Origin of the sequence: Actinobacillus minor NM305, assembly GCF_000175195.1 — a bacterium.
Classification (GTDB): domain Bacteria; phylum Pseudomonadota; class Gammaproteobacteria; order Enterobacterales; family Pasteurellaceae; genus Haemophilus_A; species Haemophilus_A minor.
Map to the genome: position 1 here is coordinate 1 of NZ_ACQL01000097.1, position 112,941 is coordinate 112,941.

General features: G+C 39.0%; 95 protein-coding genes, 1 pseudogene and 2 riboswitches. Of the genes and pseudogenes, 30 read left to right on the plus strand and 66 right to left on the minus strand.

From position 1 onward, the window contains the following. Window positions 1-40: 40 nt before the first annotated feature. The 3 genes from cpxA to mazG all read right to left on the minus strand — a co-directional run bounded on the left by cpxA (window position 41) and on the right by mazG (window position 3,090). Window positions 41-1,438: an envelope stress sensor histidine kinase CpxA gene (cpxA, locus tag AM305_RS05955; RefSeq protein WP_081453543.1), complete on the minus strand. Its 1,398-nt coding sequence runs from the start codon at window positions 1,436-1,438 to the stop codon at window positions 41-43. Between the two features lie 49 nt (window positions 1,439-1,487). Continuing rightward, window positions 1,488-2,213 carry a response regulator gene (locus AM305_RS05960; RefSeq protein WP_005824071.1) on the minus strand — a complete coding sequence of 242 codons (726 nt, stop codon included), beginning with the start codon at window positions 2,211-2,213 and terminating at the stop codon, window positions 1,488-1,490. Between the two features lie 85 nt (window positions 2,214-2,298). Continuing rightward, window positions 2,299-3,090, minus strand: coding sequence for a nucleoside triphosphate pyrophosphohydrolase (mazG, locus tag AM305_RS05965; RefSeq protein ID WP_005824072.1), 792 nt, complete (start codon window positions 3,088-3,090; stop codon window positions 2,299-2,301). A 285-nt stretch (window positions 3,091-3,375) separates the two neighbouring features. Between mazG and accD the strand changes: the two genes are divergently transcribed. From accD to AM305_RS11830, 3 genes are all read left to right on the plus strand, one after another. Then, window positions 3,376-4,263: an acetyl-CoA carboxylase, carboxyltransferase subunit beta gene (accD, locus tag AM305_RS05970; RefSeq protein ID WP_005824076.1), complete on the plus strand. Its 888-nt coding sequence runs from the start codon at window positions 3,376-3,378 to the stop codon at window positions 4,261-4,263. 54 nt (window positions 4,264-4,317) lie between these two features. Continuing rightward, entirely contained in the window at window positions 4,318-5,613 is a 1,296-nt protein-coding gene (gene folC / locus AM305_RS05975) for a bifunctional tetrahydrofolate synthase/dihydrofolate synthase (RefSeq protein WP_005824077.1), read from the plus strand. 90 nt (window positions 5,614-5,703) lie between these two features. Further along, a complete protein-coding gene (locus AM305_RS11830; protein WP_005824080.1) occupies window positions 5,704-6,270 on the plus strand; it encodes a ribonuclease HI in 567 nt (188 codons plus the stop codon). A gap of 83 nt (window positions 6,271-6,353) precedes the next feature. On the opposite strand, the gene AM305_RS05985 is transcribed toward AM305_RS11830, so the two are convergent. From AM305_RS05985 to ybeY, 3 genes are all read right to left on the minus strand, one after another. After that, window positions 6,354-7,550 carry an amino acid aminotransferase gene (locus AM305_RS05985; RefSeq protein ID WP_005824082.1) on the minus strand — a complete coding sequence of 399 codons (1,197 nt, stop codon included), beginning with the start codon at window positions 7,548-7,550 and terminating at the stop codon, window positions 6,354-6,356. Window positions 7,551-7,619: 69 nt separating this feature from the next. Beyond that, complete coding sequence (locus AM305_RS05990; protein ID WP_193594273.1) at window positions 7,620-9,506, minus strand: GNAT family N-acetyltransferase; 1,887 nt, start codon at window positions 9,504-9,506, stop codon at window positions 7,620-7,622. A gap of 11 nt (window positions 9,507-9,517) precedes the next feature. Continuing rightward, the gene (ybeY, locus tag AM305_RS05995) at window positions 9,518-10,009 is read right to left on the minus strand and encodes an rRNA maturation RNase YbeY (protein WP_005824085.1); all 492 of its coding nucleotides are present in this window, start codon (window positions 10,007-10,009) and stop codon (window positions 9,518-9,520) included. 238 nt (window positions 10,010-10,247) lie between these two features. Here ybeY and AM305_RS06000 point away from each other — a divergent pair, with 238 nt between their 5' ends. After that, window positions 10,248-12,074 carry a monovalent cation:proton antiporter-2 (CPA2) family protein gene (locus AM305_RS06000; protein WP_005824087.1) on the plus strand — a complete coding sequence of 609 codons (1,827 nt, stop codon included), beginning with the start codon at window positions 10,248-10,250 and terminating at the stop codon, window positions 12,072-12,074. A 107-nt stretch (window positions 12,075-12,181) separates the two neighbouring features. Here AM305_RS06000 and AM305_RS12450 read toward each other — a convergent pair whose 3' ends face one another. Continuing rightward, window positions 12,182-12,349, minus strand: a complete 168-nt coding sequence (locus AM305_RS12450; RefSeq protein ID WP_005824089.1) for a hypothetical protein — start codon at window positions 12,347-12,349, stop codon at window positions 12,182-12,184. Window positions 12,350-12,479: 130 nt separating this feature from the next. Here AM305_RS12450 and AM305_RS06005 point away from each other — a divergent pair, with 130 nt between their 5' ends. The 5 genes from AM305_RS06005 (at window position 12,480) to dld (ending at window position 19,934) form a co-directional block, all read left to right on the plus strand. After that, the gene (locus AM305_RS06005) at window positions 12,480-13,382 is read left to right on the plus strand and encodes a pirin family protein (protein WP_005824091.1); all 903 of its coding nucleotides are present in this window, start codon (window positions 12,480-12,482) and stop codon (window positions 13,380-13,382) included. Between the two features lie 126 nt (window positions 13,383-13,508). Then, window positions 13,509-14,381 (plus strand): pirin family protein, encoded by an 873-nt coding sequence (locus AM305_RS06010; RefSeq protein ID WP_005824093.1) that lies wholly within the window; start codon window positions 13,509-13,511, stop codon window positions 14,379-14,381. Between the two features lie 284 nt (window positions 14,382-14,665). Beyond that, window positions 14,666-15,874 (plus strand): acetate kinase, encoded by a 1,209-nt coding sequence (locus tag AM305_RS06015; protein ID WP_005824095.1) that lies wholly within the window; start codon window positions 14,666-14,668, stop codon window positions 15,872-15,874. A gap of 56 nt (window positions 15,875-15,930) precedes the next feature. Further along, window positions 15,931-18,069 carry a phosphate acetyltransferase gene (gene pta, locus AM305_RS06020; RefSeq protein ID WP_005824097.1) on the plus strand — a complete coding sequence of 713 codons (2,139 nt, stop codon included), beginning with the start codon at window positions 15,931-15,933 and terminating at the stop codon, window positions 18,067-18,069. 170 nt (window positions 18,070-18,239) lie between these two features. Continuing rightward, the gene (gene dld / locus AM305_RS06025; RefSeq protein ID WP_005824099.1) at window positions 18,240-19,934 is read left to right on the plus strand and encodes a D-lactate dehydrogenase; all 1,695 of its coding nucleotides are present in this window, start codon (window positions 18,240-18,242) and stop codon (window positions 19,932-19,934) included. A 91-nt stretch (window positions 19,935-20,025) separates the two neighbouring features. On the opposite strand, the gene AM305_RS06030 is transcribed toward dld, so the two are convergent. The 11 genes from AM305_RS06030 to AM305_RS06080 all read right to left on the minus strand — a co-directional run bounded on the left by AM305_RS06030 (window position 20,026) and on the right by AM305_RS06080 (window position 37,097). Continuing rightward, entirely contained in the window at window positions 20,026-22,491 is a 2,466-nt protein-coding gene (locus AM305_RS06030) for a glycogen/starch/alpha-glucan phosphorylase (RefSeq protein ID WP_005824101.1), read from the minus strand. A 30-nt stretch (window positions 22,492-22,521) separates the two neighbouring features. Further along, window positions 22,522-23,964: a glycogen synthase GlgA gene (gene glgA / locus AM305_RS06035; protein WP_005824103.1), complete on the minus strand. Its 1,443-nt coding sequence runs from the start codon at window positions 23,962-23,964 to the stop codon at window positions 22,522-22,524. Window positions 23,965-24,025: 61 nt separating this feature from the next. Next, the gene (gene glgC, locus AM305_RS06040; protein WP_005824104.1) at window positions 24,026-25,336 is read right to left on the minus strand and encodes a glucose-1-phosphate adenylyltransferase; all 1,311 of its coding nucleotides are present in this window, start codon (window positions 25,334-25,336) and stop codon (window positions 24,026-24,028) included. A gap of 52 nt (window positions 25,337-25,388) precedes the next feature. Continuing rightward, a complete protein-coding gene (gene glgX, locus AM305_RS06045; RefSeq protein WP_035294114.1) occupies window positions 25,389-27,371 on the minus strand; it encodes a glycogen debranching protein GlgX in 1,983 nt (660 codons plus the stop codon). Between the two features lie 8 nt (window positions 27,372-27,379). Beyond that, window positions 27,380-29,632 carry a 1,4-alpha-glucan branching protein GlgB gene (gene glgB / locus AM305_RS06050; protein ID WP_005824108.1) on the minus strand — a complete coding sequence of 751 codons (2,253 nt, stop codon included), beginning with the start codon at window positions 29,630-29,632 and terminating at the stop codon, window positions 27,380-27,382. Window positions 29,633-29,877: 245 nt separating this feature from the next. Continuing rightward, window positions 29,878-30,972 carry a lytic murein transglycosylase gene (locus AM305_RS06055; RefSeq protein ID WP_005824110.1) on the minus strand — a complete coding sequence of 365 codons (1,095 nt, stop codon included), beginning with the start codon at window positions 30,970-30,972 and terminating at the stop codon, window positions 29,878-29,880. Between the two features lie 55 nt (window positions 30,973-31,027). Then, complete coding sequence (gene truB, locus AM305_RS06060; RefSeq protein WP_005824112.1) at window positions 31,028-31,945, minus strand: tRNA pseudouridine(55) synthase TruB; 918 nt, start codon at window positions 31,943-31,945, stop codon at window positions 31,028-31,030. Window positions 31,946-31,948: 3 nt separating this feature from the next. After that, on the minus strand, window positions 31,949-32,329 hold the full coding sequence (gene rbfA / locus AM305_RS06065; protein WP_005824114.1) for a 30S ribosome-binding factor RbfA: 381 nt from the start codon (window positions 32,327-32,329) through the stop codon (window positions 31,949-31,951). 309 nt (window positions 32,330-32,638) lie between these two features. Continuing rightward, window positions 32,639-36,121 (minus strand): autotransporter domain-containing protein, encoded by a 3,483-nt coding sequence (locus AM305_RS06070; protein ID WP_005824117.1) that lies wholly within the window; start codon window positions 36,119-36,121, stop codon window positions 32,639-32,641. A gap of 129 nt (window positions 36,122-36,250) precedes the next feature. Beyond that, window positions 36,251-36,730: an acyltransferase gene (locus AM305_RS12960; protein WP_005824119.1), complete on the minus strand. Its 480-nt coding sequence runs from the start codon at window positions 36,728-36,730 to the stop codon at window positions 36,251-36,253. A gap of 31 nt (window positions 36,731-36,761) precedes the next feature. Beyond that, the gene (locus tag AM305_RS06080) at window positions 36,762-37,097 is read right to left on the minus strand and encodes a hypothetical protein (RefSeq protein WP_005824120.1); all 336 of its coding nucleotides are present in this window, start codon (window positions 37,095-37,097) and stop codon (window positions 36,762-36,764) included. A 108-nt stretch (window positions 37,098-37,205) separates the two neighbouring features. On the opposite strand from AM305_RS06080, the gene AM305_RS06085 reads away from it, so the two are divergent. Continuing rightward, window positions 37,206-38,135 (plus strand): site-specific integrase, encoded by a 930-nt coding sequence (locus AM305_RS06085; protein WP_005824123.1) that lies wholly within the window; start codon window positions 37,206-37,208, stop codon window positions 38,133-38,135. A 230-nt stretch (window positions 38,136-38,365) separates the two neighbouring features. Here the strand turns inward: AM305_RS06085 and AM305_RS06090 are convergent, their stop codons facing one another. The 8 genes from AM305_RS06090 to rimP form a co-directional block, all read right to left on the minus strand. Next, window positions 38,366-41,392 (minus strand): type I restriction endonuclease subunit R, EcoR124 family, encoded by a 3,027-nt coding sequence (locus tag AM305_RS06090; RefSeq protein WP_005824125.1) that lies wholly within the window; start codon window positions 41,390-41,392, stop codon window positions 38,366-38,368. A 103-nt stretch (window positions 41,393-41,495) separates the two neighbouring features. Further along, window positions 41,496-41,738 carry a type II toxin-antitoxin system RelB/DinJ family antitoxin gene (locus AM305_RS06095; RefSeq protein ID WP_005824127.1) on the minus strand — a complete coding sequence of 81 codons (243 nt, stop codon included), beginning with the start codon at window positions 41,736-41,738 and terminating at the stop codon, window positions 41,496-41,498. Window positions 41,739-41,812: 74 nt separating this feature from the next. Continuing rightward, window positions 41,813-43,018 (minus strand): restriction endonuclease subunit S, encoded by a 1,206-nt coding sequence (locus tag AM305_RS06100; protein ID WP_337442885.1) that lies wholly within the window; start codon window positions 43,016-43,018, stop codon window positions 41,813-41,815. A gap of 182 nt (window positions 43,019-43,200) precedes the next feature. Then, entirely contained in the window at window positions 43,201-44,418 is a 1,218-nt protein-coding gene (locus tag AM305_RS06105) for a restriction endonuclease subunit S (RefSeq protein WP_237698378.1), read from the minus strand. Next, a complete protein-coding gene (locus AM305_RS06110) occupies window positions 44,391-46,913 on the minus strand; it encodes a type I restriction-modification system subunit M (protein WP_005824133.1) in 2,523 nt (840 codons plus the stop codon). Before AM305_RS06110 ends, AM305_RS06105 begins: the two co-directional genes overlap by 28 nt. 227 nt (window positions 46,914-47,140) lie before the next feature. Then, window positions 47,141-49,711, minus strand: coding sequence for a translation initiation factor IF-2 (infB, locus tag AM305_RS06115; protein ID WP_005824135.1), 2,571 nt, complete (start codon window positions 49,709-49,711; stop codon window positions 47,141-47,143). Between the two features lie 14 nt (window positions 49,712-49,725). Beyond that, window positions 49,726-51,222, minus strand: a complete 1,497-nt coding sequence (gene nusA / locus AM305_RS06120) for a transcription termination factor NusA (protein ID WP_005824137.1) — start codon at window positions 51,220-51,222, stop codon at window positions 49,726-49,728. 34 nt (window positions 51,223-51,256) lie between these two features. Beyond that, window positions 51,257-51,718, minus strand: coding sequence for a ribosome maturation factor RimP (gene rimP, locus AM305_RS06125; RefSeq protein ID WP_005818806.1), 462 nt, complete (start codon window positions 51,716-51,718; stop codon window positions 51,257-51,259). 362 nt (window positions 51,719-52,080) lie between these two features. Between rimP and glnS the strand changes: the two genes are divergently transcribed. After that, window positions 52,081-53,748 carry a glutamine--tRNA ligase gene (glnS, locus tag AM305_RS06130; protein ID WP_005824139.1) on the plus strand — a complete coding sequence of 556 codons (1,668 nt, stop codon included), beginning with the start codon at window positions 52,081-52,083 and terminating at the stop codon, window positions 53,746-53,748. A gap of 29 nt (window positions 53,749-53,777) precedes the next feature. Here the strand turns inward: glnS and AM305_RS06135 are convergent, their stop codons facing one another. The 8 genes from AM305_RS06135 to sspA all read right to left on the minus strand — a co-directional run bounded on the left by AM305_RS06135 (window position 53,778) and on the right by sspA (window position 60,555). Continuing rightward, window positions 53,778-54,608 carry a metal ABC transporter permease gene (locus AM305_RS06135; protein WP_005824141.1) on the minus strand — a complete coding sequence of 277 codons (831 nt, stop codon included), beginning with the start codon at window positions 54,606-54,608 and terminating at the stop codon, window positions 53,778-53,780. Further along, window positions 54,608-55,480: a metal ABC transporter permease gene (locus AM305_RS06140; RefSeq protein WP_005824143.1), complete on the minus strand. Its 873-nt coding sequence runs from the start codon at window positions 55,478-55,480 to the stop codon at window positions 54,608-54,610. The genes AM305_RS06135 and AM305_RS06140 overlap by 1 nt, the downstream gene beginning before the upstream one ends. Before the next feature lie 3 nt (window positions 55,481-55,483). Next, window positions 55,484-56,245 (minus strand): metal ABC transporter ATP-binding protein, encoded by a 762-nt coding sequence (locus AM305_RS06145; RefSeq protein ID WP_005824145.1) that lies wholly within the window; start codon window positions 56,243-56,245, stop codon window positions 55,484-55,486. Window positions 56,246-56,365: 120 nt separating this feature from the next. Next, window positions 56,366-57,247 carry a metal ABC transporter substrate-binding protein gene (locus AM305_RS06150; RefSeq protein WP_005824147.1) on the minus strand — a complete coding sequence of 294 codons (882 nt, stop codon included), beginning with the start codon at window positions 57,245-57,247 and terminating at the stop codon, window positions 56,366-56,368. 125 nt (window positions 57,248-57,372) lie between these two features. Next, the gene (locus tag AM305_RS06155) at window positions 57,373-58,506 is read right to left on the minus strand and encodes a methionine biosynthesis PLP-dependent protein (RefSeq protein WP_005824149.1); all 1,134 of its coding nucleotides are present in this window, start codon (window positions 58,504-58,506) and stop codon (window positions 57,373-57,375) included. A gap of 19 nt (window positions 58,507-58,525) precedes the next feature. Then, window positions 58,526-59,338 carry a 4-hydroxy-tetrahydrodipicolinate reductase gene (dapB, locus tag AM305_RS06160; protein ID WP_005824151.1) on the minus strand — a complete coding sequence of 271 codons (813 nt, stop codon included), beginning with the start codon at window positions 59,336-59,338 and terminating at the stop codon, window positions 58,526-58,528. A 153-nt stretch (window positions 59,339-59,491) separates the two neighbouring features. Then, on the minus strand, window positions 59,492-59,911 hold the full coding sequence (locus AM305_RS06165) for a ClpXP protease specificity-enhancing factor (RefSeq protein WP_005824153.1): 420 nt from the start codon (window positions 59,909-59,911) through the stop codon (window positions 59,492-59,494). After that, complete coding sequence (sspA, locus tag AM305_RS06170) at window positions 59,911-60,555, minus strand: stringent starvation protein SspA (protein WP_005824155.1); 645 nt, start codon at window positions 60,553-60,555, stop codon at window positions 59,911-59,913. Before sspA ends, AM305_RS06165 begins: the two co-directional genes overlap by 1 nt. Before the next feature lie 220 nt (window positions 60,556-60,775). Here sspA and purE point away from each other — a divergent pair, with 220 nt between their 5' ends. From purE to purK, 3 genes are read left to right on the plus strand one after another with little or no spacing between them, the layout of a single operon-like run. Beyond that, window positions 60,776-61,270 (plus strand): 5-(carboxyamino)imidazole ribonucleotide mutase, encoded by a 495-nt coding sequence (gene purE / locus AM305_RS06175; RefSeq protein WP_005824156.1) that lies wholly within the window; start codon window positions 60,776-60,778, stop codon window positions 61,268-61,270. A 10-nt stretch (window positions 61,271-61,280) separates the two neighbouring features. After that, window positions 61,281-62,246: an asparaginase gene (locus AM305_RS06180; RefSeq protein WP_005824159.1), complete on the plus strand. Its 966-nt coding sequence runs from the start codon at window positions 61,281-61,283 to the stop codon at window positions 62,244-62,246. 19 nt (window positions 62,247-62,265) lie between these two features. After that, entirely contained in the window at window positions 62,266-63,354 is a 1,089-nt protein-coding gene (purK, locus tag AM305_RS06185) for a 5-(carboxyamino)imidazole ribonucleotide synthase (RefSeq protein ID WP_005824161.1), read from the plus strand. Window positions 63,355-63,433: 79 nt separating this feature from the next. Here the strand turns inward: purK and pmbA are convergent, their stop codons facing one another. The 5 genes from pmbA to AM305_RS06205 form a co-directional block, all read right to left on the minus strand. Further along, window positions 63,434-64,783: a metalloprotease PmbA gene (gene pmbA / locus AM305_RS06190; RefSeq protein ID WP_005824163.1), complete on the minus strand. Its 1,350-nt coding sequence runs from the start codon at window positions 64,781-64,783 to the stop codon at window positions 63,434-63,436. A gap of 74 nt (window positions 64,784-64,857) precedes the next feature. Further along, entirely contained in the window at window positions 64,858-64,998 is a 141-nt protein-coding gene (locus AM305_RS12255) for a hypothetical protein (protein WP_005824165.1), read from the minus strand. Window positions 64,999-65,006: 8 nt separating this feature from the next. After that, window positions 65,007-65,432, minus strand: a complete 426-nt coding sequence (locus tag AM305_RS06195; RefSeq protein WP_005824167.1) for a MarR family transcriptional regulator — start codon at window positions 65,430-65,432, stop codon at window positions 65,007-65,009. Further along, window positions 65,419-65,844 (minus strand): PACE efflux transporter, encoded by a 426-nt coding sequence (locus AM305_RS06200; protein WP_005824169.1) that lies wholly within the window; start codon window positions 65,842-65,844, stop codon window positions 65,419-65,421. Before AM305_RS06200 ends, AM305_RS06195 begins: the two co-directional genes overlap by 14 nt. A 79-nt stretch (window positions 65,845-65,923) precedes the next feature. Then, window positions 65,924-66,397, minus strand: a complete 474-nt coding sequence (locus AM305_RS06205; RefSeq protein ID WP_005824171.1) for a carboxymuconolactone decarboxylase family protein — start codon at window positions 66,395-66,397, stop codon at window positions 65,924-65,926. Between the two features lie 105 nt (window positions 66,398-66,502). On the opposite strand from AM305_RS06205, the gene AM305_RS06210 reads away from it, so the two are divergent. Beyond that, window positions 66,503-67,417 (plus strand): LysR family transcriptional regulator, encoded by a 915-nt coding sequence (locus AM305_RS06210; RefSeq protein ID WP_005824173.1) that lies wholly within the window; start codon window positions 66,503-66,505, stop codon window positions 67,415-67,417. Window positions 67,418-67,559: 142 nt separating this feature from the next. Further along, on the plus strand, window positions 67,560-68,951 hold the full coding sequence (locus AM305_RS06215; protein ID WP_005824176.1) for a glucose/sorbosone family PQQ-dependent dehydrogenase: 1,392 nt from the start codon (window positions 67,560-67,562) through the stop codon (window positions 68,949-68,951). 127 nt (window positions 68,952-69,078) lie between these two features. Here the strand turns inward: AM305_RS06215 and AM305_RS06220 are convergent, their stop codons facing one another. Further along, on the minus strand, window positions 69,079-69,480 hold the full coding sequence (locus AM305_RS06220) for a DUF423 domain-containing protein (RefSeq protein WP_005824178.1): 402 nt from the start codon (window positions 69,478-69,480) through the stop codon (window positions 69,079-69,081). Window positions 69,481-69,585: 105 nt separating this feature from the next. Further along, window positions 69,586-69,732: riboswitch (molybdenum cofactor riboswitch) on the plus strand. Between AM305_RS06220 and moaA the strand changes: the two genes are divergently transcribed. From moaA to moaE, 4 genes are all read left to right on the plus strand, one after another. Next, a complete protein-coding gene (gene moaA, locus AM305_RS06225; protein WP_005824179.1) occupies window positions 69,721-70,734 on the plus strand; it encodes a GTP 3',8-cyclase MoaA in 1,014 nt (337 codons plus the stop codon). (Overlaps the previous riboswitch by 12 nt.) Window positions 70,735-70,868: 134 nt before the next feature. Beyond that, entirely contained in the window at window positions 70,869-71,348 is a 480-nt protein-coding gene (gene moaC / locus AM305_RS06230) for a cyclic pyranopterin monophosphate synthase MoaC (RefSeq protein WP_005824181.1), read from the plus strand. Window positions 71,349-71,446: 98 nt separating this feature from the next. Continuing rightward, entirely contained in the window at window positions 71,447-71,692 is a 246-nt protein-coding gene (moaD, locus tag AM305_RS06235; RefSeq protein ID WP_005824183.1) for a molybdopterin synthase sulfur carrier subunit, read from the plus strand. Further along, window positions 71,693-72,145, plus strand: coding sequence for a molybdopterin synthase catalytic subunit MoaE (moaE, locus tag AM305_RS06240; RefSeq protein ID WP_005824184.1), 453 nt, complete (start codon window positions 71,693-71,695; stop codon window positions 72,143-72,145). A gap of 4 nt (window positions 72,146-72,149) precedes the next feature. Here moaE and rnm read toward each other — a convergent pair whose 3' ends face one another. From rnm to AM305_RS06255, 3 genes are all read right to left on the minus strand, one after another. Then, window positions 72,150-72,971 carry an RNase RNM gene (rnm, locus tag AM305_RS06245; RefSeq protein ID WP_005824187.1) on the minus strand — a complete coding sequence of 274 codons (822 nt, stop codon included), beginning with the start codon at window positions 72,969-72,971 and terminating at the stop codon, window positions 72,150-72,152. Next, window positions 72,961-73,569, minus strand: a complete 609-nt coding sequence (locus AM305_RS06250; protein ID WP_005824188.1) for a hypothetical protein — start codon at window positions 73,567-73,569, stop codon at window positions 72,961-72,963. The genes rnm and AM305_RS06250 overlap by 11 nt, the downstream gene beginning before the upstream one ends. Window positions 73,570-73,637: 68 nt before the next feature. Next, window positions 73,638-76,799, minus strand: coding sequence for a type I restriction endonuclease subunit R (locus tag AM305_RS06255; protein WP_005824190.1), 3,162 nt, complete (start codon window positions 76,797-76,799; stop codon window positions 73,638-73,640). 258 nt (window positions 76,800-77,057) lie between these two features. Between AM305_RS06255 and AM305_RS06260 the strand changes: the two genes are divergently transcribed. Continuing rightward, window positions 77,058-77,552, plus strand: coding sequence for a transposase (locus AM305_RS06260; protein ID WP_005824192.1), 495 nt, complete (start codon window positions 77,058-77,060; stop codon window positions 77,550-77,552). A gap of 440 nt (window positions 77,553-77,992) precedes the next feature. Here the strand turns inward: AM305_RS06260 and AM305_RS06265 are convergent, their stop codons facing one another. The 8 genes from AM305_RS06265 to ppx all read right to left on the minus strand — a co-directional run bounded on the left by AM305_RS06265 (window position 77,993) and on the right by ppx (window position 87,939). Beyond that, window positions 77,993-78,886, minus strand: coding sequence for a hypothetical protein (locus tag AM305_RS06265; protein ID WP_005824193.1), 894 nt, complete (start codon window positions 78,884-78,886; stop codon window positions 77,993-77,995). Then, entirely contained in the window at window positions 78,873-80,213 is a 1,341-nt protein-coding gene (locus AM305_RS06270) for a restriction endonuclease subunit S (protein ID WP_005824195.1), read from the minus strand. Before AM305_RS06270 ends, AM305_RS06265 begins: the two co-directional genes overlap by 14 nt. After that, entirely contained in the window at window positions 80,206-81,891 is a 1,686-nt protein-coding gene (locus AM305_RS06275) for a class I SAM-dependent DNA methyltransferase (RefSeq protein ID WP_005824196.1), read from the minus strand. The genes AM305_RS06270 and AM305_RS06275 overlap by 8 nt, the downstream gene beginning before the upstream one ends. A gap of 539 nt (window positions 81,892-82,430) precedes the next feature. Beyond that, the gene (gene hisC, locus AM305_RS06280) at window positions 82,431-83,534 is read right to left on the minus strand and encodes a histidinol-phosphate transaminase (RefSeq protein ID WP_005819372.1); all 1,104 of its coding nucleotides are present in this window, start codon (window positions 83,532-83,534) and stop codon (window positions 82,431-82,433) included. Between the two features lie 90 nt (window positions 83,535-83,624). After that, the gene (serC, locus tag AM305_RS06285) at window positions 83,625-84,713 is read right to left on the minus strand and encodes a 3-phosphoserine/phosphohydroxythreonine transaminase (protein WP_005824198.1); all 1,089 of its coding nucleotides are present in this window, start codon (window positions 84,711-84,713) and stop codon (window positions 83,625-83,627) included. Window positions 84,714-84,838: 125 nt separating this feature from the next. Next, window positions 84,839-85,738 carry a MurR/RpiR family transcriptional regulator gene (locus AM305_RS06290; protein ID WP_005824201.1) on the minus strand — a complete coding sequence of 300 codons (900 nt, stop codon included), beginning with the start codon at window positions 85,736-85,738 and terminating at the stop codon, window positions 84,839-84,841. Window positions 85,739-85,754: 16 nt separating this feature from the next. Next, a complete protein-coding gene (nanQ, locus tag AM305_RS06295; protein ID WP_005824203.1) occupies window positions 85,755-86,222 on the minus strand; it encodes an N-acetylneuraminate anomerase in 468 nt (155 codons plus the stop codon). 199 nt (window positions 86,223-86,421) lie between these two features. Then, window positions 86,422-87,939, minus strand: a complete 1,518-nt coding sequence (gene ppx, locus AM305_RS06300; protein ID WP_005824207.1) for an exopolyphosphatase — start codon at window positions 87,937-87,939, stop codon at window positions 86,422-86,424. Between the two features lie 217 nt (window positions 87,940-88,156). Here ppx and AM305_RS06305 point away from each other — a divergent pair, with 217 nt between their 5' ends. The 3 genes and pseudogenes from AM305_RS06305 to AM305_RS12015 form a co-directional block, all read left to right on the plus strand. Continuing rightward, entirely contained in the window at window positions 88,157-88,489 is a 333-nt protein-coding gene (locus tag AM305_RS06305; protein WP_005824209.1) for a DUF496 family protein, read from the plus strand. Between the two features lie 182 nt (window positions 88,490-88,671). Further along, window positions 88,672-88,860: riboswitch (Lysine riboswitch) on the plus strand. A gap of 82 nt (window positions 88,861-88,942) precedes the next feature. Continuing rightward, entirely contained in the window at window positions 88,943-90,295 is a 1,353-nt protein-coding gene (gene lysC / locus AM305_RS06310) for a lysine-sensitive aspartokinase 3 (RefSeq protein ID WP_005824211.1), read from the plus strand. Between the two features lie 59 nt (window positions 90,296-90,354). Beyond that, window positions 90,355-90,531, plus strand: a pseudogene (locus AM305_RS12015) (amino acid--tRNA ligase-related protein); the annotation flags it as partial. An 85-nt stretch (window positions 90,532-90,616) separates the two neighbouring features. Here the strand turns inward: AM305_RS12015 and AM305_RS06315 are convergent. The 4 genes from AM305_RS06315 to pepP form a co-directional block, all read right to left on the minus strand. Next, window positions 90,617-90,970: a hypothetical protein gene (locus AM305_RS06315; RefSeq protein WP_005824214.1), complete on the minus strand. Its 354-nt coding sequence runs from the start codon at window positions 90,968-90,970 to the stop codon at window positions 90,617-90,619. 422 nt (window positions 90,971-91,392) lie between these two features. Further along, window positions 91,393-93,480, minus strand: a complete 2,088-nt coding sequence (locus AM305_RS06320; protein ID WP_005824216.1) for a transglycosylase SLT domain-containing protein — start codon at window positions 93,478-93,480, stop codon at window positions 91,393-91,395. 103 nt (window positions 93,481-93,583) lie between these two features. Beyond that, a complete protein-coding gene (hpt, locus tag AM305_RS06325) occupies window positions 93,584-94,123 on the minus strand; it encodes a hypoxanthine phosphoribosyltransferase (protein WP_005824218.1) in 540 nt (179 codons plus the stop codon). Between the two features lie 52 nt (window positions 94,124-94,175). Further along, the gene (gene pepP, locus AM305_RS06330) at window positions 94,176-95,459 is read right to left on the minus strand and encodes a Xaa-Pro aminopeptidase (protein ID WP_005824220.1); all 1,284 of its coding nucleotides are present in this window, start codon (window positions 95,457-95,459) and stop codon (window positions 94,176-94,178) included. A gap of 203 nt (window positions 95,460-95,662) precedes the next feature. Here pepP and yjgA point away from each other — a divergent pair, with 203 nt between their 5' ends. Then, window positions 95,663-96,196, plus strand: coding sequence for a ribosome biogenesis factor YjgA (gene yjgA, locus AM305_RS06335; protein WP_005824222.1), 534 nt, complete (start codon window positions 95,663-95,665; stop codon window positions 96,194-96,196). Further along, window positions 96,197-96,571 carry a SirB2 family protein gene (locus tag AM305_RS06340; RefSeq protein ID WP_005824225.1) on the plus strand — a complete coding sequence of 125 codons (375 nt, stop codon included), beginning with the start codon at window positions 96,197-96,199 and terminating at the stop codon, window positions 96,569-96,571. It begins immediately after the preceding gene. A gap of 50 nt (window positions 96,572-96,621) precedes the next feature. Here AM305_RS06340 and sbcB read toward each other — a convergent pair whose 3' ends face one another. The 11 genes from sbcB to glmU all read right to left on the minus strand — a co-directional run bounded on the left by sbcB (window position 96,622) and on the right by glmU (window position 109,254). Further along, a complete protein-coding gene (gene sbcB / locus AM305_RS06345) occupies window positions 96,622-98,166 on the minus strand; it encodes an exodeoxyribonuclease I (RefSeq protein WP_005824227.1) in 1,545 nt (514 codons plus the stop codon). Window positions 98,167-98,580: 414 nt separating this feature from the next. Further along, window positions 98,581-99,273, minus strand: coding sequence for an orotidine-5'-phosphate decarboxylase (pyrF, locus tag AM305_RS06350; protein WP_005819385.1), 693 nt, complete (start codon window positions 99,271-99,273; stop codon window positions 98,581-98,583). Window positions 99,274-99,290: 17 nt separating this feature from the next. After that, the gene (gene lapB, locus AM305_RS06355) at window positions 99,291-100,484 is read right to left on the minus strand and encodes a lipopolysaccharide assembly protein LapB (RefSeq protein ID WP_005824229.1); all 1,194 of its coding nucleotides are present in this window, start codon (window positions 100,482-100,484) and stop codon (window positions 99,291-99,293) included. Next, window positions 100,484-100,768, minus strand: coding sequence for a LapA family protein (locus AM305_RS06360; RefSeq protein ID WP_005824231.1), 285 nt, complete (start codon window positions 100,766-100,768; stop codon window positions 100,484-100,486). The genes lapB and AM305_RS06360 overlap by 1 nt, the downstream gene beginning before the upstream one ends. A gap of 17 nt (window positions 100,769-100,785) precedes the next feature. Then, entirely contained in the window at window positions 100,786-101,067 is a 282-nt protein-coding gene (locus AM305_RS06365) for an integration host factor subunit beta (protein WP_005824233.1), read from the minus strand. 113 nt (window positions 101,068-101,180) lie between these two features. Continuing rightward, window positions 101,181-102,845, minus strand: a complete 1,665-nt coding sequence (rpsA, locus tag AM305_RS06370) for a 30S ribosomal protein S1 (protein WP_005824235.1) — start codon at window positions 102,843-102,845, stop codon at window positions 101,181-101,183. A 96-nt stretch (window positions 102,846-102,941) separates the two neighbouring features. Then, a complete protein-coding gene (gene cmk, locus AM305_RS06375; protein ID WP_005824236.1) occupies window positions 102,942-103,616 on the minus strand; it encodes a (d)CMP kinase in 675 nt (224 codons plus the stop codon). Window positions 103,617-103,633: 17 nt separating this feature from the next. Continuing rightward, on the minus strand, window positions 103,634-104,710 hold the full coding sequence (locus AM305_RS06380) for a trypsin-like peptidase domain-containing protein (RefSeq protein WP_005824238.1): 1,077 nt from the start codon (window positions 104,708-104,710) through the stop codon (window positions 103,634-103,636). Window positions 104,711-104,827: 117 nt separating this feature from the next. Next, window positions 104,828-106,816 (minus strand): exoribonuclease II, encoded by a 1,989-nt coding sequence (locus AM305_RS06385; protein WP_005824240.1) that lies wholly within the window; start codon window positions 106,814-106,816, stop codon window positions 104,828-104,830. 209 nt (window positions 106,817-107,025) lie between these two features. Beyond that, on the minus strand, window positions 107,026-107,814 hold the full coding sequence (locus AM305_RS06390; RefSeq protein WP_005819402.1) for an enoyl-ACP reductase FabI: 789 nt from the start codon (window positions 107,812-107,814) through the stop codon (window positions 107,026-107,028). Between the two features lie 72 nt (window positions 107,815-107,886). Further along, window positions 107,887-109,254: a bifunctional UDP-N-acetylglucosamine diphosphorylase/glucosamine-1-phosphate N-acetyltransferase GlmU gene (glmU, locus tag AM305_RS06395; protein WP_005819405.1), complete on the minus strand. Its 1,368-nt coding sequence runs from the start codon at window positions 109,252-109,254 to the stop codon at window positions 107,887-107,889. A 292-nt stretch (window positions 109,255-109,546) separates the two neighbouring features. Between glmU and yedE the strand changes: the two genes are divergently transcribed. The 4 genes from yedE to AM305_RS06415 form a co-directional block, all read left to right on the plus strand. After that, entirely contained in the window at window positions 109,547-110,764 is a 1,218-nt protein-coding gene (gene yedE / locus AM305_RS06400) for a selenium metabolism membrane protein YedE/FdhT (protein ID WP_005824242.1), read from the plus strand. Between the two features lie 24 nt (window positions 110,765-110,788). Beyond that, a complete protein-coding gene (gene yedF / locus AM305_RS06405; RefSeq protein WP_005819410.1) occupies window positions 110,789-111,058 on the plus strand; it encodes a sulfurtransferase-like selenium metabolism protein YedF in 270 nt (89 codons plus the stop codon). 219 nt (window positions 111,059-111,277) lie between these two features. After that, on the plus strand, window positions 111,278-111,976 hold the full coding sequence (locus AM305_RS06410; RefSeq protein WP_237698379.1) for a DDE-type integrase/transposase/recombinase: 699 nt from the start codon (window positions 111,278-111,280) through the stop codon (window positions 111,974-111,976). A 502-nt stretch (window positions 111,977-112,478) separates the two neighbouring features. Further along, window positions 112,479-112,941 (plus strand): hypothetical protein (locus tag AM305_RS06415; RefSeq protein WP_005824246.1); only part of this gene is annotated, 463 nt, incomplete at its 3' end.

The following is a 112,941-nucleotide window of genomic DNA, read 5'->3' on the forward strand; positions in this document are numbered from 1 at the left end:
CAAATATTCTAGACTGAATATTTGCTAATAAGTTCAGAGATTATTCAAACCAGAGAGGAAGAGAAAGTTCAACACGAAGTCCTCCCATAGGGCTTTTCATTGCTTTTACAGTTCCTCGATGTTGTTTAGCCGCATTTGCAACGATAGCTAAACCTAACCCTGTTCCTCCGGTATGTCTTGCTCTTGCTTCATCAATACGGTAAAACGGGCGGAATATTTGTTCCAGTTCTGTTTCTGGAACACCTAGGCCATCATCATCAACAGAGATAATCAGCCTCTCATTCTCATTCTCATTCTCATTCTCCAAGGAGATTACCACGTTAATTTGAGAATGTGCGTATTTTTGTGCATTTCGAATAATATTTTCCATTGCGCTAGCTAATAAAGTGACATTACCATTGATATAAAATTTTTGATGACTTGGTAACTCATTCTTTATCGCTAATGTAATGTTATTATGCTCTGTTTCGAATTTTGCATCTTCTAAAATCTCATGCCAGAGATCATCTACCACAAAAATTGCACGAGTAGCATGTTGATTTACTTGTTGGCGAGAAATGGCTAATAAATCAAGTACCATAGCATTCATTTTTTGGATTTCATTTTCGATACGTTGCGTTTCATTACTTTCGCCAAGTTTCTTTTTCAATATTGCTGTTGCAAGTTGTAAACGCGCTAAAGGTGTTTTTAATTCATGCGAAATATCCGATAAAAGCCGTTGCTGATGTTGTCTTAATTCTTTAAGAGAGGCGATCATATAATTCAGACTACGACCTACGTCACGAAATTCCTTTACACCTTGTCGTTCAATTTCCGGATTAATCTGTAATGAACCTCTTGCTACCGCATTTGCAGTTAAACGTAATGCTCGTAATGGACGTGTAATTCGCCATGATAGAATAAAAATGACAGGAAGTGTAAATGCAAGTAGTACTGCTGCCATCATTAAAGGATTGTCAAAAATATTATTTAGCCACGTTTCTTGTGTTTTTACTTTAAAAAGGTAATAAGCATTATATTTTCGTTTTACTGTTTCTAGGGGAAATGGGCCATTAATACGATAATCATCAATACTACGAGACATAGGGTGATTAGCCCCTTCTGTTTGATAAATAAAGGCTAAAAGTGGTTTCACATTACTTTGATCCATACCACTTACAATATCTGTTTCTGTATCAACGAGAATTAACTCTAAACCATTAGGGGTTTCAATAGAAATATCACGCTCAAAAGCATTATCAAGATCATATCTTTTTTTTACTTTTTCACTTTCTTTCTTTAAAAAACTAACATCTTGTTCTTTTATTGGCACTAATCTTCGTTCATCTAGTTGCGAAAAGGCAAAGGTAATAAAAAGAATGGAAAGAAATGTACAGCTAAAATAGATAAATAGTTTGAAAACTAAATAGTTTCTAACAGAGATTATATTTCTAATCATATATTTTACCAAAGAAAAATCCCCCGATTATCGGGGGACTATATCAATATTATTTTTCAGTTACTAATAAATAACCACGCCCACGCAAAGTTTTGAACCATGGCAAGTTGTCATTGCGTTCTGGTAATTTCTTGCGTAAGTTAGAAATATGCATATCAATTGCTCGGTCATAAGGCGTTAAACGCTTACCTAAAATTTCTAAACTTAGTAGTTCTCGAGAAAGAATTTGTCCTGGGTTACGTATAAGGATTTGCAATAAAGCAAATTCAGTCCCTGTTAAATCAAGTTCTTTACCTTCAAAAACAGCTTGCTGACGACCAGGATGCAACTCAACACCACCAAAAGAAAGTTGTTTGCCATTATCTTCTGGTGCAAGAGATACCGCAATAACTGGTTCTATCATATTAGGCATAGAAGTTGTCCTACGTAAAATCGCTTTAATTCGTGCAACTAACTCTCTGTCATTGAATGGTTTTGGAAGATAATCATCTGCGCCTAATTCTAATCCTAATACTCGGTCAATATCATCATCTCTTGCACTTAGCATGAGAACTGGAGTTGTTAATTTTTGGCGAACTTGCTTTAATGTTTCAATACCATTCAAAATAGGCATCATAATATCAAGCAAAATGATATCGTAAGATTGAAGTTCTAATTCAGTTAAGGCTTCCTGACCATTATGTACAACGGTAACACCAAATCCTTCCAAGAAGAGTAACTCTGCGAGTAATTCCGTTAGCTCAACATCATCATCTACAAGTAGTATTTTAGGCATACATAAATTCCTATTATTTATAATTATGTAAATTCAATGAGTTTACTTGATACTAACAATTTACAGTTTTTATAAAAATTGTCAATTATTCTAGGGTTTTTATTTGTTTCCAAATTTCATCTAGCTCATATAAAGTACAATCTTTCATCATTTTTCCTTGTGATTTTACGGTCTGTTCTACTTTTCTAAAACGGTTTTCAAATTTCACATTCGCTTGGCGTAAACAACCTTCGGCTTCCACCTGATAATGACGACAAAGATTGACCGTTGCAAAAAGGAGATCGCCCAATTCCTCGCCAAGTTGTTCAGTTCGGTCTGGATAGTGAGCAATTTCATCTTTGACTTCTTGAAGCTCTTCTTCCACTTTCGCTAATACATCTTGCGGATTATCCCAATCAAAACCGACTTTTGCACAACGTTTTTGCATTTTATGCGCTCGGGTTAAAGCAGGAAGTGCAAAAGGCAAATCGTCTAAAATTGAAGTTTGTTGCTGATGCTTCTCATCATTTGCTTTCTGTTCTTCCCACGTTTTTAATGCCTCTTCACTATCTTTGGCTTTTTTATTACCAAAAACGTGAGGGTGGCGGTAAATCAATTTATCATGAATATCCGTTAAAACATCATAAAAATCAAAACTGCCTTCTTCTTTTGCTAGTTGGCTTAAAAAAACAACTTGAAGTAATAAATCGCCTAACTCTTCTCTTAATGAGGTTCGATCTTGTTTATGGATAGCTTCCGCTACTTCATAGGTTTCTTCTAATAAGTGGGGGAGCATGGTGTCAAAATTTTGCGCTAAATCCCAAGGGCAGCCGGATTGCGGATCACGAAGTTGTGTAACAACATCAAGAAATTGGTCGATAGAAGGGCGTTTTTGCATTATTATTCCTTACAAGCGGTAAAAAATTTGAATTATTTTGCCATTTTAGCACAGAGTAATAAAAGGAAGGAATTTATGGCGCACGAGAAACTGACCAAGAAAAGATTGATGCAAATTATCATTATGCTGTGTATTTTAATCGCAGCATTTATTTATCGCACTTACACTTATTCGTAGTTATTTTGCAGATCCGAGCAGATAATTGCATTAAAGCATACCCAATTGATGAAATTTATGCTTTAATACAGCGATTTTTCTTTTAAACGACAACAAAAAGGTTTAAAAATGAGTTGGTTAGACAAAATTTTAGGTAGAGAATCTTCATCAAGCGTAGGCAAATCAAAAGTACCGGAAGGTGTTTGGACAAAATGCACTAGCTGTGATCAAGTTCTTTATAGTGAAGAATTAAAACGCAATATGGAAGTTTGCCCTAAATGCGATCACCATATGCGTATCAATGCAAGAACACGTTTATTAAATCTCTTAGATGAAGGTTCGGCGCAAGAGATTGCGGCAGAATTAGAGCCACAAGATATTTTAAAATTTAAAGATCTGAAAAAATATAAAGATCGTTTATCTGCTGCACAAAAAGAAACCGGCGAGAAAGACTCTTTCATCGTGATTTCAGGTACGCTTTACGGTATGCCGGTTGTCACTGCTGCATTTAATTTTGAATTTATGGGCGGCTCAATGGGTTCTGTTGTAGGAGCAAAATTTGTACGCGCGGCAGAAAAAGCATTAAATGAAAATATTCCGTTCATCTGTTTCTCTGCTTCGGGCGGTGCTCGTATGCAAGAAGCGTTATTCTCGTTAATGCAAATGGCAAAAACAAGTGCGATTTTAGCGAAAATGCGTGAAAAGGGCGTACCATTCATTTCTGTGCTTACAGATCCAACATTAGGTGGCGTTTCTGCAAGTTTAGCAATGTTGGGCGATTTGAATATTGCTGAACCTAAAGCGCTAATTGGTTTCGCCGGTCCTCGCGTGATTGAACAAACGGTACGTGAGAAATTACCGGAAGGCTTCCAACGTTCTGAGTTCTTATTAGAACACGGGGCAATAGATATGATCGTACATCGCAAAGATATGCGAGACACGCTTGCTCGTCTGTGTGCCAAAATGACAAATCAACCTTCACCGTTTAAAACGGGTGAATTGATTATTGAAGAGTAACTTTTTGAAAATATATAAATCCCTGTTAAAGCAGGGATTTTCTTTTGATTTATGATGACAGATTTAATTATCCCAAACCGTTCTGATAGTCTAGAAACTTGGCTGGCTTATTTAGAAAAAAGCCACTTTAAACCCATTGATATGGGGCTTAAACGGATAAAAAGCGTAGCTGCACAACTTGAGTTACTTAATCCTGCACCTTATGTCATAACCGTTGCAGGTACCAATGGAAAAGGCTCAACTTGCCGTTTTTTAGAGGTTGCGCTACTCAAAGCAGGTTTAACAGTGGGCGTTTATTCTTCACCTCATTTAATTCGCTACAATGAACGTGTCCGTATCAATGGCGACGTTTTAGCAGATCAATTTCATATTCAATCTTTTGCAGATATTAATGAAAAAAAGACCGCTTCTTTAACCTATTTTGAATTCAGTACATTATCAGCGCTCCAATTATTTAAAAATGCAAAATTGGATGTTGTCATTTTGGAAGTAGGATTAGGTGGACGTTTAGATGCAACGAATATTGTTGATCCTCATTTAGCCGTTATTACCTCTATTGACATCGATCACGTGGCTTTCTTAGGCGATAATCGAGAAGATATTGGTCGAGAAAAAGCAGGTATTTTCCGTGAACATATCCCCGTAGTTATTGGCGAACCGGATTGCCCAAATTCCATTTTAACTCACGCTAAACAATTACAATGTCACGTTATGCAAAGAGATGTTGATTGGCATTATTTTGTTAAAGCAGAGAGTTTCTCGTGGAAGGCATTAGATCAACAGTTTGTTGATTTACCTATGCCACTTATTCCTATACCCAACGCCGGAACGGCAATCGCGACACTAACCCAATTACCATTTAACATTAGTGAACAGGTTATTCGAGAAACACTATCTGAAGCACAAATGACAGGGCGTTTTCAGACCTTAACAACTTCTGACTTTGCTCAATTTAGTGGAATAATACCTAAAGCGAAAGTGATTATTGATGTGGGACATAATCCACACGCTGCACGTTATTTGGCAGAACGTCTGCAAGCGGTTAAAAAAGGCAAAATTTTTGCTATTTTTAGTTGCCTTGAAGATAAAGAATTATCCGGTATTGTTGAACCGTTAGATAATCTTATTGATGAATGGTTCTGTGTTGGATTAGATTGCTGGCGTGGACAACGTGGGGAAGCGGTATTGGAAAAATTGGTAAAATCTTTACCAAATGCGACCGCTTGTGCCTATGAAAATATTGCTCAAGCAACGCCTATTGCTTTTAATCAAGCTAAGGAACAGGACATTGTGTTGGTCTTTGGCTCTTTCCATACCGTAGCAGATTTAGTGATTTGGTTAAATCAATAATAAATTTTTGCGATCTTGCTCGAAAAAATGCATTTTGCAGTTTTCTTTTTTTTAAGCTTTTGTTTAGGATTATACATAAGGAGGGAAAATATGCGAAATGTACAACTTTATACAGATGGCTCTTGTAGTAGCCATCTTAAGGGAAAAGGATTAGGTGGAATAGGATATATTCTATATTTCCCAGATAATCAAACTCTCGAGCAAGGTAGCAAAGGATACTACTTGTCTAATAATAACCGAATGGAGCTTATTGCTGTCTTGGAAGGGTTAAAAAGCCTTAAAAAACCACATAATGTGAAAATTATTACTGATAGCCAATTTGTTGAAGCCGGTATTCAGAAATTACTATCCTCTCTAGAATTGCCTAAATCGGAACAGGATTTATGGCGAAAATTATCGCTTTTGATACAACAACATAAAATAAGTTGTAGCCGAAGCTCAAGCCACCCTCAGATAGAACAATGCCATAAATTAGCTAATAAAGCCCGAGAAACCCCCACTACATATGATTTGGGTATTATCCAAGAGGTCAATTTGCACCAAGAAATTAGGCAGCTCGAAGAAAAACAAAAACAATTAAAACGGCAAGTTCAAATGATACAAGCGCAAATTACTATTTTAAAATCAACATTAGAAATTATTTGTGAGAATAAATAAAAAAATCCCTCACATGAGGGAAAAATCATTAATAAACCTAGCACAGCTTGTGCTAGGTTTATTAGCAAAAAACATTAGCCTTTTTAAAGCACTTTCACAATGGCTTCTGCTAATGCTTCAATATTGCTGCTAGTAATGCCTGCAACGTTGATACGTCCAGAGCGAACCGCATAAATAGCAAACTCTTCACGTAAACGGTCTACTTGTTCAGGTGTTAAACCACTAAAAGAGAACATTCCATTTTGCTCATTGATAAAAGAGAAATCTTGAGTTGCACCTTTCTCTTTTAATAACTGAACTAATTGATTGCGCATCTCTTTAATGCGATTACGCATTTCTGTTAATTCTTCAATCCACGAAGCTTTAAGCGCTGGATCTGCTAATACTGTTGCAACGGTACTTGCGCCGTGTGCTGATGGGTTAGAGTAGAGTACACGAATAATGGATTTAACTTGTGTGAAAGCTCGATTTGCGACATCCGCATTTTCAGCCACCAGCGTAAATGCACCAACACGCTCATTATATAATCCGAAGTTTTTTGAATATGAGCTTGCAACCAATAATTCTTTATGGTTTTTAGCAAAGGCACGTAAACCATAAGCGTCTTCTTCTAAACCATTACCCAGACCTTGATAAGCAAAGTCAAATAATGGCAACCAGCCTTTTTCCGCAGATAAAGCTGCTAATGTTTCCCATTGTTCCGGTGTTGGATCAATACCGGTTGGGTTATGACAACAACCGTGGAACAACACTACATCGCCAGCTTCTGCTTGGCTTAAATCAGCAATGAGATTATTCCAATCTAAGCGGTTTGTTTTTGGATCGTAGTAGCGATAGTCTTTCACATTTAAGCCAACTGCAGCCATAATTGCATTATGGTTTGGCCAAGTTGGCGCCGAAATCCAAACATTTTTTGCAGAGGTGTTACGTTTGATAAATTCCGCTGCGATACGTAAAGCACCGGTGCCACCTAAACTTTGCGCCGTTTTCGCTCGACCAGAGGTAATCACTTCAGCATTTTCACCGAAAAGCAATACTTGGGTTTGGGCGTTATAAGCAGCCACACCATCAATCGTTAAATAATTTTTGGTCGTTTCTGTTTCTAATAATTGGCGTTCTGCGTCTTTAACAGCTTTAACGATAGTCGTTTTACCCTCATCGTTCATATAAACACCAATACCAAGATTGATTTTTCCAGCACGTGTTTCTGCTTTAAACGCTTCTCCTAACCCTAAAATTGGATCGGCTGGTGCTGCTTGAATATGATTAAACATTGACATGCTATTGTCCTCTAAAAGTTGTGTTTGAAATGAAATCTTTATAAAGCGAAATGCCATTTTTAGCAAGGGCTATCCATCATTTTCCTGTAAAATTTTTTGTACCAACGTTCTGTAATGGTTAAGCCATTGCTTTTTGTTGTTGGGTAATGGCTCTTCACGTTCAAAAATACCTTTCATCGCAGAAAATTGTTCAGGATATTGCCAATAAAGTCTTTTTAAACTGGCATAACTTGCTTGGAAAGAACGTTGTGCATAAGCAAAACCGTATAAGTCATGCCAATCAGTTTTATCTAGCTTGAGATATTTCGTCATTTTTTGATTGCCATTTTGGATATGGGGCAGAAGTGCTTGATTTCGGCTAAATTGCATTTGCGCTTTTTTGACAAATTGTTTGCCTTTCTCCGTCAAAGGATAGAGCATCATTGCGCTGTAATAACCACTACTGGCTTCTTTATTCGGCGTAATTTGGACTAATTCAAAACCGCATTGTTGCCAAAAATGGGTTAATGCTGCGGTTTGTCCAAAACTCACCGAAATAAAATCAACAAGCGGTTGTTTTTGTTTTGAGATTTGCAAAATGAAATCAGAAATTAACCGCTTGCCAATACCTTGATTTTGGAAATGAGGTTCAACGGCAATACGAGAAATTCGGATAGAGTATAACTGCGGAGCTTCGGGTAGATTACCTTGATAGCAAAGATATTGCGCCACTAAATTCCCTTGAGGGCGCCGTTCTCCTCGCCAAATGGCTTGAGAAAGTTCATTATCTAGCCCTCCTTCATTGATCGCCCAAATCCCACCAATAAGCAGCCCGTTTTCTGAATAAGGAAATAAAATCTGATTTTCGCCATCAAATAAACGGCGTAAATCCGTAGGCGTTGTTTTATAGTGCGCTGCGGCAAGAAGGCGATAAAAGTCGGTTTTTGTTATATTTTTTTGATGAGCGTGATGAATTTCATCATCGAGTAGTAATAATCGATCCACAAAATGTTCGAGTGGATCATTTTCCTGCCAACGTAGCGGCTGAGTTAATTGCCATTGTTTAACGCTTCGACTTAGAAGCGGTAGTAATTTTAACGAAAAGCCTCGTCCTGTTCCTTCATAATTATGCGTTGTTGTCGTTAAAACAATTTTATGAAACACCTCACAAAACCTAACGAGTAACGGCAAAGGCAAACTGGCAGCTTCATCAATAAATAGCCAGCTTTGAGCGTTGTACGTTTGTTCTTCAATCTGCTTGATAAGCACATCCGGCGAAAGGAATTGAATATGCTCAGATTGGTTTATTCGCCAAAAGTTAGGTAAAGCAGTTTGACTACGGGCGGTAATAAGCACAGGGGAGTGTTGTACAATTTGTTCTGCTAATTTGCCCGCTAGGGTGGATTTCCCTCGTCCTCTAGGTGCGATAATAAGATGAATGTCTGCACTATCAAGCGGTAAATTTTCAAAAATATTTTGCTGTTGCGGCGTAAATTGGTGAAATCCAACGGGATTCTGACCGCTTGTAGGATAAGAAAATTCTGCCGTAACCTCAAAATGAAACGCATGAATACATTTTTTGAAGTAATGATAGAAATGAGGTGTGGCGATGAGTTCGTTATCGTTCCAACGTAACGCATCTTCATCCATAATCTCATTTAAATTATGCCAATGAGGGCAGATAAGATAAAGTGTTCCATTATCTTGAATTGTACCTGCAACAATAGCAAAGGCTTCCAAATGAAAATTCACGCCATTTGAAGCTCTCATATCAAAAAAAGCGAAAGCGTGTTCCGAACCTAACAACGTTTTAGCATTGGAAAATGGGATTTTTCGCCAATTTGAGAACCTATAGTTTCGTGGCAATGTAACGCTTTTTTCTTTATCAGAAGATAGAACAGGAAGGATAATATGGGAAAAGTTTTCAGCACCTTCAAGAAAATCAGGTGCTGAAGTCAAAATAACGAGTTTTCTCATAGCCTTGGAAATTAGCTTTCGATAACTTTTTCAGAGAGGTACGGATCAGCAAAACCGAGTTTTTGCATAATTTCCGTTTCTAGCCCTTCCATTTCTTCGGCTTCTTCATCTTCAATATGATCATAGCCTAACAAATGCAATGTACCGTGAATGGCTAAATGCGCCCAATGAGATTCAAGGGATATTTGCTGTTCTTCCACCTCTTTTTCTACCACTTGGCGGCAGATGACTAAATCGCCTAATAGCGGCAATTCAATACCTTCCGGCACCTCAAAAGGAAAAGAGAGTACATTGGTTGGTTTATCTTTACCACGATAGGTCAGGTTTAATTCGTGGCTCTCGGCTTCATCAACAATGCGAATAGTCATTTCCGTTTCAGGAAAATCCTCCGTTTGAGCTTCATAAGCCAGCGCTGTTTTCACCCAAAGAGTTAATTGTTCTAAGCTGGGTAAATTTTCACTATTTTCACAGGCAATCTGTAAATCAATCATTGGTATTGTCATAAATACTTTTTCCTTAAATCTAAATTGGTAGTTATTTTACCCGAAGAGGGAAGGGGAAAACTATGACTTTTTTAATTTGAAATTCTATTTATTTACCTATTAAATTAAATCGTTAAATCTAAGTAAATACAAGGATATGATACTAGATATTTTGTAAAATATATTCAATAATAAGGCGCTGTTTAATAAAATTTAAACAGACATAAGAATAATAGTAAATTTTATATATTGAGGGTATATGGCAGCAGAAGGTGCAAATCAATTAGTGAGCGTTGTTACGCTACTGGGCGCAGCAATTATTGCTGTACCTATTTTTAAACGATTGGGATTAGGTTCAGTATTAGGCTATCTCGCCGCTGGGATCGCCATTGGTCCTTTTGGACTAAAACTTTTCTCGGATTCCCAATCTATCATACATATTGCTGAACTCGGCGTAGTAATGTTTCTGTTCATTATCGGATTAGAAATGAAACCCTCCCATCTTTGGGGATTACGCCGTCAGATTTTTGGGTTAGGTAGCGCTCAAGTCGTTACGAGTGCCATTTTATTGACTTTTGTCGGTATGGCTTTTGGTTTTCCATGGCAAGTGGCATTTATTGGTGGAGCAGGCTTTGTTTTAACATCAACAGCTATCGTGATGCAAGTGTTAAGCGAACGTGGTGATATGGCAAGCTACCGTGGGCAAAAGATGGTCTCTATTTTGCTTTTTGAAGATCTGATTATTGTGCCATTGTTAGCGGTTGTTACATTCCTTTCTCCACTAGAAGCTAATGACGTTGCTAATGCACAACCAGTGTGGCAAAAAATTGGGATCGCCGGCTTGTCTGTTACAGCGTTAGTGATTGCTGGAATTTGGTTACTAAACCCGCTTTTCCGTATTTTGGCAAAAACTAAAATCCGTGAACTGATGACTGCTGCAGCGTTATTCGTAGTCTTAGGTTCGGCATTATTGATGGAAAAAGGTGGGCTTTCTACTGCAATGGGGGCTTTTGTCGCTGGGGTGTTACTTTCTGAATCAAGCTTCCGACACCAATTAGAAGCAGATATTGAGCCGTTTAGAGGTTTGCTATTAGGTTTATTCTTCCTTGGTGTAGGAATGGCGTTAGATTTAAATATCGTCTTTAATAACTGGTTAGTCATTCTTTCTATTGTATTAGCGATGATGTTTGTTAAATCACTGGCAATTTTCATTATTGCTAAATTGGCAAAAAGCACTAATTCGACAGCTATGGATAGAGCCGTTGTAATGGCGCAAGGTGGGGAGTTCGCTTTTGTGCTTTATGCAGCAGCTGCAACCCAAGGCGTAATTACCTCTGAAATCCAAGCGAATTTTACAGCGATTGTGGTGCTTTCAATGATTTTTGCGCCATTAACGATTATTTTACACAATAAATTTGTTGTGCCTCGTTTAGCTGATAAAGGCGAGCAACAATCTGAAGATCATATTGATGAGCAGCACCCAATTATTTTAGTGGGAATTGGGCGTTATGGGCAGATTGTTAATCACATTTTAACTATGTCTGGCTATCATCCAACGGTTATTGACCTCAATGCAAAACAGGTTGAATCAGCAAGGCATTTTGGTATTAAAAGTTACTATGGTAATGCTACACGTCCGGAGTTATTACACAATGCAGGAATTGAAACCGCTGAATTATTGATTGTTGCGGTGGATGATAAACAACAAGCACTACATATTGTAGAACTTGCTCGTTCAATGAATCCGAATATTAAAATTCTAGCTCGAGCTTATGACCGTCGCCATGTATTTGAGCTTTATAAATCAGGTGCAGATATTCAAGTTCGAGAAACCTTTGACTCTGCGGTACGAAGCAGTCGTAAAGCATTAGAAATTTTAGGTATTGAACACGAAGTGGCAGATGAAATCTGCAAATACTATTTCGACCGAGATCGTCATCGTGTGAAATTAATGGCAGAAGTTTATGATCCTAAACTTGAGATTTTCAAAAATGCGGAAATGCGGAAAATTGCATTAGCAGAAGATCAAGAAACGATGCTTGAAATTCAAAATATTCTCACTCGAGCAAGAGAAAATAATTCCTAATTGAAATGTCTAATTTGGCTATGGATATTCATAGCCAATTTTAACAAGCGGTCTTTTTTACCCTAAAAATTGCAATCCCCTTAATTTTCTCATTAAGGGGATTTTTTTTAAATCACAATATCGGACTCGGCAAATTTAACCGCAAGAAAATCAATCAATAATCGGGCTGATGGCTCGCCGATCAACTTAGGGCTAGCAACAAAATAATGTTGCGACAAGCAGAGTGTTTTGGTAACAATTTCACTATCTTCAAATGGATACGGACGAACGCGCAAAGCAAAATCTAGCCGTTCTTTAATTAAATCAACCTCTCTATTTGTACTCTCTACGAATCGAGAACACTCTCGGCTTTTTTGTCATTTAAAGTGCGGTTATAATCCACGAGATTTTTATACGGAGAGCATCATGAGCGTAGATAAAATTTTAGCAAAAACAAAAGATGTAGGCGGTATTTCTGTTGCGCGTTTATTGCCACAACCAGAGCGAAAAACCGTTGGGGCGTGGTGTTTTTTAGATCATGCAGGTCCTGCGGAATTTGAGGAAAATTCATTAGGCTTACAAGTAGGCTTACATCCGCATACCAATCTTCAAACTTTTACGTGGATGCTACAAGGCGAAGTTTGGCACCAAGATAGTCTTGGTAATCGCCAGCTTATTCGCCCTAAACAAGTGAATTTGATGACCGCTGGAACAGGGGCAAATTATGGTATTAGCCATACGGAGCAAACCCCTGAAGGTGTGCACGATTTACATGCGGTACAACTTTGGATTGCCTTGCCGATGAACCAAGAAATCAAACCGAATTTTGAGCATTATCCTGTATTACCTGAATGGAGCGAAAACGGTATTGATTATGTACTAACCACAGGTAGTTATTTAGGTCGCACTGCACCAACTACGCAATTTAGCCCGTTGGTTGGGGTAGATATGCAATTTAGAAATGCCCAAGTTTTTGATATTGACCGTGTACCAACCTTTGAATATGGCATTTTGGTTCTAAAAGGCGAAGTCAAAGTAAACGGCGTGAGTTATAAAGCGGATGAGCTAGCGGTCTTATTTGACTGCCAAAATGCAAATGGCGAATTAGATCTTTGGGCTGAAGCCGGTTCTCACATTATGCTATTAGGCGGAGAGCCTTTACCTCATCCAACCGTTATTTGGTGGAACTTTGTGGCAAACAGCAAAGAAGCGCTTAAACAAGCGGTGGAAGATTGGAATAACGGTCACTCCCGTTTTGGCGATATTAATTTGGAAGGAACGGTATTGAAGCGTTTACCTGCACCAAGAGTACCAGAGAAATTACGTTAATTTAAAAGCATTGTTATCTAAAGAAAATTATTTACTATAAGTAAATAGTGTTTTTACCTTTTTATAGTTTATCTATAAATATGAAAGTATATAATAGCGTCCATCAGATAACAATGTGAGGTTTATATGAAAAAATTAGCAAATATTCGTCGTGCTCCAGCAAAATATTGGGTTGGAGATGGTTTTGAAGTTCAATCAATGTTTAGTTATAACGAGAGAAATGAAAATTTAAGTCCGTTCTTATTGGTGGATTATAATCCACCTCGTTATTTTGAACCAAATAGAGAATTCCACCCACGTGGAGTAGGAGAGCATCCGCATCGTGGTTTTGAAACGGTAACCGTTGCTTATCAAGGCGAAGTTTCGCATAGCGACTCTTATGGTGGAGGCGGTACAATTGGGACTGGCGATGTGCAATGGATGACAGCCGGCTCAGGCTTAATGCATCAAGAATTCCATTCTGAAAAATTTTCTAAAGAGGGAGGAATGTTCGAAATGGTGCAACTTTGGGTAAATTTACCGGCAAAAGACAAAATGACAACCCCAAAATATCAAGCCATTATATCAGCAGAAATTCCAGTTGTTGAGTTTGCCGATAATGCCGGTTACGCTCGTTTAATTGCAGGGAATTTAAATAATGTAAATGGTGCAGCAAGTACCTTTACACCTGTAAATATGTGGGATGTTCGTCTAAATGCAGGTAAAAGCAATCTGTTTGCTGTACCAGAGAGCCATAACTTAATTGTATTGGTGCTTGATGGCGAAGTTAAAATCAATGGTAGCGATGTTGCCAAAACAGGTGAATTAGCTACATTTGTGCGAGGAGGTTCAGATGTTGAACTCGCAGCCAATAAAGACTCAAAAATCCTGATTTTAACCGGCGAACCAATTGATGAGCCTATTGTGGGTTATGGTCCATTTGTTATGAATAGCGAAGCCGAAATTGTGCAAGCAATTCGTGATGTACAAGCAGGTAAATTTGGTTCGATTGCACAATAATGTGTAAATAATTAAGAAATCTGATGGGGATGAGTAGAAACATTAAAATCGGATTTCTTCTTATTTTATTATATTTAACATAATCTACATTATACGAAATTAAATTATATGTTAATTTACGAATATTTTTATTTTTAATACACCTTTGATGGTATTTTGCTAATCTAGATCAAAATTTATTTATTATTTCTTTAATTCAACTCGTGAATTGTGTATTCTATGCAAGTATTCACGCCTTGCGTGTTTAGGTATAAATCCGTTCAAACGAAATTAAGGTATTTGACATGTCTAAAAATTTAATTCTTATCCTTAACTGTGGTAGCTCATCTTTAAAATTTGCTATCTTAGATCCAAAAACAGGTGATGAAAAATTATCTGGTCTAGCAGAAGCGTTTCATTTAGAAGATGCTCGCATTAAATGGAAATTAAATGGCGAAAAAGGCAATGCTGATTTAGGTGCTGGTGCAGCACACAGCGAGGCACTTACATTTATCGCAAATGAGTTATTATCAGAAGAATTAAAAGCAAGTATCGGTGCTATCGGTCATCGCATCGTTCATGGTGGAGAGAAATTCACATCATCTGTTGTTATCAATGATGACGTTGTTAAAGGTATTGAAGATGCAATTCAATTTGCACCACTTCACAACCCTGCTCACTTAATCGGTATTAAAGAAGCATTCCGTATTTTCCCTGAATTAAAAGAGAAAAATGTTGCAGTTTTTGATACTGCATTCCATCAAACTATGCCAGAAGAAGCATATTTATATGCGCTTCCATATGCTTTATATAAAGAGCATGGTATTCGTCGTTATGGTGCTCATGGTACAAGCCACTTATTCATTTCTCGTGAAGTTGCTGAGCGCGTAGGTAAACCAGTTGATCAAGTAAATACTATTGTATGTCACTTAGGTAATGGTGGTTCTGTTTCTGTGGTTCGTAACGGTAAATGTATTGACACATCAATGGGTTTAACACCATTAGAAGGTTTAGTAATGGGTACTCGTTCAGGCGATATCGATCCGGCTATCATCTTCTACCTATACAAAAACCTTGGTATGTCAATGGAGCAAATTGAAGATACTTTAGTGAAAAAATCAGGTCTTTTAGGTTTAACTGAAGTAACAAGTGACTGCCGTTATGCAGAAGATAACTATGATGATGCTTCTAAACCTGAAGCAAAACGTGCATTAGATGTTTATGCGTACCGTTTAGCAAAATACATCGGTGCATATATGGCAATTTTAGGTGATTCACACCTAGATGCTATTGCATTTACTGGTGGTATTGGTGAAAACTCAGGTCACGTACGTGAACTTACTTTAAACCACTTAAAATTATTCGGTATTAAAGTTGATAACGATCGTAACTTAGCAGCACGTTTCGGTAAAGAAGGTGTAATTACAACAGACGATTCTGCATTCAAAGCGATTGTTATCCCAACAAACGAAGAATTAGTGATTGCACAAGATACCGCTAAATTAGCATTATAATTTCTAAGGGCAGACCACTCTGCCCTTTTTCACTTTTAAAATCGGAACATATTAAAATGTCTAGAACTATTATTCTTATCCCTACAACAACGGGCGTGGGTTTGACCAGTGTTAGTCTTGGTCTTGTTCACGCATTGGAACAAAAAGGTACTAAAGTTGGTTTCTTAAAACCAATTGCTCAGCCAATCACTGGCGAAGATACCTTAGACCGCTCTACTTCAATCATTAAAGCATCTCAAACGACTGAAATTGGTGAGCCATTTATGTTAAGTGAGGCTGAAACGCTTATCGGTCAAAATCAAACAGATGTTTTATTAGAAAAAATCGTTGCACGCCACCAAGCATTAGCAAAAAACAACGAAATCATTGTTGTGGAAGGTTTAATTCCAACCCGTAAAAACTCTTATGCGAACAGCATTAACTATGAAATGGCTCAAGCATTAGATGCTGAGATCGTATTAGTAGCAGCACCTGGTTCAGATAAACCGGCTCAATTAAAAGAGCGTGTTGAAGCAGCAGCATCAGAATTTGGTGGTCGTCATAACCCTAACCTACTTGGTGTTGTGATCAATAAATTCAATGCGCCGGTTGATGAATCTGGTCGCACTCGCCCAGATTTAACAGAAATTTTCGACTCATTCCAACACAGCACACAAAATGTTGCTGAGGTTGAAGCATTATTTGCAAAAAGCCCAATTAAACTACTCGCTTGTGTTGAATGGAAAGCAGATCTTATTGCAACACGTGCCGTAGACTTAGCAAAACATTTACATGCTGCAATCATCAATGAAGGTGAACTTAATACTCGCCGTATTCGTGGTGTAAGTTTCTGTGCAAGAAGCTTACCACATATGGTTGATCACTTTAGAGCAGGTAACTTATTAGTTACTTCAGCAGACCGCCCAGAAGTATTAGTTGCAGCTTCATTAGCTGTTATGAATGGTGTAGAAATCGGTGCAATTTTATTAACCGGTGGTTATAAAATTGAAAACTCAATTGCTAAACTTTGCCAACAAGCATTTGAAACCGGTGTACCGGTATTCCGTGTAGAAGGTAACACATGGCAAACTGCACTTAACCTCCAAAGCTTCAGTTTAGAAGTACCGGTAGATGACAAAGAACGTATCTTAGCAATTAAAGAATACGTTGCAAGCCAATTAAATTCAGGCTTTATCGAAGAGGTTTCTAAAGGTGCAACACGTGCTCGCCGCTTATCGCCAGCAGCATTCCGTTATCAATTAACAGAATTTGCTCGTTCAGCGAAAAAACGTATCGTATTACCAGAAGGTGACGAACCACGTACAGTGAAAGCTGCTGCATTATGTGCAGAACGTGGTATTGCAGAATGTGTACTTTTAGCAAACCCAGTTGATGTACAACGTGTTGCAGAAGCACAAGGCGTAGTTTTAGGTAAAGGTATTACCATTATTAATCCTGCGGATGTCCGTGAAAATTACGTTGCTCGTTTAGTTGAGTTACGTAAAGCAAAAGGTATGACGGAAGAGTCTGCTCGTGAGCAATTAGAAGACACTGTTGTACTTGGTACTATGATGTTAGAAGCAAACGAAGTTGATGGCTTAGTTTCAGGTGCCGTTCACACCACAGCGAATACAATTCGTCCACCAATGCAAATTATCAAAACAGCACCAGGTAGCTCAATTGTATCTTCTATCTTCTTTATGTTATTACCAGACCAAGTGCTTGTATATGGTGACTGTGCGGTAAACCCAGATCCAAATGCAGAACAATTAGCTGAAATCGCAATTCAATCTGCAGATTCTGCAAAAGCCTTTGGTATTGAGCCTCGTGTTGCAATGATCTCTTACTCAACCGGTACATCAGGTTCTGGTGCAGATGTAGAGAAAGTGAAAGAAGCAACACGTATTGCACAAGAAAAACGTCCAGACTTAATTATTGACGGTCCATTACAATATGACGCAGCGGTAATGGAAGATGTGGCTCGTTCTAAAGCGCCAAATTCTCCGGTTGCAGGTAAAGCGACTGTATTTGTCTTCCCAGACTTAAATACAGGTAATACAACTTATAAAGCGGTACAACGTTCAGCAGATTTAGTTTCTATCGGTCCAATGCTTCAAGGTATGCGTAAACCGGTTAATGACTTATCTCGTGGTGCGTTGGTTGATGATATCGTTTACACCATCGCATTAACCGCAATCCAAGCAACTCAAGCTTAATTGCTCTTTTATAAATAAGGCTCCCATTTGGGAGCCTTTTGACTCCCTACCTCTCCCCTATTTGCAAAAAATCTTCTAAATTTGACCGCTTACCCCTCTTTTTTTGCTTAACAAATGCGCAAGTGTTGGTTATGATATTGTTAATTCTTTTTACAAGAGGATAACAAACTATGTCTGCTCAACAACTCATCTCTACCCTTACCGAAATTGTCGGTGGGCAATACATTATTACTGATCCCGCAAAAACAGAAGCCTATCGAAGTGGCTATCGCTTTGGTACGGGGAATGCTCTCGCGGTGGTGCGCCCTGCAACCTTATTAGAATTCTGGAAAGTTTTAAAAGCCTGCGTTGCACACGATGTGATTGTCATCAACCAAGCGGCAAATACCGGTCTGACAGGTGGTTCAACACCAAGTGGCAATGATTATGATCGAGATATTGTTATTATTAACGCAATGCGTATCGATGGTATCCAACTCATAAACAATGCAACGCAAGTCGTCTGCCTTCCCGGATCTACACTTAATGAACTTGAGAATAAATTGAAGCCCCATAGCCGTGAACCTCACTCTGTCATTGGTTCATCTTGCATTGGGGCTTCTGTTATTGGGGGAATTTGTAATAACTCCGGTGGTGCGCTTGTTCAACGTGGGCCGGCTTATACTGAAATGGCGTTGTATGCTCAATTAAATGAACACGGCGAACTGGAGTTAAAAAACCATCTCGGCATTGATTTAGGTTCGACACCAGAAGAAATTTTAACTAACCTACAAGGGCAACATTACCAGCAGAAAGATATCACGCTTGATTGCGGTAAAGGACACGACCATAGTTATTGTAATCACGTGCGCCAGGTTGATGAAAACTCCCCTGCTCGTTTTAATGCCGATCCTGCTCGTCATTATGAAGCTTCAGGGAGTGCCGGTAAATTAGCCATTTTTGCAGTTCGCTTAGATACCTTTCCTCTTGAGCGAGAAACAGCCGTTTTCTATATTGGTACAAACCAAACTTCTGTCTTAAATGATGTACGCCGTCATATGTTAGCAAATTTCGAACAACTGCCGATTTCAGGTGAATATATCCACCGTGATGCTTTTGATATTGCTGCTCGTTATGGAAAAGACACCTTCTGGGTAATTAAGAAATTTGGTACGCACTGGCTACCGAAACTCTTTGCGCTTAAAGCAAATGTTGATCGTCTAGGGAAAAAATTACCATTCCTACCTCAACATTTAAGTGATAAATTTATGCAGCTTGTGTCAAAGGTTTTACCGGAGCATTTACCAAAAAGTTTGTGGGAATATCGTGATCGCTACGAACACCATTTAATTGTTAAAATGGGAGGGAAAGGCGTCAATGAAGCTAGAGAGTTTCTAAAAACATACTTTAGCGATAGCACAAAAGGGGGCTATTTTGAATGTAATGCGATAGAAACCCAAGCCGCTATGCTCCACCGCTTCGCAGTTGCTTCTGCGGCAATTCGTTATAGAGCTATTCACGAAAAAGAAGTTGAAGATATTGTTGCACTAGATATTGCATTACGCCGCAATGATAATGAATGGTTTGAGCATTTACCGCCAGAAATTGATCATAAAATCAGTCATAAACTCTATTATGGACACTTTATGTGCCACGTTTTTCACCAAGACTATATTGTGAAAAAAGGCAATGATTGTGTTGAATTGGAACACGAGATGTTAAAACTGCTCGACCAGCGTGGAGCGCAATATCCGGCAGAACATAATGTTGGGCATTTATACGAAGCAAAACCGACCTTACGTAAATTCTATAAAGCGCTTGATCCAACAAACAGCTTTAACCCAGGTATTGGGCAAACTACGAAGAAAAAATACTGGGTGGAATAATTTATAAGCGGTTTGATTTCTCGAGAATTTTGCAAATTTAAAGGGCGAAAATCTTTCGCCCTTATAAATTCAAAATCAATAAATCAAAATCTTATGCTTCTAATTTGAGTGGTTCTACTTTCCAGATTTTTTCTGCATATTCCGCAATGGTTCTATCTGAAGAGAAGAAACTCATATTCACAATATTTTGGATTGCGCTTTCTACCCAAGCTGCTTGATCTTGATATTTCACATCAACCGTTTTTTGTGCTTCCACATAGCTACGGTAGTCTGCAAATGCTTGGTAATAATCGTGGTAGCATAAGTTATTTAAGAGATCTTGGTAACGGTTCGGGTCATTTGGTGAGAAATAACCAGACGTAATTTGATCTACAACCTGACGAAGCTGCTCATCTGATTGATAAATCTCAAACGGACGATAACCCTGACGGCGTAATGCTTCAACTTGCTCAACGGTATTACCGAAGATAAAGATATGATCATTACCTACATTCTCAAGAATTTCCACATTCGCACCATCTAACGTACCTAACGTTAATGCACCATTTAAGGCAAATTTCATATTACTTGTACCTGATGCTTCTGTACCAGCCAATGAAATTTGTTCAGAAATATCTGCAGCAGGAATAATCAACTGTGCCAAACTTACGCTGTAATTTGGGATAAAGACAACTTTTAAACGTCCTTTTAAGCGTTCATCGTTATTGATGATATTTGCCACATCATTGATTAAATGAATAGTTTGTTTTGCCGCATAATATGCTGAAGCAGCCTTACCGGCTAAAATAAAGACTCGAGGTGTCCACTCTTTTTCCGGATTTGCCAGCATTTCGTTATAACGTGTAACGATATGTAATACGTTTAGAATTTGACGTTTATACTCGTGGATACGTTTTACTTGAACATCAAATAACGCATTTGGATCAAGCTCAATACCTAGCGTTTTCTTCACATATTCTGCTAAACGAACTTTATTCGCATATTTAATTTGTGGAATTGCCGCCTTGAAATCAGCTTCTTGAATATGCGCCTTCAGTTGTTCTAATTGACTAAGATCACGGCGCCATTCTTTGCCGATATATTTATCAAATAGCGCAGATAAATCTGGGTTTGCTACGGCAATCCAACGGCGAGGTGTAATACCATTTGTTACGTTCGTAAAGCGTTCCGGATAGATACGCGCAAAATCAGCGAAAGTTGAAGTAACCATTAAATCAGAGTGGATTGCAGCTACACCATTGATTTTATGTGAACCAACAACAGATAACCACCCCATACGAACTTTACGATAATCGCCTTCTTCGATAAGTGAAACACGGCGGATAAAATCGTGTTCGTCTGTTACGTGTTTTCTCACGTAATCTAAGAAATGATCATTGATTTCGAAGATGATCTGTAAATGACGTGGAAGAATTTTCGCCATCATTTCTACAGGCCATGTTTCTAATGCTTCTGACATTAAAGTATGACAGGTATAAGAGAAAATGCGGCGACACATATCCCAAGCGTGCTGCCATGAGAAGCCTTCTTGATCCACTAAGATATACATCAATTCAGGAATTGCTAACGCAGGGTGTGTATCATTTAAATGGATAGCAACTTTATCCGCCAAATTCTCAAGCGTACCGTGTGTACGTTTATGACGTTTTAAAATATCTTGTAATGATGCAGATACTAAGAAATACTCTTGACGTAAACGTAATTCACGCCCCGCTGAGGTTGAATCATCAGGGTAAAGTACACGAGAAACATTTTCGGTTGAAGAACGGTTTTCTATCGCACGGAAATAGTCCCCACGGTTAAAGTCTTGCAGATTAAATACATCGCCTGCATAAGCGCTCCAAAGACGTAGCGTTGCAGCTGAATCGTTATCATAGCCCGGAATCATTTGATCGTAGGCTAATGCAGTAATTTCTTCACCGTGATTCCAAATACATTTCTTACCTTCAAAATAGATATGTCCGCCAAAACGAATATGGAAACGTTTAGAAGGACGCATAAACTCCCAAGGTGCCCCCTTCTCTAACCATGCATCCGGTTTTTCAACTTGGCGACCATCTTCAATTTTTTGACGGAACATACCGTATTCATAACGAATACCATAACCCATTGCCGGAATACCCAATGTGGCAATCGAATCCATAAAGCATGCAGCTAAACGACCTAAGCCTCCATTTCCTAAACCCGGATCAACTTCTTTCTCTAAAATTTCTTCTAAATCCACTTTTAACTCAGAAAGCGCATCTTTAGCAAGATCATAAAGTCCTTCTGCAATGAGTGCATTTGATAAAGTTCGACCAATCAGAAATTCCATTGAAAGGTAGTAAACACGGCGAGTTTCATCTGCTCGAGCTTGACGAGCGGTCGAAATCCAGCCTTCTGTTACCAAATCACGTACCGCATATAATGTGGCATTTAACCAGTCTCGTTGGCTTGCTTCTTGCGGTGAACGCCCGATTAAGAAGATAAGTTTATAAACAATCGCCTTTTTTAACGAGTCGGTCGTATGTTCCGGGCGATTATAAGAAAATGGAAAATCAATATTATCGATTACCATATATAAGAGCTCCTAAATGAGTAAAAATAATTAATGATGTCCGAGCAAACGTTCATAAAGTTTTTGATACTGTAATGCTGAAATCTGCCAACTGAAATCTTGTTCCATTGCAACCGTTCGAACACTAAACCACGAGCGTTGTTTTTGCCATAAAGCAAATGCATTCGAAATTGCTGTGCAGAGATCTTCTTTCGTTGCGTTATGGAAAACAAATCCCGTTGCTGTGCGAGATTTTATGTTTTCTAATGAACTATCAACTACTGTATCTGCGAGTCCACCTGTTGCTCGTACCAGCGGTAATGTCCCGTATTTCAAACCATAAAGTTGTGTTAAACCACAAGGTTCAAAACGGCTTGGCACTAAAATCACATCACCACCTGCAATGAGTAAGTGGGATAATGCTTCATCATAACCAATTTTTACACCAATATGCTCCGGATAATGTTGTGCTAATTGATTGAGATGATATTCCATGTGCGGAGAACCCGATCCTAAAATAATTAACTGCCCTCCTTGTTGTACAATACTTTCTGCACTGTCAATAAGAAGATCAACACCTTTTTGCTCCGTTAAACGTGTGACCATCACAAAGACCAGCGCATCCGGATTTTGTGGGAGGTTAAAATAAGCTTGTAATTTTTCTTTATTTTTCCGTTTTCCAACCATTGATTTCAATTTATAGTGGTCTTCAATATAGCCATCTTTGCTTGGACTCCAGATATTCTCATCTACCCCGTTTAAAATACCGACTAAACGATCTTGTTCACGTAAAACACTCAACAAGCCTTGTAAACCATAACCAAATTCTGGTGTGGTAATTTCTCTTGCATAAGTTGGACTCACTGCAGTGGAAACATCTGAGTAATATAACCCGGCTTTTAAGTAAGACATTTCACCATAAAGTTCTAAGCCATGAACGTGGAACATTTCTAACGGCAAGCCAATTTCAAAGAGATGATGATAAGAAAATTTACCTTGATAAGCTAAATTATGAATCGTGAAGACAGATTTTGCAGGTCTTCCTTTTTGATGTAAATAAGCCGAAGCTAAACCGGCATGCCAGTCATGTGCATGCACCACTTCTGCTTTCCACCAAAAATCAAGCCCTGTTGCTAACTCTGCCCCTACCCAGCCTAATAATGCAAAACGTTTATAATTATCAATATAGTCGTTATACCAAGGGTCATGATAAGGATTCCCTTCTCGTGCATAAAGATGAGGTGCATCAATAATATAAACACCAATGCCTTTATATTCGCCGTAACGCAATGTGATATGTCCGGCAAAATTATGGAATTCTGTCACAACAGCCGTTTCGCCAATACCTGCAAAAATAGCTGGAAATCCGGGAACAACGATACGAGCATCGATTCCAATCTCTTTTTGTGCAAAGGGAAGAGCGCCCATAACATCCGCTAACCCACCGGTTTTTAATAACGGATAAATTTCTGAACAGACGTGTAATACTCTCATTTCTTTTTTATTCCTATATAAAAGAGGAGAAATACGACTTATGCCGTATTTCTCATATTTCCTAATCTAAATGTGCCTCAGAGATAATATTTTCACCGCTTAATTTTTTAATCATAGATGCTGTTACTAAAACTACTTTTCCTGTACTACTTACTCGGAAACGTTTACGATCTTCTTCAAGATCAACACCAATTTTCATACCATCAGGGATTTTTGTATGACGATCAATGATGCAATTTTTTAGTATACAGTTTTTGCCAATAACTACTTCTGGCAATACGACTGAATATTCTACGGAAGAGCCTTCATTAACTTTCACTTTATCAAATAACACAGAATAACTAATAGAAGCATCGGTAATAACACAGCCACCTGCAATCAATGAGTTATCCACCGGACGAATACTTGCATTTTTATAGAAGAACTTAGATGGATAGGTTTGTACCGGATTACCTCGAATTGGCCAACGTTGATCGTAAATGTCCAACTGTGGATTTTCTGACACAAGGTCGATATTTGATTGCCAGAAACTGTCTAATGTTCCTACATCACGCCAATAAATCTCGCCTTCTGTGTTACGTCCCATGCAAGAACGGCTAAATGGGTGAGCATATAAAACTCCCTCCTCAAGGGATTTAGGTAACACATCTTTGCCAAAATCGTGAGAAGTACATGGCGTGTGAACTTCTCTCTCCAACACATCATAGAGGTAATCTGAATTAAATACGTAGATGCCCATTGACGCTAATGAAATATCCGGTTTACCAACCATAGCAGGTGGATCTTTCGGTTTTTCAACGAAAGCTTTTACTTTTAAGTTTTCATCCACCGCCATTACACCAAATGCGGAGGCTTCTGAACGAGGAACTTCAATACAACCTACGGTACATTGTGCGCCACTCATAACATGATCTAACAACATTTGACTGTAATCTTGTTTATAGATATGGTCGCCCGCTAAGATAAGAATATATTTTGGACGGTAGTGATCACGAATAATCGCCATATTTTGATAAACCGCATCCGCTGTGCCACGATACCATGTTGAATCATCAATTTGTTGGCGTGCAGGTAACATATCAACGAACTCGCCACGCTCTTGTGGTAAGAATGACCAACCTGTTTGTAGATGGCGTAGTAAAGAATGTGCTGCATATTGAGTAATAACACCGATACGATTTAACCCAGAGTTAATACAGTTTGATAATGCAAAATCAATAATACGGCGATTACCTCCGAAATAGAGTGCCGGTTTTGCACGTTTATCGGTAAGCTCATGTAATCTTGAACCTCGCCCTCCGGCAAGAATCAATACTAATGTATCTTTAACCAATTCATATCTGTTTGGTAATTGAGAAATACTGCTATTCATATAGCTACTCCCTGTAATATAAAAGAACTTAACCTTAACCGACCTTAATCGATCACTTTTGCAGCACACAAAAATCGACGTTTTCTAAGGTAAGAAAACCATTTTCCCAGTGTTGATTCTTATTAAATGCTGCGTCTTCTACAATCTTCCATCGCCCTTTCGGCAAGATAAAGGTTTGTAATTCTGTTTTGGCATTGATTAACAAAAGATATTGATGATCCAATAAGATCTGCATTGCCTTAGTATCTCTATTATGCCAATCCTCGAGATTCATCAAATCGCCTTGCGTATTAAAAAGCTGTACATTCTCAATACTCCACCACTGATCTTTATTTAAGCTTTTTATTTTTTTTCTCAACGCAATCGTTTGCTTAACTAATTGGAAGTATAATACATCAAAATTTGACCATTTCAACCAGCTTGTTTCATTATCCTGACAATAGGCATTATTATTACCAAATTGAGTATGCCCAAATTCATCGCCAGCCAATAACATTGGTGTGCCATTCGCTAATAAGAGGCTCATCATAAGACTTGCTCGGCTTAAAATACGATCTTGTTCCACCGTTGGCGGTGCATTTTCTATGCCTTCAAAACCGTGGTTATAACTGTAATTTTCATTACGCCCATCACGGTTATTTTCTCCGTTTGCTTCATTATGTTTATGGTTATAACTGACTAAATCACGTAAAGTAAAACCATCATGAGCTGTAATAAAGTTAATCGAGTGATGTGGTAAACGCCCATCATGTTTATAAATATCGCTTGAGCCTGCAAAGCGTTCTGTAAATACGCCCAGCTCCCCACTTTTCCATAACCAGAATTTCGTGACATCATCACGAAAGCGATCATTCCATTCAGCAAAATAGACTGGAAAATTACCAACTTGATAACCGTTGCTCCCAATATCCCATGGCTCAGCAATCAATTTACAATGTTTTAAGCAAGGTTCTTGTTCAATTTCTCTAAATAATAATGCTTGTTTATTAAAATCAGGCTCTCTACCTAGCGTTGAAGCTAAATCGAATCGGAAACCATCCACATGGCACTCTTCAACCCAGTAGTGTAAACAATCTAATACCCAGCGGCGAGAAGCATCATGGTAAAGATTTAGCGAATTACCACATCCAGTATAATTGTGATACTCCCCGTCTTCGTTTTGCCAATAATAAGCCCGATCATCAATACCACGTTGGCAAAAGGTTGGAAAATGTTTTTCAGATTCAACCGAATGATTAAACACCACGTCTAAAATCACTTCAATACCAGCCTGATGTAAGGCTTTTACCATAGATTTAAATTCTGTTAATGGTGTCGTGCCTTCTCTTCCAGACCAATACTTCGATTCAACTGCAAACATTGCAAGCGGGCTATATCCCCAATAATTTTGCAAACCTTTTTCCTGTAAATGCGGTTCATCTAAGTGATAATTGATAGGCAATAATTCAACGGCGGTTATGCCTAGCTCTTTTAAATAAGCAATCATTTTAGGATGTGCTAATCCTGCATAAGAACCTCTGATCTCCTCAGGTAAATCCAAATGCAATTGTGTAAACCCTTTTACATGCACTTCATAAATAATTGTTTCAGCCCAAGATGTTCGGAGAGGCTTATCATCTCCCCAATCAAAATCTGTTTGTGTTATAACTGATTTAGGAGCAAAGGCAGCATTATCTCGATCATCAGAGAGTAGAAACCATTTCCGCTTCTCGTTATTGCTTAAATCAGGTTTTCCGTTTACCGCTTTTGCATAAGGATCGAGCATTAATTTATTTAAATTACTGATAGATTCGGAATTCCCGTAAATACGGAAACCGTATTCTGTACCATAATCTAAATTAGCAAGCCAAATATGCCAAACATCCTCTGTTTTATACATTGGAAATCGGACTTCTTTCCCAGCAGAATTAAAAAGGCATAACTCTACTGCTTTCGCTTGTGAAGAATAGAGTGAGAAATTAAATCCTTGTTTGCCTTCATTTTCTTGATGGGTACAACCCATTGGGTAAGGTGTTCCTTTTGCTGTATGAAACATATTTAGCCTTATTTTTGTTTTTTATGAGATTGAGCTTTTACTTTTTTCGCAAAACGTTTCTTTGATTCAACCGCTTGCGCTTTAAACTTAAGATAAATTGTTGCTAATGGAGGAATAACAACATTGATGGATTGTGATTTCCCGTGACTTTCAATCTCTTCACTTAACACCTTACCACCATTTCCCATATTGGAACCTTGGTAGAAGCTGGAATCAGAATTTAGAATTTCTTCATATTCGCCAGATTCATTAACCCCAATACGATAATTTTCACGAGGAATCGGGGTAAAATTGCTAATAACAATAATTCTTTCCCCTTTACGGCTACGTCTTTCAAATGCAAACACTGAATTTTGTGCATCATCAACCACTAGCCACTCAAAACCATTAGGATCAAAGTCTAATTCATAAAGTGGAGCATTTCCTGTATAGGTATGGTTCAAATCTTTAACGAATTTCAATACACCTTTATGCCAAGGTCCACCGTGTTGCTCATCAAGAAGATACCAGTCTAAACTTTCTTTGTAGTTCCATTCTCTACCTTGTGCAAATTCATTACCCATGAATAAGAGTTTTTTACCTGGATATGCCCACATATAGCCATAATAAGCACGCAAGTTAGCAAATTTTTGCCATGTATCCCCTGGCATTTTACCTAACAGAGAATATTTACCATGAACAACTTCATCATGCGATAATGGAAGCACAAATTGCTCGCTATATTGATACATCATGCCAAATGTCATTTGACTATGATGGTATTGACGGTAAATAGGATCTTTTTGCATATAGGATAGCGTGTCATTCATCCACCCCATATTCCATTTAAAACTAAAACCAAGCCCATTATTTTCAACAGGATGTGTAACGCCTGCAAATGAAGTGGATTCCTCTGCAATAGAAATTGCGCCAGGAATTTCATCTCTAATCACTTTATTTGTTTGCTTGAGAAATTCAATGGCTTCTAGATTCTCTCTACCGCCATAACGGTTTGGAATCCATTCCCCGTCTTTACGACTATAGTCCCTATAAATCATTGAAGCAACCGCATCTACTCGAATACCATCTAGCCCAAAACGCTCCAACCAATAAAGAGCATTACCTGTTAGGAAATTCTTAACCTCATGTCGCCCGTAGTTGTAAATTAGGGTATTCCAGTCTTGATGATAACCCTCTCTTGGATCAGCATATTCATAGAGAGATGTTCCATCAAATGCTGCTAAACCATGCGTATCACTTGGGAAGTGTCCTGGAACCCAGTCGAGAATAACATTGATACCAGCCTGATGAGCTTTATCAATAAAACGCTTAAATCCTTCTACCGTACCAAAACGACTGGTTGGAGAATAAAGACCAATAGGTTGGTAACCCCAAGAACCATCAAATGGAAACTCAGAAATAGGTAATAATTCAATATGTGTGAAGCCCATATCTTTAACATAAGGGATCAATTCATCAGCGATTTGGTCGTAATCTAGCCAGAAATTATTTTCTAAATTACGTCTCCAAGAACCTAAATGAACTTCATAAATAGAAATTGGTTGGTCTGCCTGATTTGCTTTACGGCGTTTTTCGGTCATTTCAACAAATTCCGGAAGCACGCTAACTTGAGAAGCTGTGTCTGGACGTAATTGAGAGCGGAAAGCGTAAGGATCGGCTTTTAAACGGAGATGATCGTTGCAATCTAATAATTCAAATTTATAATTTTGCCCTAAAGAAACTTTTGGTAAGAAAAGTTCCCAAATTCCACTGCTTTGATGAAAACGCATCGGGTGACGGCGTCCATCCCAATAGTTAAAATCTCCAACCACAGAAACGCGTTTAGCATTCGGAGCCCATAAGCGGAAAGTCACTCCCGATACACCATCACATTCTGTGAAATGCGCTCCCAAAATTTCATAAGGCCGTAAATGAGAACCTTCCGCTAATAACCAATTATCTAAATCACTGATCATTTGGTGGAAACGATACGGATCTTCAATAATTTGAGCATCATATCCCCAATATACTTTTAGTTGATAAGTAAAAAAGCTACGAGTATTAGGTACGATTCCAGCAAAAAAACCTCTTTCATCAACTTGATGCAACTCACAAAGTGTTTCGTTATTTTTACCCATAACTTCAATTTTATTGGCATCGGGATATAGTGCTCGAATTTCGATACCATGCTCTGTTTCATGCATACCTAATACAGAGAAAGGATCTGAATGCTTCCCATCAAAGAAATTATTAATTGTTTCCTGTGAAACGAATTTAGTCATAATTTTTCTCCTTATTTAGCGTTAGCATTTGCACAGTTTACTTTAAGTATCTTCTAGCAACGTCTCTCGCCATTCTAGATTGGTTATCCTTCAACCAATACCAACATAATTTATACTCGCATTGTATAAAAAGCGTAAGTAATTACAACGCCTTTTATACACTTTAATATCATTTCCTGATCTTTATCAAAAAGATGAAATAAATAAAAAAATAGCGTAACACTCAAAGAGCATTACGCTATATATTATTGATCTACACTTGTTAAAATCCGATCTGCAAACTTCCCGATACTTATCCCAAAGTTATTCGATTTATTCCAATCCATTAACGTTCGGAAATTATTTGTAACTAAGAAAGCTCGTCCAGCTTCTTTATCCGGTCGAACCAACCATAATTTAGTATCGTTCATTTGGGCTAATTTTGCTGTTTCTTGTCCATTTGGATAAGCTAAGTAAATTCCCCAAGCCTGCCACTCGCCTAAACTTTTTCCTTTATTGGACTCAATGCCGGCAAAAGACATATCAATAGGACTAGATAATTTAACTTCTACTCCCCAAGGCAAATTTTTATCCCAACCAACCGTTGAAAGGTAAGACGCTATTGAGGCAAAAGCATCATATTCATTATTCCAAATATCTTTTTTACCGTCGCCATCGCCATCTGCCGCATAGCTAAGATAAGCGGTTGGCATAAATTGTGTTTGCCCCATTGCCCCCGCCCAAGAGCCTAATAGTTCATAGCGACTAATCGTGCCATCATCTAACATCTTCATCGCATTCACAAACTCTTGCGTAAATAGCTTTTCTCGTCTGCCATCAAATGCCAATGTTGCTAATACAGAAAGCACATCAAAATCGCCTTGGTAATTACCAAAACTGCTTTCCATACCCCATAAAGCCATAATGTATTCTTTCTGAACACCAAATTTCTGGCTTGCTTTGGTTAGCTGAGCATTGTATTCATACCAACGTTCTGTTGCCATATCCACTTTCTTTTGGGTAAGGACTTTATTTAAATAATTCGTTACACCATTAGGATTTGGCGGTGGTGGCGGTGTATTAGGATCACGTTTGCGTGCGGCTTGTTCTTGATCCAACTGCACCGCTCTTGCGTTATATTGAATAAATTTTTGTGCATTTAACGTTTTTTCTGAAACACCCGCCCCCGCAGCCTTACGCTTTAGGAAATTCACGTAATCATTAAAATTACTTATAGCGCGTGATTGAGTATATTTTGCATCTAAAGGCAATGAAACATACTGCTCGGAATGGTTTGAACATCCGGCAATCACCAGTGTAAAAACAGTAAAAGGGATTGTTAATTTTTGTTTTAATTTCATAACGATAATGAGCGGTTAGATTTGCTAAATTTTTTGGAAATTTAACCGCTTGTTTTTATAAGTTGATCATACGATTTGGGCGAATAACATCGTCAGCAGTAATCTCCGCAACACCCAAAAACTGCGCTGTATTTGAGAATAATCGAACTAAACCATAAATTTGTTCAACATTCTCAAATTTTACTCTTTGACCAAAACCAACCGCTTTAGTTTGCTGCTCATTTAAATTTATTTTCGGTAAAGTAGATACGGCGGTATCCATAGGTAATAACAGCTTATCTAGCTCATCAAGCGGTTGATTTTCTGCCATATTTTGCAAATCGGTATAACTCATCATTGCCGCAATCGGATAATCTGCCACCGCCAAACGGCGTAATACAGTTACGTGAGCACCACAACCCAACACTTCGCCTAAATCATCGACTAATGTGCGAATATAAGTTCCTTTCGAACAATGCACTTCCAATGTTAAAAAAGGTGCTTCATAGGCAATAAATTTCAACTCAAAAATGGTAATCGGGCGTGCTTCTCGCTCTATGGTAATTCCTGCTCGAGCGTATTCATAAAGGGGTTTGCCCTGATGTTTTAACGCAGAAAACATCGTGGGCACTTGTAAAATATCGCCACGAAACTGCGCTAAGGCTTGTTGAATATCGCTTTCGGTTACATTAACAACTTTTGTTTCAACAACCTGCCCTTCTGCATCTGAAGTATCCGTTCGTTCGCCAAGTTTTGCCGTGACTTGGTAACGTTTATCCGAATCCAACAAAAATTGTGAAAACTTGGTCGCTTCACCCAAGCAAATCGGCAACATTCCCGTTGCTAAAGGATCTAACGCCCCCGTATGCCCGGCCTTATTTGCCTGAAAGATACGCTTTACTTTCTGCAAAATATCATTAGAAGACATACCTTGAGGCTTATCTAATAAAAATATGCCGTGTATATCACGCCCTTTTTTACGAGGTCTTGACACGCCTTAGTCCTCTTTATGTTTTGCTTCGTCTTCACGAATCACGTTAGAAACAAGGTTTGACATACGCATCCCTTCCACTAAAGATTCATCGTAAATAAAACGCAATTCCGGCACGATACGCAAACGCATTGCCTTACCCACTAAAGAACGAATATACGGACTCGCTTTTTCTAAGCCCTTCATTCCTTGTTTGATTGCTTCTTGATCGTTATCAAATAAGAAGGTTACAAAGATTTTGGCATAGGCTAAATCACGCGAAACCTCAACATCTGATACCGTTACCATACCAATACGAGGATCTTTAACCTCACGCTGTAAAATAATTGCCACTTCTTTTTGTAATTCTTGAGCGACACGATCTGAACGTTTAAATTCTCTAGACATACTTTTTCCTTAATTTCTATTTTTTTCTAAAATCACAAAAAAACTTATCTGAAAGATTATTTCCAACCACCTTCGTAATTTCATCTTTAAGCCAATCAGATAATTTTAATTTTGAGCCAATATAATTCATTGATTATCCTGAATATAAAAACAGCTCTGTTTTCGTGGTTTTCATAAATTACCCATAAATACATTAAGCGGTCAGATTTTAAAATCCGACCGCTTATAATCGACCCGTGATAATAGTGCAAAACGGCTTATTTCACAAGAAACAAGCGGTTATATTTACAAAGTTTTTTGCAAAAACGGTTAAAACCGATATTTTGCACCTAAGCTCACATTTTGCCATTTTTCTCCGCTGCTCGGATAAGCAATCGCATATTCGCCAAAGAGATCAAAGTTTTCTGTGATTTTATAACCTAAACCAATCTTCGCTGTGGTGATATTTTTCGCCGGCGAAATACCTTGCAAATGAATGTTACTTTCTGCACCAATATAGCGTGCGTCAAAATTAAAGGCATCTTTAGCATTTGGCGTAATGCGATGCGAAAGTAGCGCATTTAGGCTTAAATCGCCTAATTTCATTGTTGCACGCAAACCGGCTAAATAGCTGTTAAGCGAGAATTTTGTGCGATCTGCCTGAACACCGAAATTCTTCTGTTCATCAAAGGCTTTTTGATAAATTGAATCCAACTGATAGCCAATAAATGGGCTAAGTTCTAACGGCTGAAGCGCAAAGCGGTAACCTAATTCAGTATAAACAGAATAGAGACGGGATTTCACATCTGTAGCCAAAGAGCGGGTTTCATTCGGCAGTAAAATTGTGCGCTTCACCTCATTCTTAGCTTGCGCCATTCCTGCCTGAGCAAGTATGTAACCGCTATTTTTTTGATAGCCGGCATACAGTGTTCCGCCTTGCTGATTAAGTTTTGCCGTGCCGGTCGCTTGTTCGAAATCAGCTTTTTGATGGCTATGATAAAGTGCTGCCCCGACCAATAAATCGCCAATCTGCTTATCCGCTCCCAAATAGGTTTGATTGCCGCTAATTTTGGCATTTTTATAGCCGGTTTGCGCAATGCGGTAAGTCTGATGAGTAATTGCGCCATATACATTGCTGTTTTCCGAAGCAAAATTTTGGAATGCGCGATCCGCAATATTTTGGCTAAATACTCGGTTCTCATTTAGCAGCATATTTTGCGCTGAAGCATAAATTTCTGCCGCAAGCGACTCGACCGTTTGTGCTGCCGTTAATGGCGCAGCGGTCAGAATGGCAAGGGTGTCAGATTTAATCTTGCTATTTGGCGTTTGTGCCACTTCATCAAAAACCTTATCTAAATTTTCACCGGTATTCTCAGCACTGCGAGAAAGTGCGCCAACACTTCTTAATACATTAGCCGTCTTATTCCGTTTATAGGTTGCTTTTACCTCATTTTCTTGCTGCTCAACTTTGCTCACCAAAATGTAAGGGGCAATATGATCCGAAACAGTATAGAAATTGCCGTAATTGATTAAAGATCCTGCTTTTAAGATAGTTCTTGTTTTTTCATTTTGAGTCGGCACTTCATTGATATTTACCACATCTGCCAAAATACGAGAATTTTGCAGATCAGCTTTGCCTTTCACATTAAGCAATGCGGTATCTATATCAATCACCGTACGGGCATCTTTATCTGCTTGGTAATCACCATCAATATTTACCCCTTTGCCATAAACTTCAAAAGAGCCGTTATTTGCAACAGATTGCCCGATTTTGACCGCTTGCGTATCGTTTTCTGTGCGCAATGTCCCATTTTTTTCAATTCTAACCGCAGAGTTAATCAAAGCATTAGAGAGCGACAACGTCCCGTTTTCGACAACTGTTTGCCCTGAATAAGTATTATATCCGCTAAAATAGAGCGTCCCCGTACCTAATTTTCTAAATCCTGCATCGCCGGCAATGTCATTGCTCCAAGTCAAACGAGAGCGATCTTGATAATTACGAGCAGCGAAATCTGCCGTAACAAAACCATTATCGCTTTTAACCAATAAGCGTTTATCAAATCTTGCCGGGCCTTTTAATGCACGAGCTTCATTTAATACCCCCCAACCGACTTTCTCATTCGGATCAGTGGTTACCTCTGTTGAACCTAATTTATTAGCGGTCGATAAAATGGTTTGCGTGACCAAATGATTGCTCATCCACGGGAATTTATCCCAAACATTGGCAACGGCGGCGGTTACCACCGGTGCGGCAAAAGATGTACCGGTGGTACTCACGCTATTATCAAATAACGACCACTCTCCTTGGGTTGCAATCCCCCAATTTTTAGCCGTCTCACCGATTTGGCTAGAATACGACATTAAATTCTGCCCTCGCCAATCCACTGCAGCCACGGTAATCCAGCCTCGGCGGGCGTCATCATTCAACACTGGGATATGCGATTCCGTCGTTGCGTATTTATTTTGCCCCGAATGTTTACTTTGCCCATCATTGCCGGCAGCCCAAACAAAAATGCTATCTTGGGCAGCCATTTTCGCCAACATTTCATAAATCGGGTTTTGTGCAAAATAACGCCAACCGCCTTTCTCTTTTAAACGACTTTCCCACGGTGTATTACCATAAGAGTTGTTGAAAATCCGCACGCCTTGAGCATAAGCTGCTTCATAATATTGGTTAGAGGCACTCACCATATTGTTTGAATCAGCGGTATAACCATAGATATAGCCTTTCTCATTTTTGAGTGCAATCACACCTGCTGCCATTGTGCCGTGAGAATGTTTATTACCTTTTGCTTGACGTGGCGAGTCATAATTTAGCAATAATCTATTTTCACCATTACTAAATTGAAACGCCTTGCCCGTATCATTTCTCGCAGAGAAATCAACGTCGATCACCCCTATTTTGTGAGTTAAATTTTCATCATTTACAACAACATTATTTAGCGGAGAGAGTTTTTCAATCATACCGTTTTGAGTAAATTTCGCCGCTTCGTCAAAAATCCTTGTCGGATCTTTCGGTAAATACATTCCCATTGGCTCAATATGCTCGGTTACCATAACCGGTTTATTTTCTTGTGCGACTTCAATTTCAGGTTCGGTTTTAACTTCTTCTGTTACTTCACTAATTTCAATCGGTGTTATTGATGGTTTTTCTTCCTCCACTTTCACTTCATTTGATGGATTTGAGATTTCCGGCTCGGTTTTAACTTCTTCCGTTACTTCGCTGATTTCAATCGGCGTTGTTGAAGGTTTTTCTTCTTCCACTTTCGCTTCATTTGATGGATTTGAAATTTCCGGATCGGTTTTAACCTCTTCTGTTACTTCACTGATTTCAATCGGCGTTGTTGATTGGGTTTCTTCCTCCACTTTCGCTTCATTTGATGGATTTGAAATTTCAGGTTCGGTTTTAACTTCTTCTATTACTTCACTAATTTCAACCGGCGTTGTTGAAGGTTTTTCTTCTTCAACTTTTGCTTCATTTGATGGATTTGAAATTTCTATTTCCGGACTGGAAGATTCCGATTTGGGATTTTCAGGCATTGTCGAGCTTGAAACAAACTCTTCTTTATTATTGTTATTTTCTAGTTGAGAGGTTGGATTGGTTATTTTTTCGGTTAATTCAGCAGCAGTCTGACTAAATATTTCTGTTACAGAATTTGCCTTTTCTGTCGTGTCTAGCGTTTCATTCGGCGTAATTTCATTATTTGGCGTTGCAGGCATAGGCTGCTGATGAGAAGAACCCCCTCCCCCACTACAAGCGGTCGCAAATAATGATAATAATGCAACTTCTGAATATCTAGGTGCTTTTTTCATAATTTCTCCTTTAATACTAATAATACGTTATATAAGCTCAATTAAAGCTTGCAACTCAGGCAATCTTACCATCAAATGCCCCTAATAAATAGCAAAAAACCGCCCTAAAAGCGGTTTTTACAATTCAGATCACTTGATTTCTTTTACAATCAATTCCTGCTTATTCAGTACCACCGAACCGGCAGGAATATCCTTATGCACCACGCAACCCGCACCAATCACACAATGATCGCCAATAGTTACCCCCTTCAAAATCACCACATTCGAACCAATCCAGCAATGTTTCCCAATTTTTATCGGTGCCATATAGAAAATATTGCCTTCGATTTTCTCTTGGTCATATTTATGGTTGTGATCGTACATTCTCACCCCTTCGCCAATTAAAGTATGATCGCCTATCTCAATTTCTTGTAAGCAGTTAATACTGGAATAGCTGTTAATAAAAACATTATTGCCAATCAATAACTTAGCATTATTTGAAACTAAAATAGTAACAAAATCCCTTAATTCGCTATTCTCGCCATAACTAACCTGTGCGGCATTTGGGTTTATCTTAAATAGACAATATTGTCCGTGTCTAATTGTCGATTGTTGGGTATTATCTTGCATTCTATCCGTCCTTACAAATTAAATGACAGGCTTAATGATCTAAATATAAATAATTTTTCCAACTATTCATACGCAGCAAAACCTTACGCATCATCGCTAAATGATGGGCGTGTTCCGTATAAACTGCCACTTCTGCGGTTGTGCCGTAAGGCAGTTGATATTCGGACATATCCTCTTTTAATTTCAACACCACTAATGGCATCGCTTCGTTATCAATAAAACGGCGGGTATAAAGCGTTCCGTTTGCTTGTAATTCGTGTTCGCCGATAGCAGGTAAAACGCCAATCACTTCCGCTTTAAAAACCCGCCCCGGAATGGCCGGGAACGCAAGCTCCGCTTCATTACCGGCTTTTAAACGTAAAAGCAAATAAAGTGCGCATTTAACCACAGTTCGACATAATAAACAACGAGCAAAAGAAACTCTTATAAACTTAACCTGCCATTTGGCATTATCAATTTATAAGAGGACTTTACTATGAAAAAATCAACACTTTCTCAGCAGTTATTTTCTCAATATTTCAGCGACTGGGTCGCAACCTATAAGGAAGGGGCAATTCGGTTAGTTACAATGAAAAAGTATCGTTCTACGTTACATTGGATTGAAACCCTTGCACCGAAATTGCGAGTTGGCGATTTAAGCCGCATTACTTATCAAAAACTGCTCAATGATTACGCTCAAACCCACGAACGCCAGACGACAATGGATTTTCATCATCAACTCAAAGGAGCGATTTTGGACGCTGTTGATGAAGGTTTATTGGACACCGATCCCACTCGTAAGGCGATTATCAAAGGCAAAGCTCCAAAAAGCAAAAAGATCAAATATCTCAACCAATTTGAACTGCAAGCCTTGCTTAACAGCCTTGAATTAGAGCAAAAAATCAATTGGGATTGGTTTATTTTATTGGTTGCCAAAACAGGAATGCGATTTTCGGAGGCGCTTGCCATTACGCCGGAAGATTTTGATTTTGCACATCAAACCTTGCAGGTCAATAAAACGTGGAATTACAAAGAAAAAGGTGGATTTTCACCAACAAAAAACCGCTCTTCTATTCGTAAAATTCAGCTGGATTGGCAAACGGTTATTCAATTTTCTCAACTGATCAAAGACCTACCACCAGATAAACCCATTTTCCCTTGCGATACCGCAATCTATAACTCAACCATTAACGGTATGTTGGCAAGAATTTGCCGAAAAGCTAAAGTTTCCACTATTTCTATTCACGGGTTACGCCATACACACGCATCATTATTGCTCTTTGCTGGCGTATCTATTGCGAGTGTAGCACGGCGATTAGGTCATTCCAGTATGACAACCACGCAACACACCTATTTACACATTATTCAAGAATTGGAAAATCAAGACACGGACATCGTAATGCGACATTTGGCAGGGCTTTGTTAAAATTTTGAGGCACTCAGCGTGGTGTCCTAGAGCGATGACAAACCCTATACGAGCCGTATAGGGTTACTTAATCTGAGCCGCTCTGCGGCTCTTCCTTTCAGCCCCAGCGGGGCTGGGTTTAACGAACCTAGCACGGCTCGTGCTAGGTAGTTTCTCAAAGATGAACTTTGTCAGCAATCTGGGACACCCAGCTTGGTGCCCCTATTTTCATTGCGGCCTATTTTAACGCCTTATCTTGCCAAAATAATATGCTCAATTTCTGTTTTAATCTTTTCTCGCAAATAACCTTTCAATTTTAACGGATTGGGATTGTCGTTTGGTTTTTCTTGCACAAATTGTGCTGTAACCAACGTTTGATCTGCGGTTTTGATCAAATTATCTAACAAACCAAAATCTTTCCAGTCATCTTTACCCAAAACGTGATGTGCTTGTAATTTCTGGAAACTTGTCCGATCTAAACCGAAAAGAGCAATAAAATCGCTAACCGTAGATTGTTCTGCATTGGCTCGATATTGATCTAATAAAACCTCAAAATTATCGACTTGCTTGATTTTACCTGATTTCACATCGGCTAAAATACGCTCTGCGTGCAAGCGGTCGTTTTCTCTTAATTGATTGAAAAGCGGCAAAATATGGGCTTCTAAGGCTTGAGCTTGCTCTGCTTGTTCCGTAGCTTGAGCTTGAGCTAAATCATTCAATAATTTCATTAAATAGGTTTTATCAATCACCAGCGTATCGCCCGAAACCAACATCGGATCAATGTCGAATTTCGGTTTTTTCGCACTCGGATCACGGTTTGCCTTATCCAAATCCGCATAGCGTGCTTGCAACTCGTGATATTGGGCTTCACTAAAAGCCAATTTTTGTGCTTCTTCTACTTTATCCCAACTCACACCTTGCTGACGTAACGCAATCATTGTTTTTTCCAATTCATTGAAAAACTTCGCAAACTGTTTTTGTGCTTCTTCATCTTTCGGTAATTTGGAAAAATCAGACAAAATCTCACCGCTTGTTAAATCCGTTTTTTCAGGGAAAAGGCGACAAATATCGGCAAAAGTGCGGTTAATTTTGACTAAGTTTTCTTCTTTGCTTGGCACGAAAAATGCCCCAGCCTCTTTTTTATTGGAATAGAGTTTAAACGCCGTTTCAATATTTTTTTCCATTCGAATTGGCGTACGGAAATATTCGATAATCCCTTGCGGTTTATCGTTATTTAAAATACGGTTTGTGCGAGAAAATGCCTGAATTAAATTCGCATAGTCAAGGGTTTTATCTAAATATAAGGTATTCACATAAGGGGCATCAAAACCTGTTAATAACTGCCACACCACAATCACTAAATCTAATTGTTTTTCAGGCTCTTCGGTGGTGATTTTTTTATATTCTTCACGGCGAGCCAAACGGTTCATTAAATCTTCTTTATATTGTGGCACGGTATCCAAGCCAAAATGCGTGCCAAATTGTTGATTATAATGAATAATCGCCTGTTCTAATTCTGTCGTATCTTCAAAACTGCCTTCGTCATAATCGCCATTCGGATCGTAAATCACCGCAATTTTTAACCCCAAATGATTTTGTTTTAAAGCATTAAAATAACAGTTTGCCGAACGAATATCATTGACGGCTAACATTGCCGAAAATTTACGGTTATAAGAATTTTGCAACCAAGTCTCTAAAATATGTTTAGCAACCTGCTCGACCCACTCTGGTTTATCATAAAAAGATTTGGATAACTCTTGCTCAATCTCTAAATCAGACACTTTTTTCGGATCAAGCCAATCACGATACACTTCGCCATAGCTATCATCCTTCCAAAGAGCAACCTCATTTCGTAATTTCTTTTTCGGAATAGGGAAATTTTGACGGACTTCAAACCCCAACACGTTTTTATCTAAAATCCCGTCTGCAACAGAATAAATATGCAAAGGATTGCCGAATAAATCTGCGGTTTTGGTGTTAGCTTGTTCATCAAGTAAAATCGGTGTGCCGGTAAACCCAAACCAAACCGCTGTCGGATAATGCTGACGAATACGCATCAACATTTCGCCCGATGTCGAGCGGTGTGCCTCATCGACAATAAAAACAATGTTAGTTTTAGCTAGCTTTTGTTGCTTACCCAGTTTCGCTACGTTATCCATTTTCTGAATACTGGTCACGATTAAACGCTGTTTTGGATCTAAAAGTGCGGTCAATAATTTATGTGAATTTTTCGTGGCGGTTACATCGTCTTCATCATCAACAAAACCGCTATATTCATTGACAGTCTGTTTCACTAATTCATTACGATCTGCCAAAAAGACTACTTTATCCACCTGCTTTAATTCGCTAGCAAGTTGAGCTGTTTTAAACGAAGTCATCGTTTTGCCCGAGCCTGTGGTATGCCAAATATAACCGCCTAAGAAATCCTGCTCTGAACCGTTAAATTGACATTTCTGCAAACGGGATAAAATCTGCTCTACTGCATAAATTTGGTAAGAACGCAACACCTTTAATACGCCTTTTGGCTTATCGGCAATGGTATAAAGCGACATCAATTTATGCCCCATCGGCACCCTTAAAGCGTGTTTAATGAATTGGCTACTTTCATCAATTCTTTTATTATCGAAATCCGCCCAACCAAAACAAAACGTAGGGTTAAAACTACGATGATCCGTTGGTCTGGCAAAATAACGCGACTCATCGCCATTTAAAATGCCAAAGATTTGCACCAAAGAATAAAAATTACCAAAATCCCCATTTGCCATATAATCCCGAATTTGCCAATAAGCATTAGATAAGCTTACCCCTTCACGCTTTAACTCTAAATGAATAACGGGAATACCTGAAATCAGTAGCGTAACATCAAAACGGTGATCTCGCCCTGTCGCTCGATTTTTCTTACGGGTAATTTGATTAACCACTTCATAGCTATTTTTACCGCCTGCCACATCATGCGACCAAAAGCACTCCAAAATAATATCGTTCTTAACCCCATTTAACACCCGAGAAATCATTACTTGCCCCGTAGAAAGAAAACGGGCTGCCTCAAGCGGTGAATTTATCGCAAAAATTTGCGATTTAATTTGCTCAAACTCGTCATCAGTTAATGGCTGGTCTTTTAATCGCTCAATATTGCGTTGATATAAAATATCACGCCAATGAGCAAGCAAAGTCTCTTCGGTGGTATGACTTAAATCAGGGCGATAGCGCCAACCATTATCTTCAAGGGAACGGATAACTGACTGTTCAAAGGCTAATTCTGAGGTGGATTTTGGCATAAAAATGATTTCCTTAATTCTTATAGTCTCTCTTTGGCTTTATTATAGGCTTCAAGCCGTTCTCTTTTTCCATTCCTTTAACGCTCTCGGATCAAATTCCAATTCATAACTCATCGAACGTTACCTTAATTCCTTTTTGTGGATTAGCTAAACGATAACGAACGGTTTCAAGTAACTCATTTTCTTCAGTTGTAATAACCGCTTGTTTTATAGGTAAGCAATGATTTTGGCTAATATATTGAAAGTAAAGGCGTATTGCTTCGCTAGGAGAAATGTTAAGCTGTTCTAGAACAGCATAGGTTTGCTGTTTTAAATTTTCATCTAATCGCACGTTTAATGTTGCCATAAAGCCCCCTTTTGTAATGCAAAACGTAATACATTATAAATAAGTCCAAGATAACTGCAAGTTCTTCTATTAGCTTATTTCACAAACATTTTTTCTAAACAAGCGGCTTTAATTTGTTGATATTTTGCTAATTCTTTCTGATGAAGAGCGATAGTTTCATCAAGCTGTTTAAAGAAGTTGCCGATGGTGGTTTGTTCTTCTTTGCTCTTTGGTATTATTACATTTAAATTTTCTACATCTTTGCCATTAAAAGATGGTAATGCTCCAACTTGAGATAATTGAGGTAAATATATAGTATCAAATAAAGTTTTACAGAAATAATAGTCCCATTGTTCATTTAAAATATAAGCCATTGTATTATTATCAATAAGAAAAGAGTTTAAAACCAGTCTCTTACGATCTAATAATAATGCAGCTCCGACTTTAGCAAATATAATTGCTGGAATGCTATTTATCACTTTCCATCTATTCTTTAAGATCTGTTCTTCTGATACATAATTATTAGAAGTAACCATAATTAACTCATTTCCTATCAAAGTCATATCAGACACTTTATAGAATGGAATACCTTTTTTTCTTCCTTGTTCACGTTCAGGAAAACCTATTCCTGATTGGCAATAGCCTACCTCCCCCAACTTTCGCTGTTCCCAAGCGTTTTTATTTTCATTTTGAATTTGTATGTATTTTGTACTAAAAATATTTTCTAAGTACGCTGTTTTTAAATTCTGAAATTTAATGCAATTACGCCGATGAAGAGCGATAGTTTCATCAAGCTGTTTAAAGAAGTTACCGATGGCGGTTTGTTCTTCTATTTTAGGACACAAAAAGTTAAAATTTCTCAAAGTATCTAAACTAAGGAACTTTTGAGTGTTCCCAGTATTTTTCTGAAAAATATAATTGTTAAAAGTCGAGCTCTTCAAAAGCTGTACTAAAAATATATTCTTTAGTTCCTCTTTCTCTTTTATTAAACCAACATTTTTTATAGCATAGCCGCTCTTATCAACTAAAATAGGATTACCAATTGTCCCTATTAACCCTAATAATATATCTCCCTCATCAACTTTGGAACGTTTATTGATTTCATTAAAATCACAAAGGGAAATAAAAGATACATCTGATAAATCTAATCCATATTCTGTTAGATTCTTAGATGTAACAAGAGGATATCCTGTTTCATAGTAATTTGGTGAGCTATGAGTACCATCTCTCACATCAGCTGCATCCCCCAACTTTCGCTGTTCCCAAAAGTAAGTCTTGTGCTTTAATCTTATAAATTTTATTCAAGTAAAATCATATACTTACAAAAATAACAAAATGACTACATCCCTAAAAACTGCACTTTCGCTTTAGAAAAATAATTGTTTTAAATTAAAAAAGAAAAGAGCGGTTAAATTTGTTTTATTTTTTGCAAAATAAGAGAGAAATTTAACCGCTTTTGAGATATATGCTTTACATAAAAATATTAAATAAACATCTTTTCTAGGTATGCTTGTTTAATTTTTTTATATTTTTCAACTTCTCGTTGATGAAGAGCGATAGTGTCGTCCAGCTGTTTAAAGAAGTTGCCAATTTTCTGTTGTTCTTCTGAGCTTGGAAGAAAAATATCAATTTTTTCAATCTCACTTTTATTTATTTTCTTAGGAAAAGCAATATGTAGTGTACGTTTCCATATATCGCTTTGAACGCTAGATGATGATATTGCTGTAGCGAGAAAAAATGAATGTATTCCCTTTGGCTTTAATAAAGCCAAGCTAACGTAATAAGCAACTTTATGATCTGAAAGAACAACATTGGCTGTACCTACATCCCCAATTCTTGTCATTAATACATCACCTTTTCTAGGAAAATTCTTAAACTCCTTTTTAAAATCAACTTCTGAAATAAATTTATTAGAAGATAATGTTTTTATATCTTCAACGCTTAGAAACATTACACCTTTATCTGTGTATTTAGGTGTCTGGTGAGTACCATCAAAAATATCAACAACTTCCCCCAACTTTCGCTGTTCCCAAGCGTCCGTAAAATTAGGAAATCTTAGCTCTGGGAATTGCTCATTTTCCTTTGGAAACATTTTTTCAAGGTATGAAATCTTTAACTTTTGGTACTTTTCTAGCGCTCTTTGATGAAGAGCGATAGTGTCATCAAGCTGTTTAAAGAAGTTACCGATGGCGGTTTGTTCTTTTTGTTCTTTTGGGATAGAAATCAGAGTCTTTTTAATATCGTTAGAATTTATTGCATCAAATGTTGAACCAGTACTTAAAGCATTCCAATATCCATCAATTTTCATTTTACTTAGAATTTGGTAGATAAATTCATTTCCTTTGATTGCACAAACACCCCGTCCTAGAACGACATCATAATCAGTTTTAGCCATATCGCCAACAGGAGCTCTAACACTCATAATCAGATCATTTTTCTTTCCAATTTTAGTTATTTGTGTAGTCCATATTCTTGGAAAAACTTTCCCGTTTTTTATATCAGCATTTCCTTGTACAAGGATATGATCTTTCGGATTATTAGTATAATTTCCTGAATTTGGAGATTGTCCCATAACAATTTCAGCTATCTCCCCCAACTTTCGCTGTTCCCAATCATCAGTGAACCCTGCAAAGCGGATTTCTGGTACACATTTTTTTTGCTCTTTCATCGTGTTTACCCCAACAATTTCGCCATTGCCCAAAAAGCCTCTTCCGCTTGTTTGCGTTGTGCTTGAATTTCGTCCAAAGTTTCTTTGTAACGTTCATCTAAGGCTTTAATCTGATTTGCTACATTTCTTGAATAGGAATGGGCAATATTTTCCAGCTCGACAATCAGCGCATTTAGCCATTTTTGTTCTAATAACTGGCGAATATCTTGCAACGTTAATTGTACAAATTGGGCTTCCACTTTTTCATCAAAACGTGGCTCTTCTCGTTTAAGTTGCTCTTTGGCTTGTTTCACACCTTGTGAAAGGGCTTGAATTTGTTGCAAGCGGTCAAATTTTTCCGATAATTCGCTTTCAGTCCATTCTAAAGCCGATTGTTCCGCCCAATCTTTTAGAGCAGAAATCGCTTTTTGTGCATTGCTTTTTGCCGTTTTCACGATATTTTCAAGTTGCGCAATATCATCTTCGTTTTCAATACCGCCGGTTAATTCCGTTTGATGTTCTGTTAAGGTTTCTTCATCATTGCTAATTTGCTGTTTTATTTCATCTAAGGCATTTTTTTCTGTTGCGAAGAAATAATCAGCAATCAATGCTTTAGAGAAAATAGCGCCTGTTTTGCCGTCTTCTACCTCTTCTTTACCTTTGGTAACAAGATTTGGTACTAAAGTGCGGGCATATTCAAAGCCGTTTTCAGCAAAAGCGGTTAAATCGTTGTTGATTTGTGTATCCCAATTATCGACAAAAAGTTGATAGGCTTCGTAAGGGTCAGTAAAGCTAGATGTTTCAAATTGTTGGAAAAGTGCGTTTTCCAATTTGTCAAAAATCGGTAAAATTTCACCGCTTGCAACAGGATTTTCGCCTAGCAGTTGTGCTACAACGTTCTGTTTCCATTGCTCAATGCCTCGATGCGTTTTTGCAATAAAGGCTTGATAATCACTATCTTGCTCAATGGTATTAAAAATCTCTTCTGCCTTAATGTTTAAGGTTGAAAAGCCTGTGCGTAATGGGCTAAATAAGGTTTTTCTTAAGGTAGGGAATGCCTGCCAGAAGTCACTAAATTGATCAATATCTTCATCGGGAATACCGCCATTAAGATGAGCATCAATATTTTGACTTTCGTTTTTTGATACTGGGGTAATGTAGCGTGGAATGTTTAAATTAAACTGATTACTTTCAATTTCAGTGAGATCTGCTAAATGACTAAAACCAGCTCGTACCTCACGTTTTCGATAAACATCAAGGATTTTCTTAATATCTCGCTCACGCAATACATTGCTGTTCTTCTCTTTTCTGAACCCTTGAGAGGCATCAATAAACAGCACGTTATTATGTTTTGGCTGTTTGCGTAAAATCATTACGATTGTTGGAATACCTGTGTTAGTAAAAATACCCGCTGGCAAGCCAATAATGGCATCAATTTGACGGCGTTGTAATAATTTTGTACGGATTTTTTCTTCTTCATTACCACGGAAAAGTACGCCGTGCGGTAATACAATCGCCATAATGCCATCAGATTTTAAGTGATAGAGTGAATGAAGTAAGAAAGCATAATCTGCTTTAGTGGCTGGGGCTGTGCCGTATTCTTTAAAACGAACATCTTTATCCGCTCGTTCAGTATCCCATTTTGCAGAGTATGGCGGATTTGCGACCACACAATCCACAAAAAGAGGGGTATCTTCGCCATTGATTTCGCCATAAGGCCAGTCGCTTTTTAGTGTGTCGGCATTACGCAAAATCATATTGGCTGGTTTCACACCTCGCATTAACAGGTTCATTCGAGCAATGTTGTAGGTAGTGTTGTTTTCTTCTTGCCCGAAAAACTGGATATTATCACGATGTTCATTGCGATTAACCGCTTCGCTTACGGTCAATAAAAGCGAGCCAGAACCGGCCGTAGGATCGTAAACAGCACATTGTTCTTTTTGACGTAATTCATCTGCCACAATTTCCGCCATAATGCGAGAAACTTGGTGAGGCGTGTAGAACTCGCCTGCTTTTTTACCTGATGCCATTGCAAATTGGGCAATCAAATACTCATAGATATAACCAAATACATCATATTCAGAGTTATCGGTAATTTTAATCCCGTTTAAAAGCTCAATTAATTTTTTAACCGCACTTTCTTTGTCGCTCAAATTTTTCCCTAATTTTTCAGAGGTTAAATTGAGATCAGAAAATACGCCTTCAAAATCATCTTTTTGGCTGTCGTAGAGATTTTCATTAAAATGATTGATTGCGTCTGTAACGTGCGACAATTTCCATTTATTTTCGCTGATATTCACAATCCAAGTACGATATAAATCCTCTTGAGCAATAAAATAACCTAAATCTTCTTTAATGGTTTCAATGCTATCGCTATCCAGCTCTTCAAAACTCACTTCATTTTGAACTAAATAATTTTCTTGATGTTCAGAGAGAAATTTATAGAAAAGAAAACCGAGAATGTAGTTTTTATATTCTGACGCGTCCATTTTGCCACGCAAATCATTTGCTGACGCCCAAAGTGTTGCTGCAAGTTGTTGTTTGTTCATTATATCGCCTAATTTGTCAAGTGGATTTAGGCGTTAGTGTATCAAAAGAAACTATCGCTCGACTACAGCGAAAGTGGATATTAGGTGTAAAAAATCCCAATATATTATTGGGATTGGTTATAAAACCCAATTTTTATTCGAAGAATAAAAAAAATAACGGCATAACGAGAAACCATTATGCCGTTAAATTTGTAGGGGCAAATGACATTTGCCCTAATATCAATAGATTAAATCGAACGTTTAATCTCAACCACCTCGAATACCTCGATTTGGTCGCCGACTTTCACATCGTTGTAGTTTTTCACGCCAATACCACATTCCATACCGTTACGTACTTCTGAAACGTCGTCTTTGAAACGGCGGAGAGATTCTAACTCGCCCTCAAAAATCACCACGTTGTCACGCAACACACGGATTGGGTTGTTACGTTTTACAACACCTTCGGTTACCATACAACCTGCGATTGCACCAAATTTCGGATGGCGGAAGACATCACGAACTTCTGCCAAGCCGATGATTTCTTGCTTGAATTCAGGTTGTAACATACCGCTCATTGCTGCTTTGATTTCGTTTAATAATTCATAAATGATTGAATAATAACGTAAATCAATGTTTTCCGTTTCGATTATACGACGTGCTGATGCATCGGCACGAACATTGAAGCCCACAATAATGGCATTGGATGCGGCGGCTAAAGTTGCATCGGTTTCAGTAATACCACCTACACCAGAACCGACTACTTTCACTTTTACTTCATCTGTTGAAAGCTCTGCTAATGCTTGGCAAATCGCTTCAACCGAACCTTGTACGTCTGCTTTAACGATAACGTTAAGCTCTGCCACATCACCTGCGGTCATATTGCTGAACATATTTTCCAGTTTCGCTTTTTGCTGACGAGCAAGTTTCACTTCACGGAATTTACCTTGACGATATAACGCTACTTCACGTGCTTTTTTCTCATCACGTACAACAGTTGCTTCATCACCTGCGGCTGGTACGCCTGAAAGACCTAATACTTCCACAGGAATTGATGGGCCTGCTGATTCAATGTCTTTACCATTTTCATCGCGCATTGCACGAACACGACCATACTCGAAACCACAAAGTACGATGTCGCCTTTGTTCAATGTGCCTGATTGAACAAGAATGGTTGCAACCGGACCACGACCTTTATCAAGGTAAGATTCGATAACAACACCGCTTGCCATACCTTCTTTCACTGCAGTAAGCTCTAACACTTCTGATTGAAGTAAAATCGCTTCAAGTAATTCATCAATACCCAAGCCTTTTTTCGCTGATACAGGTACAAACTGAACATCACCACCGAATTTCTCAGAAATTACTTCGTGTTGAAGTAACTCTTGCTCGACACGATCTGGGTTTGCTTCCGGTTTATCAATTTTGTTTACCGCAACCACAATCGGCGCACCAGCTGCTTTCGCGTGTTGGATTGCTTCAATGGTTTGTGGCATTACGCCATCGTCTGCCGCCACTACGAGAACAACGATATCCGTTGCTTTCGCACCACGCGCACGCATTGAGGTAAATGCCGCGTGTCCCGGTGTATCTAAGAAGGTAATCATCTTACCGTCATCGGTTTCAACGTGATATGCACCGATGTGCTGAGTAATACCACCCGCCTCACCTGCTGCTACTTTCGCTTTACGAATGTAGTCTAATAATGAGGTTTTACCATGGTCAACGTGTCCCATAATGGTAACAACTGGCGCACGAGTAACTTGTTCAGCGTGTAAATCACGGTCTTCTAAAATAGCCTCTTCAAGTTCATTTTCTTTACGAATAATGACTTTATGTCCCATCTCTTCAGCAACAAGTTGAGCAGTTTCTTGGTCGATAACTTGGTTGATTGTTACCATTTCCCCCATTTTCATCATGGTTTTAATGATTTCTGTTGCTTTTACTGCCATTTTATTCGCAAGTTCTGCAACGGTAATGGTTTCGCCAAGAACAACATCCGCTTTAACCACTTGAGCCGGTTTAGTAAAGGCTTGCTGTAAAGCAGCACCTTTTTTACCGTTTTTACCTTTACCTTTTTGGTCTTTCTGGTTACGGCGATCAGCATTACGTTCATTTTTATCGTCTTCACGACCTTTTTTCGCTTTTGCTACACCCGTCTTACCATTACGACCACGATTACCTTCGCTACGGCGATCATTATCGCGATCTGCATCACGTGCATAGCTAGAGGTAAAGCGATCATCTTCATAATCATCATTACCGTTGTCCATAGCCTCTTCACGTTCAATTTCAGCTAAACGGCGAGCATTTTCTGCGGCACGTTTTGCATCCATTTCTGCTTTTTGACGTGCAAGTTCTTCTTGTTTACGGCGAAGTTCTGCTTCTTCTTTTTTCTTCGCTTCTTTTTCAGGATCAATCGCTTTCTCTTGTTTTGGCTGTTCTGCTTTTGGCGCTACCGCTTTTGGTTTGCTGTTTGGCATAACCGGTACGCTATGTACAGCCTTTTTAGCCGCTTCTTGTTTTTCAGCTTCTTTTTTTGCTGCTTCTTCTTTAGCTTTTGCTTCTTGAGCTGCTTTCTCTGCAGCCTCTTTCGCTGCACGTTCCGCGGCTTCTTTTTCTGCTTTTTCTTTAGCAGCTTGTTCCGCGGCTAATTTTGCTTCCGCTTCTGCTTTTTCTTTTAACGCTTTCGCATCAATTTTTACTTTTTTCTCTTTTACTTCAACCGCTTTTGTTTTACCCGCTGTTGTTGTCGCACTTACTTTGTTAGTTTTACGTGCTCCGCCTAATGAAAGCGTTTTTTTCTCTGTTTGTTCTGTCATTACAAATTCCTCTCTTAGCTAAACCAACAAATTTGACGAGCAGCCATAATTAATTCACCGGCTGCTTCAGCAGATAATTCTTCAATATCCGCTAATTCGTCAGTACCTTGTTCAGCAAGATCTTCAAGTGTAGTAATGCCTTTTTCTGCCAATCTAAAGGCAATATGGCGTTCCATACCTTCAAGATTTAATAATTTCTCATCAATATGCGCTTGTTTTAGAGCTTCTTCTTCCGCTAATGCTTGTTTTGTGATTGCATTTTTTGCACGAGCCTGGAGTTCTTCAACAAGATCTTCATCTTCTAGACCATCAATTGCGGTTAAAGCATCCACTGGTACATAAGCAATCGCTTCTAAAGAGGTAAAACCTTCTTCAATTAACACTTGTGCAAATTCTTCATCAATTTCTAACGCTGATGTTAATAAATTGATAACTTTACCGTCTTCTTCTTGATTTTTCTTCTCTAACTCTTCAACGGTCATCACATTTAATGTCCAACCTGTTAATTGCGTTGCTAAACGAACGTTTTGTCCATTACGACCGATTGCTTGTGCTAGATTTTTCGCTTCAACAGCGATATCCATTGAGTGAGTTTCATCGTTGATGATAATTGAGCTTACATCTGCCGGTGCCATTGCATTAATCACAAATTGCGCAGGGTTATCATCCCATAACACGATATCAACACGCTCGCCACCTAATTCGTTGCTGATTGCTTGAACACGTGCACCACGCATACCTACGCAAGCACCTACTGGATCAATACGTTTATCATTGCTCTTTACCGCAATTTTTGCACGAGAACCCGGATCACGAGCTGCACCTTTAATTTCGATCGTTTGTTCGCCAATTTCAGGCACTTCTAATTTAAATAACTCCGTAAGCATTACCGGCTTAGCACGTGTTAAGAAAATTTGTGGTCCTTTTGATTCAGGTTTGATCGCATATAAAACGCCACGAACACGGTCACCCGGACGGAAGTTTTCACGAGGAAGCATATCTTCACGAACAATCACAGCTTCGCCTTTGATGTCTTCTGTTTTACCTTGTAACTCAAGGAAAATGTTATCACGTGTTACTTTCTTAACCGTAGCACTAATAATTTTTCCTTCATCAGAACGGAATTCATCAATAATTTTACCTTTTTCAGCTTCACGGATTTTCGTTTTAACGACTTGTCCAAAAGTTTGGATCGCAACACGACCAAATTCGATAGATTCAACTTCATCTTCAACAATATCGCCTAATTGAATATTAGGATCTTCAAATTGTGCTGCTTCTAAGCTAATTTCACGGGTCATATTATGCACTTCTTCTACCACCAACCAGCGGCGGAAGGTTTGGAAGTTACCTGTTTTACGATCAACCGAAACACGAACATCAATATCTAAATCGCTACTTTTTTTGGTTGCAATTGTTAAAGCTGTTTCTAAAGCTTCAAAAATCGCTTCTTTTGGTAATTGTTTTTCATTTGAAACCGCTTCTGCGGCAAAAAGAATTTCTTTACTCATTGGAATTTCTCTCTAAAGAATAGATTTGATTAAGTTAAAAATTAAACACTGGCACTAAATTTGCCTTTTGAATGTTGCCGAAAGCAAATTGACGTTCTTCATTATCCACAATCAGAGTAATTAAATCGCCATCAACTTTTTCCAATTTCCCCTGCCATTTACGGCGATCGAACATCGGAATACGTAAATGAATGGTAATTTCACGCCCTACAAAACGTTCATAATGCGCTAACGTAAATAATGGACGATCTAACCCAGGTGAAGAAACTTCAAGATTGTATTTATCTGCAATCGGATCTTCTACGTCTAAAATTGCACTTACTTGACGGCTAACATCACTACAATCATCAATAGTTACACCGCCTTCCTTATCAATATATAAACGTACAGTTAAAAAACGACCTGCACGCTGACATTCAATACCCACTAACTCACAGCCCATTGCTTCAATGGTATCTTGCGTTAATTCTGTTAATTTTTGCTCTAAGGTTGCCAAAGCATTTTCTCCAGATATAAAAAAAGAGCCTTACCAGCTCTTTATGATACGAAATATATTGTACCAGCCGCTTTTAAACATTTTTGAAAAACGTGAAAGCGGTTTGTTTTATGCTTTATTTTGCAATTTTCAAGATAAATCACATAAAACAAAGCTCACAGACCTAATCAGGAATGTGAGCCTACAAAACTGGTTGCGGGGGCCGGATTTGAACCAACGACCATTATAGAGGAAAAGAAAATAAAGTCAAATGTTTTTGTAAAATTATTTTCTTTTTCAACCGCTTTGATGAGTTCCTTTAATTCACTGTAAATACAGTGTAGAATATCGGGATATTTTATTTAATTCTATAAGAGATAATTATGAGCGAAGAGATTCTAACGCACGAAGATGTACGTGCCAACTTTATTACCCACATTATTGATGAAGATTTAGCATCAGGTAAACATAATAACGTCTATACTCGTTTCCCACCTGAGCCAAATGGCTATTTACATATCGGTCACGCCAAATCTATCTGCTTAAACTTCGGGATTGCAGAAGATTACAAAGGCTTATGTAACTTACGCTTTGACGATACTAACCCAGTTAAAGAAGACGTGGAATACGTTGATTCAATCAAAGAAGATGTAAAATGGTTAGGCTTTGAATGGGAAGGCGAACCACGTTATGCCTCTGATTATTTCGATCAACTTTACGGCTATGCCATTGAATTAATTAACAAAGGCTTAGCCTATGTTGATGAGCTTTCTCCAGAAGAGATGCGTGAATATCGTGGTACATTAACTGAACCGGGTAAGAACAGCCCTTATCGTGATCGTCCGATTGAAGAAAACTTAGCGTTATTCGAAAAAATGAAAAATGGCGAAATCGAAGAAGGGAAAATGAGCTTGCGTGCAAAAATTGATATGGCTTCACCATTTATCGTAATGCGTGATCCTGTGTTATACCGTATCAAATTTGCGAGCCACCACCAAACAGGCGATAAATGGTGCATTTACCCGATGTACGATTTTACTCACTGTATTTCAGATGCCATTGAACGTATTACTCACTCAATTTGTACATTGGAGTTCCAAGACAACCGTCGTTTATATGACTGGGTGTTAGAAAATATTTCGATTGAACGTCCATTACCGCATCAGTATGAATTTTCACGTTTAAACTTAGAAGGTACATTAACCTCTAAACGTAAGTTGTTGAAATTGGTGAACGACGGTATTGTTGATGGTTGGAACGACCCTCGTATGCCGACAATTTCGGGCTTACGTCGTCGTGGTTATACCCCTGCTTCTATCCGTGAATTTTGCCGTCGTATTGGTGTAACAAAACAAGATAACGTGGTGGAATACAGCGCGTTGGAGTCTTGTATTCGTGATGACTTAAATACCAACGCACCGCGTGCAATGGCTGTGATTAACCCAGTTAAAGTTGTGATTGAAAACTTTGAAGGCGAAGAGTGGCTAACCGCACCAAATCACCCAAACCGTGAAGAGCTTGGTAGCCGTGAATTGCCGTTTACCCGTGAACTTTACATTGATGAAGCAGACTTCCGTGAAGAAGCAAACAAACAGTACAAACGCCTTGTATTAGGCAAAGAAGTACGTTTGCGTAATGCCTATGTGATTAAAGCGGAACGTGTAGAAAAAGATGCAAGCGGTAAGATCACTACAATTTATTGCACCTACGATCCTGAAACTTTAGGTAAAAACCCTGCGGACGGGCGTAAAGTGAAAGGCGTAATTCACTGGGTATCTGCGGTACATAATAAACCTGCGGAGTTCCGTATTTACGACCGCTTGTTTACCGTAGCAAATCCAGGGGCTGAAGAAGACATCTGCTCTGTGGTAAATCCGCAATCTTTAGTCATTAAACACGGCTTCGTTGAGCCAAGTTTAGCGAATGCAAAAGCAGAACAAGGCTATCAATTTGAACGTGAGGGTTATTACTGTTTAGATAGTAAAGATGGTAGTGCAGATCATCTTGTCTTTAACTTGACAGTTAGCCTAAAAGAAAGCGTTGCGTTCTAATAATAAATCCCCCGTTGAGGGGGATTTTTTTATCTATGTAATACTGAAAATCGACTTATTGTAAGTGAAATCAAAAACCCTACCGCTTGCAACAACACAATACAAGGCCCTGTGGCGACATCAAAATGGAAACTTAAAAACACGCCCCAGAAAGCACTATTTACCGCAGTAAAGATGGCGATCAGCAACATTCGGTCAAAGCGTTTGGCAAGTATGTAGCCTGTGATCCCTGGGGTAATCAACATTGCGACCACTAAAATCACGCCGACTACTTGCATTGCACTAATAATTACTAATGCCAATAAAACCAGTAAGCTGTAATGTAACACTTTGATATTAAAGCCAACGGTGCGAGCGTGGCTGGCATCGAAGCAGTAAAGTAGGAAATCTCGGCGTTTCACTAAGATAACTAATAACACCACAAGAGAGATCGCTAGGGTTTGGTAAAATTCACTGTTGGTAATCCCAAGTAGGTCACCAAATAAGATGTGCATTAAATGTTGATCGGTTTCAACTTTGGCAAACATCACTAAGCCTAACGCAAACATTCCCGAAAAGACGATCCCCATTACCGTATCTTCTTTAATGCGACTATTTTCTTTGAGATAGCCCACGGCAACGGCACAAAAAATACCCGAAACAAAAGCCCCGATGGCTAATGGAATGGCAAGCAGATAGGCAATCACAATCCCTGGTAATACGGCGTGTGAGATTGCATCACCCATTAGCGCCCAACCTTTTAGTACCAAATAGCAGGACAACACGGCACAGATGAGGGCAACCACAACACCAATGAGCAAAGCTTGTTGTATAAAAGGAAAAGCAAGCGGTTCAGCAAACCATTGATAGAGCGCGTCCATTATTCTCCCCCTTGACAAGCGGTCGGTTTGACTGGATTTTTTGCAAATTTGCGTGAAACTAAACCATATTTAGGGGCGAAGAAGAACGCTAATAAAAACAGTAGGGTTTGTAGCGTGACAATAAATCCACCTGTCGCACCATCAGCAAAATAGCTTAGATAAGCCCCGAAAAATCCACTAAAACCGCCAAGTGAAATTGCGATAATCAATAATTTGCCGAATTTATCCGTTAATAAATACGCCGTTGCCCCTGGTGTAACAACCATTGCGATCACTAAAATTGCACCGACACTTTGTAATGCAGCAACGATACAAGCGCTGAGTAGGCTAAAAAACAGTACTTTAAGTCGCATCGGCGAAATGCCTACGGCTTTGGCTTGAATTTCATCAAAAAAGACGAGTAATAAATCTTTCCAGTAAATCACTAGAAAAAAGAGTGATACCGCTAAAATAATCACCACTTGTAGCATATCTTCATCGGCAATACCTAAGATATTGCCGAGAATGATGGATTGCACATTAACGGAGGTTGGATTGATTGAAATAATCAATAAACCTAAGGCAAAAAAGGTGGTAAAAATAAAGCCAATTACCGCATCTTCTCGTAATTTTGTGACGGATTTAACCGCTAAGATAGCAATAGTGGCAAGAAATCCCGAAAAGAAAGCCCCAACAGCATAAGGCAAGGACAGGGCATAAGCCAGTGCTACACCAGGAACAACGGCGTGCGATAAGGCATCACCAATCAGCGACCAGCCTTTGAGCATTAAATAGGCAGATAAAAAAGCACAGACCGCCCCGATTGCACCGCTTACCACAATCGCTTTAAACATATAATCGTAGGAAAAAGGTTCTAGCAGTAACTCAAGCATTGATTATTCCTTATGTTCTCCGAGTAACTGCTGATAACGCAAGACACCACCGAATACTCGCTCAAGATTTTCAGGGGTGAATGTTGTTTCGATCGTTCCTGTTGCTAACACCGTGCGATTAATCATTACCGCTTGATCGCAAAAACTTGGTACGGCGGCTAAATTATGGGTAGAAACTAGGATTAAGTGACCGCTGTCCCGAAGCTGTTTGAGCAGATCGATTATCGCATTTTCGGTATTTACGTCCACGCCAGTGAAAGGTTCGTCAAGTAAGATAATTTTGCTCTCTTGAGCAAGCGAACGTGCCAAAAACACGCGTTTTTTCTGCCCTCCAGAAAGCTCGCCGATTTGACGATCAGCAAGGTGAGCAATATTGACCCGATCCATTGCTTCGGCAACTTTTTGCTTATCCACCGCAGAAGGGATACGCAGAAAATTCATATAGCCATAACGCCCCATCATTACTACATCATAAACCGATACAGGAAATTGCCAGTCCACTTCTTCACTTTGTGGCACATAAGCAACAAGATTGCGTTTTAAGGCTTGATTGACAGGCAGTCCGCATAGTTCAATCTTTCCTTTTGGCTGAACTAAGCCCATAATGCTTTTAAATAAGGTTGATTTGCCACTGCCGTTCACCCCAAGTAATGCACAGATTGTGCCACCGTCAAGGCGAAAAGTAACATCGTGAATTGCCGTGTGTCCGTTGCTATAACGAACGGTGACATCAGAAACAGAAAGAGAACTCAGGGGAATGTTCATATTTGTTAGGTAATCCTATTTTGTAAATCTAGGGCGAACCAAAGCTGTTCTCCCAAATTCTGCGGTATTTATGGGCGGACACATCGGTCCGCCCCTACCTTTTAATCATATTAATCTTATCTATTTACCTTCAAATCCAGCAACAATAGTACTTACCGTCACATTAAGTAAATCAATATAGGTTGGTACTTTGCCATCTTTGGTTGAGAGAGAGTCCACATATAACACACCGCCATAGCGTGCTTTACTCTCTTTTGCCACTTGTTTAGCCGGTTTATCTGAAATGGTACTTTCGCTAAATACCACTGGAATTTGATGTTTACGCACTTGGTCGATCACTTTGCGGATCTGTTTTGGCGTGCCTTGTTCATCTTGGTTAATCGCCCAAAGATATAACTCTTTGAAGCCATAATCTCTAGCAAGATAGCTAAACGCCCCTTCGCTCGTCACTAACCAACGTTGTGCTTCAGGCACTTTTGCCAAACGCTCACGCAACGGCTGATCTAAGGCAACGATCTTATCGGCATAAGCTTTCGCATTGGCATTATAGGCTTCTGCATTTGCTGGATCGTATTTTACTAAGGCTTGACGAATATTCTCAATATAAATCAAGGCATTTTTCGTAGACATCCAAGCGTGTGGGTTTGGCTTATCTTTGTAAGGCCCTTCATAAATAGAAATCGGCTCAATGCCTTCCGTTACCACAACTGCAGGCTTATCTTTCACCTGTGCAAAGAAACGCTCAAACCAACTTTCAAGGTTCATACCATTCCACAACACCAAATCCGCAGATTGTGCTTTCACAATATCCTGTGGCGTTGGTTGATAATCGTGGATTTCCGCACCTGGTTTAGTGATCGACTCGACCACCGCCTTATCCCCTGCGACATTTTGAGCAATGTCTTGGATAACCGTAAAGGTCGTAACCACTTTAAATGGTTTAGCCGAAAGAGGCATTGCGGTAATAAATAATGTAGTTAATGCAATTAAAAGTTTTTTCATTTAGATAAATCTCCCTTTTTTAATTATGGTTTTACCATTATATGAAACAATAAATCTAAATGCAAATGATTTTTAAATAAAAAGGCATACTATATAATAGTATGCCTTTTATGCTATAGAGATGATTATTTCAATTGATCAAACGCTCTACGTAAGTCCGCTTTTAAATCTTCCACGTGTTCTAAACCCACTGAGAAGCGTAATAACGTATTGGTAATACCACGAGCAATACGTTCGTGTTCCGGAATATCCATATGCGTTTGTGTTGCCGGATAAGTAATAAAGCTCTCTGTTCCCCCTAAACTTTCTGCAAAGGTAATAAGCTTCATCGCTTTTAAAAATAATGGCACCCACTCTTCTTTTTGTAAGCGGAAAGATAACATACCACTTTTACCCGAATATAACACACTATCAATTTCCGGTTGCTCTTTTAAGAATTTTGCTAACTCCGTTGCATTTGATTGATGGCGTTCCATACGTAATGCCAATGTTTTTAAGCCACGAACCGCTAAATAAGAGTCAAACGGAGAAAGTACCGCACCAGCGCAGTTTTGGAAATAGAATAAACGTTCCGTTAAGTTCTGCCCATTGACTTTCGTTGCTTCCGAATCTTTGGCAACAATCAAACCGGCTAACACATCATTATGCCCTGCTAAGTATTTAGTCGCACTGTGAATCACAATATCAGCACCGTGTTCAATCGGGCGGAATAATACCGGCGTTAAGAAGGTATTATCTACAATTAACATTAAATTGTGTTTTTTCGCAATTTTTGAAATAGCTGCAACATCACACTCTTCCATAAGTGGATTTGAAGGTGTTTCAACAAAAATAGCCTTTGTATTTGGCGTAATTGCTGCTTCGATTGCATTTAAATCTGCAGTATTCACATAAACAGGTTTAAGTGTACCGTGATTTTTATGGCTAAAATCAAATAAACGGTATGAGCCACCATAAACATCGCTTGAAATAATCCATTCATCAGGTGCTTTGAAAAGTGACATCACTAATTGAATAGCCGCCATACCTGAAGACATCGCAAAACCTGCATCACCACCTTCTAAATCTGCAATGCCTTGTTCTAACACTGCTCGAGTAGGATTTTTAGTACGGGTATAATCCCAACCTGTTGATTCGCCAAGCCCTTCTCGCCCATAAGCGGTCGATAATATAATTGGCGTTGCGACAGCACCTGTACGAGGATCAGAGCGGTTGCCAAGCTGAACTAATGTTGTTTCGATATTATTAAATTTTGTCATTTTATATTCCTTTCAGCGTCTATAATTGGTTCAGATTTAGCACATCGGTCATATCAAATAAACCATTGTTTTTATCCGCTAACCATTTTGCCGCACGTACTGCACCGTTCGCAAACGTCATACGACTAGAGGCCTTATGAGCAATCTCAACTCGTTCGCCTTCATCAGCAAACCAAACACTATGCTCACCAACTACATCGCCCGCACGAATGGTTGCAAAACCAATTTCATCACGTTTACGTTCGCCAGTAATACCTTCACGAGCAAAAACACCGTGTGTTTTCAAATCACGACCTAACGTTTTAGCGATATGCTCACCCATTGATAATGCTGTACCCGATGGTGCATCGACTTTATGGCGATGATGCGCTTCAATGACTTCAATATCACAATAATCTCCCATCACTTTTGCCGCTTTTTCGAGTAATTTGAAAACTAAATTCACACCTACACTATAATTAGATGCAAATACGATGCCTATTTTTTCTGATGCTTCTTTGATCGCTTGTTTACCGGCATCATCAAAACCAGTCGTGCCGATAATCATTTTCTTCTGATGTGCTACGCAGAATTGAAGGTGTGCTAAAGTCCCTTCTGGGCGAGTGAAATCAATTAACACATCGAAACAATCTGCTTGCTCCGCTAAACTCTCCGCAATTTTCACTCCTAAATGCCCAATACCTGCCACTTCTCCGGCATCAGAACCAATGAGCGATGAACCTTGACGTTCAAATGCTGCGCCTAATTCTACCCCATCCATATTTTGTACAGCTTGAATAAGGTTGCGTCCCATTCTTCCGCCTGCACCCACGATTGCAATTTTTAATGTCATATTCATTCCTGTAACTTAGTGTTGTGAAAGCACAACTTATTTCTGATAAGCGGTTTGATTTTACTCTAAATTTACAAATTTTTGGAAGAGTGATTATCAAATTCATAATAAAAAACCTCAATAAAAACAAATTTATTGAGGTTTAAAAATCCATTACTTAACTAGCTTCAAGTGTGAGGATTTTTTCTTCACAACTTTTTTAGTTTTTACCTCATTGCTTTCTGCCATAGAGGTTCTTTCTAAATAGCTCTGTTCGCTATAATAGGCTTCTTCTTGGAACATAATTCCATCGCCGGTTTCTTGTGCATATAACGCTTCAACGGCGCCAAATGGAATATAAATATCTCGTAACATTCCCTGAAATCTAGCACTAAAGCTAATACTCTCATCGTTTACGACATAATTACCGATAGAACGTTGGGCAATATTTAAAATAATTTTTCCTTCACGTACATACTCCATTGGCACATCTACATTCGGATAATCACAATTTACCAGTAAGTAAGGCGTATTATCATTATCTGTGATCCAATTATAGTAAGCGTAATAAACGTAAGGACGTAGCGGTTTCATTAATCTTTATCATCCATTAAATGTTTTGGTGCAGCACCACCAACTGATTGAACAAAACTATCACGAGCAAATACACGGCTCATATAATTTTTAATTGGTTTAGCACCATTTCCAGTAAATTCAACACCTAAATTAACCATTCTCCAGAGTAATGGCGCAATATAGCAGTCTGTTAGGCTGAATTCTTCACTCATAAAATACGGCATTGCTTCAAAGACTGGAGCAAGACCAAGAATTTCATCGCGTAATTGAGCTAATGCTTTTTGCCCTTCTGCTGAAGCCGGATCTTTATTTACAATATCGATCAATGAGTACCAATCTTGTTCAATACGGAACATCGTTAAACGACATTTAGCACGTGAGACAGGGTAAACCGGCATTAATGGTGGATGTGGAAAACGCTCATCCAAATACTCCATAATAATACGTGAATTAAATAACACTAAATCACGATCCACTAAAGTTGGTACGCTACCATAAGGGTTCACTTCAGCAAGGTCTTCTGAAATGGTATCGGGAGCGATGTTCTCAATCTCATAAGGTACGCCTTTTTCAGCTAATACAATACGCACCTGATGACTATAAATATCCGTCTTTTCTGAAAAAAGTGTGGTTACAGAACGTTTATTTGCACTGTTTGTCATTATTACTTCTCCGATAACTCATTTAAGAATAGTGGGTTATTATAACATAAGCTACTATGAAAATAATAGCATTTAAACAACCATTTAGCCGAATATCATCATCCCTTTGTAAAATAATCACAAAAATTAACCGCTTGAAACATAACATAAAAATAGACAGGCAACCGATTGCCTTTTATGGTATGCTTACGCACAATTTTTTAAATATGGAAAAGAAAAAATGAATCGTCCTGAAATTGCTATTGTTATGGGATCTAAAAGCGACTGGGCAACTATGTCTGAAGCAACCCAAATTTTAGATCAATTTGAATTACCCTATCACGTTGAAGTTGTTTCTGCACACCGCACACCGGATAAACTCTTCTCTTTTGCTGAAAATGCAGAAAAAAACGGTTATAAAGTGATTATTGCTGGCGCAGGCGGAGCGGCACATTTACCGGGTATGATTGCTGCTAAAACCATTGTGCCTGTACTTGGTGTTCCTGTGAAAAGCTCAATGTTAAGCGGTGTTGATAGTCTCTACTCTATCGTACAGATGCCAAAAGGTATTCCAGTCGGTACATTAGCAATTGGTCCTGCCGGCGCAGCAAATGCAGGGCTACTGGCAGCACAAATTTTAGCCGCATTTAAACCGGAGCTTGCTATAAAATTACATGCATTCCGCCATGCGCAAACACAGCTGGTTTTAGATAATCCGGATCCGCGAGTGGAATAAGCAGAATAATATGGCAAAACGTATTCTTATTTTACACACAGGCGGCACCATTTCGATGAGTGAAGGGGAAGATGGAAAAGTCTCCCCTTCTGTTCGCAATCCATTATTAGATGCGCTTGAACGTTTAAATCATCCGGCGGAACTCTCTCAAGAAGCAGTCTTAAATGTACCTTCACCGCATATTAACCTTGAACATTGGTTATTACTTAAAAGTCGTATTGAGAAAGCGGTAAATGAAGAACATTTTGACGGTGTTGTGATTACCCATGGCACCGATACGCTCGAAGAAACTGCCTATTTTCTTGATTTAGCCTTAAATATCAATGTCCCTGTTGCTATTACAGGTGCAATGCGTTCAAGTAACGAATTGGGTGCGGACGGCTTAATCAATCTTCAAAGTGCAATTTTAGTTGCGTTAAGTGAAGAGTCCAAAGGAAAAGGCGTTTTAGTTGTGATGAACGATGAAGTTCATAATGCGAAATTTGTTACCAAAACGCATACAACTAACGTAGCAACATTCCAAACACCAACGTTTGGTCCTTGTGGATTAATAGCAAAAAATAAAGTGCTTTATTTCCAACAACTAAGTCATTACGAACGCTTCCCGATTCGTGAAATTACCAAATCGAACATTCAACTCGTTAAAGCTTATGCTGGAATGGATAGTTTCCTATTAGAGCAGCTTGCTCATCACGGTTGTGATGGTGTGGTTATTGAAGCCTTAGGTGCTGGAAATTTACCTCCGGCTAGTTTAAAAGGTGTTAAAGCCTTATTAGAAAACAGCATTCCTGTTGTACTTGTTTCTCGAGCCTTCCACGGCGTAACACAAGACGTGTATGATTATGTTGGAGGAGGAAAACAACTCAAACAACAAGGCGTTATTTTTACAACGGGGTTAAGCGGTCAAAAAGCCCGCATCAAGTTAATGGTATTGCTTAATCAGCAACGAGAAAAACCATTAGCCGACTACTTCTAATTTTACGAGGTTAATTCAAATGCAAAAAAGTGCAATCTACCCACCCATTTATGTTCTAGGAAACGGACAACTTGGCAGAATGTTACGCTATGCAGGCGCGCCATTAGATATTGAAGTTAAGCCGCTTGCCTTCGATGCAGATGTTTTTGAACTTGAAGAAAACAGCATTATTACAGCAGAAATTGAACGCTGGGCAGATACACCGCTTACCCAACTGTTAGGTAATCACAAAAATTTTGTGAACCTCAATGTTTTTGGGCGTTTAGCGGATCGCTTCACGCAAAAAAGCCTACTCGATCAATTAAATCTTTCCACTTCTCCGTGGCAACTTCTTGAAAATAAAGCGCAGTGGCAACAAATTTTTGCTGAAGTTGGCGAAAAAGTTGTCGTTAAACGCCGTACTGGGGGTTATGACGGCAGAGGGCAATGGATCGTTACCGCAGAAAATACCGACCAAATTACTGATGATCTATTCGGCGAAGTGATTGTCGAAAAATTTATTCCCTTTGATGGCGAGATTTCAGTGGTAGGTGCAAGATTTAGAGATGGTTCAACACGCTTCTACCCTATTACGCATAACCTCCAACAAAATGGTATTTTGCGTTACAGTGTATCAGATGTAACGCTACCTAATCAGGACATATTCCAAGCACAAGCTGAAAAAATGCTTGGCGCGATTATGCAAGAATTGGATTATATAGGTGTCATGGCAATGGAATGTTTTGTGGTGGGAGATAAACTTCTCATCAATGAACTTGCACCGCGTGTACACAATAGTGGCCACTGGACCCAATTAGGCTGCTCAATTAGTCAATTTGAACTACACCTTAGAGCATTATTAGACCTACCAACCCCAAAATTGACACCAATAGCACCAAGTGTGATGGTCAATCTTATCGGCATTGAGCATACTAACCAATGGTTAGATCTTCCTTTCGCTCAACTCCATTGGTATGGTAAAGAAGTTCGAGCGGGTAGAAAGGTGGGGCACATAAATCTTTGTCATCCCGATAAAAATGTTCTTATCGATCTCCTTGAACAGCTCCGACCAAATTTAACGGAAGATTTTAATTCAGGGCTGGATTGGGTAATCACAAAACTCGCCTAAGTTTAACAAAAAGGGCAAATATCACTTATTTGCCCTTTTGAATTTGTAAAAGATCTAATTTTTTAACCGCTTCTTGCAACTACTCCCCAGACACTTTCATTCTCTCAATTAAAATTGAACCGGTTTGAATATTCGAACGGTGTTCAATATCACCTGCGACTGCAACAATATTTTTAAACATTTCTTGAAGTTGTCCGGCAATAGTAATTTCTGCAACAGGATATTGGATTTCGCCATTCTCGACCCAAAAACCTGCTGCACCTCTAGAGTACTCTCCCGTTACGGCATTGATAGCCGAACCAAGAAACTCCGTAACCAATAAACCTGTTCCCATTTCTTTGAGTAACGCCTCTAAGCCCCCCGTGCGGTTTGGTTGGACAAGCCAGTTATGGATGCCACCAGCATGCCCTGTCGTTTTTAACCCCATTTTACGAGCTGAATAACTGGTCATTAAATAAGTTTGTAACACGCCTTCGGTAATAATTTCACGATTTTGTGTTTTTACCCCTTCGCTATCAAAAGCAGATGAAGCGAGTTGGCGTAATAAATGTGGTCTTTCCGAAATTTCAAACCATTCAGGTAGAATTTGCTTACCTAAATGATCTAACAAGAAGCTGGATTTTCTGTATAAAGCACCGCCACTAATCGCACCTGCAAGATGTCCGACTAACCCTGTAGCCACATCGTTATAATAAATCACTGGAACTTCGCACGTTTTGATTTTCTGTGGATTTAAACGATCTACCGCTTTAAACGCAGCCTGTTGCCCTACCCATTCCGGCGATTTTAATTTATCAAATTCACGTGAAATCGTATATTCATAATCTCGTTCGAGCTGATCTTCATAAGCTGAAATCACACTACATGAAAGCGAATAACGACTGGAAAGGTAACTTTGGAGCATACCGTGCGTATTTCCATAAACACGAACACCGCTATGCGAATTAAAACTTGCGCCTTCACTGTTCACAATATGCTCATCAGCATTTAAAGCAACATTCTCTGTGCTAATCGCCATTTCTAACGCTTGTTCAACAGAAATATCCGCTTGATGATAAAGATCTAAATCAGGCGCATCAAAAGCCATTTCCTCTTTATCCGCTAATCCCGTACACTCATCTTCTGAAGTATATTTGGCAATGGCGAGCGCTGATTCCACTGCCCGTTGAATGGAAGCTGTTTGTAAGTCTGAAGTTGAAGCATTCCCTTTACGTTTACCTAAATAAACAGAAATGCCTAAAGATCCGTCATTGTTAAATTCAATATTTTCAACCTGTTCCAAACGGCTTGAAACTGATAAGCCAGCCACTTTCGTGACGCTGACCTCTGCTTCTGCACCTGCTTTTTTTGCAAATTTCAGTGCAAATTCAACCGCTTGTCGAAGTTCTTGTTCTTGCGTTTGTAATTCTTGTTTTGTTACTAAAGACATAATTTTCCAATGTGAGTCATCAATTTTGGCGTATATTCTACCTTAAATTACCACAACAGAATAACTAAAAAGCTTTAGATCGCAAAAATGCGATAGAGAACGAGTTTACACTTACCTGCTTGACAAATATCGGGGCGAGTTTCAACATGAACCGCGTGAACTTGATACAACAACTCAGCGATACATACCACATCGGTGTTTTTTTGCAGGTTCATCGCTTCGCCTAAATAATATGTAATTGTGTCACAAGTTGATTTAATACCCTTTCGGTATCATCAAGCAATACCTCAAATTTTTCCATACCGAACTGCCGACTGACTTGTAATTCTGCTTCGGTTAGGCGAGCGATAATCGGCTCAATAAAGACTTTACCGCTGGCACTTAAAGCGATCAACTTACTGCGTTTATCGTTTGCATCGGGCAGAAAAATTAAAAATCCTTTCTGATCCAATTGCTTACAAACGGATGTTACCGTCTGTTTCGGCAAGCTCCATTTATCGCCAATAGCGGTCGGCGAAGTCGCACCGTATCGCCCGATGGAATATAAAAAATGCAATTCATTTAAGGTAAGTTGGTGCTGTTTCGCAACAGCCGCATAAATGCCCGATAATTTTGCCGCCAGCTCCACCAATTTATCAAAGGGAGTCATTTTCACGCTCCACAAATTTGACACGAGTAATGTCATAAAGCCAGTTAAATACCAACGCATATAGCATAATCAGCAAACTCAATCCAATATCCGCTAAAAAGGCGTGCCACAGACTTAACTCCAATAAATACGCCACCACAGGAATAGTAAACAATAATAACGTTCCCTCAAAATAGACCGTGTGCAGAAGCCGTAATTTTAGACTGCGCTCTTCCCGCTTGCCTGTAAAAATTTTATCGAACACATAGTTAAAGAAGAAGTTAAGCACCATTGCCATTACAGATGTTGCAACTCCCGTCCCTGCCGCTGCTTCAAGACTGAAATCTCCAGCCAGTAACACCGCAAGCGCACCGATTGTCATTGCGCCAAATTCAAACAATATCGAATGGAAAATACGCTCATAAAAGGTCATAAAAAATCCTATATCGTACTAAATAAATTTATCTTAGTACGATATAGGATTAGATACAAGGTGTTTTAGAATTTTTACTTTAAAGTTGAATGGTATCTAAGCCCATCATTTTATCCATTGAGCCAATCTCGGTATGAAAAGCGACTCCTAAACGGTTCCAAGCGTTGATTTGTGCAATGGAAAAAATCACATCACAAAGTTCTTGCTCGCTAAATACTTGGCTTGCACGCTGGTAAAGCTCATCGCTTAACCCTTCCGGCTGAATACGGGTCAATGCTTCTGTCAATTCCAATGCCATACGCTCTTTTTCATTAAACAGATTGCTTTCACGCCAAATTGCAACGTGATGTAAACGCATTTCACGTTCGCCGTGTTTACGTGCGGTTTTAACATGCATATCTAGGCAGAATGCACAGCCATTGAGTTGTGAAGCACGAATTTTAATCAACTCTTTCATAAACAGATCGATAGATAAATGCGCCAATGCGCCTTCTACTTTTAACATTTCACTATAAATTTTTGAACCAACTGATGCATAATTTAAACGTTGCATAATTTCTCCTTTTTGGGGTTGAATATAAAACGCTGGCTACTTTACTTGAACGAGTTTTAAATATAAAGTGTATTAAATCATTTAATCTATACGAGAAATCGAACAATGGCATTAGATAGACTTGAAGCAATCCGTGCATTTTGCCGAATTGTTGAATTAGGTAGCTTTAGTAAGGCTTCAGAAGTATTGGGCGTGGCAAAAACAACGATCTCGGGACAAATACAAGCTCTTGAAGAACGTTTAGGAATGACGTTATTACACCGTTCCACACGGCGTGTTTACCCGACAACAGACGGCACGGCTTACTATGAGCAAGTAAAAATCTTATTAGAAAACTTTGATGATCTTGAAAACCTAATTCAAGACAAAAGCACGCTAAGGGGAAAAATAAAAATCGAAACGACTGCACCTTTAGGGTCAAATTTGTTGATCCCTGCACTGCCCGATTTTTTGCAAAAATACCCTGAAATTCGGCTCGAAATCCGTTGTAGCGAACGGGCAGTCGATTTAATTCAAGAGGGTGTAGATTGTGCCTTACGTGGCGGCCCTGTTACCGAACCCGATTTAGTGTGTAAACCTGTTGGGCAAATGCGCTTTTGTTTATGTGCTGCGCCTCGCTATTTAAATAATGCTCCAGAACTCTCCCACCCTCGGGATTTGGCTCAACATCAGTATATTGGCTTTCGTTTTCCAGTCACAGATAAACTTCATACTTACACGTTAAAAAACGGGGACGAAATATACAATGTGGAACTTTCGCCTTATTTAACCTTTAACAATGCTGATGTGTATTGCAATGCCAGCCTTGCCGGCTTAGGCATTATTGCGATGCCACGTGCTTCGGTACAGCGTTATTTTGAAAGTGGTGAATTAGTTGAAGTGCTACCGAACTGGCAAACTAGCAGTATGCCTATTAGCATTGTTTACCCCTATTCTCGGCGACTATCTGCCCGTGTTCGAGCCTTTGTTGATTGGGCTACAAGTTTATTTGAAAATAATCCAATGTGGGGGAAGGATTAACAAGCGGTTACTTTTTCGTAATTCTTTACCTTTTGATTATTTGCATTTCTCGGATAATTTATCCTACTTTTGATTATGTCGTGCGAATTTTGATTAAGATAAAATATCTGCAAAACTATTTAACCTTTTAAAGGAAAACAACATGAAAAAAACGATTCTTGCGACACTTATTTTTATATCCGCAGCAAGCTATGCCAAGGTCGAAAACCCAACCGTTAATACAAGCGAAGCAAATTATAAAGCGAGTGTCTTGATCGATAATCTCAACAATCCGTGGGATATGGTATGGGGCGCAGATGGCAATATTTGGGTAACAGAACGCCAAGGTAAACACATCTCTATCGTTAATCCTGAAACAGGGATACATAAAGTGCTTTATACTTTAGAGAATGCTTTTGTTGCTCCCCCACATCAAGGCGTATTAGGTTTAGCGCTCCATCCTAATTTTATGAAAGGCAGCAATGAAGATTACGTCTATGCCTACTACACCTATTCGGTTAAAGGGGAAAAATCAGAATTTGGTCGTATTGTGCGTTTAACTTACGATCCGAAAACACAAACGTTAAGCAATGAAATTACCGTATTAGACAAATTACCTGCAAATGACGATCACACAGCTGGTCGCTTGATTTTCGATAAATCGGGCAAACTATTGCTTACCCTTGGCGACAGCGGTTACAACCAATTTGGTAACAGTTGTAAAGAAATCCGTTCACAGATGATCCCAAGTGCTGATGAATTGGCAAAACAAGATTTTGATAAATACCGTGGCAAAATGTTACGTATCAATTTAGACGGCTCAATCCCAACAGATAATCCTGAAATCAAGGGAGTAAAAAGTCATGTTTTCGCTTATGGTTTACGTAATCCGCAAGGTATGGTTTATGCAGGCGATAAACTCTTTGGAATCGATCAAGGTCCAGGGACGGATGATGAAATCAACTTAATGGAAGCTGGTGGTAACTACGGCTGGCCACATATTGCGGGTTATCAAGATAATCAGGCGTACCGCTATGTAAACTATTCAACGGTAGAAAATTGTGCCAATGCACCAATGTATGATGGAACCACCGTGCCAGAAGGCGTGAAAGTAGAAGCACAAAAAGAAACTGATACCAAATTGGATAATTTTAAAGAACCAATGAAAACGTTTTATACCGTACCAAATAGCTATAACTTCCACGATCCAAAATGTAATGGGGAATATGTTTGCTGGCCAACTGTGGCAACAACCAGCATTGCCTACTACCCGAAAGACGGTAAAATCAAAGAATTCCAAAATTCATTGTTAGTTACCGGTGTGAAAACAGGTACGCTCTATCGCTTACCATTAGATGCAGATGCAAAACAAGTACAAGGCGAGGTAATCACCCATTTCCGTACCGACAATCGCTACCGTATGGTGCTTGTTAGCCCTGATACAAGCAAAATTTATGTCGCGACCGATAACGCTGGTTACATTATGGGTAAAAATAGCGTACCAACAAAAGAAATGGCAAACAGAGGCGCAATTTTAGTATTTGAAGCGAAGTAAATTCAGCTCTCACATTCTATCAGGCGAAGTCATCTTCGCCTGATTTTTTTGCAAGATTTTCGATTTTTTCAACCGCTTGGGCATTTGGATGTACGTTTTTCATCTTTTTTCTATTGATATTTAATACTTAGTGAGAGCGATTTCTTAAACTAATATAAACCAATGCTCCCCAGCCAATCATGAAGAAAACGCCCCCTATCGGCGTACTCCAAACAAACCATGGCGCCCCAACCAAAGCAAGACTATAAAGGCTTCCACTAAACAATAAAATGCCTAACACCCAACTACCACCAATGATATTAAATGCTTTTGCTCGACAAGCGGGCGGATTTTGTGATTGATTTGCAATTTGGAATAAACCTAATCCAAACAATGCTAAGGTATGGAACATTTGATATTGCAAGCCTGTTGCAATCCAATCAATCGCTTTAGGCTCTAATGTTTTCTGTAATGCATGGGAAGCAAAAGCACCAAATGCAATACAAAAAAATCCGCTGAATGCGGCAAAAGCTAAAAATTTGTTTTTCATTTTTTCCTCCTGATAAAAAGCAATCGTTTAGCAAAAAACTTTTTGTTTTCTACCGCTTGTTAGCTATTGCTTTATTTTATGACCTATTTAGAATAGAGTAGATTTATCCATAACAGACTCCGAGCTTGTTTTCCTAAGTCAAAATCAAAACGATATGGAAACAATGCCAGAATTATATAACAAATAATTCCATGGTTCGCTGAGAAATTATCGGGCCACTCGTATTTAGAAAGGTGTCAAATGCAAATTCCAATTAAACAGATTGGAAACAATTCTACTTTAGTAGATCGTTTCCAGCGTCAATACACTTATTTACGGTTGTCGATTACCGATGTCTGTAACTTTCGTTGCAACTATTGTTTGCCCGATGGGTATCGTCCGCCGTCGCATAAACAAACCTTTCTATCTGTCGATGAAATTCAACGTGTTGCTCAAGCTTTTGCCAATTTAGGCACGGAAAAAATCCGTATTACCGGTGGCGAGCCGACTTTACGCAAGGATTTTTTAGAAATCGCTCATCGCCTTTCACAAACGGCAGGTATTCGCCAAATTGCATTAACTACCAACGGTTATCGAATGGAACGTGATGTTGAGTTGTGGCAACAAGCTGGAATTACCCATTTAAACGTGAGTGTTGATAGCTTAGACCCTCGCCAATTTCATTTGATTACGGGGGAAAATAAACTCGCAACGGTGTTAAACGGTATCGATCGTGCTTTTGAGATTGGCTATAAAAAAGTCAAAGTTAATGCTGTGTTGATGAAGCAATATACCGCTAAAGGTTTGGACGATTTCTTGCATTGGATTAAAGATCGCCCTATTCAGATGCGGTTTATTGAGTTAATGGAAACCGGCGAAATGGATCACTTTTTCCAGCAACAGCACCTTTCAGGGCAATCTATTTTAGAACGATTAACTCAAGAAGGTTGGCAATTGCAACCTAAAGCGATGTCTGATGGACCGGCTAAAGTTCTCGCCCACCCTGATTATCAAGGGGAAATCGGTTTGATTATGCCTTATGAAAAGAATTTTTGTGCCAGCTGTAACCGTTTAAGAGTGTCGGCATTAGGCAAATTGCACCTTTGTTTGTTCGGCGAAGAAGGGATCGATATTCGGGATTTATTGCAATCGGACGAGCAACAATTTCAACTCGAAGCCAGATTAAAATCCGCTCTGCAAGGCAAGCGTGAACACCATTATTTGCATATTGGCGATAGTGGCGTGAGAAATAATTTGGCATCGATTGGGGGATAGATACCGTGGGCTACTCGCCCACGGTTAAGTATAAATCTGTCCCTACGGGACAGGAAAATGCCTTAAGCTCCGTAGGAGCTTATTTATGCATAACCTAGGGTGTTAGCCCTAGGGCTTAAGAAAAAGAGAAAATAATGAACACCTTTACCCATATAAACCAAAACGGCGAAGCTAATATGGTTGATGTTTCCGCCAAGCAAGATACCGTGCGAGAAGCTCGTGCGGAAGCCTTTGTAACAATGACCCCTGAAACATTACAGATGATCATTTCAGGCAACCACCATAAAGGCGATGTTTTTGCCACGGCTCGCATTGCCGGCATTCAAGCAGCAAAAAGAACTTGGGAACTCATTCCCCTTTGCCACCCACTTCTGCTTTCTAAAGTAGAAGTGCAACTTGAAGCATTGCCTGAAAAAAATCAAGTACGGATTGAAGCCCTATGTAAGCTATCGGGCAAAACCGGCGTAGAAATGGAAGCCTTAACCGCAGCCAGTGTCGCTGCTTTGACGATTTATGATATGTGCAAAGCAGTACAAAAAGATATGGTGATTGAACAAGTTCGATTGCTCAGTAAAAGCGGTGGGAAATCAGGCGATTTCGTTGCCAAACCATAACATTTTGTAGGAGCAAATCATATTTGCCCCGATAATTCAAAATATCACAAGGGCGAATGTAATTCGCCCCTACAAATTATTGATAAGATTAGTTAAAAATGATTAAAGTACTCTTTTTCGCCCAAACCCGTGAATTAGTGGGCGTAGATAGCTTAGAGGTTGAAGTAACCTTTGCCACAGCTGAACAGCTTCGCCAACATTTAGCCGAGCGTAGCGACAAATGGGCATTAGCATTACAAGCAGGGAAATTGTTAGTCGCCATTAATCAAACCATTTCCCCTTTGTCTGCTGAAATTAAAGACGGCGATGAAGTGGCTTTCTTTCCACCTGTAACTGGGGGCTAAATGGAACAAACACTTATTCAAGTTCAACAAGATCCCTTCGATCAAAATGCGATCTATAAATGGTTGAGTGAACAACATTCCGTTGGTGCGACCACCCTTTTTGTCGGCAAAGTGCGTGAAATGAATTTGGGCGATAGCGTGTCAGGTTTATACTTGGAACACTACCCTGCAATGACCGAAAAAGCCTTGCGAGAAATTGTTGATGAAGCAAGAAGCCGTTGGGAACTGCAACGCGTTGCGGTTATTCACCGTATCGGACAGCTTTATACGGGCGATGAAATCGTCTTAGTCGGCGTCAGTTCCGCTCATCGTGGCAACGCCTATCACGCCAATGAATTTATTATGGACTATCTGAAAACCAAAGCCCCATTCTGGAAACGTGAAACCACCGACCACGGCGACCGTTGGATTAAAGGAAGAGAAAGCGACCAAGAGGCCGCTAATAAATGGTAAATATTTAACGAAAACAAGACCAAATCGGCTTACACGTTTGAGGTAATTCCAAACCTTTGCCTAATTCGATCCAACCTGTTGGGTAATGGAAATCTGAACCTGCTGAAGCATATAAATCAAATTCTGTTGCCCAACGTACAATTTGTTGTCGTTGGTCTGGTGTTTGCCCACAGCCTGCCACTTCAATACCATCGCCCCCTGCTTCTTTAAAGGCTACAATCAAACGGCGAAGCCAACGCCCCGTCATTTTATAGCGTAATGGATGCGCAATGGAAATCACACCACCGGCAAGATGTACGGTATCAATGGCTGTTTCTAAATCACACCACGTCGGTTTCACATAAGCTGGTTTTCCACCGCTTAAATACTTCTTAAAGGCGTGTTCGACATTCCGCACATAGCCATTATCAACAAGAAAACGCCCATAATGGGCACGTGTAACTTCTCCACTGGCTAAAGCTTTTGCGCCTTCATAAGCGTCAGGAATACCTAATTTTGCAAGTTTCTCGCCAATTTCGACCGCTCGTTGCTCTCGATAGAATGCCTGTTTTTTTAAAAGCTTTAAGAGTTGAGGATTTTGCTCATCAACATTTAAAGCAGCTAAATGAATGTTTTTATCTTGCCAAACAATTGAAATTTCAACCCCAGAGATCAATCGGATTGATTGGTTTTCTGCTGCTTTTTTAGCTTCCGCAATCCCAGCAACCGTATCGTGATCGGTAATAGCCAACATTTCAACGCCTTGCTCTACGGCTCTTAACACTAATTCTGTCGGGCTCAGTAAACCATCGGAAGCCGTTGTATGTGTGTGTAAATCATACTTCATCAATTAACCCTGCCTGTTTGAAAAATTGACGATATGCCTCTACCTTCTTCTCAAATTTAAGCGGATAGGCTCGAGAAGTAGAAGGCAAACGATAAAGATAAAGTGATCGGTCAGTCGAATAAAAATAAGGCACACATTCATTAGTTTTAGGCGCTTTAACCTTTTCTGCTAATAAACCTAACAATGTTTCTGTCGCTAAACCGCCCGTAGTAAACAACCATTGTAATTTAGGCAACTTAACTAACAACTCGTCCATATCAATCGGATCAACAATTTTTAGATCTTTATCTGCCGCATTCCCTTTTAAGCGAATAGCCGTTTTTGCTGAAGAACAAAGCGCAATACCCTTTTCGTGTAAAAACGCCTCGATCTTAATCGGATCAAAACGCTTTTCATCTCCTACTCGGAAATAATCACTCTCGCCATAAAATATCTGCCCCATAATCCGCCACATATCGTTTTGGAAATTAGGGTAATGAAATTGCATACAGCGTTTTTCGTTGGTAGGTGGAAAAGTGCCGATCATCGCCACCGTTGCATTCGGCGGTAAAATCGGCGCAAAAGGATGATGTTCGATAGGTTGAATGACTTGGCTCATAAAATAAAAGGGCTATCTAAAAATAGCCCAATCCTAACGGGGAACCGTTGTTTTGTCTAGTAAAATCCTTAACTCGTCAATTCATCCGCAATCACTTCCGCTTGTTCCAACACAAATTGGATTGCCTCATCGCATTTATCCGGTGGATATTTGAATAATCTCAACGTTACACGCACCAAGTTTCGCATTTTGGCACGCACTGCTTCTTTGTATTGCCAGTCGATAGTAGCGGATTTACGCAGTTTATCGGTAATCGCTTTTGCCAAGTTTTTCAAGGCATCATCGCCCAATTCTCGCACCGCACTTTCATTGCGGGCAAGGGCATCGTAAAAGGCAATTTCTGCCGGCGATAAACCCAATTTCTCCCCACGTTGCAAGCGTTCGGTAAATTCCTTGCTCATATTCAGCAACTCTTCCAACACTTGCATAATGGTGAGATTTTGGTTGTGGTATTGGTTTAACGCTTCTTTCAAACGCTCGGCAAAATCTTTTTGCACCGCCAAATTGCCTGTTCCTTTTTCATTGATTTGGCTACGCAAATAACGCTCCACCGCCAACAGCCAAAGCTCTTTGGTTTGACTGTTTTTGATTTTCTCTAAAAACTCTTCCGACAAAATATTGATATTCGGCTGTTCACGGTTGAGCAAATCAAACAGGTTAATCGCACCGCTTGCGTCCACCGCTTTATTCAATAATGCCACCAACTGCAACTGGCGTTCTTCGTTTGAAGCGGTGGAATTTGGCTCACGTTTTGCCAAAATCGCTCGCACCGCATCATAAAAGGCAAGCTCTTTTTGATATTGCTGAACATCGCCGTCTGCACCACATAAGCTAAACCCTTTTTTCGCCAAACGAACCGCTTTTAAAAACGCATTGCGTCTTGGGGTTTTCTCCGTTTTATCCGCAACCATTTGATGATCTAAGGCTAAAATATGGTTCGCCGCCAACATCACTTGCTGGAACAACGCCAGTTCATCTTCGATTTTCAAGGCATCACGCAGCTTAAACGGCTGATCGTTCACAGGTGTAGCAAACTGCCCACGCACAACATCAATATATTCCAACATCTTTGCCTTAATTTCGGCGATATTGTGGGTCATCTGCCCTTTGCCGTGCGAGCGAGTATATTGTTCTGTCGCTTCCCGAAGTTCGCTGGTTAGCCCCACATAATCCACAATCAAACCGCCATTATCACGGCTTTTGTTGCGGAACACACGGTTTACCCGTGCAATCGCCTGCATTAAATTATGCCCTTTCATCGGCTTATCAATGTACATCGTATTGCAACAAGGGGCATCAAAACCCGTTAGCCACATATCACGCACAATCACAATTTTCAGCGGATCGTCAGGATCTTTAAAACGGCGTTCCAACAGCTTTTTATCTTGCGAAGAATAGATATGTTTTTGAATTTCCGCAGGATCGCTCGCCGAGCCCGTCATCACAATTTTAATCGCCCCTTCATTCACATCATCGCTATGCCACTCTGGACGAAGTGCGGTGATTTTTTCATACAATTTCACACAAATCTGACGGCTCATCGCCACCACCATTGCCTTGCCATCAATTAAAGCGGTGCGTTGTTCAAAATGTTTCACAAAATCTTCGGCTAAACGGCTCAAACGCCCCTCTGTTCCCATTAATTTTTCACGCAAACGGAAGTTGTAGCTACTTTCATCATCTTCATCAATTAACGTTTGGGCTTCTTGCACCACATTATCAAACTCGGCACTCTGTGCAATCGGAATTTGCCGTGCTTCATAAATAATCGGCACTGTCGCCCCATCTTCCACCGCATCGGTAATATCGTAAATTGACACATATTTACCGAATACTTCCTGCGTATCTTTATCTTCAAGACTAATCGGCGTGCCGGTAAAGCCAATAAAAGAGGCATTTGGCAAAGCATCACGCAAATGTTTTGCATAGCCGACACGATATGTTCCTGTGCGATTTAGCTCGTTGAGTTTCACACTTTGGCTAAAACCATATTGCGAACGGTGAGCCTCATCGCTGATCACAATAATATTGTGTCGTTCGTTTAACACAGGGTGAGCCTGCTCGCCCTCTTGCAAACCGAATTTCTGAATAGTGGTAAAAATCACACCGCCTGTTTCACGCTTGGCAAGTTCTTCACGCAACGCCTCCCTGCCGTCTGCCTGCACAGGTTGCTGACGAATTAACGCCTGACCGCCTGAAAAGGTGGCATAAAGCTGACCGTCCAAATCATTGCGGTCGGTAACGACCACAATAGTCGGGTTGCGTAATTCCGCTTGCGACAACAATTTGCCCGCATAAAACAACATCGACAACGACTTGCCCGAACCTTGTGTATGCCACATCACCCCGATTTTGCCATTGCCCTGCTCGCTCGCCGCCCACAGCGTACAATCCACCGCTTCATTTACGCCGTAGAATTGATGATAAGCGGCAATTTTCTTCACCAAACGACCGCTTAAGGTTTGCTCAAACACAATAAAATTTTGGATATAATCCAACAAACTCGCAGGGTTAAGCAAACCACGCACCAAGCCTTCCAACTCGTGTTCAAAGGAAATACGTTGCTTGTTCTTCTCGTCCACCACACGCCAAGGGGTAAACCGCTCCAAATCTGCCGTGAGCGAACCGACCTTCGCCAAAATACCATCGCTGATCACAAGGGCTTGGTTATACACAAACAGATCGCCGATTTCCTGCTTATACGTCTGCAACTGATTAAACGCCTGTGGCAAATCCGCATTCTCTTTCAAGGGATTTTTCAGCTCCAACACCACCACAGGCAAGCCATTGATATAACAAATCACATCAGGACGGCGATTGCCCTTCCGCCCCAAAATCGTCAGCTGGTTCACCACATCAAAACGGTTCAGGCTTGGCTGTTGAAAATCAATCAAACGGGCAAATTCCACCTTTTGCTCATCATTTTCCCGATACTCCACCCGAACGCCCTCACGCAAGTAGCGATAGGCTTGCTGATTGCGTTCTGTTAAATCTGTAATATCCGTTTTGCACACCAACGCCACCACTTCGTCCACCGTGGCAGACGGCAACTGCGGATTTAACCGCTCCACAGCCTCACGCAACACCGAACGAAACACCACCTCGTCCGTCCGCAACCGCCAAGGATTTTCCCCATCAGCATTAATGGTCGAACCGTGCGTATAATCCCAACCCAATTCCTGCAAATGTTGCAAACAGGCTTGTTCAATGGTGTTTTCGTTAATGAGCATTGTTTTTTTCCTTTTTCATTTTATTTTTTCGACACAGATCGAAAAAATGATTTTTGATGGTTGATGGAATGTGTTTGGTTCCATCAAAATTTGTTCCAATTTTCGTTGAATTAAATTCGTTGGCGGACACACGCAGTGTGTCCCTACCAAATTAAAATCCCAATAAAATCAACCCCGTAGGGACACACTGCGTGTGTCCGTTACATTACAAATTAACCCATAGGGACACACTGAGTGTGTCCGTTTTAGGAGATACTGATGAATTATCCAAATCGCAAATCTGTCCGTGTAAAATGGGATACCTATCAAAATGGCTGTTATTTTGTAACAGTTTGTACCCAAAATAAAATTCATTATTTTGGCGAAATTCAAAATCAAACAATACAATTAACAACATTAGGTAAACAATTACAAAATATCATTCAAGACACAATAAATTTAAGACAAAATCAATTTATCGAAATACCTATTTTTACCGTAATGCCAAACCATTTTCATTTAATCATCACCATAAACAGTGATACAGACAAACATCAACATTATTTCGGTAACGGACAAAGCAACAATTTATCCGCCATTATTCGCGGAATAAAATCATCATTAACCAGTTTTGCCATTAAAAATCAAATTCCATTTAAATGGCAACCCCGTTTCCACGAACACATTATTCGTTCCGAAAAAGCATTCAATTTTATTTATGATTATATTCAGAACAATGTTATACAATGGGAACAAGATTGTTTTTACGGATAAATATTTTTTGAACATACAAAATTTAATTAAATCCAATCAACCCGTAGGGACACACTGCGTGTGTCCGTTATCAATGTTTTTTCACATTTGTGATTTAAATTAACATTTGCAAATTCAATTAAACCCAATCAACCCGTAGGGACACACTGCGTGTGTCCGTTATCAATGTTTTTTCATATTTGTGATTTAAATTAACATCTGCAAATTCAATTAAACCCAACCAACCAGTAGGGACACACTGCATGTGTCCGTTATCAATATTTTCGACATATTATTGATTTGATTAACCCCTCTGCGGACACACGCAGTGTGTCCCTACAACCACGGGGGGCAACGCCACCCAATTATGCCTAACCGATTGCGACAAAGTCGCTGTCGGGGTTGCAAAAATTTATGGGAATGTTACCGCTTGTTATTCACTATAAAGCCTCAATTTAAAGTCAATCATTTTTATTAAATAAATAAATCATTCTTGCTTCACTTTCATAATCTCTATCAGGATCTAACTCATATCCACAAGCTAGGCATACTCCACCAACCACATCAAAAGCATAACACTCTGGGCATTCGCTTCTGGGATCATCTCCATCAAGAATAGCTTTATGAGTTACACCTAATAGATCATAAATATCAAAAGTCTTCTCACAATGTTCACATTCAAGTTCTAAACTTTCGTACTCCCTTTTTATATCTTTTACCATTAATGAAAAACAATAAGGACACTTTATACGATCCTCATTACTATCTTTTAACATATCCAAGATAGTATTATTAGGAAAATCTATATTTTCTATTCTTTCTTTAAATTTTTTTAATCGAGATAACACTACACTTTCATTTTCTAGAAGAACTTCATAAATATTACTATCAATAAAATCTTTTAAATCAAGGTTGTTATCTGGATAAATATAATTATCATAAAATTCAGAAAAAAGATGAAAAGATTGAAAAACCAACAATGAAATATCAATATCATTGAGCATCGTGAAATGCTCTATTTTATTTCTATTAGAAACCAAGTTATTTAATTTCTGTGCATCTATATAGATATTTAATGCTATTAGATTTTTCTTAATACCATTGACATTTATTGTTTTATTGGGTGGTACTGTTCTATCATTTCCAATTCTTATATACATATAAGGGTCTTCATTTTCTCTTGCATAGTGAACCAGCTTATATTTGTACAATAAAAGTAAACCCGCTAAGAAATTTCTAATAGCAGATATTTTTCTTTTATCATCATCAATAGATAACTGATAATCTTCCACACCTAGTTGAATAGATTGTTTTGCATTTAGCAGTAATTTTTCTAATACTTTATTTACAGACATATTTTTTCTCCCCACTCAACAACTTAGGCAATAATTCATCTCTAATCTTTCTTAAGAAAATAATTTCTCTTGATAAATTTTCAATCTGAAGTTCATTTGAACTGCAAACATCATCGAAAAGTTTAATTATCTTAAAACTAGGATTTATAACCTTTATTGCTTTTAAATCCTTTTGGTTAATAGAACCAAAAACCGTACCTTCACCATTAAAAATATCAAATTCATTTTGTAAATTTTTAATTTGATATAATCCAAAACTCAAACTATTACTTTTATGACTTAGAGCCGCCAAACCTCGTCCAATACAGCAATCTTCCAATGCAACATTTAAATCGCCAACTGGAGCTCTAACACTCATCAAAATATTACCCTTTTTAGCCATTCGTTTTGGATCTGTTGTATATAATCTTGGTTCTGGGTAACGCCAACCAAATTCCGCCCGACCTTGATAAAACAATGCACCGTTACTTTCTTCATTGTAAGTTTCCCCTTTGGGGGATTGTCCCATTACAACATTATAGTTTTCATCAATAGTGGATAGTCCCCACCCCCTTGGCACTCCCTCTTCATCAAACCCACTCGGAAATGCTTCTGCGATTTCCCATAGTTGTTGGTATTGTTCGGGATTTGCCGTCTGCAAGCGGTGTAATTCTTGCGTGTTTTTACCACTGATCACTGCCATTGCCGCTTGGGTGGCTTGTTCAGTGGTTTGTCCGCTTGCCAGTGCGTTGGCTTTGGCGTGAACGGGGTCAAAATCAATAAACCAGCTTTTAAAAATCGTTTGGGCGATTTGTTCTAGGGTTTGGTTGATTTGGGTGTTGAGTTCGATTTTTTCATCTAATGGCGATACTAAATCTACTATTTTCTTTTGAATATCAATACTTGGAATAAGTAATTCTGTATTCTTAACAACCTGTCCTGATACTTCCTTAAATGTAGAACCTGTTGCTCTTGCTTCAAATAAAGGAATATTATGTTTTAATAAATAATAGAAAAATTCGGGAATATTTCCATCTTTTAAAACCAAACTCTTAAATCCCTGATTTGTAGATACTTCATTATCAGCAATAGCTACATAGCCAATAGGTGCTCTACTTGTAAAAAGCACTGCTCCCTTAGGTAATAATTTGGCACTACTATTCTCCAATCCTAACTTAGTGATATTTCTCTCGCCTTTTGAAATATATCTATTTTTGTATCCAGATAAATCCTTAGGGGTTATCCAAGGTATATCTCCATTAAAATACTCATCTACATCGGATTTAGGTGTTGCTCCACCAATAATATCTGCAACTTCTGATAATTTTTTTAATTCCCAACTACTCATACCCCAACCCTCCCAAATTCGCTTTAATTTTTGCTTCTAATTCTGCACTTTGCTTAAATTGTTGTTGTAAAAGCGCGGTCAGTTCTTGCATTTTTTCTGCAAATGGCACGCCGTCATCTTCTTGTTCGGCAGCACCGACATAACGCCCTGGGGTAAGGACGAAGTCGTTTTGGGCGATTTCGTCAAGGCTTGCGGTGTAGCAGAATGCAGGGATATTTTGGTAGTCGGCGGATTGTTGCCAGCTGTGGTAGGTGTCGGCGACTTTGGCGATGTCGTCTGCGGTGAAGTCGCGTAAGACACGGTCTTTCATGTAGCCAAGTTGTCGTGCGTCAATAAACAGCACTTCGCCTTTGCGTGCTTTGTCTTTGTTCAAAATCCAGATACAAGCTGGAATTTGGGTGTTGGTAAAGAGTTGGCTTGGCAGGGCGATCATCGCTTCCACAAGGTCGGCTTTGAGAATATTTTTGCGGATTTCGCCTTCGTTGTTGGTATTACTCGACATTGAGCCGTTGGCAAGCAACAACGCCATTCGTCCGTTTGGCGAAAGGTGGTAAATCATATGTTGTAGCCACGCAAAGTTGGCGTTGCTTTCAGGCGGTATGCCGTATTGCCAACGTAGGTCTTGGGCAAGGCTTGGATGCCACCAGTCTTTCATATTAAAGGGTGGGTTTGCCATCACAAAATCCATTTTTTTATCACGGTGTTGCGGATTGCTGAAGGTGTCGGCATTGCCTTTGCCGAAGTCAAATTCAATGCCACGAATTGCCATATTCATTGCGGCAAGTTTCCAAGTGGTTGGGTTGAACTCTTGCCCGAAAATGCTCACTTCGCTGACGTTGCCTTGATGTTCGCGGATAAAGCGTTCTGTTTGCACAAAAAAGCCACCAGACCCCATTGCAGGGTCGTAAATGCGTCCTTTGTAGGGTTCGAGCATTTCGATAATCAGGGTAACAATAGATTTTGGCGTGAAATATTGACCGCCCTTTTTGCCTTCCGCAAGGGCGAATTGCCCGAGAAAATACTCATAAACGTGACCAAGAATATCTTTTGCCGCCAAGGAAATCGGCTTGCCGTCTAGGGTTGGGCGGATGAAATTGGTATTGGAAAAGAGATCGATTAAGCCTAATAAAATGCTTTCATCGACTTTATAAGGGCTGATGCGTTGAATGACGTTTTTGAGTTTAGGGTTGTCTTGTTCGATAGCGTCAAAAGCGTCATCAATCAAGTTGGCAATGCCTTTAAAGGTTTTCTCGCCCCAGATTTTGTCGCCAATGTTAGCCCCTACAACGACTTTGATTTCGTCCCAACGGGCTTGTTGTGGTACCCAGAATACGTTGTCTTGGGCGTAGTTGTCTCGTTCTTCCAGTTCGGCATTGAGAATATCGGCAAGTTCGCTTTCGCTGTAAGCGGTCGGATCGAGATAAAAATCGGACGTTGGATCGGTGTAGCGTTGTTTGATGATGTCTTGTTGTGCCGAGAAGCTGTCGGAAACGTATTTTAAGAAGATTAAACCGAGAACAATGTGTTTGTAGTTGGCAGCGTCAAGCTGTTGGCGAAGTTTATCGGCGGCTTTCCAAAGGTCGGCATCGAGTTTGTTGAGAAAGGCTTGTTGATCTGCTTGCTGAGTAGCTAAATTTTCAGCCAGATGTGCTGTGCTGTGCTGTGCTGTGCTGTGCATTATACTATATCTCCGTAAAAAATTCCAGTGTATAGGGATACACATAGTGTATCCTAGACTGATGATAAACCTCAAATAAATAACATTGTTGTAGGGGCGAAATATCTTTCGCCCTTAATTGTTCAGGGCGAAAGATATTTCGCCCCTACAAAATTAGAAAATGGAGTAAATGTTATTTTACCTACAACCATTGGTCATATTAAGATATTTTGATAACCAAAATATCTCAAATTTTTTAAATAAAAAAGTTTGTCAGTAATCTGGGGCACACGTAGCGTGTTCCAGACCGTTGACAAACCCTATACGAGCCGTATAGGGTTACTTAATCTGAGCCGCTCTGCGGCTCTTCCTTTCAGCCCCAGCGGGGCTGGGCTTAATGAACCTAGCACGGCTCGTGCTAGGTTATTGCTCAAATATAACCTTTGTCAGTAATCTGAGACACACGCAGTGTGTCTCTACAATGTTGGATTATTGATATTTGTAAAAACGAAATCCGAAGTATTTGAGGGACACTATCATGTCCCCATATTCAAATGTGATTACGCCATATCCTTTAATACCTTAATCAAGGCTTTAAAGAAACGGTCGTTCTCTTCCGGTAAACCGATACTAATACGTAGATGATTTGGCATACCGTAACCAGCGATTGGGCGGACAATCACGCCTTCACGCAATAGGGCTTCATAAATCGGCGCTGCCGGTTGTTTGAAGTCAATCGTAATAAAGTTGCCTTTTGATGGGATATACTCTAAGCCTTGCGCTTGGCAAAATGCTTCGTAGCGAGCCATTTCCAAGCGGTTATTTTCAGCGACTTTTTTGACAAATTCATCATCATTCATTACCGCAACAGCTGAAGCTAATGCAAGGCTGTTGCAGTTAAATGGTTGGCGAACTCGGTTCAGTAAATCGGCAATTTCAGGGTTAGACACCGCATACCCAATACGTAAACCGGCTAATCCGTAGGCTTTAGAAAGCGAACGGGAGATAATGAGGTTCGGGTATTTTTGTAATAATCCGAAAGAATTTAACCGCTCGTTTTCTGCGGTAAATTCCGTGTAGGCTTCGTCCAACACAACAATCACATTTTCAGGTACTTGAGCTAAGAAGCGATCAACTTCTGCTTCTGTTAAGAAATTACCTGTTGGGTTGTTTGGATTGGCGATAAAAATCAGTTTGGTTTTTTCATTGATTGCCGCAAGGAAGCCATCTAAATCGTGTCCCCAATTTTTTGCAGGGATCTCACGTGCAACTGCGTTGATCGCTTTGGTTACGAGAGGGTAAACAATAAATGCATATTGGGAATAGATAATTTCATCTTTTTCGCCGGCAAATGTATGGGCAAAAAGCTCTAATAAGTCATTTGAGCCATTGCCTAATGTAACTTGATTTGGTGCGACACCAAATTTTTTTGATACAGCAGCTTTTAATTCAAAGCCGTTTGCGTCCGGATAGCGAGTGAGATCGTTAAGTTGGTTGATAATCGCTTGTTTGGCACTTTCCGGAAAACCAAATGGGTTCTCATTTGAGGCAAGTTTGATGATGTTGGTAATGCCGAGTTCTCGTTCAAGTTCTTCAATCGGTTTACCTGCTTGGTAAGGCGAAAGTGATTTTACGCCTTCATTGGCAATGTTGATGTATTGCATAGCGATCCTTTGATGATTGTTTGTTGAGGGGTATTTCCCTCCCTATATTGACTGTACAACTCTCTCCCTCAAGGGGAGAGAGTTTGAGATTTACGCATTCTCTTTTGCAAATTTATCCATAAAGGCAATTAATGCTTCAACGCCTTCAATCGGCATTGCATTATAGATAGAAGCACGCATACCACCTAACACTTTATGTCCTTTTAAGGCTTGTAAACCACAAGCGGTTGCTTCTGCCACGAATTTTGCATTCAGTTCATCATTATCTGTGCTAAAGGTTACATTCATTACTGAACGGTTTGGCTTCGCAATGTAGTTGCGGTAGAAGGTGCTGTTATCTAAGTATTGATAAAGTTTTTCCGCTTTTACTTCATTACGTTTTTCAACGCTCTCTAAGCCACCTTCGGCTAATAAATGTTTGAACACTAATGAGCAAAGATACCACGCAAAGGTTGGTGGGGTATTAATCATTGAGTCCGCATTAGCTTGTGTTTCATAGTTCCAAATAGAAGGCGTTGCTTGACGTGCTTTACCAATAAGATCTTCACGCACGATCACAATCGTAATACCTGCCGGCCCTAAATTTTTCTGCGCGCCTGCATAAATTAAGCCAAATTTACTAATATCAATTTTACGAGAAAGAATATCAGATGACATATCCGCCACTAATACCGCATTGCCTACGTTTGGAAGATCTTTAAATTGAACACCGGTGATGGTTTCGTTGGTGCAATAATGGACATAGTCATATTGGTCAGCAATGTCGCTGAAATCAGTGCGAGTAATCGAAATCACGCCATTTTCATCTTTTTCCGTAATGTTAAGCTCGTCAATCTCACAGAAATTACGTGCTTCTTTTGCTGCCATACCAGACCAGTGTCCGCTATTTAAGTAGAGAGCCTTGCCTTTTGTGCCAATTAAGTTCATTGGAATGGCTGCAAATTGCCCTCTTGCACCGCCTTGCAGGAATAAAATTTTGTAGTTGTCCGGAATGTTAAATAATTGGCGGAAGTCTTTATCGGCTTCTGCAATCAGTTCCATAAAAAGTTTGCCACGGTGGCTTACTTCCATCACTGAAGTACCTTGACCTTGCCAGTTTAAAAGCTCTTTTTGAGCGTGTTCTAAAACGGCTTTCGGCATCATTGCCGGACCTGCGCTGAAATTGTAAACTTGTGTCATTGTGTTTGCCTCTTTTTTAAATGAAAGTGGTTCCATTCTAGCGAAAACGTTTTACATTGCAAATAACAAGCGGTTTAATTTGCAAGATTTTTTACAAATTAAACCGCTTGAAATTTTACCTAGCGTTACAATGTTGCGTTATTTAGATCGTTTGATGCCTGTTTTGAACGATATTCTAAAATAATATCCATTGTTCGTTGTTTTTGTCGTAACGCCGATTCAATATCACTTTGGACAAGCAAGATATAAATCAAATCTAACACGAAAAGTTGCGCCATTTTTGTGCCTAATGAGTCGCCTTGAATTTGCCCTTGGCGATTTCCGTTAATTAGCACGTAATCAGCAACATCAGTAATCGGCGAGCGAAGATTATGCGTTAAAGCAATGGTGGTTGCACCATTGGCTTTTGCTAGGCGTAAACCTCGATTGGTCTCCTCTGAATAACCGGAATGGCTGATGCCTATCACGACATCATCTGGTTTGAGCAACACGGCCTGCATATAGATGAAGTGGTTATTACTGATTGCATCAACCTGAAAACCAATTCGCATGAGTTTATATTTAAAATCTTCTGCAGTTAATCCTGATGCGCCTGAGCCAAAGATAAAAATACGTTTGGCTTTTTTCAATGCTTGAACTGCTTTTTCTAATTCATCAAAATCTAATAAGTTCAATGTTTCACTGATAACATTGTTTAGACTGGTTTGAAGCTTCGTTCCAATTTCTCGAGAGGTATCTTGCTCTAAAACATCGGTTTCAAGCAATACTCGCTTATCTTTTTCTTGGGTTGCCAACTCAATCGCTAAATCTAACTTGAAATCCGTATAGCCTTTATAGCCTAATGTACGACAAAAGCGAATGAACGTGGCTTCGCCAACATCAAGTTGGGTTGCTACTTCAGACAAAGAGCATTGATTTAACAGTTGTGGTTGAGAAAGAATCGCTGCCGCAATTTTCTTTTCGGTTTTTGTTAAACTGGTTTGTAGCGCACCTATGGTATCCAGAATTTTTCCTCGGGCAGACATTGTTTGCCTCCTTTCGTTATAAAAGGGTAACCGGCACTTTTACCACTAATTTTTTTAATTGTGCATTTTTGCCATTTACACTATTTCCCGGTTTGTGTGGTTCGTAAGGCAGAAAAATTGCAAACATATTAGGTTGAAGTACCAAGTCATTTTTATGATCGATCATCTCTGTTAATTGGTAATCATCTTCTTCTCGATATTCATCAAACTTTGTTAAATCAGGTTCTGATAAACCGTATTCGATCATCTCTGTGCCAGAAATGAGGAGTTGAATATCAATAAATTTACGGTGCATTTCTGCTTTTTTATCTTCAGCTGGGGAGGTTTCAAACGCCATCACATTCATTCGAATACCCTCTTCTAAATCTTGCCAACCTAACGGAAGATTAACTAAGTCAAGCGATTTTAGTTTTTCGCAAAGACGTGCAAAAATAGGAGGGAGAGATTTGGCATAATCTGCACGAGAAAGATCACCTAGTAACATATTGTATCCTTAATTAAAGTGGAGTTGATTTACTCCAAAACAAAATCATTTGAAGTTCTACTTCAGTATGGCTAGAGTAAATTTTTTGAGGAAAAATAACAAGAAGAAATCATAAAAAATGAGAAGTGGATCAAATTTTATCTTTGCTTATTAACAAAAAAAGACACTTTCGTGCCTTTTTTGCAAAATATTCGACCATTTAAACCGCTTGTAAATTAAAGCCGATGGCATTCAATACTTTCTGCTCTTCTTGTAAATCGGCATGAATGAGCGGGTTGTGCGTTAAAAAGCCCTCATCAAATTGTAACTGCCAATAATCTGGCGTAATTTCTAACGCCAGATTTTCTGGCAAATGAGTGGCTTGTCGAGAACGATTTAACAAAATCGCTAACCGGAATAAGCGTAATAAAGTCATAATATCTCGATACTGATAGCGATTTGTGCTACGAATATCACCGCGCTTAAAGCATTTTAAATGATAGCGCATCAAGGTAGCTAATAAGTTTTGTTGCTCCGCATCAAACCCGGCTAAAGTACTATTGGCAATCATGTAGGCAGAATGTTTATTGATATTATTATGGTTAATAACAATACCGATTTCATGCAATACGCTCGCCCATTTGAGCATTTCACGTAGTTCGGGAATTTGACGGCGATTTTTCCATAAGTGAACTTGATCAAATAAACGCAATGCGGTTTGCTCTACTCGATGGGCTTGGGCACGATCTAAGTTAAACTGAAGTGCAAGGGATTCTGCCGTACGCTGACGGATATCATCAACCTGAAAGGCTTTTTCCAATCCATACATAACACCTTCACGTAGTGCGCCATCAGAATATCGCATACTTTCAATTTTAAAGGTATGAAAAAGTGCCAACAAAATAGCTAGTCCCGGCATTAGCACATCTGCACGCTCTTCAAGTAAACCTTTTAATTGAATATCGTGTAAAGAATTAAATTTTAAGCAGTCATGAATAATCGCTTGTAACCGTTTTTCGTTAATAACGCCATCTCGATAACCATTAGCAACAAGCACTTTCGATACCGTTTTAATGGTGCCGGAAGACCCCAATACATGTTGCCAACCTAACGCTCGATAATCGGCTTCTAAATCTTCAATTTTTTCCATTGCAAGCTGATACGCTGCTTGGAACCTTTCACGTGTTAATTCCCCTTGAGGAAAAAAACGCTTAGCAAAACTGACGCACCCCATATGTCGGCTTTCTGCACGGAGCGGTTGAAACTCATCGCCAATGGTCATTTCTGTAGAACCACCGCCGATATCAACCACAAATTTCCGTCCTTTTTCGGGTTGGGTATGGCTAACACCGGAATAAATTAAACGAGCCTCTTCTTGCCCTGAAATAATTTGAATATCATAGGGAAAAACTTTTTTAGCTTGCTCTAAAAATTCTTGGTTATTTAAAGCTCGGCGTAATGTATAAGTACCGACTACTTTCACATTTTCAGGCGCAAAACCTTGTAAACGGTCTGCAAATAACGCCAAACAATCCACGCCACGTTGAATAGCCGCCTGATTTAAAATACGATTTTCATCTAAACCATCGGCTAAGCGTACTCTCCGCTTAAGGCGAGAAAGCACTTGAATCGATCCGTTCACGATACGTGCTACGATCATATGAAAACTGTTTGAGCCGAGATCAATGGCTGCAAATTCTCGTTGGGAATTGGCGCCGGAATGAATATCAGAATGCATTAGCAAATACCCTGCTTTATGGAGTGACGTAGATTTAAATGATTTGAGTGTATCATTTTTTCTTAATAATCGCTTTGTTTTCCTCGGCTTTTTTCACTTTTTTTGATGTTTCTTTGTGCAAATGCATGATCTGCTGTAAAAGTTTTTGACGAATGGATTTAAAAGGTCTAGGATTTATAGCGTTTTTATTTCTATCTTTAATTTAGAGGATCTTTCTATGGCTGATGTAAAAAAACAATCTTTCCAAGATATGTTAGATTATGTGCATTTATACCGCTTAAAGAATAAATTACATCGTGAAACGGCTGATAACGACCGTAAAATTCGCGATAACCAAAAACGCGTATTGTTACTTGATAACCTCTCACAATATATCAATGATTCTATGAGCGTGAATGAAATTCGTGCGATCATCGCTAATATGCGTGATGACTATGAAAATCGTGTTGATGATTATATGATTCGTAACGCTGAGCTCTCTAAACAACGCCGTGAAATTCGTCAAAAAATGGCAGCTCATAAACAAGCACCAACAGAGAAAGCTGAATAATTTTCATAACTCCAACCAAGCGGTTAATTTCTGCAAATTATTTGCAATTTCTTTTAACAAATTAACCGCTTACTCATCTTATTTGTTTAATCCTTCATCATTTCACTTCATTTGATTAATTTATACTTGACACTTTGTAAAAAAAGCGTATTTTTAGTTCCGTTGTCGCAAGCCAATCGTTTGCGAAACAGAGAGGCGCAACATTCAGGTAAGCTAATCTAAGGCAACTAGGGCCGATTGAGGATTAGACGATGGGAGTGATTGCCGAGGTGTGAATTCACTAGACTGGAATGAACATCGGCTAGGTTAGGTTGAATCCTACTAGCTGTCATTTAAAACACATTTGTTTTAAATGGAGTGCTCTGATTGAATGGTACCAACCGACTAATCTACTCAATTTCCTTTCCGAATCCACTACAACCACATTTTTTATTATCTTTTTAGGGAAATCTTATGTCTAAACTTTCTGTGGCTAAATTTGGTGGTACCAGCGTTGCAAATTTTGACGCTATGACATTATGTGCAAACATTGTAACAACAGATCCAAATACACGTGTTGTCGTATTATCTGCTTCAGCAGGTGTAACAAACTACTTAGTGGAATTAGCAAACGGCTGTGATAAAGCTCGCCGTACTGAAATTCTTGAAGCGGTTAAAGCAATCCAATACAACATTATTGACAAACTTCAAGATCAAACGCAAATCCGTACGGAAATTGATACCTTGTTAAATCATATTACTGCGTTAGCAGAATCAGCAAGCTTAGCGACATCGGATGCACTTACTGATGAGCTTATCTCGCACGGTGAAATGATGTCCACTAAGATCTTTACTCAACTTTGCGTAGAGCGTGGTTATCCTGCCGTATGGGTTGATGTTCGTGATATTGTGGCTACGGATAGTCAATATGGAAAAGCCGCACCGAATGATGAAAAAACAAAATCACAAGCTGACGCCATTTTAAAACCACTTCTTTCAGCTGGCAAAGTAGCGATTACTCAAGGATTTATTGGCCGTAACGATGAAGGAAAAACAACAACGTTAGGACGTGGTGGTTCTGACTACTCTGCAGCACTTTTAGCAGAAGTTCTTGATGCTGATGATGTTTTAATTTGGACTGATGTACCAGGGATCTACACAACAGATCCCCGTGTTGTACCAAATGCTCAACGTATTGATACCATGGCATTTAATGAAGCTGCTGAAATGGCAACCTTTGGCGCGAAAGTTTTACACCCAGCAACCTTATTACCTGCGGTGCGTAGCAACATTCCTGTTTATGTCGGTTCAAGTAAAGCACCTGAACAAGGCGGTACTTGGGTAACACGAGATCCACAACCTCGTCCAACATTCCGTGCGATTGCTTTACGCCGTCATCAAACACTTTTAACACTATCAAGCCTTTCTATGCTTCATGCAAAAGGCTTTTTAGCTAAAGTCTTCACGATTCTTGCAAAACACAACATTTCTGTGGATGTGATTACAACATCTGAAGTCAGTATTGCAGTCACTTTAGATAAAACAGGTTCTGCTTCATCTGGTGCCGATATGTTATCACAAGCATTGCTTGATGAATTAAATGAACATTGTCATGTACAAGTTGAGAATGATTTAGCACTTGTCGCTATCATTGGTAACAATTTGCACACACAAGCCGGTGTAGCAAAACAATTATTCCATCACTTAGAAGGCTTTAATATTCGTTTAATTAGTTATGGAGCAAGCACAAATAATGTATGTACATTAGTGAAAAACCAAGAAGCTGATGATATTGTTCGTGCTTTACATGCAGGGTTGTTTGAATAAATAAGCTATTATCTAAAACAAAAGGTTGCTAAATGATTTTTAGCAACCTGTTCTAGGTAGAAATGGGCTTAAACCCAGAAGATTACTGGTGGTATCGTGATTTACGCCGTTATGATACAGTGCAACACTCAGGCTTTGGTTTAGGCTTTGAGCGTTTAATCGTATATGTCACAGGTTTACAGAATATTCGTGAAGTAATCCCATTCCCACGTGCACCGCGTAATGCGAATTTCTAGTTTGCAAATGTTTATGAAATCTAACCACTTGTAAATGGTTAAAAAAGGCGAAAATCTTATGATTTCCGCCTTTTGTTATACCAATTTAATACCACTTAAATAACCATTCACCTTCTGGTTGCTTAATTGCGGTGTAATCTCTTTTTACAGTTTCTTCACTTTGCGGTGAGATATAGTAAACAGAGAAACTAAATGCATTAGCTGTTTTTTTATTGATATTGTTAATTCTTAGTACATCTGCACAACCTGATTTATGATAATGTAGGCTATAAGACAAATCTGCGTGAATACCACCTTCAGGATCGGTATATCGCTGCATTTGTTTTGAAGTTGCCATACATGCTACGGATGCTACCATTTTTTCAATAGTCGGTTTTGCATCATTGAATAATTTCATTGCATCTTTACTTGCTTTTGCTTTATTTGCAGCAGTTGTCACTGAAGCTTGAGTTTTACTGTCAATATAAACAGTCGAAGATGATGAACTAGAAGAAGGGCTACCAGATAGGACAGAATTGACAGCACCTAAAGTGCTATTGACAGAAGAAAGGACATCATTGACACCTTGACAAGCGGTAAGACTTAAGCAAGCTAACGCTGAAACGCTGAAACGCTGAAACGCTGAAACGCTGAACGAGATGATACCTTTTGTTTCATTTTTTTCTCCTATTTTTTGATGAAATTCAGTTAAAGAATACTAAGTTATTATCGAAATAACAAGTACTCATCCTGTGAAAACAAATTTTACCTCCTAACATAAACTACTCTTAAAGTTTGTTAGTTCCCTTTTATTTCCTATAAGTGTAAAAAATAGACTCAAATTAAATAACCCTATACAGTTCATATAGGGTTTAACAACGATCAATACTTCCGCTCCACCTCTTCCTTTGTAAACATCACCGGTGTTTTTACGCCTTGTAAGATCTGATAGTAATAGTCGTAAGCTAATACGTTCTGCACATAACCTCTTGTTTCAACAAAAGGAATTGACGCAATAAACTCATCAAATGCTAATCGACCGCTTGCTCGTTTCAACCACTGCTCTACCCGACTTGCACCGGCATTATAAGCTGCAGCAATTAAGATACGGTTATTCGGATATTTTGCATTTAGCTCCGTTAAATGGGTTGTTCCTAGCATAATATTACGGAACGGCTCTAAAAGATCTCGTTCACTTTGGAAAGGAAGTAAATTATCTTTTGCTGTTTTTTGCGCCGTAGAAGGTAACATTTGCATTAGTCCTATCGCATTAGCATGAGATTTGACTTGCGGATTCCACGCACTTTCTTGACGGGCAATCGCCATTGCAAAACTTTTGGGGATAGGCTTATCAACCAAATTCATATCAAACCAATCTGAATAGGCATTGGGTAAGCGAAGAGGGATATAATCCCACGCTTTTGCTTGAATCGTTCCTTCAACTGCCAAGTCATACCAATCTTGTTGCAGAGCCCATTCTGATAATGCTAATTTTTCCTCAAAATTAACCGCTTGCAACCACTCTATCCATAGTACTTTCGCTTGATTCAAACGATTTAATGCTCGTAGTTCCGTTATCCTTTCAAGTTGTATTTTCCAAGCCGAGCGTTGTTCATCTGTGAGAGGCTTAGCCTGTAACATGGCGACTTGATAAGGTTGCCCCAAAGCTTGAGCCGCTAACATTGGGTAAAATCCTCTCTCTTTCGCTAATTCGGAGAGTAAGCGATGTTGATGTTTAGGATCTTGCTTTGCCTGCCAATATCGCCATTCCACTTTATTTTTGGCTTCATTGCTTAATAGTTCTAGCCAGCTTTCTAGGGCTTCTTTTTGATTTATTGCTAAACGTAAACGGCGTTCGGTCAGATTATCGTTTTTCAACACTTTTAGCTGTTCATCTCGCCAAAGTTGAAAAATCGGATCAACATTATCAAACAAGCGACTAATAAAAGAAACTTTCCAGCTATCCACCTCTGTTGCACTAAGCTGCCATTTTTCCGCCCATTGTTGATAGCGTGAGAAATCAGGATTCTCTATTTGCTCTTTTAATGTTTTCACAAATTTAGGAAAGGTCGTTAGAACCAGAACTTTATTTTCAGGAGTAAGCGGTTGATTTTCCACAAAAATTTGCAATGTAGTTGGCTGATTCAATAATGTTTTTACCGATTCTAACCAAGCAATTAACTCTGGTGATTGCGATTGAGTAATAAGATCTTCAAGTCCTTTTTTGGCATCTTGTTGAAATAAAATAACCGCCTTTTGTTTGATTTTATCTGTAGTTTTAAATCCTTTATCTCGCCAGTATGCCTCGATCCCCTGACATTCTGAAGGCAACGTTGCATTATTTAACCAAAATTGGTCAAATTGAGTGAGCAACGCTACCATTTCCACCGATTCTGTTGTTTCATCCTTCGCTTGTTCCAATTCCGGGTTGAGCTGTAACTGCTCTGCAAGCAATTGATATTGTGCAGAAAAAAGGCGACATTGATTTAGTATCGTTGTTGCAGAAATGGTTTTTCCATAAGCCACTAAAGCCGAGAAATCTTGTTTTTGATATAACTGCTCAAAAGGTATTTGATTTAAATTATTTCGCTTTGCGGTGTCCGGATATTTTTCAATAAATGAAGCTAATTCATTCTCGCTAACCATCATCGCTTTTATTTTTGCCTTCATCAACGCCCAATCCGCCTCTTCAATAAGAGGATAATCCGTTAATGATTCACGTAAGCGAGTCGCTAGCGCTAAAGAAGGAGGCGTTAATTTATCTGCTTCCACTAATGCTAGCAGTTGTAAAAAATTGGTTCGTTGGCGTTCTCGTTCTTGTTTTTTATCCTGTTGGTCAGCTAACCACGCTTGCTTAAGCTGTATGCGTTCAACTTCCGTCAAAGGTTGTGTTGTAGGTGTTGCCGTTTTCTCGACCGCTAACGTCAAAGGCGAAAACATTAACATCGCCAATAATGATTTTTTCCACATAGCATTCTCTGTTTATTTTTCGTAAAACATTAGAAGAAAAAGACCGCTTGAAGTTCCCCATATCAAGTCATTCAAGCGGTCATTTTTCTCTTTTTTCTTGCAACTATTCGTCAATAATGACTTTTGCAATGTAATCTAAATTGCGATAATGTTGCGCATAATCAATGCCGTACCCCACCACAAATTCATCCGGAATTGCAAAACCGATCCAATCTACCTCAACCTCTACTTCGCGGCGTGAAGGTTTATCTAATAGGGTACAAATGGTTACTGAACGTGGTTCACGTAATTTTAAGATATCACGCACTTTACTTAGCGTAAAACCTGTATCAATAATGTCTTCAACAATAAGTACATCTTTGCCACTGATCTCACCATCAAGATCTTTTAGAATTTTAACATCACGGCTTGATTCAGTTCCCGAGCCATAACTTGAAGCGGTTAAAAAATCCACCTCCACAGGTAAATCGAGTTGGCGAACTAAATCCGCCATAAACATAAATGAACCACGCAATAATCCTACCACAACAAGGTTTTGACTACCTGATTTCTTATAGTGGGTGTTAATTTCTGCTGCTAATTCAGCAATTCGAGTATTCACGTCTTGCGTGCTAATCAATGTTTCGAGATGATGTTTTTTCATACGTCTTTCCATTATTAAAAGTTGGGCTTTACTCTAACAAAAAAGCAATCGTTTAGCTAGCCATAATCGCCTCAATATCTGCAATCTCTTTTGGGCAACCACTGGTTAGATTTTTGTTACCATATTCCGTCATCAATAAATTGTCTTCAATACGGATGCCAATACCTTTATATTCTTCCGGCACATCCGAATCATGAGAGATATATAAACCCGGTTCAACGGTAATTACCATACTAATTTCAAGCGGACGACTACGTTCTTGGCTATAATCGCCCACATCATGCACGTCTAGCCCTAGCCAATGCCCTAAACCATGCATATAGAATTGGCGGTAAGCTTTCTCTTGAATCAACGTTTCTACATTACCTTTCAAAATACCTAAACGCACCAATCCTTCCGTTAGCACCTCAATGACTCTGTCATTTGCTTTTTTAATAGAGCTACCTGGAACTAATAATTGTATCGCTTCTTTTTGTGCCGTTAAAACTAATTCATAAAGGGCTTTTTGCGGCTCACTGAATTTACCATTGACAGGAATCGTACGAGTAATATCGCCTGCATAGTAAGCAAATTCTGCACCGGCATCAATTAACAATAAGTCACCATCTCTCATTACAGCGTTATTTTCGTTGTAGTGTAAAATACAAGCATTATCACCACTCGCCACAATTGAATTATAAGACGGGAATCGGCTACCAAAACGGGTAAACTCATGCTGGATCTCTCCTTCAATCTCCATTTCATAACGATTTGGACGAGTTTGCTTCATTGCACGAATATGCGCTAAAGCAGAAATATGACACGCTTGTTGAATCAAGGCGATTTCTGCGGTGGATTTAATCAAACGCATTTCAGCTAACATCGGGCGCCAATCAATCACATCTGAAAATACACGCTCAACTAACCCATCGCCCCATGCCTGCCAGCCTTGAGCATAATAACAAGCGGTTAAATTTTGCGTTTTTTCTGCAAAAATAGTTGCGAACGATTCAATATCATAGGCTTGATCAACATGAAGTTGCTCTGCTGCAAACTCCACGCCTAAACGTCTTCCATTCCAAGTTTCCATGAGCGGATCTTTCGCGCGAACAAACATAATACTTTCTGTTTTCCCCGAGCGCTTAATCAATAGCAAAGCGGATTTCGGTTCTGCAAAACCTGTTAAATACCAAAAGTAACTATCTGGGCGAAATAGGTAGTCGCAATCATTATTACGGCGCTTTTCTGTTTCAGTAAAAATAATAAACGCAGAATTATCTTGCATTTGCTCAAATACTCGATTGCGGCGTTCCACAAACTCAGCTTCAGGAAGTTGAGCGAGATAGGCGAGATCCATAAAATCCTCTTTAATTTGTAAAATTAGATAAATTCTATCATAAACTAATGTAACGTTTGGTGTAAGTATTTAGATTTTTCCATTTGATAACCTCATATAAAAACAAAAAATGTCTTATGATCTCTTATTTTCTGTTAAACTAGCTACATGTTCACTATTATGTAGTACTACATAATAACTTTTTTAATAAATCCGGAGCAATAATGGCAAAAAAACGTAGTAAAAATGAAATTGATTGGACTGATGAAGATGAAGAAATTATTTGGGTCAGTAAAAGTGAAATCAAACGTGATTCAGAGCAACTAAAAAGGCTTGGCGCGGAGATCATTGAGCTTAGCCCACAAAATTTAGAGAAAATTCCCCTTGATGAAGATTTAAAAGATGCGGTACGCCAAGCACAAAGTTTTAAATTAGAAGCACGTCGCCGTCAAATTCAATTTATCGGGAAATTACTGCGCAACCGAGATCCTGAACCAATCCAAGAGGCACTAGATAAAATTAAAAACCGCCATAACCAACAACAGGCGTTATTGCATAAACTTGAATTAGTTCGAGATCAACTTATTGAAATGGGGGATGCGTCATTAAATCATTTAATGGATGAATACCCACAATTAGATCGCCAACATTTACGCAATCTCATTCGTTCAGCGCAAAAAGAGAAAGAAGCAAACAAAGCACCTAAAGCCTATCGTGAGATTTTTCAATACTTAAAAACAGAAATTGCAGAGGGTTAAATGTTAGAAATTTTACCAAAATTGATTCATAGCCATGCCGGCTTTGCTTATTTAAGTCTAATTTTATTGTTAACTCGTGGGGCTTTGAGTGCTAAAGGCGTAAATTGGCGTAAAGTGAAAGTGTTACTAATTGCACCTCATTTAGTCGATACTCTACTTCTGTTAAGCGGTGCGATTGTCGTTTCGGTTTACCTTTCTAATGGTATTTATACGCTTTCAGAATTAAGTTGGTTATTAGGCAAATTTTTATTTATTGTGCTTTATATTGTTTTTTCAGCTAAAGCCTTTAAGAAAACACAACCTTTTTCATTGAAATTTTATCTGCTAGCTGTCGTTAGTTTTATGATGGCAATGATGATTGCTGTTATGCATTAAGAGGCATAACAGACAAAGGGCAAGTTTGAATACTTGCCCTTTTCTTTAGATTATTTAATCAAATTTTTTAACATTGCTAACTTTTCTGCTTTGCTCATCGTATTTTCTGCCACTTGATTTAACTCATTTACTAAATTAGGCTGCTGTTCTTTTTGTATATAGGTTACACCTTGATCCTGTGAAATCTGAGCTACATAAGCGGTCAATTCTTCCAATAATTTTACCTTTTCTTCATCATCGTGATGAATTTGGAATAATGTTTCGATGGATTGTGCAAATTGCTCCGCCCGTAAATCCAGTTGTTGATGACAATACTTCTGCCATTTAATTTGTTCAGCGCGTGTTAATGTTTCCGGATAATGCCTTGCTCGATAGTGGAACAATAATTTTTCTACACGAAGATCCGCAAATTGTAAGCCGTGATGGGCTAACTCTTCTGGCGCTAAGCTACGTAAAATACTCATATTATTTTTATCCGCTTGCGAGAAAAAGCCATCATAAAGCGATGTTTCAACATTATCACTCGGTGCAAAAGTACGATCTTCAGTAAAAATCTCAATCACTTTCTCACGCACAAGGCTTTTTTGTGCCTTTAATGCTTTTAAATTCTCTAGGCATTGTTCTCTATCAATACCTAAACGGGCAGCATTTTCGGGAAGTAATACTTTTGCCGGTGCGAGAATAGGACATTTATTGATATGCACTAACTTCAACGGCACTGGCTTTTCTTGTTCAGAAAGCTCCGTTCTTTTTGTATAAAGACGATTTTTTAATACTTCGCTACTTTCATTTAATAAACCTTGAATATCGCCCGATAAATCACACACAATAACCGCATTTTGATTTGTTGGATGCCATGCAAGGGGTACGACCCAAGCTGTATTACCACGATAATTCCCTAACATACCTGATACGTGAACAAGTGGTGTCATTTCAGCTGTATCAATCAATTTTTCAATTTCTTTTTTTCCACGATGCTCAAAGAAAAATTGAAATAATTTAGGCTGTTTCTCTTTGATCAATTTTGCCATTGAGATGGTTGCATATACATCCGACATAGCATCATGCGCATTTTCGTGGGCAATCCCATTGGCTTTGGTCAAATTTTCTAATTTAAAATTAGGAATTCCCTCTTCGTCTTTTACCCAGTCAATCCCTTCCGGACGTAATGCATAACACGCACGTACTACATCAAGCAAATCCCAACGAGAATTTCCATTTTTCCAACTATATTCGTAGGGATCAAAAAAATTGCGGAAGAAGGTATAACGTGTCATTTCATCATCATATCGAATATTGTTATACCCGATCACACAAGTATTTGGCTGGCTGAATTCGGCATGAATGCGTGCTGCAAATTCGGGTTCAGAAAGTCCTTCAGCGTTACATTGTTGCGGCAAAATCCCCGTTACCATTACTGCTTCGGGCGATGGTAGGTAGTCGGATGTTTGCTTACAATAAAACATTACAGGCTCACCGATAATATTGAATTGATCATCGGTACGAATGCCAGCAAATTGCGCAGGGCGATCTACGGCAGGATTAACGCCAAAGCTTTCGTAATCATAAAAGAAAAATGTTAATGCTTTTTCCATACTAATTTTATCGTGAAATCAAATTAGTATGATTGTATCACAACCTAGTCCTACCGTTAGTAAATCTCGCTCAAAAAAAAGCCCGTATTCAATATTCGAATACGGGCGGAGGTCTTATTAAGAAAATGAAAAAAACTTGCTGCTGATAAATCAGTTACGTTTAATCAGACTCTAGGAAAACGGAAAAGTTCATAAAAAATAGAAATTTTTCTATTTAGTGTTGAACCTATTCTTTAGGTTTAATTTCAAGAGAATGTCATTTTAATTTAGTATCTTTATTCCCAATAAGAATCTATTCGTTTCCATTTTGACAATTGAGAATATTCCACTATAAAAAATCGGCACCCTAATCCGTTGAAGAGTTACTCCAAGTTTTAGAGTACAGATCATAAGAGGCACATTAAAGCATCATTATTATGCAATACTCGCATTAATGGATTTTAACACCGCCAAAGGATCTTTCGCCTGTGTAATTGGTCTGCCAATCACTAAGAAATCCGAACCTGTTTCAATTGCTTGTTTTGGCGTCATTACACGACGTTGATCGCCAAAATCACTACCCTCTGGACGAATACCTGGGGTAATAAGTTTGAAGTCTTTACCGCAATGTGTACGTAATACTTCAACTTCTTGTGGAGAACATACCACGCCATCGCAGCCTGCGCGTTGAGCTAAATGCGCTAAACGAATAACTTGTTCCATTGGAGAAGCATTAATACCAATTTGCAATAAGTCTAAATCTTCCATACTTGTTAATACGGTTACCGCAATCAATAATGGCGCATCTTTTCCATACGGTTCTAAGATTTTCTTTGCTTCTTCCATCATTGCTAAGCCACCTGAAGCATGTAAATCTACCATCCATACACCGAGATCTGCAGCTGAACGAACGGCACGAGCCACTGTATTAGGAATATCGTGATATTTTAAATCAAGAAAAACATCAAATTTGCGCTCATGAAGTTGTTTTACAAAAGTGGTTCCTAATGTTGTAAACATTTCTTTCCCTACTTTCAAACGGCAAAGTGAAGGATCGACTTGATCTACAAATGCTAGGGCCTCACGTTCGGTTTCGTAATCTAATGCAACGATAACTTTATTATTCATATGGAACTCCGATGATTTTAAATTGTTGTGTCAATACTATGAATAGGTTTAATTTTTTCCCACTGCCGGCAAGATGGGCAATACCAATTTAAACGGTAACTTTGATAGCCACAGTTTAAACAACGATACTTGAATCCTTTTTTTATCTGCTCACCAACCATATTATGAAGCAAAATGAGACTCTCTTTCCCACTTCCTTCTTCAGCTTCATTGATTTGGTAATGAATAAAGCGATGGAAAGTCAGTAAATGAGGATATTGCCTTACCTGTTGGTAAAGTTTTGATTGTGCTGCAGAAACACCATCTTTCTCCTCAATCAATTGCGTTAGTGCTAAGTCCACACCAGCATTATGTTTTACCTGATTCGCTCGGATCAAGAAAATTTCATATCCACCAAGATCTTTTAATGTCAAATAGCAAGTACGTATTTTATCGAGCACTTCGCCTATATAATCTGAATCTTGCATCAAGACTTTCTCATAATAATCCGCCGCAGTTCTAACACGTTGATTTTCGAGATGATAATCACCTAACATCATGGAAGCACGAGCGCATTGTGGGAAATGTTCTAAAGCCTTCTCCAAAAGAGATAAAAATGCATTTTGATCTTCATTTTTAACCGCTTGAGCATATTCACAATAATAATGAGCAAGCGGTATGCGATCTGTTTCCGGTGCTATCTTTAATAACTTCTCGGACACATTAATCGCTTTCTTCCATTCTTTGGTTTTTTGATAAATTGACATCAATTGAGAAAGTGAATTAACCGCAAATTCAGGTTCATCCAGCAAAAGAATATAATAGTTTTCTGCCCGATCATAAAAACCTGCCGCCATAAAATCTTTCGCAAGTTGCTGCTTAGCAAGTAATTTTTGTTCAATGGAGTAATCTGGACTTAAATCTAACGCCTGATGAATCCGCAATGCACGATCAACTTCGCCCCTTGAGCGAAAGAGATTTCCAAGTGTTAATTCTGCTTCAAATTGAGATTCGGTTGCGATTTGATTTTCCGATTCTTGCTTTTGCAACATAGAAAGGAAAAGATCAACGGCTTTTTCTTGCTGATTAGATAAAAGGAAGTTCAATCCCGTGACATAGTCACGGGAAAATTTGTTTTGGATAGATTCTTGATCCTTTTTAGCACTACGTTGCCCCATATACCAGCCATAAAGAGCGGCAATAGGAAGTAAAAGGAACAATAATTCAAGCATTATTCAGCCTTAGGCGTGGTTAATTCGGTAATCTGTTGTGATTGACGTTTAACTCGGCGATTTAACGCTAAGTTTTGAAGTTTTAATTTTAAGTAAAAAATACCAGTCAAAAGCCAGCCTAGGATTAGACCGAAACCAAATAATACCGCTACTAAAGTAGACAAACGAATTTCACTTTGTGCAATAACATAGTTAAAGGTAATTAACTGATCATTATTAGCACCAATGGTAATCCCCACAATAACAACCGTTAAAACAATAATTAAGCCTAATATATATTTCATATCATAACCTCACGTAGTTAAGATAAATCTACACGTTCTTTTAATTCTTTACCCGCTTTAAAATGCGGAACGGACTTCGCTTCTAATTTGACGCTTTCCCCGGTTTTAGGATTGCGCCCTACTCGTGCATCACGATGGTGTAAAGAGAAACTACCAAATCCTCTAATTTCAATACGTTCACCATTTTCTAAAGAGAACATTATTTTCTCAAGAATTTCTTTTACCCCGTCTTCAACCATACTTAAATGAAGTGAGGGGTTTTGTGAAAATAAGTTATCAATCAATTCTGATTTCGTCATTTCTTTTCCACCTATACGAATTATATTTAAAGAAACGAATACCCTTTGCTTAAATATAACACGTAGATAAGCGGGTATGCTTTACATACCCGCTTTAGAGAAGAATAAATTAATTATTCGCCTTTAGCTGCTTTGAATGCTTCTGCAAATGCATTTGGCATAGCAACTTCTTCTTTGTTCACTTGAGCAATTGCTGCTGATTCTTCAGCTTCTGCTTTTGCACGAACAGATAAGTTGATTACGCGAGCTTTACGATCTACACCTGTATATTTCGCTTCGATTGCATCGCCTACTGAAATTACAGAAGTGATGTCTTCTACGCGATCAAGTGTAGCTTCGTTTGCACGAATATAAGCTTCAACGCCGCCTTCTAGTTCAACAGTAACACCTTTTGCATCAACTGCTGTTACTTTACCAGAAACGATAGCACCTTTCTTAGTTGAATCAATGAAGTTAGAGAAAGGATCTGAACTTAATTGTTTGATACCTAAAGAGATACGCTCTTTAACTGCATCAACTTGTAAAACAACCGCTTCTACTTCATCACCTTTTTTGTAGTTACGTACAGCTTCTTCGCCTTGAACTTCCCAAGAAATATCAGATAAGTGTACTAAACCATCGATACCACCTTCTAAACCGATGAAGATACCGAAATCAGTGATTGATTTGATTTTACCTGAAACTTTGTCGTTTTTGTTGTGAGTCGCTGCGAAGTGTTCCCATGGGTTTGCTTTGCATTGTTTTAAACCTAATGAGATACGACGACGTTCTTCATCAACTTCAAGTACCATTACTTCAACAACATCACCAACGCTTACTACTTTAGAAGGGTGGATATTTTTGTTTGTCCAATCCATTTCTGAAACGTGAACTAAACCTTCAACACCATCTAAAATTTCAACGAAGCAGCCGTAGTCTGTTAAGTTAGTTACTTTACCGCTTAATTTGCTGCCTACTGGGTGATTTTGTGCAATAGCAACCCATGGATCTTGACCTAATTGTTTTAAGCCTAATGATACACGTGTTTTATCTTTGTCGAATTTAAGTACTTTAACAGTAACTTCTTGACCTACTGTAACCACTTCGCTTGGGTGTTTAACACGTTTCCAAGCCATATCTGTGATGTGTAATAAGCCATCAACGCCACCTAAATCAACGAATGCACCGTAGTCTGTTAAGTTTTTAACAACACCTTTCACTTCAGAACCTTCAACTAAGTTCGCTAATACTTCTTCACGATCAGCTGAGTTAGTTGTTTCGATTACTGCGCGACGAGATACAACAACATTGTTACGTTTTTGGTCTAATTTGATTACTTTTAACTCTAAAGTTTGACCTTCAAGGTTTAAAGAATCACGTACTGGACGAGTATCAACTAATGAACCTGGTAAGAACGCACGAACACCATTTAATTCAACAGTGAAACCGCCTTTTACTTTACCATTTACAAAACCTGTTACTGTCGCTTGTTCTTCGAATGCTTTTTCTAAAGCAATCCAAGCTTCGTTACGTTTTGCGTCACCACGAGAAACTACTGTTTCACCGAAGCCGTCTTCAACAGCTTTTAATACCACATCAACAACGTCACCAACTTGAACTTCTAATTCGCCTTGTGCGTTTGTAAATTCTGAAGCTTCAATTGCTGATTCTGATTTGAAACCAGTATCAACGATTACATAGCCTTTTTGGATAGCTACTACAGTACCTTTAACAACAGAACCTAAACGAGCTTCGTTAGAAAGGAATTCTTCAAGTAGTTGAGCAAAATTTTCTGACATAATTTTCTTCTTAATAAAAATAAACTACCATCTAACATCCTGTTAAACGGGGTTGATAATAAAAGTAAAGCAATCCATTGCTTCACTGGACTAAAATTAGAGAATACCTTTTGATGAAATATAATCTAATGCTTGTTGAATAACCTCATCAATCGATAAATTTGTCGAATCTAAAAGTAGCGCATCTGCTGCAGGCACAAGTGGTGCAACAGCACGATTTCTATCTCTGAAATCACGTTCTTTTATCTCGGCTAAAATCTCGTCAAAATTAGCATTAAATCCTTTAGATTGCAACTGTTTTACACGTCTTTTTGCACGTTCTTCTGCTGAAGCATCCAAAAAGAGCTTAATTTGTGCTTCAGGAAAAACAACTGTTCCCATATCTCTTCCATCAGCAATCAATCCTTTTTCACTTGCAAAGTCACGCTGGCGTTGTAATAAAGCCTGACGAACCTTAGGGAAAGCCGCAACTTTTGAAGCATTTTGCCCTGCTTCTGCCGTGCGAATTTGGTCGCCAACATTTTCACCATTTAAAATAACATTCACTTCGCCATCTTGCGGAATAAATTGCACATCTAGATTTTGACCGATTTCCGCTAATGCATTTTCATCATTTAATGGAATTGCCTTTTTAGTTGCCGCTAATGCTGTGATACGATAAATAGCCCCTGAGTCAAGGAAATCAAAGCCCAATTTTTGAGCTAAGGCATAACATAATGTGCCTTTACCTGCACCGCTTGGTCCATCTACCGTGATAATCACATTTTTCATATTTTTCCTTATTTTATTTATTCATCATTGATTTGAACATCGGGAAATTCGCCGATAACAACATCAAATTCAAGCTGTTTACCCTGTCTAAGAACAACTACCCTCACTTTGGTATTAGGACTAATGTTTCCTAATACCTCCATCATTTGTGAAGGAGAAACAGCCTCAATTTTATCTATTCTTAATACGATATCACCAACATGAATGCCAGCTTTTTCTGCGGGACCATTTGCAGCCACACCAGTAATCAATACACCTCGTTCTACACCAAGCTGTTCTGCCGAATAGAATAAATCGCTACTTACACCAAAATACCCTCGAATTACTCGACCGTCTTTAATGATCTTTTTCATAATCCCAATAGCTTGATTGATCGGAATCGCAAAATTTAATCCTTCTGCAATGGCATCTGTCCCTGTTACGCTTAGCTCTTTAATTTCACCACTATTCTTCAAACTAATGGTATTGATACCGATCAATTCTCCTGCCGTGTTAATTAATGCGCCACCTGAATTACCTTTACTGATTGGCGCATCCGTTTGGATAAAATTTTGACGAGTACGATCTGATAGCGTATTACGCCCTGTTGCACTAATAATCCCTTGTGTAACACTTTGCCCTAAGTTATAAGGATTACCGATTGCTAATACCACATCACCTACACGTAATTCCCGTTTATTATTTTGAGGAATTGTCGGAAGGTTATCCGCATTAATTTTTAATACCGCAAGATCGGTTAAAACATCATACCCTACCACATAAGCATTAAAGCGTTTTCCATTTTGAAGATAAACATCAATTTGATACCCATCTTTAATAACATGGTTATTTGTTAAAATATACCCTGCGTCCGTCATGATCACGCCCGATCCTAAATTTAGACGCGTACCACTCTCACTACTATTGTCTAATATCTGGGTATAAATATTCACAACTGCCGGAGATGCGACTTTTACAGCATCATGGTAACTTACGATTTCTGGCTGAAAAAGATTAAATTTCTTAACTTGCGTATTCACCCAAGGGAAAACAAACAGAATTAAGGCTGCACAAAACAGACCAAAAATAACCGCTTGAATAATCTTCTTTGCCATTAAAATCTCGCTAAAAATAAAATACTTAGAATATGATTAGTATAACATTATCTTATGATAAAAAAAGAGGAATCATGCTTTGTATCGCCATTCCTCTTTTGATTTTATAACAGTTTATTAAACAATATTACCAACAATAGAACGAGTTTCTAAACGGACTTCTGTTAATTTTACTTTAACCGCTTGCCCGATTTGGTACGCTTTTTCCCCTTTGATATAAAGCGCGATTTCTTCACTACGGTAATCCATTTCATCTTTGTTATCGTGTAACGTTGAATAAGGCACAAAAATAGATGCACCATTTTCTAATACACGCGCTCGAATTCCACCACGAGAAACATCTGCAATTTCACATTCAAATTCGACCGCTTGTTCAACCATTGGGAAAAGATAGCGAGCATATAACCAATCCGCGACATCTCTTTCTACCATACGATTTTGCTTGCGAGCTTCCTGTAATCGCTCCAAAATGCTCGTTTCTACCGGATTAACAGACTTGCCTTGTAAGATCTGTTTGATAATTCGATGATTTACCATGTCGCCATATTTACGGATTGGTGAAGTCCAAGTGGCATAATGGCTAATGCCCAAACCGAAATGCGGCGCAACTTCTGCTTTAAATTCTGCGAATGTCAGATAACGGCGTAAACGTAATTCAAGAAAACTCTCTGGAAAATCTCTCACATCACGTTGCATTTCACAATATCCATCTAAGGTAGCTAAACGTTCACTTGAATAGCGTTCGTTTAATGTTGCTAATGTTGCCTCATCGGTATTTTCATTCGTTAAAGTATTTAATAAAAAGGTTTTTACCGCTTCATAATTTTTAGGGTCAAAACCTGAATGAGTATTAAATATCCCCGTTTGTGCATTAGCATCTAAGAATTGCGCCGCACAAATGTTCGCAATAATCATACTCTCTTCGACAATTTGATTGGCAATACGGCGGTATTCAATATGAATATCTCGTACCGAGCCATCTTCATTTAACTCAAAGGAATAATCGCCTTGCTCTTTAAAAACCAATGCATTGTTTTTGCGCCAGTTAATGCGAGCTTGCGTAAATTGATGTAACCAATCAATCTGCTGTTTTACTTGTGCATTTTCTGGTTGCCACGCATTTTCAACGCCTTCAAGATAATCTGACACATTGTCATAAACCAATTTAGCTTTGCTTTCGACCCAAGCGGAAACGAACTCCGCTTGTTTAACAATATTTCCTTCAAGATCGGTTTCGATAAAACCGACTAATGCTGGACGTTTTTCATTTGCAACCAAAGAGCAAAGATCATCAGATAGCTCTCTCGGCAACATTGGAATATTAAAACCCGGTAAATAGTTCGTAAAACAACGCTGACGAGCTGCTTTTTCAATTTGTGAATTTTCTGGAATATAGGCGGTTGGATCAGCAATCGCAACGACTAAACGCCAACCTGTTTGAACACCATTTTCTTCAATTGGCGAGATATATAACGCATCGTCCATATCTTGAGTGGATGCGCTATCAATAGTAGTAAAATAAAGTTCTGTAAGATCTTGGCGTTCTAATTCATCATTTAGTGCGTAATGTTTTTCTGTAGCCACCGGTTCACGAGGCTGCTCGTGACGTGCTAATGTAACCCACCATGGTGCAAAATTATCACTCTCTTTACAAATAAACTGTGTAACCTGTGCAAAGAAGAAACGGTCATCTCTTAATGGGTGCGTACGTAATTGCGCAACAACCCAATCTCCGTTTTCTAATGTCTCTGTTACCTTTTTATGGGTGTTCGCAGGCATTGGTGCTTTAATACTTGGGTGATCTACCAATAATTGAAGCTTGTTATCTTTGTTATAACGAACCTGTGCAATAAAGCGATCTAACATGGGCTCAATTAGGCTATCAATTTCTACTGATGCCTTATCGCCTTCACGTTTAACCACCGCTTTAACTGTATCACCGTGCATCACTTTCTTCATTTCTGCCGGCGGAATAAAAAAGCTCTCTTTTTCACACTCTAAGAAACCATAAGCTTTATCTGAGGTTTTAACACGCCCTTCAACGTATTCTTTACTCGCTTCAATTTGTTGCTTTAACTGCGCTAATAATGGATTGTTTTGAAACATAAATTCTCTAGTTAGTAAAAATAAAAAGCGGTGCGAAATGCACCTGTAAAATTGACGGGATTATAACGGATTTCAGTCATTCTGTCTGAGAAAATCACGATTTTTCCAGTATTATGGAGTAAATGCACAACCCCTTAATTTGATAAAATGGCATAGTAGACAAAAGGACAGGCATAAAGCCTGTCCTCTAAATCAATTCAATAAAGCAATTACTCTTCGCCTAATTCGCCCATTGCAGTAATGCTAAAGCCCGCATCAACGTGCAACACTTCGCCTGTTACGCCTGAAGCAAGGTCAGAACATAAGAATGCGGCTGAATTACCCACATCTTCAATTGTTACAGTACGGCGTAATGCAGCGGTTTGTTCGAATGCTGCAAGCATTTTCTTGAAGTTTTTGATGCCTGATGCCGCAAGCGTACGAATTGGACCTGCAGAGATCGCATTAACACGGATACCTTCTTTACCTAAATCTGCAGCCATTACGCGAGTTGCTGCTTCAAGTGATGCTTTTGCTAAACACATCACATTATAGTTAGGGATTGCACGTTCTGCACCTAAATAAGAAAGGGTTAATAATGCAGCATCTTTGTTTAAGAATGGACGTGCTGCTTGTGCCATTGCTACAAAGCTGTATGCACTGATGTCGTGGGCGATTCGGTAGCCTTCACGGGTTGCAGCATTTACATAGTCGCCATCTAATTGATCACCTGGTGCGAAGGCGATTGCGTGAACGAAACCGTCAAATTTTTCCCATTTTTTGCTTAATTCTGCAAAGCAGTTTGTGATGCTTTCATCGGTTGCTACATCTAATGGTAATACGATGTCTGAACCAAACTCTTTGGCAAACTCTTCAACGCGTGGTTGAAGTTTGTCGTTTAAATAGGTAAAGGCTAATTCTGCACCTTGTGCTTTCATTGCTTTTGCAATACCGTAAGCAATCGAACGATTGCTTGCTAAACCTGTAATTAAAATTCTTTTACCAGCTAAAAAGCCCATAATCTTTCCTCATTTAACATTAACGTTTTCAAAACGTTGCAAATTATATCTAAAAAACAACCGCTTGTGGGATTATTTCTGTTTGGTCGGACGTTTCCAACCTTGAATGTGTTTTTGTGGCACACGAGTAATCACAAGTTCGTTTTCTGCCACATCTTTCGTAATGGTTGCACCTGCACCAATGGTTGCGCCATTAGCGATAGTAACAGGAGCAACTAATTGGCTATCTGAACCGACAAACACGTTATCGCCGATGACCGTTTTAAACTTATTCGCACCATCATAGTTACAGGTAATCGTACCTGCACCGATATTCACATTTGCACCTACCTCACTGTCACCAATATAAGTTAAATGCCCCACTTTCGAGCCTTCGCCAATGGTTGATTTTTTGATTTCAACAAAGTTACCTACATGAGCTTTTGCTGCAAGTTCAACCCCCGGACGTAAACGAGCAAACGGACCTACATCAGCACTTTCGCCAATCACACTGTCTTCTAAAACAGAATAAGGTTTGATTTCAACATTATCGCCAAGAATAACGTTTTTCAACACACAACCAGCGCCAATTTTCACATTATTACCTAATTGAATATTGCCTTCTAAAATCACATTTACATCAATAGAAACATCTTTACCGTGAGTGATATTGCCACGAATATCAAAACGTTTCGGATCAATAATCGTTACGCCTGCAAGCAATAATTTCTCAGCTTGTTTTTCTTGGTAGAAACGCTCTAATGCGGCTAACTGTAAACGATTGTTTGCACCTTCTACTTCCATAAATTCAGAGGCTTGAACGGCTTGAACGGTAAAACCGTCTTGATTTGCCATTGCAATTACATCCGTAATGTAATATTCGCCTTGAGCATTATTGTTATTTAAACCTGCGAGCCATTTTTTAAAACTTGCTCCGCTTGCAACCATAACGCCTGTGTTTACTTCACGAATTTTTAATTGTTCCGGATTGGCATCTTTTTGTTCAACAATTGCTACCACAGAGCCATTTTCACGAATAATACGTCCATAACCTGTTGGGTTATCTAATTCAACCGTTAATAAAGCAATACCATTTTCCGGTTTAGCTGCAATCAGTTTTTCTAAAGTTTCTTTTTGAATTAGCGGTGCATCGCCATAAAGCATCACAATATTTTCATCATCGGCAAAAAATGGTGCTGCTTGTTGCATTGCGTGCCCCGTGCCTAATTGCTCTGCTTGGAATACCCAATTTACAGGCTCATCACTTAAACGTTCCTTTAATAAATCTGCACCATGTCCATAAATTAAGTTAATTTGACGTGCATTTAATTGTTTTGCTGTATCAATCACATGTTTAACCATCGGCTTGCCGGCAACGGGATGTAATACTTTCGGTAAGTCAGAATACATACGAGTGCCTTTGCCTGCGGCTAAAATTACTACGCTGAGTGCTTGAGTCATGTTTAATATCCTTTGTAAGAGAGTTATGTGAGCATTTTACCAAAAAAATTCATGGATAAGAAAGGCATAAAAAAATAAGCCACGTTGCACTATATAAAATTTCTGATATTTGATTATTCCACTCAACTAAAATTGCGTTATAATGGCTAAGTCATCAAGACATCTCATTGATATATCGCAAGTGTTGTGTATAGGAAATGAATAAATAAAATCTGTTCAACGACATTTCTCGTTTTCATTGTTATACCTTTCTTGCAAATCGATTAACTTTCTCTTAAGGATTTAAGGACTTATGTTAGAGATTTGGCAACAATTCAAACAAAACTATCTCATCAAATATTGGAATCCTGTGGCAGCGGTGATCGCAGCCGGGTTACTTTCAGCTTATTATTTCGGTATCACAGGCACTTATTGGGCGGTGACTGGCGAATTTACTCGCTGGGGTGGACACGCACTACAAGCCTTAGGCATTAATGTGAGTGAATGGAGCTACTATAAAATCATTGGTATGCAAGGAAGTGTATTTACGCGTATTGATGGCGTGATGATTTTAGGAATGTTCGCAGGCTGTATTTCCGCAGCGCTATGGGCAAATAATGTCAAATGGCGAAATCAACCCCATAAACGCCGTATTGTACAAGCCGTTGTCGGTGGAATTCTTGCTGGTTTTGGCGCTCGTTTAGCAATGGGCTGTAATCTTGCGTCTTTATTTACGGGTATTCCACAGTTTTCCGTTCATGCGTGGTTCTTTACTATTGCAACGGCAATTGGCACTTATTTCGGGGTGAAATTTACTTTACTCCCGATGTTCCGTGTGAAATTGGAATTGAAAAAAGGCGCTGCAAAATTACAGGAAACCGACCCTAAACAAGCCACTCGCCGTTTCCGCTTAGGTATGGTAATTTTCTTTGCTTACTTTATTGCTTCGCTTTATGTGATGCAATCTTCGGTTAAACTTGGCTTTGCGATGCTATGCGGTTTAGCTTTCGGGCTTTTAATTGAACGAGCGCAAATCTGCTTTACCTCGGCTTTCCGGGACTTATGGGTAACAGGGCGTGCATATATGGCAAAAGCGATCATCTTCGGGATTATCGTTGGTACTATTGGCGTATTTTCTTACGTTCAATTAGGTGTTTCACCTAAAATTATGTGGGCAGGTCCAAATGCAATTATCGGCGGCTTATTATTCGGTTTTGGCATTGTTTTAGCAGGCGGTTGTGAAACCGGTTGGATGTATCGCTCAATGGAAGGACAAGTCCATTTTATGTGGGTTGGCGTTGGTAACGTGATTGGTTCAACCCTATTAGCTTACTTATGGGACGACCTTGCTCCAGCGCTTGCTTTAGATTACGAAAAACTCAATTTACTCAAAGAATTTGGCGATGTAGGCGGTTTATTAGTGAATTACGCTCTATTGATCCTCTGTTTAATCGCGGTTGTTTGGTGGGAAAAACGTTTCCTAGCGAAAGCAAAAGCGAAAATTGCTGCAACAGCTTGTTGTTCAAACTAATTTTACTAAATAAGGAATTTAATTATGGCTTTTACCGTTGTACAAAAATTGGATAAAGATCCGAAAGAGATTACACCAGATTACACGCTTGATACTTTAGGCGAACCTTGCCCTTACCCTGCCATCGTGATGTTAGAAACAATGCCACAATTGCAAAAAGGCGAGATCTTAGAATTATTAAGTGATTGCGCCCAATCTATCAACAATATCCCCGTAGATACTAAAAACCACGGTTATACCTTATTAAGCGTAGAGCAAGACGGTACGAAATTGCGTTATTTAATTCAACGCTAATAAACAAACATAATAGACAAAAGTCCTCCGAAACGGAGGACTCAGACTACTGACAATATACTCTTATTTGTCTCATTACCCCTTCACTTCGTTATATATTCTACCCCCCTAAAACGAAGTGAAGGAGTGGTACAACCTGATAACATCGTTTACACTCGAACCCAAAGACATCGTTTACATTCTTTCGTAAACTCATCATCAAAATTCCTCAGGAGATTGATGATGCCTTGGATAGAGACAAATGCGATGCAACAGCGTGTACTTTTTATTAAAGCGTGGCTTAGCCGACGCTATACTAAAGTTGAACTTTGTAAACGGTTCAATATAAGTCGCCCAACGGCGGACAAATGGATTGAACGCCACGAACAAGTAGGCTTTGAGGGGTTGAGCGAGTTATCTCGTAAACCGCATCATAGCCCAAACGCCACACCAAAGTGGATTTGTGAGTGGCTTATCAATGAGAAGATTAAACGTCCTCATTGGGGTGCTAAAAAACTGCTAGATAGCTTCGCACGTCATTTTCCTGACGTGAAAAAGCCCGCAGACAGCACCGGCGATTTAATTTTAGCTCGTGCAGGGCTTGTGCAGCCGAGAAAGCTCAAACGGCGTATCAGTGCAGATACTGAGCCTTTTAGCGACTGCACGGCACCGAATACCGTTTGGAGTGCCGATTTCAAGGGGCAGTTCTTACTTGGTAATCAAAAGCTCTGTTATCCGCTTACCGTCACGGATAACTTCAGCCGATTTTTGTTCTGCTGTAAAGGGCTGGCGAATACACGCTCAGCCCCTGTTATCGCTGAGTTTAAACGCCTTTTTACGGTGTTCGGAATTCCTTGTGCCATTCGTACTGATAACGGCTCACCCTTTGCCTCACAAGCATTGGGTGGTATCAGTAAGCTGTCTAAAGCGGCGAAGTAAAACGGCAAGGTAAAACTTTCTACCTCAGTCAAGTACTCACCAATGAGCCAGTTGCCTTTGAGCCTTACGCTGACGGCATTTGGCACATTTATTACCGTTTCCATTTCTTAGGTATTTTTGATGCCCGAGAAATGAAAATTAAACCCGCCACTCAGTGGTATATACAACCCAAGTGAATGTAAACGATGTTTGGATTGAAGAGTTGGAAGAGGCGACTTCATATGAAAACTAGGATTTAATATCGCTTGTTTTTTTTGATCATAAAAGATTCAGCATCTAGTAAAATTACGCTATCTCCAGTAAAATTAAGAATTTATGTATTCTCTTTTGGGGTATTATGTAGCAATTGGCGCAAGGTGGTCATAGATCTTATTTGTGAAGAGTTTGTGTAACTGCTGACTAGGGTTCGTTTATCTTTTCAAAATCAGAACCCTCGTAGTCTTTTAGTGAAAGAGAAATAATAGCTCCTAACATCAATATTTTTTCTAAGGGAAATCATTTTATGAGAAAAGTAGTTTTAACTATCGCAAAAGGCAATAAAACGGAATCTATTGCATTGCAACAAGGAAAAACAGTCATCAAAAAAGCAGAAGGCGCAGTGCGTTATCGCATTACTGATGAGAACGGTGTATTAATTGAGCATGTGCAAGTAGAACAAATTGGTGACGATTTAGTCTTTTATACCCCCTCTACTGAAGAACCTCTTTTAATATTGGAAAAATACAATACCTATTATTCTGGCGAAAATATAGCTAGTGTAGTTGAAAATAGTGTTTCTATAACTAGGAATATTATTGCTAACTCATTAAGTGTAGCGCAATTAACCAGCATTTCTTTAGGAGCTGCTACTACCGCTGTCGTTGCTACAAGCATTTATAATCATGCCAAAGCTAGTACTGTGCCTCATGTAGAACAAGAAACAAACCCTGTTGAACCTGAAACTCAGCCAACTAAGCCGGAAACTC

Excerpts from the sequence above, each read along its gene's own strand:
- cpxA (WP_081453543.1), bottom strand. The coding sequence starts at position 1,438 with ATGATTAGAAATATAATCTCTGTTAGAAACTATTTAGTTTTCAAACTA.
- AM305_RS05960 (WP_005824071.1), bottom strand. The coding sequence starts at position 2,213 with ATGCCTAAAATACTACTTGTAGATGATGATGTTGAGCTAACGGAATTA.
- mazG (WP_005824072.1), bottom strand. The coding sequence starts at position 3,090 with ATGCAAAAACGCCCTTCTATCGACCAATTTCTTGATGTTGTTACACAA.
- accD (WP_005824076.1), top strand. The coding sequence starts at position 3,376 with ATGAGTTGGTTAGACAAAATTTTAGGTAGAGAATCTTCATCAAGCGTA.
- folC (WP_005824077.1), top strand. The coding sequence starts at position 4,318 with ATGACAGATTTAATTATCCCAAACCGTTCTGATAGTCTAGAAACTTGG.
- AM305_RS11830 (WP_005824080.1), top strand. The coding sequence starts at position 5,704 with ATGCGAAATGTACAACTTTATACAGATGGCTCTTGTAGTAGCCATCTT.
- AM305_RS05985 (WP_005824082.1), bottom strand. The coding sequence starts at position 7,550 with ATGTCAATGTTTAATCATATTCAAGCAGCACCAGCCGATCCAATTTTA.
- AM305_RS05990 (WP_193594273.1), bottom strand. The coding sequence starts at position 9,506 with ATGAGAAAACTCGTTATTTTGACTTCAGCACCTGATTTTCTTGAAGGT.
- ybeY (WP_005824085.1), bottom strand. The coding sequence starts at position 10,009 with ATGACAATACCAATGATTGATTTACAGATTGCCTGTGAAAATAGTGAA.
- AM305_RS06000 (WP_005824087.1), top strand. The coding sequence starts at position 10,248 with ATGGCAGCAGAAGGTGCAAATCAATTAGTGAGCGTTGTTACGCTACTG.
- AM305_RS06005 (WP_005824091.1), top strand. The coding sequence starts at position 12,480 with ATGAGCGTAGATAAAATTTTAGCAAAAACAAAAGATGTAGGCGGTATT.
- AM305_RS06010 (WP_005824093.1), top strand. The coding sequence starts at position 13,509 with ATGAAAAAATTAGCAAATATTCGTCGTGCTCCAGCAAAATATTGGGTT.
- AM305_RS06015 (WP_005824095.1), top strand. The coding sequence starts at position 14,666 with ATGTCTAAAAATTTAATTCTTATCCTTAACTGTGGTAGCTCATCTTTA.
- pta (WP_005824097.1), top strand. The coding sequence starts at position 15,931 with ATGTCTAGAACTATTATTCTTATCCCTACAACAACGGGCGTGGGTTTG.
- dld (WP_005824099.1), top strand. The coding sequence starts at position 18,240 with ATGTCTGCTCAACAACTCATCTCTACCCTTACCGAAATTGTCGGTGGG.
- AM305_RS06030 (WP_005824101.1), bottom strand. The coding sequence starts at position 22,491 with ATGGTAATCGATAATATTGATTTTCCATTTTCTTATAATCGCCCGGAA.
- glgA (WP_005824103.1), bottom strand. The coding sequence starts at position 23,964 with ATGAGAGTATTACACGTCTGTTCAGAAATTTATCCGTTATTAAAAACC.
- glgC (WP_005824104.1), bottom strand. The coding sequence starts at position 25,336 with ATGAATAGCAGTATTTCTCAATTACCAAACAGATATGAATTGGTTAAA.
- glgX (WP_035294114.1), bottom strand. The coding sequence starts at position 27,371 with ATGTTTCATACAGCAAAAGGAACACCTTACCCAATGGGTTGTACCCAT.
- glgB (WP_005824108.1), bottom strand. The coding sequence starts at position 29,632 with ATGACTAAATTCGTTTCACAGGAAACAATTAATAATTTCTTTGATGGG.
- AM305_RS06055 (WP_005824110.1), bottom strand. The coding sequence starts at position 30,972 with ATGAAATTAAAACAAAAATTAACAATCCCTTTTACTGTTTTTACACTG.
- rbfA (WP_005824114.1), bottom strand. The coding sequence starts at position 32,329 with ATGTCTAGAGAATTTAAACGTTCAGATCGTGTCGCTCAAGAATTACAA.
- AM305_RS06070 (WP_005824117.1), bottom strand. The coding sequence starts at position 36,121 with ATGAAAAAAGCACCTAGATATTCAGAAGTTGCATTATTATCATTATTT.
- AM305_RS12960 (WP_005824119.1), bottom strand. The coding sequence starts at position 36,730 with ATGCAAGATAATACCCAACAATCGACAATTAGACACGGACAATATTGT.
- AM305_RS06085 (WP_005824123.1), top strand. The coding sequence starts at position 37,206 with ATGAAAAAATCAACACTTTCTCAGCAGTTATTTTCTCAATATTTCAGC.
- AM305_RS06090 (WP_005824125.1), bottom strand. The coding sequence starts at position 41,392 with ATGCCAAAATCCACCTCAGAATTAGCCTTTGAACAGTCAGTTATCCGT.
- AM305_RS06095 (WP_005824127.1), bottom strand. The coding sequence starts at position 41,738 with ATGGCAACATTAAACGTGCGATTAGATGAAAATTTAAAACAGCAAACC.
- AM305_RS06110 (WP_005824133.1), bottom strand. The coding sequence starts at position 46,913 with ATGAACAAACAACAACTTGCAGCAACACTTTGGGCGTCAGCAAATGAT.
- infB (WP_005824135.1), bottom strand. The coding sequence starts at position 49,711 with ATGACAGAACAAACAGAGAAAAAAACGCTTTCATTAGGCGGAGCACGT.
- nusA (WP_005824137.1), bottom strand. The coding sequence starts at position 51,222 with ATGAGTAAAGAAATTCTTTTTGCCGCAGAAGCGGTTTCAAATGAAAAA.
- glnS (WP_005824139.1), top strand. The coding sequence starts at position 52,081 with ATGAGCGAAGAGATTCTAACGCACGAAGATGTACGTGCCAACTTTATT.
- AM305_RS06135 (WP_005824141.1), bottom strand. The coding sequence starts at position 54,608 with ATGGACGCGCTCTATCAATGGTTTGCTGAACCGCTTGCTTTTCCTTTT.
- AM305_RS06140 (WP_005824143.1), bottom strand. The coding sequence starts at position 55,480 with ATGCTTGAGTTACTGCTAGAACCTTTTTCCTACGATTATATGTTTAAA.
- AM305_RS06145 (WP_005824145.1), bottom strand. The coding sequence starts at position 56,245 with ATGAACATTCCCCTGAGTTCTCTTTCTGTTTCTGATGTCACCGTTCGT.
- AM305_RS06150 (WP_005824147.1), bottom strand. The coding sequence starts at position 57,247 with ATGAAAAAACTTTTAATTGCATTAACTACATTATTTATTACCGCAATG.
- AM305_RS06155 (WP_005824149.1), bottom strand. The coding sequence starts at position 58,506 with ATGACAAAATTTAATAATATCGAAACAACATTAGTTCAGCTTGGCAAC.
- dapB (WP_005824151.1), bottom strand. The coding sequence starts at position 59,338 with ATGACATTAAAAATTGCAATCGTGGGTGCAGGCGGAAGAATGGGACGC.
- AM305_RS06165 (WP_005824153.1), bottom strand. The coding sequence starts at position 59,911 with ATGAAACCGCTACGTCCTTACGTTTATTACGCTTACTATAATTGGATC.
- sspA (WP_005824155.1), bottom strand. The coding sequence starts at position 60,555 with ATGACAAACAGTGCAAATAAACGTTCTGTAACCACACTTTTTTCAGAA.
- purE (WP_005824156.1), top strand. The coding sequence starts at position 60,776 with ATGAATCGTCCTGAAATTGCTATTGTTATGGGATCTAAAAGCGACTGG.
- AM305_RS06180 (WP_005824159.1), top strand. The coding sequence starts at position 61,281 with ATGGCAAAACGTATTCTTATTTTACACACAGGCGGCACCATTTCGATG.
- purK (WP_005824161.1), top strand. The coding sequence starts at position 62,266 with ATGCAAAAAAGTGCAATCTACCCACCCATTTATGTTCTAGGAAACGGA.
- pmbA (WP_005824163.1), bottom strand. The coding sequence starts at position 64,783 with ATGTCTTTAGTAACAAAACAAGAATTACAAACGCAAGAACAAGAACTT.
- AM305_RS12255 (WP_005824165.1), bottom strand. The coding sequence starts at position 64,998 with ATGAACCTGCAAAAAAACACCGATGTGGTATGTATCGCTGAGTTGTTG.
- AM305_RS06195 (WP_005824167.1), bottom strand. The coding sequence starts at position 65,432 with ATGACTCCCTTTGATAAATTGGTGGAGCTGGCGGCAAAATTATCGGGC.
- AM305_RS06200 (WP_005824169.1), bottom strand. The coding sequence starts at position 65,844 with ATGACCTTTTATGAGCGTATTTTCCATTCGATATTGTTTGAATTTGGC.
- AM305_RS06205 (WP_005824171.1), bottom strand. The coding sequence starts at position 66,397 with ATGCAACGTTTAAATTATGCATCAGTTGGTTCAAAAATTTATAGTGAA.
- AM305_RS06210 (WP_005824173.1), top strand. The coding sequence starts at position 66,503 with ATGGCATTAGATAGACTTGAAGCAATCCGTGCATTTTGCCGAATTGTT.
- AM305_RS06215 (WP_005824176.1), top strand. The coding sequence starts at position 67,560 with ATGAAAAAAACGATTCTTGCGACACTTATTTTTATATCCGCAGCAAGC.
- AM305_RS06220 (WP_005824178.1), bottom strand. The coding sequence starts at position 69,480 with ATGAAAAACAAATTTTTAGCTTTTGCCGCATTCAGCGGATTTTTTTGT.
- moaA (WP_005824179.1), top strand. The coding sequence starts at position 69,721 with ATGCAAATTCCAATTAAACAGATTGGAAACAATTCTACTTTAGTAGAT.
- moaC (WP_005824181.1), top strand. The coding sequence starts at position 70,869 with ATGAACACCTTTACCCATATAAACCAAAACGGCGAAGCTAATATGGTT.
- moaD (WP_005824183.1), top strand. The coding sequence starts at position 71,447 with ATGATTAAAGTACTCTTTTTCGCCCAAACCCGTGAATTAGTGGGCGTA.
- moaE (WP_005824184.1), top strand. The coding sequence starts at position 71,693 with ATGGAACAAACACTTATTCAAGTTCAACAAGATCCCTTCGATCAAAAT.
- rnm (WP_005824187.1), bottom strand. The coding sequence starts at position 72,971 with ATGAAGTATGATTTACACACACATACAACGGCTTCCGATGGTTTACTG.
- AM305_RS06250 (WP_005824188.1), bottom strand. The coding sequence starts at position 73,569 with ATGAGCCAAGTCATTCAACCTATCGAACATCATCCTTTTGCGCCGATT.
- AM305_RS06255 (WP_005824190.1), bottom strand. The coding sequence starts at position 76,799 with ATGCTCATTAACGAAAACACCATTGAACAAGCCTGTTTGCAACATTTG.
- AM305_RS06260 (WP_005824192.1), top strand. The coding sequence starts at position 77,058 with ATGAATTATCCAAATCGCAAATCTGTCCGTGTAAAATGGGATACCTAT.
- AM305_RS06265 (WP_005824193.1), bottom strand. The coding sequence starts at position 78,886 with ATGTCTGTAAATAAAGTATTAGAAAAATTACTGCTAAATGCAAAACAA.
- AM305_RS06270 (WP_005824195.1), bottom strand. The coding sequence starts at position 80,213 with ATGAGTAGTTGGGAATTAAAAAAATTATCAGAAGTTGCAGATATTATT.
- AM305_RS06275 (WP_005824196.1), bottom strand. The coding sequence starts at position 81,891 with ATGCACAGCACAGCACAGCACAGCACAGCACATCTGGCTGAAAATTTA.
- hisC (WP_005819372.1), bottom strand. The coding sequence starts at position 83,534 with ATGCAATACATCAACATTGCCAATGAAGGCGTAAAATCACTTTCGCCT.
- serC (WP_005824198.1), bottom strand. The coding sequence starts at position 84,713 with ATGACACAAGTTTACAATTTCAGCGCAGGTCCGGCAATGATGCCGAAA.
- AM305_RS06290 (WP_005824201.1), bottom strand. The coding sequence starts at position 85,738 with ATGTCTGCCCGAGGAAAAATTCTGGATACCATAGGTGCGCTACAAACC.
- nanQ (WP_005824203.1), bottom strand. The coding sequence starts at position 86,222 with ATGTTACTAGGTGATCTTTCTCGTGCAGATTATGCCAAATCTCTCCCT.
- ppx (WP_005824207.1), bottom strand. The coding sequence starts at position 87,939 with ATGCATTCTGATATTCATTCCGGCGCCAATTCCCAACGAGAATTTGCA.
- AM305_RS06305 (WP_005824209.1), top strand. The coding sequence starts at position 88,157 with ATGGCTGATGTAAAAAAACAATCTTTCCAAGATATGTTAGATTATGTG.
- lysC (WP_005824211.1), top strand. The coding sequence starts at position 88,943 with ATGTCTAAACTTTCTGTGGCTAAATTTGGTGGTACCAGCGTTGCAAAT.
- AM305_RS06320 (WP_005824216.1), bottom strand. The coding sequence starts at position 93,480 with ATGTGGAAAAAATCATTATTGGCGATGTTAATGTTTTCGCCTTTGACG.
- hpt (WP_005824218.1), bottom strand. The coding sequence starts at position 94,123 with ATGAAAAAACATCATCTCGAAACATTGATTAGCACGCAAGACGTGAAT.
- pepP (WP_005824220.1), bottom strand. The coding sequence starts at position 95,459 with ATGGATCTCGCCTATCTCGCTCAACTTCCTGAAGCTGAGTTTGTGGAA.
- yjgA (WP_005824222.1), top strand. The coding sequence starts at position 95,663 with ATGGCAAAAAAACGTAGTAAAAATGAAATTGATTGGACTGATGAAGAT.
- AM305_RS06340 (WP_005824225.1), top strand. The coding sequence starts at position 96,197 with ATGTTAGAAATTTTACCAAAATTGATTCATAGCCATGCCGGCTTTGCT.
- sbcB (WP_005824227.1), bottom strand. The coding sequence starts at position 98,166 with ATGGAAAAAGCATTAACATTTTTCTTTTATGATTACGAAAGCTTTGGC.
- pyrF (WP_005819385.1), bottom strand. The coding sequence starts at position 99,273 with ATGAATAATAAAGTTATCGTTGCATTAGATTACGAAACCGAACGTGAG.
- lapB (WP_005824229.1), bottom strand. The coding sequence starts at position 100,484 with ATGCTTGAATTATTGTTCCTTTTACTTCCTATTGCCGCTCTTTATGGC.
- AM305_RS06360 (WP_005824231.1), bottom strand. The coding sequence starts at position 100,768 with ATGAAATATATATTAGGCTTAATTATTGTTTTAACGGTTGTTATTGTG.
- AM305_RS06365 (WP_005824233.1), bottom strand. The coding sequence starts at position 101,067 with ATGACGAAATCAGAATTGATTGATAACTTATTTTCACAAAACCCCTCA.
- rpsA (WP_005824235.1), bottom strand. The coding sequence starts at position 102,845 with ATGTCAGAAAATTTTGCTCAACTACTTGAAGAATTCCTTTCTAACGAA.
- cmk (WP_005824236.1), bottom strand. The coding sequence starts at position 103,616 with ATGAAAAATGTGATTATCACGGTAGATGGACCAAGCGGTGCAGGTAAA.
- AM305_RS06380 (WP_005824238.1), bottom strand. The coding sequence starts at position 104,710 with ATGGCAAAGAAGATTATTCAAGCGGTTATTTTTGGTCTGTTTTGTGCA.
- AM305_RS06385 (WP_005824240.1), bottom strand. The coding sequence starts at position 106,816 with ATGTTTCAAAACAATCCATTATTAGCGCAGTTAAAGCAACAAATTGAA.
- AM305_RS06390 (WP_005819402.1), bottom strand. The coding sequence starts at position 107,814 with ATGGGCTTTTTAGCTGGTAAAAGAATTTTAATTACAGGTTTAGCAAGC.
- glmU (WP_005819405.1), bottom strand. The coding sequence starts at position 109,254 with ATGACTCAAGCACTCAGCGTAGTAATTTTAGCCGCAGGCAAAGGCACT.
- yedE (WP_005824242.1), top strand. The coding sequence starts at position 109,547 with ATGTTAGAGATTTGGCAACAATTCAAACAAAACTATCTCATCAAATAT.
- yedF (WP_005819410.1), top strand. The coding sequence starts at position 110,789 with ATGGCTTTTACCGTTGTACAAAAATTGGATAAAGATCCGAAAGAGATT.
- AM305_RS06410 (WP_237698379.1), top strand. The coding sequence starts at position 111,278 with ATGATGCCTTGGATAGAGACAAATGCGATGCAACAGCGTGTACTTTTT.